This is a genomic window from Ectopseudomonas oleovorans (assembly GCF_003052605.1).
In the GTDB taxonomy this organism is placed as follows: Bacteria; Pseudomonadota; Gammaproteobacteria; order Pseudomonadales; family Pseudomonadaceae; genus Aquipseudomonas; species Aquipseudomonas oleovorans_A.
In genome coordinates this window covers 1-109,274 of sequence record NZ_QASO01000124.1, presented here as the reverse complement: position 1 = coordinate 109,274, position 109,274 = coordinate 1, and the positions used below count along the sequence as shown (strand labels likewise).

The 109,274-nt window shown below is 62.3% G+C and carries 110 protein-coding genes, 3 tRNA genes and 2 pseudogenes; 63 read left to right on the top strand and 52 right to left on the bottom strand.

The window, feature by feature from the left end:
* Nucleotides 1-99: 99 nt before the first annotated feature.
* The 3 genes from DBO86_RS22000 to DBO86_RS21990 all read right to left on the bottom strand — a co-directional run bounded on the left by DBO86_RS22000 (nucleotide 100) and on the right by DBO86_RS21990 (nucleotide 3,815).
* Nucleotides 100-492: a protease inhibitor I42 family protein gene (locus DBO86_RS22000; RefSeq protein ID WP_074860272.1), complete on the bottom strand. Its 393-nt coding sequence runs from the start codon at nucleotides 490-492 to the stop codon at nucleotides 100-102.
* A gap of 160 nt (nucleotides 493-652) precedes the next feature.
* Nucleotides 653-3,049: an endopeptidase La gene (gene lon / locus DBO86_RS21995; protein WP_074860269.1), complete on the bottom strand. Its 2,397-nt coding sequence runs from the start codon at nucleotides 3,047-3,049 to the stop codon at nucleotides 653-655.
* A gap of 61 nt (nucleotides 3,050-3,110) precedes the next feature.
* A complete protein-coding gene (locus DBO86_RS21990) occupies nucleotides 3,111-3,815 on the bottom strand; it encodes a hypothetical protein (RefSeq protein ID WP_074860267.1) in 705 nt (234 codons plus the stop codon).
* A gap of 245 nt (nucleotides 3,816-4,060) precedes the next feature.
* Here DBO86_RS21990 and DBO86_RS21985 point away from each other — a divergent pair, with 245 nt between their 5' ends.
* Nucleotides 4,061-4,810: a helix-turn-helix transcriptional regulator gene (locus DBO86_RS21985; protein WP_004423396.1), complete on the top strand. Its 750-nt coding sequence runs from the start codon at nucleotides 4,061-4,063 to the stop codon at nucleotides 4,808-4,810.
* Nucleotides 4,811-5,085: 275 nt separating this feature from the next.
* Here the strand turns inward: DBO86_RS21985 and lpcA are convergent, their stop codons facing one another.
* The 6 genes from lpcA to minC form a co-directional block, all read right to left on the bottom strand.
* Complete coding sequence (gene lpcA, locus DBO86_RS21980) at nucleotides 5,086-5,673, bottom strand: D-sedoheptulose 7-phosphate isomerase (protein WP_108234836.1); 588 nt, start codon at nucleotides 5,671-5,673, stop codon at nucleotides 5,086-5,088.
* A 152-nt stretch (nucleotides 5,674-5,825) separates the two neighbouring features.
* A complete protein-coding gene (locus DBO86_RS21975) occupies nucleotides 5,826-7,115 on the bottom strand; it encodes a M18 family aminopeptidase (protein WP_084341515.1) in 1,290 nt (429 codons plus the stop codon).
* Nucleotides 7,116-7,291: 176 nt separating this feature from the next.
* Entirely contained in the window at nucleotides 7,292-7,927 is a 636-nt protein-coding gene (locus DBO86_RS21970) for an RluA family pseudouridine synthase (protein ID WP_004423405.1), read from the bottom strand.
* A 149-nt stretch (nucleotides 7,928-8,076) separates the two neighbouring features.
* Nucleotides 8,077-8,331 (bottom strand): cell division topological specificity factor MinE, encoded by a 255-nt coding sequence (minE, locus tag DBO86_RS21965; protein ID WP_004423407.1) that lies wholly within the window; start codon nucleotides 8,329-8,331, stop codon nucleotides 8,077-8,079.
* On the bottom strand, nucleotides 8,328-9,143 hold the full coding sequence (gene minD / locus DBO86_RS21960; RefSeq protein ID WP_004423409.1) for a septum site-determining protein MinD: 816 nt from the start codon (nucleotides 9,141-9,143) through the stop codon (nucleotides 8,328-8,330). The genes minE and minD overlap by 4 nt, the downstream gene beginning before the upstream one ends.
* 100 nt (nucleotides 9,144-9,243) lie before the next feature.
* Nucleotides 9,244-9,975 carry a septum site-determining protein MinC gene (minC, locus tag DBO86_RS21955; RefSeq protein WP_004423412.1) on the bottom strand — a complete coding sequence of 244 codons (732 nt, stop codon included), beginning with the start codon at nucleotides 9,973-9,975 and terminating at the stop codon, nucleotides 9,244-9,246.
* 227 nt (nucleotides 9,976-10,202) lie between these two features.
* On the opposite strand from minC, the gene DBO86_RS21950 reads away from it, so the two are divergent.
* Both DBO86_RS21950 and DBO86_RS21945 read left to right on the top strand, forming a co-directional pair.
* Entirely contained in the window at nucleotides 10,203-11,135 is a 933-nt protein-coding gene (locus DBO86_RS21950; RefSeq protein ID WP_074860260.1) for a lipid A biosynthesis lauroyl acyltransferase, read from the top strand.
* A gap of 225 nt (nucleotides 11,136-11,360) precedes the next feature.
* Entirely contained in the window at nucleotides 11,361-12,557 is a 1,197-nt protein-coding gene (locus DBO86_RS21945) for a patatin-like phospholipase family protein (RefSeq protein WP_108234835.1), read from the top strand.
* Between the two features lie 266 nt (nucleotides 12,558-12,823).
* Here the strand turns inward: DBO86_RS21945 and DBO86_RS21940 are convergent, their stop codons facing one another.
* The 4 genes from DBO86_RS21940 to DBO86_RS21925 all read right to left on the bottom strand — a co-directional run bounded on the left by DBO86_RS21940 (nucleotide 12,824) and on the right by DBO86_RS21925 (nucleotide 16,219).
* Entirely contained in the window at nucleotides 12,824-13,678 is an 855-nt protein-coding gene (locus DBO86_RS21940) for a pirin family protein (RefSeq protein WP_108234834.1), read from the bottom strand.
* 110 nt (nucleotides 13,679-13,788) lie between these two features.
* Nucleotides 13,789-14,559, bottom strand: a complete 771-nt coding sequence (locus DBO86_RS21935; RefSeq protein WP_108234833.1) for an MlaA family lipoprotein — start codon at nucleotides 14,557-14,559, stop codon at nucleotides 13,789-13,791.
* Nucleotides 14,552-15,850, bottom strand: coding sequence for an alpha/beta fold hydrolase family protein (locus DBO86_RS21930; protein WP_108234861.1), 1,299 nt, complete (start codon nucleotides 15,848-15,850; stop codon nucleotides 14,552-14,554). The genes DBO86_RS21935 and DBO86_RS21930 overlap by 8 nt, the downstream gene beginning before the upstream one ends.
* Nucleotides 15,851-15,994: 144 nt before the next feature.
* A complete protein-coding gene (locus DBO86_RS21925; protein WP_004423427.1) occupies nucleotides 15,995-16,219 on the bottom strand; it encodes a DUF2061 domain-containing protein in 225 nt (74 codons plus the stop codon).
* Between the two features lie 161 nt (nucleotides 16,220-16,380).
* Here DBO86_RS21925 and DBO86_RS21920 point away from each other — a divergent pair, with 161 nt between their 5' ends.
* The 4 genes from DBO86_RS21920 to DBO86_RS21905 all read left to right on the top strand — a co-directional run bounded on the left by DBO86_RS21920 (nucleotide 16,381) and on the right by DBO86_RS21905 (nucleotide 19,435).
* Nucleotides 16,381-16,749 carry a DUF2784 domain-containing protein gene (locus DBO86_RS21920; RefSeq protein ID WP_004423428.1) on the top strand — a complete coding sequence of 123 codons (369 nt, stop codon included), beginning with the start codon at nucleotides 16,381-16,383 and terminating at the stop codon, nucleotides 16,747-16,749.
* 105 nt (nucleotides 16,750-16,854) lie between these two features.
* Complete coding sequence (locus DBO86_RS21915) at nucleotides 16,855-17,667, top strand: SDR family oxidoreductase (protein ID WP_108234832.1); 813 nt, start codon at nucleotides 16,855-16,857, stop codon at nucleotides 17,665-17,667.
* 101 nt (nucleotides 17,668-17,768) lie between these two features.
* Nucleotides 17,769-18,932, top strand: coding sequence for an MFS transporter (locus DBO86_RS21910; RefSeq protein ID WP_084340644.1), 1,164 nt, complete (start codon nucleotides 17,769-17,771; stop codon nucleotides 18,930-18,932).
* 74 nt (nucleotides 18,933-19,006) lie between these two features.
* Nucleotides 19,007-19,435, top strand: coding sequence for a hypothetical protein (locus DBO86_RS21905; protein ID WP_108234831.1), 429 nt, complete (start codon nucleotides 19,007-19,009; stop codon nucleotides 19,433-19,435).
* A 105-nt stretch (nucleotides 19,436-19,540) separates the two neighbouring features.
* Here DBO86_RS21905 and DBO86_RS21900 read toward each other — a convergent pair whose 3' ends face one another.
* Both DBO86_RS21900 and DBO86_RS21895 read right to left on the bottom strand, forming a co-directional pair.
* Nucleotides 19,541-20,236, bottom strand: coding sequence for a DUF2057 family protein (locus tag DBO86_RS21900; protein ID WP_104727673.1), 696 nt, complete (start codon nucleotides 20,234-20,236; stop codon nucleotides 19,541-19,543).
* A gap of 157 nt (nucleotides 20,237-20,393) precedes the next feature.
* Nucleotides 20,394-21,443, bottom strand: a complete 1,050-nt coding sequence (locus DBO86_RS21895; protein WP_108234830.1) for a porin — start codon at nucleotides 21,441-21,443, stop codon at nucleotides 20,394-20,396.
* A 377-nt stretch (nucleotides 21,444-21,820) separates the two neighbouring features.
* On the opposite strand from DBO86_RS21895, the gene DBO86_RS21890 reads away from it, so the two are divergent.
* The 4 genes and pseudogenes from DBO86_RS21890 (at nucleotide 21,821) to DBO86_RS21875 (ending at nucleotide 25,507) form a co-directional block, all read left to right on the top strand.
* The gene (locus DBO86_RS21890) at nucleotides 21,821-22,954 is read left to right on the top strand and encodes a GNAT family N-acetyltransferase (protein WP_108234829.1); all 1,134 of its coding nucleotides are present in this window, start codon (nucleotides 21,821-21,823) and stop codon (nucleotides 22,952-22,954) included.
* Nucleotides 22,955-23,423: 469 nt separating this feature from the next.
* Nucleotides 23,424-24,877 (top strand): annotated as a pseudogene (putP, locus tag DBO86_RS21885) (sodium/proline symporter PutP).
* Nucleotides 24,878-24,995: 118 nt separating this feature from the next.
* A pseudogene (locus DBO86_RS21880) lies at nucleotides 24,996-25,262 on the top strand (group II intron maturase-specific domain-containing protein); the annotation flags it as partial.
* 32 nt (nucleotides 25,263-25,294) lie between these two features.
* Entirely contained in the window at nucleotides 25,295-25,507 is a 213-nt protein-coding gene (locus tag DBO86_RS21875) for a VF530 family protein (RefSeq protein WP_039964429.1), read from the top strand.
* 15 nt (nucleotides 25,508-25,522) lie between these two features.
* Here the strand turns inward: DBO86_RS21875 and DBO86_RS21870 are convergent, their stop codons facing one another.
* Both DBO86_RS21870 and DBO86_RS21865 read right to left on the bottom strand, forming a co-directional pair.
* Nucleotides 25,523-26,404 carry an alpha/beta hydrolase gene (locus DBO86_RS21870; RefSeq protein ID WP_108234827.1) on the bottom strand — a complete coding sequence of 294 codons (882 nt, stop codon included), beginning with the start codon at nucleotides 26,402-26,404 and terminating at the stop codon, nucleotides 25,523-25,525.
* Between the two features lie 95 nt (nucleotides 26,405-26,499).
* Nucleotides 26,500-29,565 (bottom strand): transglycosylase domain-containing protein, encoded by a 3,066-nt coding sequence (locus tag DBO86_RS21865; RefSeq protein WP_108234826.1) that lies wholly within the window; start codon nucleotides 29,563-29,565, stop codon nucleotides 26,500-26,502.
* 210 nt (nucleotides 29,566-29,775) lie between these two features.
* Here DBO86_RS21865 and DBO86_RS21860 point away from each other — a divergent pair, with 210 nt between their 5' ends.
* The gene (locus DBO86_RS21860; protein WP_108234860.1) at nucleotides 29,776-30,456 is read left to right on the top strand and encodes a class I SAM-dependent methyltransferase; all 681 of its coding nucleotides are present in this window, start codon (nucleotides 29,776-29,778) and stop codon (nucleotides 30,454-30,456) included.
* Between the two features lie 30 nt (nucleotides 30,457-30,486).
* On the opposite strand, the gene DBO86_RS21855 is transcribed toward DBO86_RS21860, so the two are convergent.
* The gene (locus tag DBO86_RS21855) at nucleotides 30,487-31,446 is read right to left on the bottom strand and encodes a hypothetical protein (protein WP_108234825.1); all 960 of its coding nucleotides are present in this window, start codon (nucleotides 31,444-31,446) and stop codon (nucleotides 30,487-30,489) included.
* A gap of 20 nt (nucleotides 31,447-31,466) precedes the next feature.
* Nucleotides 31,467-33,182, bottom strand: coding sequence for a proline--tRNA ligase (locus DBO86_RS21850; RefSeq protein ID WP_108234824.1), 1,716 nt, complete (start codon nucleotides 33,180-33,182; stop codon nucleotides 31,467-31,469).
* A 142-nt stretch (nucleotides 33,183-33,324) separates the two neighbouring features.
* Between DBO86_RS21850 and DBO86_RS21845 the strand changes: the two genes are divergently transcribed.
* Complete coding sequence (locus DBO86_RS21845) at nucleotides 33,325-33,732, top strand: PaaI family thioesterase (protein WP_108234859.1); 408 nt, start codon at nucleotides 33,325-33,327, stop codon at nucleotides 33,730-33,732.
* A 76-nt stretch (nucleotides 33,733-33,808) separates the two neighbouring features.
* On the opposite strand, the gene DBO86_RS21840 is transcribed toward DBO86_RS21845, so the two are convergent.
* The gene (locus DBO86_RS21840) at nucleotides 33,809-35,074 is read right to left on the bottom strand and encodes an OprD family porin (protein ID WP_108234823.1); all 1,266 of its coding nucleotides are present in this window, start codon (nucleotides 35,072-35,074) and stop codon (nucleotides 33,809-33,811) included.
* A 646-nt stretch (nucleotides 35,075-35,720) separates the two neighbouring features.
* On the opposite strand from DBO86_RS21840, the gene DBO86_RS21835 reads away from it, so the two are divergent.
* Both DBO86_RS21835 and DBO86_RS21830 read left to right on the top strand, forming a co-directional pair.
* Nucleotides 35,721-36,152, top strand: a complete 432-nt coding sequence (locus tag DBO86_RS21835) for an HIT family protein (RefSeq protein ID WP_108234822.1) — start codon at nucleotides 35,721-35,723, stop codon at nucleotides 36,150-36,152.
* On the top strand, nucleotides 36,149-36,355 hold the full coding sequence (locus DBO86_RS21830) for a SlyX family protein (RefSeq protein WP_108234821.1): 207 nt from the start codon (nucleotides 36,149-36,151) through the stop codon (nucleotides 36,353-36,355). Before DBO86_RS21835 ends, DBO86_RS21830 begins: the two co-directional genes overlap by 4 nt.
* A gap of 42 nt (nucleotides 36,356-36,397) precedes the next feature.
* On the opposite strand, the gene DBO86_RS27375 is transcribed toward DBO86_RS21830, so the two are convergent.
* The 4 genes from DBO86_RS27375 to DBO86_RS21810 form a co-directional block, all read right to left on the bottom strand.
* Entirely contained in the window at nucleotides 36,398-37,021 is a 624-nt protein-coding gene (locus DBO86_RS27375; protein WP_108234820.1) for a cold-shock protein, read from the bottom strand.
* A gap of 171 nt (nucleotides 37,022-37,192) precedes the next feature.
* Nucleotides 37,193-38,260, bottom strand: a complete 1,068-nt coding sequence (locus DBO86_RS21820; protein WP_108234819.1) for a GGDEF domain-containing protein — start codon at nucleotides 38,258-38,260, stop codon at nucleotides 37,193-37,195.
* 454 nt (nucleotides 38,261-38,714) lie between these two features.
* A complete protein-coding gene (locus DBO86_RS21815; protein WP_108234818.1) occupies nucleotides 38,715-39,185 on the bottom strand; it encodes a Dps family protein in 471 nt (156 codons plus the stop codon).
* Between the two features lie 80 nt (nucleotides 39,186-39,265).
* On the bottom strand, nucleotides 39,266-39,778 hold the full coding sequence (locus tag DBO86_RS21810) for an Hpt domain-containing protein (protein WP_108234817.1): 513 nt from the start codon (nucleotides 39,776-39,778) through the stop codon (nucleotides 39,266-39,268).
* Nucleotides 39,779-39,949: 171 nt separating this feature from the next.
* On the opposite strand from DBO86_RS21810, the gene aspS reads away from it, so the two are divergent.
* The 16 genes from aspS to nadA all read left to right on the top strand — a co-directional run bounded on the left by aspS (nucleotide 39,950) and on the right by nadA (nucleotide 53,299).
* Nucleotides 39,950-41,725, top strand: coding sequence for an aspartate--tRNA ligase (aspS, locus tag DBO86_RS21805; RefSeq protein ID WP_108234816.1), 1,776 nt, complete (start codon nucleotides 39,950-39,952; stop codon nucleotides 41,723-41,725).
* A 102-nt stretch (nucleotides 41,726-41,827) separates the two neighbouring features.
* Nucleotides 41,828-42,577 (top strand): YebC/PmpR family DNA-binding transcriptional regulator, encoded by a 750-nt coding sequence (locus DBO86_RS21800; RefSeq protein WP_104727700.1) that lies wholly within the window; start codon nucleotides 41,828-41,830, stop codon nucleotides 42,575-42,577.
* A gap of 214 nt (nucleotides 42,578-42,791) precedes the next feature.
* A complete protein-coding gene (gene ruvC / locus DBO86_RS21795; RefSeq protein ID WP_108234815.1) occupies nucleotides 42,792-43,316 on the top strand; it encodes a crossover junction endodeoxyribonuclease RuvC in 525 nt (174 codons plus the stop codon).
* Between the two features lie 21 nt (nucleotides 43,317-43,337).
* Complete coding sequence (ruvA, locus tag DBO86_RS21790) at nucleotides 43,338-43,943, top strand: Holliday junction branch migration protein RuvA (RefSeq protein ID WP_108234814.1); 606 nt, start codon at nucleotides 43,338-43,340, stop codon at nucleotides 43,941-43,943.
* A gap of 101 nt (nucleotides 43,944-44,044) precedes the next feature.
* On the top strand, nucleotides 44,045-45,097 hold the full coding sequence (gene ruvB, locus DBO86_RS21785; RefSeq protein WP_108234813.1) for a Holliday junction branch migration DNA helicase RuvB: 1,053 nt from the start codon (nucleotides 44,045-44,047) through the stop codon (nucleotides 45,095-45,097).
* A gap of 53 nt (nucleotides 45,098-45,150) precedes the next feature.
* Nucleotides 45,151-45,603, top strand: coding sequence for a tol-pal system-associated acyl-CoA thioesterase (gene ybgC, locus DBO86_RS21780; protein ID WP_108234812.1), 453 nt, complete (start codon nucleotides 45,151-45,153; stop codon nucleotides 45,601-45,603).
* Nucleotides 45,604-45,605: 2 nt separating this feature from the next.
* Nucleotides 45,606-46,298, top strand: coding sequence for a protein TolQ (tolQ, locus tag DBO86_RS21775; RefSeq protein WP_004423476.1), 693 nt, complete (start codon nucleotides 45,606-45,608; stop codon nucleotides 46,296-46,298).
* 27 nt (nucleotides 46,299-46,325) lie between these two features.
* A complete protein-coding gene (gene tolR / locus DBO86_RS21770) occupies nucleotides 46,326-46,778 on the top strand; it encodes a protein TolR (protein WP_074860291.1) in 453 nt (150 codons plus the stop codon).
* On the top strand, nucleotides 46,778-47,752 hold the full coding sequence (gene tolA, locus DBO86_RS21765) for a cell envelope integrity protein TolA (RefSeq protein WP_108234811.1): 975 nt from the start codon (nucleotides 46,778-46,780) through the stop codon (nucleotides 47,750-47,752). Before tolR ends, tolA begins: the two co-directional genes overlap by 1 nt.
* Before the next feature lie 5 nt (nucleotides 47,753-47,757).
* Nucleotides 47,758-49,056 (top strand): Tol-Pal system beta propeller repeat protein TolB, encoded by a 1,299-nt coding sequence (gene tolB, locus DBO86_RS21760; protein WP_108234810.1) that lies wholly within the window; start codon nucleotides 47,758-47,760, stop codon nucleotides 49,054-49,056.
* Nucleotides 49,057-49,110: 54 nt separating this feature from the next.
* Nucleotides 49,111-49,608 (top strand): peptidoglycan-associated lipoprotein Pal, encoded by a 498-nt coding sequence (gene pal, locus DBO86_RS21755; RefSeq protein ID WP_039964433.1) that lies wholly within the window; start codon nucleotides 49,111-49,113, stop codon nucleotides 49,606-49,608.
* A 6-nt stretch (nucleotides 49,609-49,614) separates the two neighbouring features.
* On the top strand, nucleotides 49,615-50,427 hold the full coding sequence (gene ybgF, locus DBO86_RS21750) for a tol-pal system protein YbgF (protein WP_108234809.1): 813 nt from the start codon (nucleotides 49,615-49,617) through the stop codon (nucleotides 50,425-50,427).
* 217 nt (nucleotides 50,428-50,644) lie between these two features.
* The gene (gene queE, locus DBO86_RS21745; protein ID WP_108234858.1) at nucleotides 50,645-51,292 is read left to right on the top strand and encodes a 7-carboxy-7-deazaguanine synthase QueE; all 648 of its coding nucleotides are present in this window, start codon (nucleotides 50,645-50,647) and stop codon (nucleotides 51,290-51,292) included.
* A 2-nt stretch (nucleotides 51,293-51,294) separates the two neighbouring features.
* Nucleotides 51,295-51,969 carry a 7-cyano-7-deazaguanine synthase QueC gene (gene queC / locus DBO86_RS21740; protein WP_108234808.1) on the top strand — a complete coding sequence of 225 codons (675 nt, stop codon included), beginning with the start codon at nucleotides 51,295-51,297 and terminating at the stop codon, nucleotides 51,967-51,969.
* Nucleotides 51,970-52,027: 58 nt separating this feature from the next.
* Nucleotides 52,028-52,103, top strand: a tRNA-Lys gene (locus tag DBO86_RS21735).
* Between the two features lie 137 nt (nucleotides 52,104-52,240).
* A complete protein-coding gene (gene nadA / locus DBO86_RS21730) occupies nucleotides 52,241-53,299 on the top strand; it encodes a quinolinate synthase NadA (RefSeq protein ID WP_167399153.1) in 1,059 nt (352 codons plus the stop codon).
* A 127-nt stretch (nucleotides 53,300-53,426) separates the two neighbouring features.
* On the opposite strand, the gene DBO86_RS21725 is transcribed toward nadA, so the two are convergent.
* Both DBO86_RS21725 and DBO86_RS21720 read right to left on the bottom strand, forming a co-directional pair.
* The gene (locus tag DBO86_RS21725) at nucleotides 53,427-54,500 is read right to left on the bottom strand and encodes an LOG family protein (protein WP_004423493.1); all 1,074 of its coding nucleotides are present in this window, start codon (nucleotides 54,498-54,500) and stop codon (nucleotides 53,427-53,429) included.
* A 133-nt stretch (nucleotides 54,501-54,633) separates the two neighbouring features.
* Nucleotides 54,634-56,037: an MBL fold metallo-hydrolase RNA specificity domain-containing protein gene (locus DBO86_RS21720; protein ID WP_108234806.1), complete on the bottom strand. Its 1,404-nt coding sequence runs from the start codon at nucleotides 56,035-56,037 to the stop codon at nucleotides 54,634-54,636.
* 125 nt (nucleotides 56,038-56,162) lie between these two features.
* Here DBO86_RS21720 and DBO86_RS21715 point away from each other — a divergent pair, with 125 nt between their 5' ends.
* Nucleotides 56,163-58,565, top strand: a complete 2,403-nt coding sequence (locus tag DBO86_RS21715; protein ID WP_108234805.1) for a phosphoketolase family protein — start codon at nucleotides 56,163-56,165, stop codon at nucleotides 58,563-58,565.
* 37 nt (nucleotides 58,566-58,602) lie between these two features.
* Complete coding sequence (locus DBO86_RS21710) at nucleotides 58,603-58,797, top strand: hypothetical protein (protein WP_004423499.1); 195 nt, start codon at nucleotides 58,603-58,605, stop codon at nucleotides 58,795-58,797.
* Nucleotides 58,798-58,810: 13 nt separating this feature from the next.
* On the opposite strand, the gene DBO86_RS21705 is transcribed toward DBO86_RS21710, so the two are convergent.
* Nucleotides 58,811-59,212, bottom strand: a complete 402-nt coding sequence (locus DBO86_RS21705) for a quorum-sensing-regulated virulence factor family protein (RefSeq protein WP_084340618.1) — start codon at nucleotides 59,210-59,212, stop codon at nucleotides 58,811-58,813.
* 164 nt (nucleotides 59,213-59,376) lie between these two features.
* Between DBO86_RS21705 and DBO86_RS21700 the strand changes: the two genes are divergently transcribed.
* Nucleotides 59,377-60,099, top strand: coding sequence for a tRNA-uridine aminocarboxypropyltransferase (locus DBO86_RS21700; protein WP_084340617.1), 723 nt, complete (start codon nucleotides 59,377-59,379; stop codon nucleotides 60,097-60,099).
* Here DBO86_RS21700 and DBO86_RS21695 read toward each other — a convergent pair.
* Nucleotides 60,059-60,985 carry a DMT family transporter gene (locus DBO86_RS21695; protein ID WP_108234857.1) on the bottom strand — a complete coding sequence of 309 codons (927 nt, stop codon included), beginning with the start codon at nucleotides 60,983-60,985 and terminating at the stop codon, nucleotides 60,059-60,061. The genes DBO86_RS21700 and DBO86_RS21695 overlap by 41 nt on opposite strands.
* 203 nt (nucleotides 60,986-61,188) lie before the next feature.
* On the opposite strand from DBO86_RS21695, the gene erdR reads away from it, so the two are divergent.
* Nucleotides 61,189-61,836: a response regulator transcription factor ErdR gene (gene erdR / locus DBO86_RS21690; protein WP_108234804.1), complete on the top strand. Its 648-nt coding sequence runs from the start codon at nucleotides 61,189-61,191 to the stop codon at nucleotides 61,834-61,836.
* Nucleotides 61,837-61,968: 132 nt separating this feature from the next.
* Nucleotides 61,969-62,334: a diacylglycerol kinase gene (locus tag DBO86_RS21685; RefSeq protein ID WP_108234803.1), complete on the top strand. Its 366-nt coding sequence runs from the start codon at nucleotides 61,969-61,971 to the stop codon at nucleotides 62,332-62,334.
* Nucleotides 62,335-62,337: 3 nt separating this feature from the next.
* On the opposite strand, the gene DBO86_RS21680 is transcribed toward DBO86_RS21685, so the two are convergent.
* The gene (locus DBO86_RS21680) at nucleotides 62,338-63,264 is read right to left on the bottom strand and encodes a LysR family transcriptional regulator (protein ID WP_104727731.1); all 927 of its coding nucleotides are present in this window, start codon (nucleotides 63,262-63,264) and stop codon (nucleotides 62,338-62,340) included.
* 113 nt (nucleotides 63,265-63,377) lie between these two features.
* On the opposite strand from DBO86_RS21680, the gene fpr reads away from it, so the two are divergent.
* Nucleotides 63,378-64,157: a ferredoxin-NADP reductase gene (fpr, locus tag DBO86_RS21675; RefSeq protein WP_003241717.1), complete on the top strand. Its 780-nt coding sequence runs from the start codon at nucleotides 63,378-63,380 to the stop codon at nucleotides 64,155-64,157.
* 327 nt (nucleotides 64,158-64,484) lie between these two features.
* On the opposite strand, the gene DBO86_RS21670 is transcribed toward fpr, so the two are convergent.
* Genes DBO86_RS21670 through DBO86_RS21660 form a run of 3 tightly spaced genes read right to left on the bottom strand, consistent with a single transcriptional unit; the run spans nucleotide 64,485 to nucleotide 66,779 of the window.
* Complete coding sequence (locus DBO86_RS21670) at nucleotides 64,485-65,039, bottom strand: peptidylprolyl isomerase (RefSeq protein WP_108234802.1); 555 nt, start codon at nucleotides 65,037-65,039, stop codon at nucleotides 64,485-64,487.
* A gap of 5 nt (nucleotides 65,040-65,044) precedes the next feature.
* Nucleotides 65,045-65,842 carry an alpha/beta fold hydrolase gene (locus DBO86_RS21665; RefSeq protein ID WP_108234801.1) on the bottom strand — a complete coding sequence of 266 codons (798 nt, stop codon included), beginning with the start codon at nucleotides 65,840-65,842 and terminating at the stop codon, nucleotides 65,045-65,047.
* A gap of 10 nt (nucleotides 65,843-65,852) precedes the next feature.
* Complete coding sequence (locus DBO86_RS21660; protein WP_017677935.1) at nucleotides 65,853-66,779, bottom strand: LysR family transcriptional regulator; 927 nt, start codon at nucleotides 66,777-66,779, stop codon at nucleotides 65,853-65,855.
* A 77-nt stretch (nucleotides 66,780-66,856) separates the two neighbouring features.
* Here DBO86_RS21660 and DBO86_RS21655 point away from each other — a divergent pair, with 77 nt between their 5' ends.
* From DBO86_RS21655 to rarD, 4 genes are all read left to right on the top strand, one after another.
* On the top strand, nucleotides 66,857-67,171 hold the full coding sequence (locus DBO86_RS21655; RefSeq protein ID WP_108234800.1) for a 3-phosphoglycerate kinase: 315 nt from the start codon (nucleotides 66,857-66,859) through the stop codon (nucleotides 67,169-67,171).
* Nucleotides 67,172-67,306: 135 nt separating this feature from the next.
* On the top strand, nucleotides 67,307-67,906 hold the full coding sequence (locus DBO86_RS21650; protein WP_108234799.1) for an FMN-dependent NADH-azoreductase: 600 nt from the start codon (nucleotides 67,307-67,309) through the stop codon (nucleotides 67,904-67,906).
* A gap of 163 nt (nucleotides 67,907-68,069) precedes the next feature.
* Nucleotides 68,070-68,942 (top strand): carboxylate/amino acid/amine transporter, encoded by an 873-nt coding sequence (locus DBO86_RS21645; RefSeq protein ID WP_108234798.1) that lies wholly within the window; start codon nucleotides 68,070-68,072, stop codon nucleotides 68,940-68,942.
* On the top strand, nucleotides 68,942-69,847 hold the full coding sequence (gene rarD, locus DBO86_RS21640; protein WP_108234797.1) for an EamA family transporter RarD: 906 nt from the start codon (nucleotides 68,942-68,944) through the stop codon (nucleotides 69,845-69,847). Before DBO86_RS21645 ends, rarD begins: the two co-directional genes overlap by 1 nt.
* On the opposite strand, the gene DBO86_RS21635 is transcribed toward rarD, so the two are convergent.
* Nucleotides 69,834-70,412, bottom strand: coding sequence for a dihydrofolate reductase family protein (locus DBO86_RS21635; RefSeq protein ID WP_108234856.1), 579 nt, complete (start codon nucleotides 70,410-70,412; stop codon nucleotides 69,834-69,836). The genes rarD and DBO86_RS21635 overlap by 14 nt on opposite strands.
* 99 nt (nucleotides 70,413-70,511) lie before the next feature.
* On the bottom strand, nucleotides 70,512-70,916 hold the full coding sequence (locus DBO86_RS21630; protein WP_021488368.1) for an anti-virulence regulator CigR family protein: 405 nt from the start codon (nucleotides 70,914-70,916) through the stop codon (nucleotides 70,512-70,514).
* 199 nt (nucleotides 70,917-71,115) lie between these two features.
* Between DBO86_RS21630 and DBO86_RS21625 the strand changes: the two genes are divergently transcribed.
* Complete coding sequence (locus DBO86_RS21625) at nucleotides 71,116-72,441, top strand: DEAD/DEAH box helicase (RefSeq protein ID WP_108234796.1); 1,326 nt, start codon at nucleotides 71,116-71,118, stop codon at nucleotides 72,439-72,441.
* 15 nt (nucleotides 72,442-72,456) lie between these two features.
* On the opposite strand, the gene DBO86_RS21620 is transcribed toward DBO86_RS21625, so the two are convergent.
* Nucleotides 72,457-74,292, bottom strand: a complete 1,836-nt coding sequence (locus tag DBO86_RS21620) for an ABC transporter ATP-binding protein (RefSeq protein WP_108234795.1) — start codon at nucleotides 74,290-74,292, stop codon at nucleotides 72,457-72,459.
* 46 nt (nucleotides 74,293-74,338) lie between these two features.
* The gene (locus DBO86_RS21615; protein ID WP_108234794.1) at nucleotides 74,339-75,403 is read right to left on the bottom strand and encodes a metal-dependent hydrolase; all 1,065 of its coding nucleotides are present in this window, start codon (nucleotides 75,401-75,403) and stop codon (nucleotides 74,339-74,341) included.
* A gap of 130 nt (nucleotides 75,404-75,533) precedes the next feature.
* Here DBO86_RS21615 and arfB point away from each other — a divergent pair, with 130 nt between their 5' ends.
* A complete protein-coding gene (gene arfB / locus DBO86_RS21610; RefSeq protein WP_074859981.1) occupies nucleotides 75,534-75,947 on the top strand; it encodes an alternative ribosome rescue aminoacyl-tRNA hydrolase ArfB in 414 nt (137 codons plus the stop codon).
* Here arfB and DBO86_RS21605 read toward each other — a convergent pair.
* Entirely contained in the window at nucleotides 75,944-76,408 is a 465-nt protein-coding gene (locus tag DBO86_RS21605; protein ID WP_017677924.1) for a methylglyoxal synthase, read from the bottom strand. The genes arfB and DBO86_RS21605 overlap by 4 nt on opposite strands.
* A 13-nt stretch (nucleotides 76,409-76,421) precedes the next feature.
* Entirely contained in the window at nucleotides 76,422-77,423 is a 1,002-nt protein-coding gene (gap, locus tag DBO86_RS21600) for a type I glyceraldehyde-3-phosphate dehydrogenase (RefSeq protein WP_108234793.1), read from the bottom strand.
* Between the two features lie 130 nt (nucleotides 77,424-77,553).
* Between gap and edd the strand changes: the two genes are divergently transcribed.
* Nucleotides 77,554-79,377: a phosphogluconate dehydratase gene (edd, locus tag DBO86_RS21595; RefSeq protein WP_108234792.1), complete on the top strand. Its 1,824-nt coding sequence runs from the start codon at nucleotides 77,554-77,556 to the stop codon at nucleotides 79,375-79,377.
* A gap of 208 nt (nucleotides 79,378-79,585) precedes the next feature.
* Here the strand turns inward: edd and rdgC are convergent, their stop codons facing one another.
* The gene (gene rdgC / locus DBO86_RS21590) at nucleotides 79,586-80,506 is read right to left on the bottom strand and encodes a recombination-associated protein RdgC (RefSeq protein ID WP_024307295.1); all 921 of its coding nucleotides are present in this window, start codon (nucleotides 80,504-80,506) and stop codon (nucleotides 79,586-79,588) included.
* Nucleotides 80,507-80,809: 303 nt separating this feature from the next.
* Here rdgC and DBO86_RS21585 point away from each other — a divergent pair.
* The 7 genes from DBO86_RS21585 to DBO86_RS21555 all read left to right on the top strand — a co-directional run bounded on the left by DBO86_RS21585 (nucleotide 80,810) and on the right by DBO86_RS21555 (nucleotide 83,988).
* Nucleotides 80,810-80,885: transfer RNA gene (locus tag DBO86_RS21585), tRNA-Val, on the top strand.
* A gap of 15 nt (nucleotides 80,886-80,900) precedes the next feature.
* A tRNA-Asp gene (locus DBO86_RS21580) sits at nucleotides 80,901-80,977 on the top strand.
* 187 nt (nucleotides 80,978-81,164) lie between these two features.
* Nucleotides 81,165-81,881 (top strand): BamJ family beta-barrel-assembly machinery protein, encoded by a 717-nt coding sequence (gene bamJ, locus DBO86_RS21575; RefSeq protein ID WP_108234791.1) that lies wholly within the window; start codon nucleotides 81,165-81,167, stop codon nucleotides 81,879-81,881.
* Nucleotides 81,882-82,216: 335 nt separating this feature from the next.
* The gene (locus tag DBO86_RS21570) at nucleotides 82,217-82,636 is read left to right on the top strand and encodes a YkvA family protein (protein WP_104727760.1); all 420 of its coding nucleotides are present in this window, start codon (nucleotides 82,217-82,219) and stop codon (nucleotides 82,634-82,636) included.
* A 197-nt stretch (nucleotides 82,637-82,833) separates the two neighbouring features.
* Entirely contained in the window at nucleotides 82,834-83,160 is a 327-nt protein-coding gene (locus DBO86_RS21565) for a helix-turn-helix transcriptional regulator (protein WP_108234790.1), read from the top strand.
* A complete protein-coding gene (locus DBO86_RS21560) occupies nucleotides 83,157-83,522 on the top strand; it encodes a hypothetical protein (protein ID WP_004423571.1) in 366 nt (121 codons plus the stop codon). The genes DBO86_RS21565 and DBO86_RS21560 overlap by 4 nt, the downstream gene beginning before the upstream one ends.
* On the top strand, nucleotides 83,515-83,988 hold the full coding sequence (locus DBO86_RS21555; protein ID WP_039964442.1) for an SEL1-like repeat protein: 474 nt from the start codon (nucleotides 83,515-83,517) through the stop codon (nucleotides 83,986-83,988). Before DBO86_RS21560 ends, DBO86_RS21555 begins: the two co-directional genes overlap by 8 nt.
* Here the strand turns inward: DBO86_RS21555 and DBO86_RS21550 are convergent.
* Nucleotides 83,977-85,731 (bottom strand): bifunctional diguanylate cyclase/phosphodiesterase, encoded by a 1,755-nt coding sequence (locus tag DBO86_RS21550; RefSeq protein ID WP_108234789.1) that lies wholly within the window; start codon nucleotides 85,729-85,731, stop codon nucleotides 83,977-83,979. The genes DBO86_RS21555 and DBO86_RS21550 overlap by 12 nt on opposite strands.
* Nucleotides 85,732-85,829: 98 nt before the next feature.
* Nucleotides 85,830-87,911, bottom strand: a complete 2,082-nt coding sequence (locus DBO86_RS21545) for a carboxy terminal-processing peptidase (protein WP_108234855.1) — start codon at nucleotides 87,909-87,911, stop codon at nucleotides 85,830-85,832.
* Between the two features lie 128 nt (nucleotides 87,912-88,039).
* On the opposite strand from DBO86_RS21545, the gene DBO86_RS21540 reads away from it, so the two are divergent.
* The 3 genes from DBO86_RS21540 to ahpF all read left to right on the top strand — a co-directional run bounded on the left by DBO86_RS21540 (nucleotide 88,040) and on the right by ahpF (nucleotide 91,431).
* Nucleotides 88,040-89,002 (top strand): zinc-binding dehydrogenase, encoded by a 963-nt coding sequence (locus DBO86_RS21540; protein ID WP_108234788.1) that lies wholly within the window; start codon nucleotides 88,040-88,042, stop codon nucleotides 89,000-89,002.
* A 155-nt stretch (nucleotides 89,003-89,157) separates the two neighbouring features.
* Nucleotides 89,158-89,721 carry an alkyl hydroperoxide reductase subunit C gene (ahpC, locus tag DBO86_RS21535; RefSeq protein ID WP_108234787.1) on the top strand — a complete coding sequence of 188 codons (564 nt, stop codon included), beginning with the start codon at nucleotides 89,158-89,160 and terminating at the stop codon, nucleotides 89,719-89,721.
* 153 nt (nucleotides 89,722-89,874) lie between these two features.
* Nucleotides 89,875-91,431, top strand: coding sequence for an alkyl hydroperoxide reductase subunit F (gene ahpF, locus DBO86_RS21530; RefSeq protein ID WP_108234786.1), 1,557 nt, complete (start codon nucleotides 89,875-89,877; stop codon nucleotides 91,429-91,431).
* Between the two features lie 151 nt (nucleotides 91,432-91,582).
* Here ahpF and DBO86_RS21525 read toward each other — a convergent pair whose 3' ends face one another.
* Entirely contained in the window at nucleotides 91,583-92,425 is an 843-nt protein-coding gene (locus tag DBO86_RS21525) for a bifunctional allantoicase/(S)-ureidoglycine aminohydrolase (protein ID WP_013714491.1), read from the bottom strand.
* A 143-nt stretch (nucleotides 92,426-92,568) separates the two neighbouring features.
* Between DBO86_RS21525 and DBO86_RS21520 the strand changes: the two genes are divergently transcribed.
* Nucleotides 92,569-93,423, top strand: coding sequence for a LysR substrate-binding domain-containing protein (locus DBO86_RS21520; RefSeq protein WP_108234854.1), 855 nt, complete (start codon nucleotides 92,569-92,571; stop codon nucleotides 93,421-93,423).
* Nucleotides 93,424-93,523: 100 nt separating this feature from the next.
* Here the strand turns inward: DBO86_RS21520 and DBO86_RS21515 are convergent, their stop codons facing one another.
* From DBO86_RS21515 to DBO86_RS21490, 6 genes are all read right to left on the bottom strand, one after another.
* Nucleotides 93,524-94,177, bottom strand: a complete 654-nt coding sequence (locus DBO86_RS21515) for an HAD family hydrolase (protein WP_108234785.1) — start codon at nucleotides 94,175-94,177, stop codon at nucleotides 93,524-93,526.
* On the bottom strand, nucleotides 94,177-95,163 hold the full coding sequence (locus DBO86_RS21510; RefSeq protein ID WP_108234784.1) for an ABC transporter ATP-binding protein: 987 nt from the start codon (nucleotides 95,161-95,163) through the stop codon (nucleotides 94,177-94,179). Before DBO86_RS21510 ends, DBO86_RS21515 begins: the two co-directional genes overlap by 1 nt.
* A 49-nt stretch (nucleotides 95,164-95,212) precedes the next feature.
* Nucleotides 95,213-96,001: an ABC transporter permease gene (locus tag DBO86_RS21505; RefSeq protein ID WP_108234783.1), complete on the bottom strand. Its 789-nt coding sequence runs from the start codon at nucleotides 95,999-96,001 to the stop codon at nucleotides 95,213-95,215.
* Nucleotides 95,988-96,830: an ABC transporter permease gene (locus tag DBO86_RS21500; protein ID WP_108234782.1), complete on the bottom strand. Its 843-nt coding sequence runs from the start codon at nucleotides 96,828-96,830 to the stop codon at nucleotides 95,988-95,990. Before DBO86_RS21500 ends, DBO86_RS21505 begins: the two co-directional genes overlap by 14 nt.
* Nucleotides 96,827-97,633 carry an alkaline phosphatase family protein gene (locus tag DBO86_RS21495; RefSeq protein WP_108234781.1) on the bottom strand — a complete coding sequence of 269 codons (807 nt, stop codon included), beginning with the start codon at nucleotides 97,631-97,633 and terminating at the stop codon, nucleotides 96,827-96,829. Before DBO86_RS21495 ends, DBO86_RS21500 begins: the two co-directional genes overlap by 4 nt.
* A gap of 263 nt (nucleotides 97,634-97,896) precedes the next feature.
* Nucleotides 97,897-98,955 (bottom strand): ABC transporter substrate-binding protein, encoded by a 1,059-nt coding sequence (locus DBO86_RS21490; protein ID WP_084340601.1) that lies wholly within the window; start codon nucleotides 98,953-98,955, stop codon nucleotides 97,897-97,899.
* Between the two features lie 315 nt (nucleotides 98,956-99,270).
* Here DBO86_RS21490 and DBO86_RS21485 point away from each other — a divergent pair, with 315 nt between their 5' ends.
* From DBO86_RS21485 to DBO86_RS21465, 4 genes are all read left to right on the top strand, one after another.
* Nucleotides 99,271-99,987, top strand: coding sequence for a UTRA domain-containing protein (locus tag DBO86_RS21485; RefSeq protein ID WP_108234780.1), 717 nt, complete (start codon nucleotides 99,271-99,273; stop codon nucleotides 99,985-99,987).
* A 188-nt stretch (nucleotides 99,988-100,175) separates the two neighbouring features.
* A complete protein-coding gene (locus DBO86_RS21480; RefSeq protein WP_075746084.1) occupies nucleotides 100,176-100,550 on the top strand; it encodes a YciI family protein in 375 nt (124 codons plus the stop codon).
* Between the two features lie 33 nt (nucleotides 100,551-100,583).
* A complete protein-coding gene (locus DBO86_RS21475) occupies nucleotides 100,584-101,366 on the top strand; it encodes a DUF899 domain-containing protein (RefSeq protein ID WP_108234779.1) in 783 nt (260 codons plus the stop codon).
* A 165-nt stretch (nucleotides 101,367-101,531) separates the two neighbouring features.
* Nucleotides 101,532-101,954 carry a YybH family protein gene (locus tag DBO86_RS21465; protein ID WP_017677900.1) on the top strand — a complete coding sequence of 141 codons (423 nt, stop codon included), beginning with the start codon at nucleotides 101,532-101,534 and terminating at the stop codon, nucleotides 101,952-101,954.
* A gap of 217 nt (nucleotides 101,955-102,171) precedes the next feature.
* Here the strand turns inward: DBO86_RS21465 and DBO86_RS21460 are convergent, their stop codons facing one another.
* On the bottom strand, nucleotides 102,172-103,122 hold the full coding sequence (locus DBO86_RS21460; RefSeq protein WP_108234778.1) for a helix-turn-helix transcriptional regulator: 951 nt from the start codon (nucleotides 103,120-103,122) through the stop codon (nucleotides 102,172-102,174).
* A gap of 190 nt (nucleotides 103,123-103,312) precedes the next feature.
* On the opposite strand from DBO86_RS21460, the gene DBO86_RS21455 reads away from it, so the two are divergent.
* Both DBO86_RS21455 and DBO86_RS21450 read left to right on the top strand, forming a co-directional pair.
* On the top strand, nucleotides 103,313-104,023 hold the full coding sequence (locus DBO86_RS21455) for a glutathione S-transferase family protein (protein ID WP_108234777.1): 711 nt from the start codon (nucleotides 103,313-103,315) through the stop codon (nucleotides 104,021-104,023).
* 20 nt (nucleotides 104,024-104,043) lie between these two features.
* Nucleotides 104,044-104,427 (top strand): VOC family protein, encoded by a 384-nt coding sequence (locus tag DBO86_RS21450; protein ID WP_026088661.1) that lies wholly within the window; start codon nucleotides 104,044-104,046, stop codon nucleotides 104,425-104,427.
* A 10-nt stretch (nucleotides 104,428-104,437) separates the two neighbouring features.
* Here DBO86_RS21450 and DBO86_RS21445 read toward each other — a convergent pair whose 3' ends face one another.
* Nucleotides 104,438-104,971, bottom strand: a complete 534-nt coding sequence (locus DBO86_RS21445; RefSeq protein WP_108234776.1) for a tetratricopeptide repeat protein — start codon at nucleotides 104,969-104,971, stop codon at nucleotides 104,438-104,440.
* A 154-nt stretch (nucleotides 104,972-105,125) separates the two neighbouring features.
* On the opposite strand from DBO86_RS21445, the gene DBO86_RS21440 reads away from it, so the two are divergent.
* Complete coding sequence (locus tag DBO86_RS21440) at nucleotides 105,126-106,253, top strand: M14 family metallopeptidase (protein WP_108234775.1); 1,128 nt, start codon at nucleotides 105,126-105,128, stop codon at nucleotides 106,251-106,253.
* 171 nt (nucleotides 106,254-106,424) lie between these two features.
* On the opposite strand, the gene DBO86_RS21435 is transcribed toward DBO86_RS21440, so the two are convergent.
* On the bottom strand, nucleotides 106,425-107,684 hold the full coding sequence (locus tag DBO86_RS21435) for an OprD family porin (RefSeq protein ID WP_108234774.1): 1,260 nt from the start codon (nucleotides 107,682-107,684) through the stop codon (nucleotides 106,425-106,427).
* A 483-nt stretch (nucleotides 107,685-108,167) separates the two neighbouring features.
* Between DBO86_RS21435 and DBO86_RS21430 the strand changes: the two genes are divergently transcribed.
* Nucleotides 108,168-108,521 carry a 5-carboxymethyl-2-hydroxymuconate Delta-isomerase gene (locus DBO86_RS21430; protein WP_059390716.1) on the top strand — a complete coding sequence of 118 codons (354 nt, stop codon included), beginning with the start codon at nucleotides 108,168-108,170 and terminating at the stop codon, nucleotides 108,519-108,521.
* Here DBO86_RS21430 and soxR read toward each other — a convergent pair.
* A complete protein-coding gene (soxR, locus tag DBO86_RS21425; RefSeq protein ID WP_108234773.1) occupies nucleotides 108,518-108,976 on the bottom strand; it encodes a redox-sensitive transcriptional activator SoxR in 459 nt (152 codons plus the stop codon). The two genes, DBO86_RS21430 and soxR, sit on opposite strands and share 4 nt — an antisense overlap.
* Between the last annotated feature and the right edge of the window lie 298 nt (nucleotides 108,977-109,274).

The window sequence follows — 109,274 nt, the reverse complement described above, 5'->3', positions numbered from 1 at the left end:
CCGGCCCCACTGAGCCGTGGGAGGCGCTTTAGCGGCGATTTGCCTCGAGTCGTCGCGGCTAAAGCCCCTCCCACAGAAGCTCTACCGTGTTCGGCTTGCTCACTTCACCCGCACTTCACACTCGAAGGTTTCCGCTGGCGGCACGTTCGGCTCCCAAGGCTGCTGGTAGGTCAGCAGCAGGCGACCTTCGCCTGGCTCGCGCGCCATGAAGCGCCAGGTGGAAATGCCGCCAGCGCCCACCAGCCCGGCGTCTTCGGGATTGCTGTACACCTCGGGGCCGAGGCTTTGCAGTACGTTCGCCGCGCCATCACGGACTTCCCAGCGAAAGCCGGTGGTGGGGTTGCTGGGCAGGCTGAGAATCAGTTGCTGACCCTTGTTCAGCGTCAGCGGGCACTGCCGGTCCTTTTTCAATTCCAGCGTGCCGGATTGATGGGCGCACGCCGTAAGCAGGGCCAGGGCGGGCAGGATAAGCAGGCGCAAGGTGGCATGCATGACGAACTCCAGTCGACGAAACCTGGCCCCAGCATAGCGGCATAGACCTGTCGGTGGCGACCGTGGAGACGCACGGTTTGCTGTAGGGGCGAGCTCTGCTCGCGAATGTATGTGAGCCTGAAAAGCTTCGCGAGCAGAGCTCGCTCCTACATATGCCTCTTTAGTCGAACAGCACCTTGGCCACGTCCCCATAACGCTTGGCGAAGTGCACGGTCAAGCCTTCCTTGAGGTAGTCCGGCAACTCCTCGTAACTGCCGCGGTTGGCCTCCGGCAGGATCAGCTCGAAGATCTTCTGCCGCCGCGCTGCGATCACCTTCTCGCGCACGCCGCCGATGGGCAGCACCTGGCCGGTGAGGGTCAGCTCGCCGGTCATGGCCACGCCCTTTTTCGGCGCCTGGTTGCGCGCCAGCGAGAGCAGGGCGCTGGCCATGGTGATGCCGGCGCTGGGGCCGTCCTTGGGCGTGGCGCCTTCCGGTACGTGCAGGTGGACGAAGGCCTGGTCGAAGAAGGTCGGGTCGCCGCCGAACTGCTTGAGGTGCGAGCTGACGTAGCTGTAGGCGATCTCCGCCGACTCCTTCATCACCTCGCCGAGCTGGCCGGTGAGCTTGAAGCCGCGATTGAGCGTGTGGATACGCGTCGCCTCGATCGGCAGGGTCGCACCGCCCATGCTGGTCCAGGCCAGGCCGGTGATCACCCCGGTGCCGGCCAGCACCCGCTCGTTGCGGAACACCGGCATGCCGAGGGCTTCCTCGAGATCCTTGGCGCCGATACGGATTTTTGCCTCGGGATCGTCCAGCAGCTTGACTACCGCCTTGCGCACCAGCTTGCCCAGTTGTTTCTCCAGTTGGCGCACGCCGGCCTCGCGGGCATAGCCTTCGATCACCGCGCGCAGCGCCGCATCGCTGATGGACAGGCGCGCCTTCGGCACGCCGGCTTTCTCCAACTGCTTGGGCCACAAGTGGCGCTTGGCGATGGCCAGCTTTTCCTCGGTGATGTAGCCGGACAGGCGGATCACCTCCATGCGGTCGAGCAGCGGCCCGGGGATGGAATCGAGGGTATTGGCGGTGCAGACGAACAGCACCTTGGACAGGTCCAGGCGCAGGTCCAGATAGTGGTCGAGGAATTCGACGTTCTGCTCCGGGTCCAGCGTTTCCAGCAGCGCCGAGGCGGGGTCGCCCTGGTAGCTGATGCCCATCTTGTCGATCTCGTCGAGCATGATCACCGGGTTCATCACCTCGGCTTCCTTCAGCGCCTGCACCAGCTTGCCGGGCATGGCACCGATGTAGGTGCGGCGATGGCCCTTGATCTCCGCTTCGTCACGCATGCCGCCCACCGAGAAGCGATAGAACGGCCGGCCGAGGGATTCGGCGATGGACTTGCCGATGCTGGTCTTGCCCACGCCAGGCGGGCCGACCAGCAGCACGATGGAGCCGGCGATCTCACCCTTGAAGGCGCCGACGGCCAAGAACTCGATGATGCGCTGCTTGATGTCGTCCATGCCGGCGTGGTGCTTGTCCAGCACCTTGCGCGCGCGGCCCAGGTCGAGCTTGTCCTGGCCGTGAATGCCCCAGGGCAGGGCGGTGGCCCAGTCCAGGTAATTGCGCGTGACGGCGTATTCCGGCGAACCGGTTTCCAGGATTGACAGCTTGTTCAATTCCTCGTCGATACGCTTGCGTGCAGGCGCGGGCAGGGTCTTGCCTTCGAGGCGGGCGAGAAATTCCTCACGATCGGCACTCTTGTCGTCCTTGCTGATGCCCAGCTCCTGCTGGATCAGCTTGAGCTGCTCCTTGAGGAAGAATTCGCGCTGACGCTCGCCGATCTGTTTGTTCACCTCGGCCGACAGCTCCTTCTGCAGGCGGCCGACTTCGACCTCCTTGCGCAGCAGCGGTAGCACCTTCTCCATGCGCTTGAGCACGGGCACGGTATCCAGCACTTCCTGCAACTCGTGGCCGGAGGCGGTGGTCAGGGCGGCGGCGAAATCGGTGAGTGGCGATGGATCGTTGGGGCTGAAGCGGTTGAGGTAGTTCTTCAACTCCTCGCTGTACAGCGGGTTGAGCGGCAGCAGTTCCTTGATCGCATTGATCAGCGCCATGCCGTAGGCCTTGACCTCGTCACGCGGGTCGTTGGGCGCCTGTGGGTACTCAACTTCGGCCAGATACGGGCCGCGGCGGCTGAGCCAGCCACGGATGCGCACGCGGGTCAGTCCCTGGGCGACGAACTGCAGTTTGCCGCCTTCCTCGCTGACGTGATGTACACGCACCAGCGTGCCGTGCTCTGGCAGGCTATCGAGGTCGAACTCGCCATGTTCGTCCGGCGGGGTGTCGACGAAGAATACCGCCAGGCATTTATGCTCGGTATTGCTGACGCGCGCCAGCGTACGGCCCCAGGGCTGCTGGTTGACTATGACCGGCAGCACCTGCGCCGGAAAGAACGGGCGGTTGTGGATGGGGATGATGTAGAGCTTGTCCGGCAGCTGCTGCGCGGGCAGTACCAGGCCGGTGCTATCGGCCTTGACGTGAACTTCGACAGCTTCGGGGGTGTTGTCCTGATCGTTCATGGAGCACCTTTGTGTGTACTTTGGTTGCTAGATGGGGCGAGTGCAGGATTTTTTCAACGTTTCAGTCGAGGATCAGGCGAATGCCTTGCAGGCGCTGCTCGATCAGTGGGGTGAGCAGGGCGAAGCACTCACCGGGCGCCAGGCGAATCTGTGCCGACTCGATCAGGTCACTCTGCAGGCGCTCGATCAGCGCGAGCAGATGCGAGTCTTGTTCCTGATCGAGCATGCGCTTGCATAGAAAGCGCAGTTGCATCTGCAGCCCAGGCGGGCAGCGCTCGTAATTGGCCGCGCGTACCGCCAGGCCGCGCAGCCTGGCGAGGTCTTCGAGCGAGCGGCAGGCCTCGCCGAGCCCGCGAATTCTGGGGTGATGTTGACGGTAGAGGCGATCTTCGAGTTGTTCGATCACCGTCAGCAGTGTTTCGATCAGTCGGCAGTGGGCATCGAAGTCAGCGGGTTTGCGGCGCAACTGCGGCCAGTGGTGCTGCAGGGGAGGTAGTTGCATGCTGGCGCCGGGCCAGTTCAGCCAGAGCTGATCCAGCTGCTGCGCCTGGGTATTGCGCAGCGTGACGCTCGCGGCATCCTGCTGCGCGCCCAGCCCACGATGTTTCTGCAGGGCCTGAAGCAGGTCGAGGCAGCGCTGCACGATCTCGGTGTCCGCCTGTTTGCTGGCTTTCAACTGGCGATTTTCCGCGCGGTGGGTGAGCCAGTAGCTCAGTGTGAGCAGCACGACCAGCAGGGTCAGAAAAATGAGGGCGGCATCGCTCATCGGGGTTCGCTTGTCAGGGACGGTCGAAAGGAGCGAAGCAACTCTCCTGCCATTTGCCGGAGGCTGTGTAATGCGGTTCAGCGGGATTGATCGGGTGCACGGTAATAGGGCCTGAGGTTGTGCGGGGCTGCGAATTGGTGCGTTGGTTGCTCTAGGTGCAACCGTTTCGCTGGTGGGTGGTTGCGGCGTTTTCCCTGGGAAAGGAGTAAAGTGCAACCCTTGTTTCGTGCCACCAGTCTTTTGCGATGCTACAAGCCCGTGTGATCCGCCTGGATGAACAGGCCCATGAACATGCCCATGATCATCACCAATTGGTGATGTCCCTGGTCGGCCGCGCCGAATTCGAAGTCGGCGGCCGCGGTGGGGAAGTCTGCCGTATGCGCGCCTGCCTGGTGCCGGGCGATGCCGCCCACCAGTTCGCCGGCATGGGCGACAACCGCATGCTGATTCTCGACCTGGACGAACAGGACACCCCCAGCGAAGACCTCGAGTTGCTCCACCGTCTGTTCGAAACTCCGCGTTATCCCGCCCTCGATGTCGATTTCCAGCACCTGCTGAGCTATGCCGGCGCAGAGCTTGAGCGCTACGGTAGCGACTCGATTCTGGCACGCTCTCTTGGCGGCGTATTGCTCCGAGCCCTGCATCTGCGTCTGTTTGGCGAACAGCGCCGGCAGCCGCAAGGGGCGCTGGATCTGCAGCGCTTGGACGATTATATCGGCGAGCACCTGGCGCGGCGTATCAGTGTCGCCGAGTTGGCGCACGAAATGTGTCTGAGCCCCAGCCACTTCCATGCCCAGTTCAAGGACAGCGTCGGCCTCACGCCACACCAATACCTGCTTCAGACTCGCCTCGACCGCGCCGCGCGCATGCTGCGCGAGAGCAACCTGCCGCTGGTGCGGATCGCTGAGGAATGTGGTTTCTCCAGTCAGAGCGCCCTGACCACGGCCATGCGCCGTTACATGGGGCTGACCCCGAAGCGCCTGCGCGCCGCCTGACTCGCGCTTTTGTGGGAGCGAGCTCTGCTCGCGAAGCTTTTGCTGCTGCTGTTCGCGAGCAGAGCTCGCTCCTACAGGGCTGGCAGTTTAGGAGAGCGGCGCCTGTCACCTTGTTGAACACGCCGCCACATCAGCGGCGGCGTAACCCAGCATTGGCGCAATGTCGAAGATCGCCCAGCCGATTAAGGTGGGCTTCAGCCCACTAGTCAGCCCGCATGCCATGTAGGCCGACGATGGGCTGAAGCGGATCGCCGCCCAGCCCACTCTACCCATTCTCAGGCGTAATTCTGCGGGCTCAGCCTGCGCTCGATCAGCTCGATGAGGATGTGCAGCACCTTGATGTGCAGCTCCTGCGTGCGGTCGGCGAAGTCGCCGCCCGGGGCGCAGATGCACACATCGGCCAGGCTTTCCAGCAGCGAGCCGGGTTTGCCGGTCAGGGCGATCACCTTCACACCCAGTGCCCTGGCGGCTTCGGCGGCCTTGACCACGTTGGGGCTCTTGCCGCTGGTGCTGATGGCGATCAGTACGTCACCTTCGCGGCCATGCGACTCGATATAGCGCGAGAAGATGAAGTCGTAACCGAAATCGTTGGCCACGCAGCTGATATGGCTGGGGTCGCTGATCGACACGGCGGCGATGCCTGGACGGTTCTTGCGGTAGCGCCCGGTCAGCTCCTCGGCAAAGTGCATGGCGTCGCACATCGAGCCGCCGTTGCCGCAGGAAAAGGCCTTGCCCTTGTGCTCGAAGCTCTCGACCAGCAACTCGGCGGCCTTCTGGATATTGCCCAGGGTCTGTTCGTTGGCGAGGAAGGCCTCCAGCGCGCGCTGAGCTTCCTGCAGGCTGTTGCGGATATGTTCGATCATCGTAGGTCTTAGAACCTCTCTTAAAGTTTCGCGAGCTAGAGCCATGCAAGGCAAAAACTGGCGAGAAAGCGGAGTTTACGAGTTGTAAATGAGCATTTCGAGCCAGTTTTTAACGCTGCAGGGCCGAAGCGCAGCAGACTTTAAATAGGTTCTCAGGGGAGTTCAGGGCTGGAATAGAAGGCGGTCAGCACTTTCACCAGGTGCTCCAGGTCGTGGCTGCCGGCCAGTTCGCGAATCGAGTGCATGGCGAAGGTGGGCAGGCCGATGTCGACCGTGCGCACGCCCAGCTGGCTGGCGGTGATCGGGCCGATGGTGGAGCCGCAGGCCATGTCGCTGCGCACCACGAAGCTTTGCACCGGTACTTCGTTTTCCAGGCACAGGTGGCGGAAGAAACCCGCAGTCTCGCTGTTGGTGGCGTAGCGCTGGTTGCTGTTGATCTTGATCACCGGGCCGGCGTTGAGCTTGGGTCCGTGGTTGCCATCGTGCTTGTCGGCGTAGTTCGGGTGCACGCCGTGGGCATTGTCGGCCGATACCAGCAGCGAGCGCTGGATGCTGCGCACGAAGGCGTCGCCATCTGGCAGCACGCGGCGCAGCACCTGCTCGAGGAAGGGGCCGTCGGCGCCGCAGGCCGAGCAGGAGCCGACTTCTTCATGGTCGGTGCAGACCAGCACACAGGTTACCTCGTCGTCCGCGTCGATCAGCGCCTGCAGGCCGGCGTAGCACGACAGCAGGTTGTCCAGGCGTGCGCTGGCGATGAAGTCCTGGTTGAGGCCGACGATGGCGGCGCTCTGGGTGTCGTAGAAGCTCAGCTCGTAATCCAGCACCGCGTCGGGGTTGAAGTCGTGCTCCATGGCAAGCTGCTCGGCGAGCAGGGCGCGGAAATCGGCGGTTTCGCTGCTGGCGAGCTGGGCCAGGATCGGCGGCAGCTCGTTCTGCGGGTTGATCGCCCAGCCCTGGTTGGCCTCACGGTTGAGGTGAATGGCCAGGCTTGGGATCACGGCGATGGGCTGGTAGAAATCGATCAACTGGCTCTCGACCTTGCCGTCGCGGCGGTAGGTCACGCGGCCGGCCAGCGACAGGTCGCGGTCGAACCAGGGCGCGAGCAGGGCGCCGCCGTAGACTTCCACGCCGAGCTGGAAGAAGCCCTGGCGCTGCAGCTCCGGGTTTGGCTTGACGCGCAGGCATGGGCTGTCGGTATGCGCGCCGACCAGGCGAATGCCGCCGTCGACGGCCGGGCGTTTACCGAGCTTGAAGGCAATGATCGAGGAGTCGTTGCGGGTCACGTAATAGCGACCACCGGCTTCGGTCTGCCAGGGCGCGCGTTCGTCGAGGTGACGATAACCGGCGGCTTCCAGGCGCATGGCCAGGCTGGTGGTGGCATGAAAGGGGGTCGGCGAGGCGTTGAGAAAATCGAGCAGGCCTTGGATCAGTTCTTCGCGCATAGGGACTCCGGGCAACGATGGTGCGAGTGTAACCAATTTGCATCGCGCTGTGCCGGCCGTGCATTCGTTTGGGGCGATAGTTGCAGGCTATCTGCTGGCGCTTGCGGGGTCTTGGGCGCAGGTTGTGGCAGTCAGAAAGGTGGATGAAAAAGCGTCATCCACCCTACTGCGGGCGATCAAAATGGCGCCGGGCACTCGAAGCGCATGCGCTCACCCGTTTGCGGGTGGGTGAGGGCGAGCATGCTGGCGTGCAGGCACAGGCGCTCATGGGCGGCCAGGGCCTGTTCGTGAGCGTAGAGACGGTCGCCCAGCAGCGGATGACCGATGGACAGCATATGCACGCGCAACTGGTGCGAGCGTCCGGTGATGGGCGTGAGCTCGACCCGGCACCAGTCGCCGCAGCGCTCGATGACGCGCCAGTGGGTCAGCGCCTGTTTGCCCAGTTCGTGATCGACCACGTGGCGTGGTTTGGTCGGCGGGTCGTAGCGCAGCGGCAGGTCGATGCTGCCGCTGTCGGCCTGCGGCTGGCCCCAGCACAGGGCGGTGTAGGCCTTCTCGGTTTCACGGTCGTGGAACTGGCGCGACAGCTCGCGGTGGCTGTCGGCATCGCGGGCCAGGACGATGATGCCGGAGGTTTCCCAGTCCAGCCGATGGACGATGCGCGCCTCGGGGTAGCCGTTTTCCTGCAGGCGGGTGACCAGGCAATCCTTGTTGTCATCGGCGCGGCCCGGCACCGACAGCAGCAGGGTGGGCTTGTTGATCACCAACAAGGCGGCGTCCTGGTGGAGAATTTCGATCTGGCTTAGCGGCATGGGGCGTTCGCAACGGTCTGGTAGGAGCGAGCTCTGCTCGCGAAAAATGCAGGTTACCGATATTCGCGAGCAGAGCTCGCTCCTACAGGCTATCGATGACTACAAACGAACACGGCGGCCGAAGCCGCCGTGCGCATGGCCAGAATCGATCAGCGATCCGGCAGGGTAATGTTCAGCTCCAGGATCGAGCAACTGCCCTGGTTCTCTAGGGCGACCTGTACCTGGTCAGAGTCGATGTTGACGTACTTGCGGATCACTTCCACCAACTCCTGCTGCAGGGCAGGCAGGTAGTCCGGCTGAGTACGCTGGCCACGTTCGTGGGCAACGATGATCTGCAGGCGCTCTTTGGCGATGGATGCGGTGGTTTCCTTCTTGCGCGAACGCAAGAAGTCAAAAATATTCATTCTCGACCTCCAAACAGGCGCTGCAGGAAGCCCTGCTTCTTCACATCCAGGAAGCGGTGCGCGACTTCCTTGCCAAGCAGGCGATCAACAGCGTCGCTGTAGGCCTGGCCGGCATCGCTTTGGTCATCGAGGATGACCGGGATGCCCTGGTTGGACGCCTTGAGCACGGCCTGGGATTCGGGGATCACGCCGAGCAGGCGGATGGCGAGGATTTCCTCGACGTCTTCGACGCCGAGCATTTCGCCCTTGGTGACGCGCTCGGGGTTGTAGCGGGTCAGCAGCAGGTGTTCCTTGATCGGCTCTTCGCCTTTCTCGGCGCGGCGCGATTTGCTCGCCAGTAGGCCGAGCATGCGGTCGGAGTCACGTACCGAGGACACTTCCGGGTTGGTCACGACGATGGCTTCGTCGGCGAAATACATCGCCAGGTGTGCACCCTTCTCGATACCAGCAGGCGAGTCGCAGACCACATATTCGAAATTTTGCGACAGCTCATTGATGACTTTCTCGACGCCTTCGAGGGTCAGTGCGTCCTTGTCACGGGTCTGGCTGGCGGCCAGCACGTAGAGGTTCTCGAGACGCTTGTCCTTGATCAGGGCCTGAGTGAGGGTGGCTTCGCCGTTGACCACGTTGACGAAGTCGTACACCACGCGGCGTTCGCAGCCCATGATCAGGTCGAGGTTACGCAGGCCGACGTCGAAGTCGACGATGACGGTCTTGTGGCCGCGCAGGGCGAGGCCGGTACCGATGGCGGCGCTGGTGGTGGTTTTACCGACGCCACCCTTGCCGGAAGTGACTACGAGGATCTTGGCCAAGGTGATTCACCCTAAAAATGAATAAAACGCGGGAATCCGTCAGCCAATCGAGGCTTCCAGATGCCTTTTTGTATCCGTAAAAAAGTGGCCGCAGTATCCGTTAAAGGCGGGTGATGTTCAACACGTCACCCGACAGGCTGACATGTACCGCATCGCCCCACAGCGGGTCACGGCGCAGGTCTTCGGCGACCTTGTAATGGCCGGCGATCGACAGCATTTCGGCGCCCATTTGCTGACAGAAAATCCGTGCCTGGGTGTTGCCCTTGATGCCAGCCAGGGCGCGGCCACGCATGGGCGCGTAAACATGGATGTTGCCATCGGCGAGAAGTTCCGCCCCGGCGCTGACCGCTGCCAGGACGATCAGGTCGCCACCCTGGGCATAGATCTGCTGGCCGCCGCGCACTGGTGTGGTGACGACCCGGGCGGGCTTGTGCTCGGGCTCGGCGGGTTTTACCTCGACCTTCTTCGGCGGCGCCGGGTCGATAGGCCGCTCGCGCGCGCCGGACGGCGGCAGCACGGGCAGATCCATGGCTTCGGCGGCAGCCACATCACTTTCGCGTACGGCGCGGATGGCCAGGGTGCGCAGGCCATGGCGGCGACACAAAGCCATCAGTTGGGCCAGGTCCAGTTCACCTTCGCCTTCCGGCAGTTTGTCCAGGGCCAGCACCAGCGGCGTGTTGCTGAAGAAGGCCGGGGCCTGGGCGACTTTTTCCGTCAGTTGCGCGTCGAGGCGTTCGAGATCGTTGTGCGCCAGTTCCATCACGGTGATGGCGAGCATGCTGCCCTTGAGCTGGAATACGGGGTCTTGGGCGAGGAGGTCGGCTTGGCTCATGGTGGTGCGATGGGCCTTCTGGCGAGTCGAAAGATGCCGGACTTATAACGAGATAGCCCGCATGCCGCAAGCCGCGCGCGTCAGCGAGGCCAGAGCCGGGGCCGCAGGTTGGTGGTGTATGTCTGTCGCTGCGCTGTGCTGAACGTCTCAGGTGGCATGGATGTCGCCGAGCTGGCCGGGAAAACTGGGTTAGAATGCGCGGCTTTGTAAGTGATCGGAAACGCCTCATGGACCGCCCCCGCTTTCGCGCCTATTTTCTTCATCCGCGCTTCTGGCCGCTGTGGCTGGGCTTCGGATTGCTGTGGCTGGTGGTGCAACTGCCTTACGGCCTGCAACTGAAACTGGGGCGGGCACTGGGCTGGCTGATGTACCGCACGGCAAGCTCGCGCCGGCAGATCGCTGCGCGCAATCTGGAACTTTGCTTCCCCGACAAGAGCGCTGCCGAGCGCGAGCGCCTGCTCAAGGAGAATTTCGCTTCCACCGGTATCGCCTTCTTCGAGATGGCCATGAGCTGGTGGTGGCCCAAGGCGCGCCTGGCAAAGCTGGCGCATGTCGAAGGCCTCGAACATCTGCAGCAGGCGCAGGCCGAAGGGCAGGGGGTGATCCTCATGGCGGTGCACTTCACCACCCTCGAGATCGGCGCCGCGCTGCTCGGTCAGTTGCACACCATCGACGGCATGTACCGCGAACACGACAATCCGTTGTTCGACTACATCCAGCGACGTGGCCGCGAGCGCCACAACCTCGACGCCACCGCCATCGAGCGCGAGGACATTCGAGCCATGCTCAAGGTGCTGCGTGCCGGTCGTGCGATCTGGTACGCGCCGGATCAGGATTACGGCCGCAAGCAGAGCATCTTCGTGCCGCTGTTCGGTATTCAGGCGGCCACGGTTACCGCCACCACCAAGTTCGCCCGCCTAGGCAAGGCGCGCGTGGTGCCTTTCACCCAGCGGCGCCTGGCCGATGGCAGCGGTTATCGCCTGGTGATCCATCCGCCGCTCGAAGGCTTTCCCGGCGAGAGCGAGGAGGCCGATTGCCTGCGTATCAACCAGTGGATCGAACAGGTGGTCAGTGCCTGCCCGGAGCAGTACCTATGGGCGCATCGGCGTTTCAAGACGCGCCCCGAGGGGGAGCCGAAGCTGTACGGTAAGCGCAACTAGCAGGCCGTTGAAAAACTACCTGCGTTGGCAATGCTGCGTTAAAAACGGCCTCGCGTGCGAGCCCAGTCAAAATGCTCATTTACAACGCGTAAACCCGAGTGCGGGCCCAGTGCTTTTTTCGGCCGTTTTTGCGGGGCCGCCATCGGTATTGCCTTGCCTGCCTCGCCTACGTTTTTCAACGGCCTGCTAGCGCATCTATACTGCAACGAAAAACAGGATCGCCCGATGACCGTGATTGCCCGCCCCGATGCGCCCGTGACCGGGCTGATCCTCTCTGGTGGCGGGGCGCGGGCGGCCTATCAGGTCGGGGTGTTGGCAGCCATCGCCGATCTACTGCCGGACGCCTCGCACAATCCCTTTCCGGTGATAGTCGGGACCTCGGCCGGGGCGATCAACGCCGTTGGCCTGGCCTGTGGGGCGCTGCAGTTCGGCGAAGCCGTGCGGCGCCTGACCTCGGTCTGGCAGGGCTTTCACACCCATATGGTGTACCGCAGCGATTGGCCGGGCGTGTTGCGGCAGGCGGCGCGCTTCATTGGTCACAGCCTGCTTGGCCTGGGGCGCGATGTTCCGGTGGCCTTGCTCGACAGTTCGCCATTGCGCGAGTTGCTGGAGCGCGAGCTGGATTTCTCCGGTATCGCGGCTGCCGTGCGTCATCGACAGTTGCGGGCCGTGGCGGTGACGGCCTTCGGCTATGAAAGCGGTCAGGCGATGACCTTCTATCAGGGCCGCGCGACCATCGACCCCTGGTTTCGTCACCGTCGTGTCGGAGTGCCGACGCGGCTGCGCCTCGAACACTTGCTGGCCAGTGCGTCGATTCCGCTGATATTCCCGCCGGTGAAGATCAACCGCGAATACTTCGGCGACGGCGCGGTACGCCAGGCGGCGCCGATCAGCCCGGCCTTGCACCTGGGGGCCAGTCGCGTGCTGGTGATTGGCGTGAGTGGCAATGCACAGAGCAATGCCTCGGCCCCTGTGCCGGTCACCCCGACCAATCGCCCGCCGAGCCTGGCGCAGATCGGCGGGCATATGCTCAACAGCACCTTTATCGACAATCTGGAGACGGACATCGAGCAGCTCGAACGGCTCAACCAGATGAGCGCACTGGTGCCGCCGGAGCGGCGTCCGCGTGGCTTGGGTTTGAACCCGGTGGACGTGCTGGTGATCGCGCCGAGCCAGCCGCTGGATCAGATCGCCGCGCGTCATCAGCGCGAGCTGCCCAGGGCGCTGCGTCTGTTTCTGCGTGGTCCTGGGGCAACCAAAGCCGGTGGAGCGGGGGTGCTCAGCTACCTGCTGTTCGAGCCCGGCTATTGCAGTGAACTGATCGAGTTGGGTTATCAGGATGCGATGGCGCGCAAGGCCGACCTCTGTCGCTTTCTCGGGCTGGTCGATGTGGCGCAGCCCGCCGGAAACATAGCCGGATAAAGTCCGGTTATGTGTCTCAATACCGATCAGATAAGATTTCCCAGGCATTTTCGTAGTGTTGGGGCGAAGCAGATAAGCGTTGCCTGTGACACTACGGAACTGTAGGAGCAGGCTTGCCGGCGATGCTTGAGGATGATCAGCAAAGGGGCGGATCGCCAGCAAGCCGGCTCCTACAAACGCCCCCTTTCCGCTTAACGGACTGGCACTAGGCTACGTGCCTGGGGCTGGAGTGCCGAGTTATCGATGTCGACTTGGCGCCTTCGGCATCAGGCCAGCACACCATCGCGAAAGTCACGCAGAGCCTGCTCGATTTCCTCACGGCTGTTCATCACGAACGGTCCGTACTGGACGATGGGCTCGTTCAGTGGTGTGCCGGCGATCAGCAGCACCCGTGCGCCATGAGCGCTGGCCAGGTGCAGTGCGCCCGCGTCAGACAGGCGTACCAGGCGCCCGGCGCTGACCGGTTGAGCGCTGGCCCCAGGCAGCTCCAGCAAACCCTGGTAGACGTAGAGCATGACCCGCTGACCATCGGCCAGGCGCGGTGCAACCTGGCTGCCGGCCGGCAGATGTAGGTCGAACAGCTGAGGCTGGGTGTGCGGACGTTGCACGGCGCCAGCCTGGCGGATATCGCCGTCATCGAACTCACCGGCGATCACCACCACTTCGGCACCGTACGCTGTGTTGATGCGCGGGATCTCGCTGGCCGGGATGTCGCGATAACCCGCTTCGCCCAGCTTGTCCTTGGCTGGCAGGTTGAGCCACAGCTGGAAGCCGCGCATGGCGCCGGACTCCTGCTCGGGCATTTCGCTGTGGATGATGCCGCGCGCGGCGGTCATCCATTGCACGGCGCCACTGCCGAGCAGGCCGACGTTGCCCAGGTGATCCTCATGGCGCATGCGCCCTTCGAGCATGTAGGTGATGGTCTCGAAACCGCGATGCGGGTGCGGCGGGAAACCGGCGATGTAGTCGTCAGGGTTGTCGGTGGAAAACTCGTCGAGCATCAGGAAGGGATCGAAGCGCTCCAGGCCCGGCCCACCGATCACGCGGTTGAGGCGCACCCCCGCGCCGTCCGAGGCGGGTTGGCCAGGCTGGATGCTGATGACGCGGCGTGGCGAAGTCATGGCGAGCTCCTTGGGAGGTAGGAATGGCGCCATGCTAGTCGTATCGAATCGATATTTGGGTGGAAAATTTGCCGGCCATGCATCGATTAATTCGATGCATGGCCCAGGCTTCAGTCGGCAATCTTCAGCTTGCGCGACTCGTGGTAGAAGTAACGAATCTTCTCGTACTCGAATGGCGAGTTCAGCTGGCCGTAGCGGAAGCCGGTATTGGCGCGGGTGTCGACGATACGCAGCGCCGTGATGCCGGGATTGTCGGCGCTGGCATCGGCCACATCAAGGTAGTTGACCGCGCCTTCCAGGCTGTAATCCGCCACCAGGCCGCCGGTGTCGCGCAGGTTCGACGGGCCGAGCAGCGGCAGCATCAGGTAAGGGCCGGCCGGTACGCCGTAGTAACCCAGGGTCTGGCCGAAGTCCTCGCTCAAGCGTGGCAGGCCCATCTTGGTGGCCGGGTCCCACAGGCCACCGACTCCGATGATGGTATTGAAGAGCAGCCGTGCAGTGCTGTTCATCGCCCGTTGGCCCTTGAGTTGCAACAGGCTGTTGGCCAGCGTGGGAATTTCCCCCAGATTGTTGAAGAAGTTGTGCACGCCGGTCTGCACCAGATTGGGTGTGACGTAGCGGTAGCCGTCGACCACGGGCAGGAAGACCCACTGATCGAAACGGTAGTTGAAGTGGTAGACGCGGCGGTTCCATGACTCCAGGGGGTCATAGACCTGCAGGGCGTCACTGGAGGCGCGCTCGAATTCCTGCTGGTCCAGCCCCGGGTTGAACTGCAGGTGCTGCAGCGGGTTGGTGAAACCGTCAGGGTCGACCTGGTTTGCGGCCAGGGCCTGCCCGCCGGCCAGCAGCAGGGCGATGGTCAGGGTGCTGTGCTTAACCACGGAAGAACTCCAGCATGGCGTCGGCATTGACGCGATAGTTGAGGTTGCCGCAGTGCCCGCCACGCGGGTAAAGGGTCAGGCGGTCGCCGAAGGTGCGGCGCAGGAAACCGATATCGCCCTGGCCGAGGATCAGGTCATCGGCGTTGTGCATCACGGCGATCTTGTCGCTGCCTTTGAGGTAGTCCTCGAGGGCATACAGGCTGGTCTTGTCGATCAACTGATTGAGGCTGCCGCCGTCATAGCGGGCGCGCCACATGGGTATCAGTTGCTCGGCGATATAGCAGTCGAAGTCACAGCGCAGGGCCATCTGGAAGAAGGGCGTGAGGCTGGTGCCCTCGGTGATGCGGTAGTCACGTGGGGTGATCAGGCCGCGGCGATTGAGCAGGTCCGAGGTGAAGACGATATCGGCAGAAGAAAAACGGAACGCGGTGCCGATGAGCATGGCCAGTTGTTCGTTGGAGAGCTTATGTCTCGACTGCTGGAAGTCATAGAGCATGGCCTCGTTGATATCCAGGTAGCCCTTGTCGTTGAAGTAACGGGTCAGCTTGCCCAGCACCAGATCATAGAAGTTGGTGCTGTTGTCGATGCCCTGCACCCTGGTCTGTACCAGCTTGTCCAGATTGGTGATGGAGGTGTAGAGGTTGACCGGCGGATTGAGCAGCAGCACCCGCTTGAAGTCGAAGGCGCGACGGGTTTCATCAAGCTGGCTGACGAACGCGGCGTGCAGCGCGCCGAGGCTGTAGCCGGTGAGCATGAACTTACTGACATCGAGCTTCGGGTGCTGGGCGCGTACAGCCTGCATCACGCGGTACAGGTCGTCGGCATCTTCCGGGCTGTAACCGGGTGTGGCAGAGCGTGAGGCGGCAGCCATGAAGTCATAGCTGGTTGGTGACGACAGCTGCACCACATGGAAACCGGCGCCGTAGAAGAGTTTCTTCAGGTATTCGTTGGTGCCGCTGGCGTAGTGTGCGCCGGTGCCGGCGATGATGAAGATCAGCGGCGCGCGGCCTTTCTGCTCGGCCAGGCGATAACGCAGCCGGGTCACTGGCCAGAAGTTCTCCAGCAACTCGAATTGTCGATCCGGGCGCAGGCGTACCGAGTAGTCGCGCTGCCGGATGTCTGCATCGGCCGGCAGCGCCGGGCGCAGCTCGGGCGGCGTGGTGGCGATGGTCGCCTCGAACGGGTTGGCCAGCGGATAACCGTAGCTTTCGGCGTCCACATCGGCGGCCAGCGCCGAGGCACAGAAAACCAGGCCACTGAACAGGGCGGCAAGTCGGGCAAGGCTGAGCATGTACTGAGTCCCTTCGAATAAGAGATCGTCTGGATTGAACTGCCGGCGTATGACAGCAGCATGCGGGGCAAAGTGCCAGTCCATCCTGCCTTATCGCAGGGAAAGATGAGTCGCTGCAAGGCTGACTCACTGCCGGTGCAGGTTTCAGGCCTGGTGATGCAGCCAGGCATGCCTGGGGCGCTGGGCCGCAGGATTGCGCTTACGTTCGAAGCGCTGCCAGATTTTCTCGTGGAAGTAGAAACCCACGGAATTGCACAGCGGTTCGATGGCGGCCACCAGGCCACTGGCGGCAACGCTGCCGGTCAGCGCGTAGGTGACGCCGAAGGCGATGCAGAAGTGCATGATGGTGAAGGTCAGGGTCTTGAGCATGATGCACCTACTTGAGAATCATTTCCTATGTAGGCAAGGCTAGTCGCACGCCCTCGAGTCGGGAAATGCGGCGTTTGCATGGTTGTAATAGTTCTGCTCAATGAGGTTTTGGCTTTGAGGCGATTTTTATCTATTTATCTTCGCCGCTCAAAGGAGGCGCAATGTTTTGGCGTATGGCTGCCGACGCGCTGGTGGTGATCCACCTGGGCTTCATCCTGTTCGTCATGCTCGGCGGCCTGTTGCTGCTGCGCTGGCCAAGCCTGATCTGGCTGCATGTGCCGGCGGTGGCCTGGGGTGTAATCGTCGAATGCCTGCACCTGGGCTGCCCGCTGACGCCCTGGGAAAACCAGTTGCGCCGTATGGCCGGGCAGGCCGGCTACGAGGGCGGCTTCATCGAGCATTATCTGATACCGCTGATCTATCCGGCCGGGCTCACCCCGGCTATTCAGCTGTGGCTGGGGGCCATCGTCGTACTGGTCAACGCTGCCGTATATGCCTGGCTGATCGGGCGCTGGCGCAGGAAAACGTGATCGTGATTTGCCCTGCCTATTCATAAATCTGATGAAGGCATGGTGGCTTTATCGCCTTCGCTACACTGGCAGCCATCGTAACCAATCAATGAAGGCAGGGCTGCTATGCAAAACCGCATGATGATCACGGGCGCCGGTTCCGGTCTGGGCCGCGAAATGGCCCTGCGCTGGGCGCGTGAGGGCTGGCGCCTGGCGCTGGCTGATGTCAACGAGGCCGGGCTGGCGCAAACCCTTAAGCTGGTGCGTGAGGCCGGTGGCGATGGCTTCACTCGCCGTTGCGACGTACGTGACTACAGCCAGCTGACCGCCCTGGCGCAAGCCTGCGAAGAGCAGTTCGGCGGTATCGATGTGATCGTCAACAACGCCGGTGTCGCCTCTGGTGGGTTCTTCAGCGAGCTGTCGCTGGAGGATTGGGACTGGCAGATCGCGATCAACCTGATGGGCGTGGTCAAGGGCTGCAAGGCATTTCTGCCGCTGCTGGAAAAGAGCAAGGGCAAGATCGTCAATATCGCCTCCATGGCCGCCCTGATGCAGGGGCCGGGCATGAGTAACTACAACGTGGCCAAGGCCGGCGTGGTGGCCCTGTCGGAAAGCCTGCTGGCGGAGCTGCGCCAGCTGGAGATCGGCGTGCATGTGGTCTGTCCGTCCTTCTTCCAGACCAACCTGCTGGATTCCTTCCGTGGCCCGACCCCGGCGATGAAGGCTCAGGTCGGCAAGCTGCTGGAGAGTTCGCCGATCAGTGCAGCGGATATCGCCGATTACATCCACGCTGAAGTGGCCAAGGGCAGTTTCATGATCCTGCCGCATGAAATGGGGCGCATGGCCTGGGCGCTGAAGCAGAAGAACCCGCAGGCGCTCTATGACGAGATGGCCAACATGGCCGAGAAGATGCGTGGCAAGGCCAAGTCCGCCAGCTGACCATGAGGTCAGTTATTTCCTTCTGTAGGCTTGCCTGGCGCGGCCTGCAGGGGTAGGGTTGCCGCCCCCGGCCTGCCTGCCGTCATGACCTCGGATAACTCGTGAAACCAGTCCCTCGGGCCCTGTTGCTGGTCGCCCTGGTGTTGGCGGCGATCAATTTGCGCCCTGGCATCACTTCCCTCGCGCCTTTGATCGAGCGCATCGCCATGGAGCTGTCGCTAAGCCGCAGCTTCATCAGCCTGACCACGGCCTTGCCGGTATTGTGCATGGGCCTGCTCGCGCCCCTGGCGCCGCGCCTGGCCATGCGCTGGGGGCTGGAGCGCACCATCGTGGTCTGTCTCGGAGTAATTGGCCTGGCGCTGTTGTCGCGTCTGGCCGCGCATCAGAGTGCGGTGCTGATCGGCAGTGCCATCGCGCTGGGTGCTGCCATCGCCGTGGCCGGCCCCTTGCTGTCAGGCTTTATCAAGCGCCATTTCGCCAGCCAGATGGGGCGTGTGGTCGGCTGGTATTCGCTGGGCATGGCCATTGGTGGTGCCGGTGGTGCAGTGCTGACTGCGCCGGCCACGGCGCTGTTCGGCGATGCCTGGCACCTGGGCCTGGCGGTGTGGGCTACGCCGGCGTTGCTCGGGGTGATGCTCTGGCTGTGGTTGCCCAACCAGGCCGGCGCAGCCGAAGGCCAGGAGAGCGCTGGATTGCCCTGGCGGCAGCCGCGCGCCTGGCTGATCAGTTGCTTCTTTGCCATTCAGGCCGGACTGTTCTATGCCATCGCCACCTGGGCCGTGGCACGCTACCACGAAGCCGGGCTGAGCATGTTGCGCAGCAACTCGCTGCTCAGCCTGGCCATGCTCATGGGCTTGCCCAGTTCGTTCCTGTTGCCTTGGCTGGCTCAGCGCTACAACGCTCGTTACCCGCTGCTGCTGGCGTGCGGGCTGGTCACCTGTGGCTGCCTGGCGATGGTGACCTTCATGCCGCGTTTCGTTCCCGAATTGTGGGCGGTGGTCATGGGCTTCTCGATGGGCGGCTCCTTCGCCCTGTCACTGGTGCTGCCGCTGTACGAAGCCGGTTCACCCCTGGCCGTCAGCCGCTGGACGGCGATGATGCTGTTCACCGGTTACAGCCTTGGCAGCCTGACGCCCATCCTTACCGGGCTGGCCCGCGACTTGTCCGGCAGTTACCACCTGCCGTTCGCCGTGCTCACCGTGCTGGCCCTGGTGATGACGCTGGTGGCGTGGTTGCTGGGGCGTAATCGCCGGCAGCGGCATTGAGCAATTGGCCGCAGTTCCTTTCCTGCCCAGGCGGGCTGTGTTAGAAGGCGTTCTGCTTTTTCAGGAGTGCCGGTGTGGAGTCCGAATCCATCGTCTATGGCTGCATCCGTGACTGGCCCTCGGATGACCCCGAGCTGCGTCGCCTGCGCCGTGAAACCAATCATGGCGTGCTGGCGGAATTGCCGGCTGGCGAGTTGTGGCCTTTTCTCGGGCGCGAGATGTTTTCCTTCTGCGAGGCGCCGGGGGCGGGCTTGTACCAGACCCAGGTGATCCACTTCGGCGCCAGCTATGGCGCGATCGAGTACGAGTGGAACCTGTGGATCGAAGCCTTCGAGGCACTGCTCAAGCGCCTGTACTGGGCCAGCGCGGTGGTGCACCTGGAAACCGAGCTCAATGGCACGCACACCTTCCGCTGGGAGTCCGACAATGGTTTTCACAGCCCGCAGGAGGGTGGGCTGCGTGTGCGCTGCGCCTGGGAGCGTGAGGGGACGTTGCGCGGCTGAGGCAAAGCGTTCGCCACAGCTACATGCGGCGGACACTGCGGCTGTCGCGGTGTCCGCCTGTCGAGCGAGCTCCCGCTTGGCGGCGGGAGCGCTGTCGACTAGCGATTACTGCTGGGCCCACTTGAGGAAGGCGCTGCGGCTTTCCGGCGTGAGCAGGTTCCACATCTGTTGCAGGGTGGTCAGGGTGGCGTCACTGTGTGGCAGAGCAGCGGCCTGGGCAGGGGAAGGGGTTGGTGTGATCGCCTGCGGTGCAGCTACAGACGCGGCGCCCAGCGGAGCGACGCTGGTGGCTCGCGGAGCGACTTCGCTGGAGCCCATCAGGACGCTGAATGCCGAAACGTTGCGGTTACCGGCCTCTGCGTCTTTGCGTTCGCCGGTGCGTGTGTTCACGGCCCAGGCGGGAAAGTCATTCTCGAACTCTTTGGCTTCGGCCAGGCTCTGTGGGCGGTTGAACTCCAGGCGCCAAAGTTCACCAGCCTTGCCTTCGATATTGAAGATGGCGGTGCGGCCGCGTACTACCTCATGACTCATGCCGCCGGCGATGTCGAAGCCGTTCTTGTAGAAGGCATGAATTTGATAGGCGCCCGGCTGCAGGAGCAGTTCCTTGTCATCCAGGCCGGATGAGGCGTTTGCTGCAGAGTAAGGCTGGCCGTTGATGCTGCGGATTTCCAACTCGCCGGGAACTACTACGGTCAGTACCTGGTTTTGCGGCAGCGGTGCGCCGGCATACATCTGGATTTTGGGTTGCTGGGCACAGGCGGCCAACAGGCCAGCCATGGCGATTACGAACAAGCGGCGCATGAAAACTCCTAATTACGAACGCCCGCCGATGCTCGGTGGGCTGGGGTCGATGACATTCCGGAAACAAGAATAAGGCTGATAGGTGTCAGTTAAATGACAAACCGGGCGGCTCCTCTCGGAGCTGCCCGGTTTGTTTTTATTCCTGTCCGCGAAGGGATCAGAAGTCGTAGCGCATGCCTACGGAAAAACCAGAGGCTTCTTCACCTGCCGCGAAAGCTCTGTTATTTGCCGAACGAGCTTGCTCCCATGGTACCTGAGCGGAGTTGTCATCGTTGTCGATTACTGCATAGTTGGCATAGACACGCACGGCCTTGTCCAGCTTGTGCTCGACGCCCACTACCCACATATCGGCATCGGCATTATCTGCGTCAGAATCACGGGTCATCCACATTGCTTTCAATGCGGTCTTGTCAGAGATGCTGTATTCGCCGCCAAGACCATAAACGTCGGACGACCAACGATCACGCTCAGCCTGAATCGGAGAGTCATGATCAACGGTCTGATAGAAGCCCACCAGCTTGAAGGAGTTGAACAGCTTGTAGGCGGCAGCGGCACGAATGCCGTCACGTTCGCCATACTTGGCATCTTCTTCCACCTTCTCGTAAGCCAGAGAGGCCTCCAGCGGACCGCCAGCATAGTTCAACGACAAGCTGAAGGCATCGCTGTCCACATCCTCGCGTGAAAACTGACCTTCATACATCGAATAGGCCAGCTTAGCGTTGAAACCACCGAAATTTGGCGTGGTGTACTGGATGGTGTTGTCATAGCGCTCGTCGAAACGGCCATTGCCAAAGCGAGTCAGGTTGCGCATGTCACCAACCTGATCACCGAACAGGTTAGCCGGACCGCGAGCGACCTTGAACGGGCTGTCGAAACGACCCACTTGCACCGAGCCGACGTTGCTGCTCAGGCCGACAAAGGTGTCGCGGGTGGCGAAGTCGGTACTGTTGCTATCGCTGCTACCACTGGTGAAGTTGATCTGTTGTTCGATCTGGAAGAAGGCCTTCAGATTCGGGTTGATCTCATGGTTGCCCTTGAAGCCAAGGCGCGAGGAGTTGCTGGAAAGGTTGGTTTCAGAGTAGTCGGCGCCGTCATCGAGGAAATCCACCGAAACATGTGCACGGCCATAGACGGTCACATCTGCCATTGCCACAGCGGGTACCGCCAGAGCGGCACCAACAGCAACCGCAATCAACTTCATCTTCATCGAAAAAACTCCTTCGTTTTATGAAACGCCGTCATTGCCTGTGGCATGACATCGTCTGTTTGGACGGAGGCGATTATGGAAATCCGATATGACAGAAGGCTTGCTGCCGTGTGACATTTTCGAGTCAGGGGAACTTTTTTAAAAACATATGCTTAGGAAGTTTTTTTGAATCTTTTAGGCTGTTTTTAAGGGGGTCAGAGAAGTCCCGCGGCGATTGTATAGAGGCATTGTTAAAGTTTCGAGAAAAGCGCAGCGTGGGCCTCGTCCTGGATGAAATTTCGTCATGTTGCTCTCGCCCCGAGCGGATTTCCTGTTCTATTGACGTGCTGATAACCTGATTCGCTCAGGGAGAACCCATTCCTTTCTGGAGTGCAGTTGTGACCTTGTTCGTTGCCGATTCGCTGTCCAGCGTCAGCGCAGGCCCATGGAATGCGTTGCTGACCGATTCACAACCTTTCCTGCGCCACGCCTTCCTCGCTGCGTTGGAGGAAAGCGGCAGTGTGGGTGGGCGCAGCGGCTGGCAACCGGCGCACCGCCTCTGGCTCGATGATCAGGGCGTGGTCCGGGCTGCCATGCCGGCCTATCTCAAGCAGCACTCCTATGGCGAATATGTATTCGACCACGGCTGGGCAGACGCCTGCCGCCGTGCGGGCATTGCGTACTACCCCAAGCTGCTCGGGGCCGTACCCTTTTCACCCGTTAGCGGGGCACGCCTGCTGGGCGACGCGCAAAGCGCCGGCAGACTGCTCGATTCCCTGGCCGCGGGTCTCGCAGAGGAGGGCCTGTCGAGCCTGCACATCAATTTCACCAGCACCGCCTGCGATGCGTTGATAGCCCAGCGTGAAGGCTGGCTCGAGCGCCTCGGCTGCCAGTTCCACTGGCACAACCGCGGTTATCGTGACTTTCAGGATTTTCTCGACGCGCTCAGCTCACGCAAACGCAAACAGATGCGCAAGGAACGAGAACAGGTCGCGGGGCAGGGCATCGATTTCGACTGGCGACGCGGCCATGAGTTGAGCGAGGCGGACTGGGATTTCGTCTATCAGTGCTACGCCAACACTTATCATGTACGCGGTCAGGCACCCTATCTGATGAGGGATTTCTTCAGCCTACTGGCCGAGCGCATGCCGGAGATGATCCGCGTGGTGTTCGCGCGGCAGCAGGGGCGGCCGCTGGCCATGGCCTTCAGCCTGGTCGATGGCGAAACCTTCTTCGGTCGCTACTGGGGCTGCCTGGCCGAGTTCGACCGCCTGCATTTCGAAACCTGCTTCTATCAAGGAATGGAGCTAGCCATCGCCGAAGGTCTGCAACGCTTCGACGCCGGGGCCCAGGGGGAGCACAAACTGATACGCGGTTTCGAGCCGGTCATCACCCGTTCGTGGCATTATCTCTGTCACCCGGGGTTGTATGCTGCAGTCGCCGAGTTTCTCGAACAGGAGCGCTCTGGCGTGCGGGCTTACGCGGAACAGGCGCGCGGTTATCTGCCTTTTCGCCAGCCCAGTGGGGACTGATCGAGCGATCAGGTTATCGTGCTGGCGCCGAAACAGCTGTTTGCCGGAAGTTCCCCGTGTCGGAGATTTCTGCAAAAACTCCAGAGCTTTCAGCAAGAAGCCCGTTCACCTCTGCCACTAAATTCCGCCCTTCACTTTCGTTACGACCGTTTTGTCTGCGCCGATTGGTCAGACCAGCTTTGCTGGGCTAGACCGATAATAGACGTGCATGCAGCCGAAGTAGGGGTGGTAACGCGATTCGGTGGCCGCAGGCGTAAGCCAGGGAGGTCAGGGAAAGTGCTCATGCACTTGCCGATGCAGTGACGAAGTGGTGGAGATTTTCACTGCGCCGATATCTGTCCCTGATCGTGCTCGCCAGGCATCGGTGTGACGAGGAACAGAGACCGGAGCCCCGTATCCGCTCAGGCGGATGCGCTTTGCCAAACCGGGCACGGTGCCCAAGAACAACAAACGAGAGGGGAGCCCCCCAATGACAGCTAGTACTCCAATGCTCGTCACCTTCGTGGTGTACATCGCAGCCATGGTACTGATCGGCCTGATTGCCTATCTGCGTACCAAGAACCTTTCCGACTACATCCTCGGTGGCCGCAGCCTCGGTAGCTTCGTGACCGCGCTGTCTGCTGGTGCCTCCGATATGAGTGGCTGGCTGCTGATGGGCTTGCCGGGTGCGATCTTCGTCGCCGGTCTGTCGGAAAGCTGGATCGCCATCGGCTTGATTGCCGGCGCCTATCTCAACTGGTTGTTCGTCGCCGGCCGTTTGCGCGTGCAGACCGAGCATAACGGCAATGCCCTGACCCTGCCGGATTACTTCACCAACCGTTTCGAAGACAACAGCCGCATCCTGCGCATCTTTTCGGCGTTGGTGATCCTGGTGTTCTTCACCATCTACTGCGCCTCGGGTGTGGTGGCCGGCGCCCGCCTGTTCGAGAGTACCTTCGGCATGTCTTACGGCACCGCCCTGTGGGCCGGCGCTGCAGCGACCATCGCCTACACCTTCATCGGCGGCTTCCTGGCAGTGAGCTGGACCGATACCGTGCAGGCCACGCTGATGATCTTCGCACTGATCCTCACCCCGATCGTGGTGATGATTGCCACCGGTGGTGTAGAGCCGACCTTCATCGCCATCGAAATGCAGGATGCAACCAACTTCGACATGCTCAAGGGTGCGACCTTCGTTGGTGTGATTTCCCTGCTGGCATGGGGGCTGGGCTACTTTGGCCAGCCGCACATCCTGGCGCGCTTCATGGCGGCCGACTCGGTCAAATCGATCCCGGCAGCCCGTCGCATTTCCATGACCTGGATGATCCTCTGCCTCGGTGGCGCGGTCGCCGTGGGCTTCTTCGGTATTGCCTATTTTTCGGCCAACCCGGATCTGGCCGGCCCGGTCAGCGAAAACCCGGAGCGTGTATTCATCGAGTTGGCCAAGCTGCTGTTCAACCCGTGGATCGCCGGCATCCTGCTGTCCGCCATCCTCGCCGCGGTGATGAGTACCCTGAGCTGCCAGTTGCTGGTGTGCTCCAGTGCGCTGACCGAGGACTTCTACAAGGCCTTCCTGCGCAAGGGCGCCTCGCAAACCGAACTGGTCTGGGTCGGTCGTGCCATGGTGCTGCTGGTGGCGCTGATTGCCATCGCCCTGGCTGCCAACCCGGAAAACCGTGTGCTGGGCCTGGTGTCCTACCGGTGGTTATCCTGTCGCTGGTGTGGAAGGGCATGACCCGTAACGGCGCCCTGGCTGGCATGCTGGTCGGCGCGGCCACCGTGATCGTGTGGAAGAACTGGATCGGTCTGGGGCTGTACGAAATCATCCCGGGCTTCATCCTCGCCACCCTGGCCATCGTCATCTTCAGCCGCATCGGTAAGGCGCCGAGCCAGTCGATGCTGAGCCGCTTCGACCAGGCCGAGAGCGAGTACAAGTCGGTCTGATCCAGCTGGCTTGAATACAAGGCGATGACTGCCCGGCAGTCATCGCCTTTTTCGTTGTGCGCCCAGCATGGGCGCACTCCTGCGGGTGCAAGTCCCGCCGTAAGGTGATCACAGCGAACGAAGCGAAGCGCAACTGCATGAACGCCTGAGTTCCTACCTGGAGGGCTGGAAGGGCTACTACCGGTTGGCGCAAACGTCGCGAGTCTGGCAGATGCTGGACGAGTGGCTGCGTCATCGGTTGCGCGCGATCCAGCTCAAGCAGTGGAAGCAAGGCAAGACCATGTTCCGGGAGCTACGCGCACTGGGGGCAAGTCGTACAGTGGCACAACGGGTGGCGGCCAACAGCCGGCGCTGGTGGTGCAACATATGCCGATTATGGCACTAAGATAGGCGCACTTTAATTCGATGGATGTCAGTATGAGCAGCAATGACCCGCTTCACGGCCTGACCTTGCAGGCGATACTCGCGGCTCTGGTCGAGCGCATCGGTTGGGAAGGGCTGGCACGTGAGGTCGATGTGCGCTGTTTCAAGCATGAGCCGAGCATCAAGTCGAGCCTGACCTTTCTGCGCAAGACACCCTGGGCGCGGGCCAAGGTCGAGCAACTTTACCTGCAGCAGTTCAGGCCCTGAGGGCGTTCAGCTTCATCAGTTGAGTTCGAGCCCCAGCGTCTGCAAGGCCTGCCGGTAGCTGTTAGCGGCCATGCGCAGGCTGTTGTTGTGGTTGGCGCCGTCGATCAGCAGCAATTGCTTGGGCTCACGGGCCGCATCGAACAGCGCCTCGCTGAAACGGGCGGGCACGTAGCGGTCATCACGCCCGTGGGCGATCAGCACGGGGACGCCGACCGCGCCGATCTTGTTCAGTGAGTCGAACTCCTGCGACAGCAGCCAGCGCACCCGTAGCGAGGTATTGCTCACTGCGGTGGCCACATCGCCCAGGTTGGTGAAGCTGGACTCGACGATCAGGCCCGCCGCTTGCGGCGACTGCTTGTCGTCGGCCAGTTCATGGGCCAGGTTGACGGCCACTGCGCCGCCGAGGGAGTGGCCGTAGATGAACCGCTTGCTCGCATCTGGCTGCAGGCGCGCCAGGTGCTCCCAGGCGATCAGTGCATCCTGATAGACGCTGCGCTCGGAGGGTAGCGGGCCACGGCTCTGGCCGAAGCCCCGGTAGTCCACCGCCAGCACTGAGAAGCCCATGGCGTGCAACTGCTCGATGCGAAACAACTGGCCGGTCAGGTTCCAGCGCGAACCATGCAGGTAGAGCAGCGCCGGGGCATCCTTGCGCGGCGCGGGCCACCACCAGGCGTGCAGGCTTTCATCGGCTGCGAGCGTGGGTGATTGCAATTGCACGTCCTCGACGCCAGCGGGCAAGCCGCTGAACCAGCGCGCGGTGCCTGGCTCGATACGAAACACCAGTTCGCGTTCGGTTTGCTCCAGTTTGGCGCAGCCGATGGGCAGGAGGACCAGCAGGCTGGCCAGAACGATCAGGCTCAGGCGACGACGGCGCAGAGGAAACCAGGACGAAGACATGAATGAGGCTCACGAACAGCGACGGATGATGCAGCCATGGACTGCACATCCGATGCCCGGTTTCACCACACGCAGGTGGCTGTGGTTACCAGGTATTACCGCCGGCTTATCTGCGCTGCGCTCATCGGCGTATCACACAGGGTGGAACTGCCCGGTTCGAGGTAGGGCGCAAGGATCGGCGCCATGCCCTTGAGCACCTGCACCGGCAACGCCGAGGTGAAGGTAAAGCGCTCGGCATCACGGCCCGGTACGAAGGCGGTGAGGGTGCCGTAGTGGCGCGGGCCGAGGAAGAACACGAAGGTGGCCGTGCGGTTCATGGCGCGCGAGCTGATCACCCGTCCGCCCGGGCCTACGCTTTCGATGCGGTTGTCACCGGTTCCGGTTTTGCCGCCAAGCGTCAGGCTTTGGCCGTCCTGCAGTTGAAAGGTGCCTTGCAGGCGCCGGGCGGTGCCACCCTCGACGACCTGAGAAAGGGCATTGCGCAGCGCCGCCGCGACCTCGGACTGCATCACCCGCTTGCCGCCATGAATATCGCGCTCGACCCGTGTTTCGTAAGGCGTGCCAGCGGCGAAATGCAGTTCGTCGATGCGCAGCACCGGCTGGCGAATCCCGTCGTTTTGGATGATGCCCATCAGTTCGGCCAGTGCTGCCGGCCGGTCACCGGAGCTGCCCAGGGCGGTAGCCAGTGATGGCACCAGATGCTGGAAGGGGTAGCTGAGGTTCTGCCAGCGCAGGTGAATGTCGGAGAAGGCTTCGACTTCCAGCATGATGCGAATGCGACTGTCACGGGCACTCTTGTGCCGGGTGCGCAGCAGCCAGCCGTAGACCTCCTGGCGCTCGTCGATGCTGGCTGCCACGGCGTCGCTGAAACTCGCCTGCGGGTTGTCGATCAGGTAACCCAGTAGCCATAGCTCCAGCGGATGCACACGGGCGATATAGCCCTGATCCGGCAGGCTGTAGGCGCCGGGGCCGTACTCCTTGTACAGGCGTGCGATGCGTTGGTCGGTGAGCTTTTCCTGCGGCAGTTGCGTCCGCAGAAAGGCGGCGAAGGTGGCTTCATCGGCCTGCGGCAGCAGGTAACGATGTACCGCGCTCAGGCGTACCGAGTTCTGCTGCAGGCCGCTGATGAAGGTTTCCAGGCGCTGCTGCGGCGGCTGGCCCTGGTACTTGCGCCAGAAGCGCAGCAGGAAGGTGCGCCCTTCCTGGTCGGCGAAGCGTTGCAGGTATTGCTGGCGGCGCGGGTCCTTGTCGTCCTTGAGCAATTCGGCGCTGTTCTGGTAGGTGCTGTAGCGCACAAGGTCGCGCATCAGACGCACGAACGGCAGGTTGATCGATTCGCGCAGCGACTCGCGCAGGGTCGGGTTGCGGTCGTTGTCCTCGCGGCGGAAGTTACCAAAGGTGTGTAGCCCGCCGCCGGTGAAGAAGCGTTCATTCGGGCTGGCGGAATAGCGCCGTTCCAGCGCCGCGCCGAGCATGCTGGCCAGCTCTGCACCCGGGTTGGCTTGCAGGTAGCTGACGGCCCAGCGGCTCAGCGCGTCCTGTTCGGCAATGTCCACCTGGCGCAGCTCGGCTGCATGCTTGCCAGCGTAGCGCTGATGCAGCTCGGCGATGATTTCCAGGTAGGTGGCCAGCACCCGCAGTTTGGCCGTCGAGCCCAGCTCCAGCTTGCTGCCTTCGTTGATATCGAAGGGCTGGTCGGTGCTGTCGGTCTGTACCCGAACCCGGCTGCCGTCCGGCGTGCGTTCGAACAGGGTGAAGCTGTAGCGCACCTCGGCGGTTTTCTCCGCTGACAGCAGGCGCTCACCGAACAGGCCGATCTGTCCGGCGAATGCCGGGTCAGCCAGGTTCTGCAGGTAGGCGCTGGCCTGTTGCTGCAGATCGCGCTGCAGTGTGCTGCGTGCAGCCAGATCGAGACGATCGAGGTCGTACAGTGGCATCCCCAGCAGATTGGACAGGCGTGAGCGCGCCACGCTGATGCCCTTGTCGCTTTCCACGGCGCGCAGATTGGGCTCCTGCTGCCAGTCGCGATACTGCAGTTTCTGCGCGAGTGCAGCATCGCGCAGGTCGGCGGCGATCAGCCCGGCGTTGGCGAGCAGGCGGATATGGCTTTCGGTCAGTGCCTCCATGTCGCGGCGCCCTTGCGCGAGGTAATAGGAGGGGCGGCGCTGGGCGATCATCAGCGACAGCACCTGGCGCAGCGCCAGGCCGCGCTCGGCCAGGCTGGCGTCGGGCGAGTGGCGTGGGTCGAGCAGGGCATTGGTGCGCTCGAAGTCGGCGCCGTACCAGATGCGCAGTCCATCAGCCAGGCCGTGTACTTCGCCATGGCCGGGGGCTGCCGACAGCGGTACGCTGTTGAGGTAATCGCGGACGATGCGCTGACGTGCCTCGAGCGTCTGTGGTCCGTGCTGATAGGCGCGCACGCTGGCGGAAAACATCTGCCGCAGCTTCTCGCCGGCAGACAGCGTCAAGCCATCGGGAGAGTGACGGTACTTCTCCAACTGCGTGGCGAGGGTACTGCCACCAGCGGACTGGTCCTGCACGTCGAGCATCTTGCCAAGCTGCGACAGTGCGGCCATGGCGAAGCGTGGCCAGTCTACCGCTGGATTGGCCAGCGGTTGCGACGCGTCGAGCAGGTGTCGGTTCTCGATGAACAGCAGGCTATCGACCACCAGCGGCGCGATACTGGCGAAGTCGGCGTAGCCCTGCTGCGGGTAACGAAACTCGTAGAAGGGCGTACCCCGGCAGTCGCTGATGCTCAGGCCGCTCTGGCTTTTCTCGGTAAAGGGCGGGAACAGCCCTCGACGGCTGTAGGCCAGCAGGGCGTCGGAGAAGCGCGCCTGTTCGGTGATCTGATAATCGCGTTGGTGCAGGCGTTCCAGCATCAGCGGCAGATAGGCATAACCCTGGCGTTTGTCGAAGGGGCCGTCGCTTGGGTACAGGATCCGTTCGCTGGGGCCAGGCTCGACCTGGTAGGTAAGGCCTGCAGCATAACGGCTCAGCTCGCGTGACTGCAGATGGGCGCTGCGTGATTCGAATACCAGCAGGGCAGTAGTGGCCAGTACCAGAACCGCCAGCACAAGGTAGAACGTCAGGCGCCAGTAACGCCCCGTTTTCGCAACCAGGTCATGCTGCCGTGGTTTGCCTTGCCATGCTGCACCCATAGATCACCGGCGTGGCCTGTCAGCATTGTTGCGAGGCGCCTGGCCGGCTGCTGACCTCAGCTCGCCAGGGCTGCGTCCTTTCTTCTGTCCTGATGACAGCTTAGACGCTGGCGGGCTGCCTGGCCGGCGGTTTTATCGATTGCCCGAGTGGTACGCCGCAGCGGGCAGGCCTGCTAGACTCGCCAGAGCGCATCGATGCAGGGCTGCACCATGCAACGCGACCACCGGGAACAACTTCAGCAAAGCTGGCAGGCCAATACCGATGCCTGGGCGGCTGCGGTGCGTGAGCAACGCATCGAGAGCCGGCGGCTGGTTACCGATGCCGCCATTATTCAGGCCGTGCTGGCATTGCAACCCAGGCGTGTGCTGGACATCGGCTGCGGTGAGGGCTGGTTGTGCCGTGGTCTGACTGAGCATGGCATCGAAGCGGTCGGGGTCGATGCCTCTGCACCGTTGATCGACGCGGCGCGCGCGGCGTGCGATGGGCGCAGTCAGTATCGCGTCTGTGGCTATGCCGAGCTGGACGCGCATGCCGATCAGCTCGGGCGTTTCGAGGTGCTGGTGTGCAATTTCGCCCTGCTCGAAGAACCGCTGCAGCCTATTCTGCGCAGCCTGCACGGCCTGCTTGCCCCAGGTGGCAGCCTGCTGATCCAGACCCTGCATCCGTGGCGTGCCAGCCATGGTGAGCCTTATCAGGATGGCTGGAGGGTCGAGGATTTTGCCGGTTTTGGCGAAGGTTTCCAGGCACCCATGCCCTGGTTCTTTCGGACGCTGCAATCCTGGCTGGCGCTGATGGGCGAAACCGGCTGGCGCCTGGAGTGGCTGCAGGAGCCGCTTCACCCCGAGAGTGTTCAGCCAGTCTCCCTGCTGTTATTGCTCAAGCCACTGTGAGCTGAAGGCCGGCAGGCGACCTGTTGATCATCAGTTGGCTGCCGGATCCGCCGCCAGGCGCCCGGCGTCCTGAAGCAAGGCCTTGAGGAACGCTTCCTGCAGTTCGGGGTCATTGCGCGTCAGCTCGATCAGGCTCTGCTCCAGCTCACTGGCCTCTTCTTCCAGACCCAGGTCGGACAGCCGTTTGACTCGATGCACCCACTGTTCGACGTCGTCAGCTTCGAGATCATCGAAGATCAGGTCATGCGCTTCACGCAGTTTGCCGCGCAGCGTATGGCTGACCATGAGCGTCGTTTGCGCCCGTGCGACATCGTCGCCAAGCTGGTCTTCAACGCTCAGTTGCAGCGTGTTCAGACGGCCGATGTCCTGTTCGGTGAAGGGGCTGTCCAGCAGGTTGAGGCGCAGCACGCCGCTGTTGTCGGTGAGTAGCTCGAACTGCTGGTCACCCGCCTTGACCTGCACCGGGCGCTCGCTCCAGGGCAGGTTGCTGTACTCCATACGCCTGTCGCGCTGCACCTCGTTAATACTTGCCAGGTTTTGCTCGGCGCGCCCATTGGACTCGACGTTCATGAACGGGTTGAGTCCGGCCATGCCGTAACTGATCCAGTCGCGGGTCGCGGTTTCCGGCAGGCTGCCGAGCAATACGACATTGAGGATGTTGGCGCCCACACCGGCTACCACGGCTACTGCGCCCATTGGCACTTCGTAGAGTTCGCGCCAGGGTTGGTAGGGGGTGTAACGGTCGTAGCGACGGGTCACCTCGAAGGCCGTGACCTCGTAGCTCTTCTGGTCATGCACACGCACCCGGCGCTGCGGCAGCTCCAGCACCTTGGGTTCGCCGGCATCAATCTGCAACTGGTGATCCAGCAGTTTGCGTTCGACGCGCTCCTCGTGTTCGCTGCGTTGCGGCAACTGATTGGCGCAACCGCTGAGGAAGAGGGCGCCGCACAAGGCGGCGCCGGTCAGGCGAAGTTTGTTGCTCGTGTGCATGATGTCTCGGTAGGGCGTGATCAGCGGCGGATACGGGCTTGCAGGAAAGGCAGGATCTCGGCCAGCGGCACGGCTTGCGGGTCGGTTTCGGCGCGGCTCTTGTACTCGAGGTTGCCCTCGGCCAGGCCACGGTCGCTGACCACGACGCGGTGCGGAATACCGATCAGTTCCATGTCGGCGAACTTGATGCCGGGGCTGGTTTTCTTGTCGCGGTCATCCAGCAGCACTTCATAGCCGGCGGCGGTCAACTCGGCATACAGCTTGTCGGTGGCTTCGCGCACCTGCTCGGTTTCGTAGCGCAGCGGCACCAGGGCGATCTGGAACGGCGCCAGGGCATCGTTCCAGCGAATGCCGCGCTCGTCGAAGTTCTGCTCGATGGCGGCCGCCACCACGCGCGATACGCCGATGCCGTAGCAGCCCATGGTCAGGGTCACCGGCTTGCCGTTCTCGCCGAGCACCTGGCAGTTCATCGCCTCGCTGTACTTGGTGCCGAGCTGGAAGATGTGGCCGACTTCGATGCCGCGCTTGATTTCCAGGGTGCCCTGGCCGTCCGGGCTGGGGTCGCCGGCAACGACGTTGCGCAGGTCGGCAACCTCCGGCAGCGGCAGGTCGCGTTCCCAGTTGACGCCGAAGTAGTGCTTGTCTTCGATGTTGGCACCGGCGGCGAAATCGCTCATCAGCGCGACGCTGCGGTCGATGATGCAGGGGATCGGCAGGTTGACCGGGCCCAGTGAGCCGGGGCCGGCGCCGATGGCTGCGCGAATCTCGGCTTCGCTGGCCATCTGTAGCGGGCTGGCCACCTGCTCCAGGTTGGCGGCCTTGATCTCGTTGAGTTCGTGGTCGCCACGCACGATCAGGGCGATCAGCTTGCCTTCCTCGGCGGCGTGCACCACCAGGGTCTTGATGGTCTTCTCGATGGCCAGGCCAAAACCTTGAACCAGTGCATCGATGGTCTTGGTATCGGGGGTATCGACCAGGCGCATCGCTTCGGTCGCAGCACCGCGCGTTTTCTCGCGCGGGATGGCTTCGGCTTTCTCGATGTTGGCGGCGTAGTCGGAGACATTGCTGAAAGCGATATCGTCTTCACCCGAGTCGGCCAGCACATGGAATTCGTGCGAGCCGGTGCCGCCGATGGAGCCGGTATCGGCCTGTACCGGGCGGAAGTTCAGGCCCAGGCGGCTGAATACATTGCAGTAGGCCTGGTGCATGCGGTCGTAGGTTTCCTGCAGGGAAGCCTGGTCGGCATGGAAGGAGTAGGCGTCCTTCATGATGAACTCACGGCCGCGCATCAGACCGAAGCGCGGACGGATCTCGTCACGGAACTTGGTCTGGATCTGGTACATGTTGATCGGCAACTGCTTGTAGCTGTTCAGCTCGTTGCGGGCCAGATCGGTGATCACTTCTTCATGAGTCGGGCCGACGCAGAATTCGCGATCATGGCGATCCTTGACGCGCAGCAACTCGGGGCCGTACTGCACCCAGCGCCCGGATTCCTGCCACAGCTCGGCCGGCTGGATGGCGGGCATCAGCACCTCCAGGGCGCCGGCGGCGTTCATTTCCTCGCGCACCACGTTCTCGACCTTGCGCAGTACGCGCAGGCCCATCGGCAGCCAGGTGTACAGGCCGGAGGCCAGCTTGCGGATCATGCCGGCACGCAGCATCAGCTGGTGGCTGATCACCACGGCATCGGAGGGGGTTTCTTTCAGGGTCGAGAGCAGGAACTGACTGGTACGCATGTTTGGCCGTTCTGTCGGTTGCTAGGGTTTGGAATAGGCCGGCATTGTACGGTGCCTATACAGTGGCGTACAGAACGGGCGCAAGCTCCGCCCGCGAGTTCTTGAGGCGTCACTGCGTTAACTAGGAGGACGATCTGTGGGATTGACTGCTCTTGAGGTTCAGACACTGATCCGGGCCGGGCTGCCCATGGCTGAAGATATCGACCTGCGGATCGATCGACTGGATGAGAAGGGGGTTCTGGCGAGGGTTCCCTTTCACGCCAAATTGGTGCGTCCAGGCGGAACCTTGTCCGGCCCGACCATCATGGCGCTGGGGGATGCGGCCATGTATGCCGTGGTGCTCGGACGGTTGGGGCGGGTGGAGATGGCGGTTACTTCCAACCTCAACATCAACTTTCTGATCAAACCCAAGCCGGTGGATTTGTTGGCTGAGGCGCGGATCTTACGCTTGAGTCGCCGGCAAGCGGTGTGCGAAGTTTCGTTATATTCCGCTGGTAATGAGAATGAGTTAGTTGCACATGTAACGGGTACCTATGCACTTCCTCTGTAATTATTGAATCTACCCATAAAAGAAAAGGCCCGGTTTCCCGGGCCTTTCTTATTCAAGTCTCAGCTGATTCCCGAAATTACAGGATGCTCAGCGGGTACTCGATGATTACGCGAACTTCGTCGATCGACGGAGAGCCGTAGTAGACACCGTCGCTGCTGCGATAGGTGGCTTGGCGAACACGCATGTTCAGGTCTTTGGCCGGGCCGTCCTGGACGGTGTAACCCACCTGGATATTGCGCTCCCACTCTTTGCCGTTGTCGGTAGTAGCAGTTTTAGCGTCGGAACCGCTGATGTAGCGAGCCATGAAGGCCAGGCCCGGTACGTCGAACTCGGCGAAGTCCAGGTCGTAGCGCAGTTGCCAGGATTTCTCGTCTTCGGCGTTGAAGTCGGAACGCTGTACCGAGTTGGCCAGCCAGACGGTACCACCGCCGTCTACACCGTAGTCGTAACCAGTGCCATCAAAGCCGCCGTGCGACTTCTGGTAAGCAGCGGTCAGAGTATGTGCACCGAAGTTGTATGCAGCCGACAGACTCCAGATGGTGTTGTCTTCGCTCTTACCGGTGTTGGTGTACTCTTTGTCGTAGTCGGTTTTGTAGATGTTGAAATCAAAACCGAGCGACTGATCTTCGCTGATGCCGAAGGTGTAGTTGACGTTGCCGTAGTACTTCTTGAACGCGTCTTCTACGTCGGAGTAGTACAGAGCGGCCGACAGGTCATCGGTGAAGCTATAGGAGCCACCGAAAACGTCGGCGCTCTTCAGGCCCTTGCTGTCACGATAGGTTTGGGCTTGCGCATTGATACCAGTGAAGTGACCCGCGTGCAGCTCCAGGCCCTCGATTTCGTTGCTGGTCAGCAGGAAGCCTTCAGCAGTTTCCGGCAGCAGACGGCTGTCGTCGGTGCTCAGAACCGGCAGGGCGGTGAACTGGGTACCATACTTCAGCACGGTGTTGGACAGGCGCAGTTTTACGGCGCCGCCAGCTTCGGAGTAATCGTCCTGGGAACGACCATCGCTACCAGTGGGGAACAGGCCGGTGCCGGAACGGCCCTTGCCGCTGTCCAGTTTGATGCCCAGCAGGCCAATGGCGTCAACGCCGAAGCCTACGGTGCCTTGAGTGAAGCCGGACTCGTAGGTGGCGATGAAGCCTTGACCCCATTCTTGCGGGTCATCGTTCAGGCTCGGGTCGTTGCGGAAATCGCGGGAGAAGTACAGGTTGCGGCTCAGAACATTCAGGCTGCTGTCTGCAACAAAGCCGTTGGACTCGGATTGCGCGCTGGCGAATGCCAGTTGGCTGGTGCCCGCGGCTACTGCCAGGGCGATTACGCTCCACTTCATCACTTGCATCGTGATTGCTCCTTGGGTTTAGAAGAGTTGCGCTGTCCACTGTTTTGTTATATGGACAGCTCTTTCTTTTTGTGTCGGCGATAACTTATAGCACGCAGCCAATATTGGCGATAGTTGCAGTCTATTCGTTACGACTTCGTTCATGCTGGTGTCGCATCGCGTGAAGAAGAATGTCGCAAATCTATAGTTCTGCACTTGCGTCTCGTCGCACCGACGCTTTTGCGGTTCTGAGGTGCCTGGGACCGCTTGATTGATCGACTGCACGGCTTGCCGGGCATTGCTTTCACAGTTAGCAAAAGTCGTGCTCAAAACCTGCCTGTCTTGCTAAAACCTTGATTTTTAGGCGCAGGGCAGCGCTCGCGGTAGCGCCGGCGCTCCTTTTGGTGCTGATTCGTCAGGGGTTGCCGAGGCCTGCGGTTAGCTGTCTGCAGGTGCCGTTAGCTCATTGCCTGCGCATTAACCGGTAACGCTTGGCATTGTCCATTACGGGAAGAAACAAAATGGTGCACGCCTGCGGTGCGTATGTGTTCAAGCTGCCTTGGGTTGGTGCGTGGTCGCTGGGTGAACTCTCGGCTGAGCCAGCGTATTCTGCGCGCCATTGCTCCCCTCCCGCTGGGGTTACGCTTTATTAATAAGGAGGCTCATCATGTTCGCTCTGGATTCACGCCTTCAGCAGGATTGCCTGGTGATCGGGGACTTTCCCCTGTGTCGTTTGCTGCTGATGAATGACTCCAATTACCCCTGGTTCATCCTTGTTCCTCGGCGTGAAGAGGTCAGCGAGTTGTTTCAGCTCGACGCTGATGATCAGCGACAACTGTGGCAGGAAACCACGCTTCTGGCTGAAACGCTGAAGGACATCTTCGCGGCCGACAAGATGAACGTCGCCACGCTTGGCAATGTCGTCAGCCAGTTACATATGCATGTGATCGTGCGTCGGCGCGATGACATTGCCTGGCCCGCGCCGGTCTGGGGGCGGCATCCGGCGCAGCCTTACGAGGCGAGTCAGGTCGAGCAGATCATCGCCAGGTTGCGGCTGGTGCTGACCAGGGATTTTCAGTTTGCCGGAGAGCCTGCATGAGCCTTGAGTCGCGGATCATGGAGCTGGAAAGCCGCCTGGCCTTTCAGGATGACACCATTCAGGCATTGAGTGATGAGCTGGTCGAGCAGGGCAAGCGTATCGAGCGCATGCAGTTGCAGCTAAAGGTTCTGGCGCGTCGCCAGGAGGAATTGAGTGGGCAGGCGGGGATTGCCGAAGACCAAGCGCCGCCTCCGCACTATTGATGTGAAAAAGCCCGGTTTCCCGGGCTTTGCTTTGGCTGCCGCTCAGCGCCGCGCAGGTGGCGCTGCGATCACGTCTTCGGCCTGCAGGCCCTTGTCACGCTGCATGACCGAGAACTCCACACGTTGGCCTTCGACCAGTACGCGGTGGCCTTCGCCGCGAATGGCGCGAAAGTGCACGAAGATATCCTCGCCCGAGTCGCGGGAAATGAAGCCAAAGCCTTTGGATGTATTGAACCACTTGACCGTGCCAGTCTCGCGATCGTCATCGCCGAAGCTGCTGCTGACGCTGGTAGGCTGCGAGGGTGCGCGTTGTTCTGGGCTGCGAGGGGCGGTCTTCAGGTGTGCGGCAAGGTTCAGCGCCACGGCGACGAGCAGGGTCAGCAGTGGCAGCCAGATGGCTGGTTGACCGCCAATGTTGGGCAGTGGGGCAAGCAGGATCAGACTTTGTATCACCGTGGCCAGTATCAGCAGTGCAGAAGACAGGCCGAGCAGTTGCTGCCGTGCAGCCGGAGCGCTCTGTTGTTGCGAGGCGGCCAGCAGGTTGAGCAGGCCAGTCAGTGCCAGGTAGACGGCATCAGGGGTGGTCAGCAATGAAGTGGAAAAACCGGGTACGGCGCAAAGCAGCAGGGCAGCAAACCCTGTAACGAGATGGGCAATCTTCAACATCTTCGATGAACTCACTAATTGATGATGACTCAAGGTGTTGCGGAGGGAGCGCGCTTCGCTAGTGGCCAACTGAACGGCCATGGCGCGCGCCGGTATACAAGGTTGGCCATGCCACAGGAAGGTGATATGGCAGGCCGGCCTATTTAACAGCAAAGAAGATGGCTTCTCAAATCAAGCGCTTACTATCGCTTCGCTGATCGCGGGGTGTACCTGATTGCGTCCTGCACGCTTGGCTTGATAGAGCGCATCATCGGCACGGGTCAGGAGGGATTCGAACGTGTCACCGTTTTCGGCTAGAGCGCAGCCGAAGGACGCAGTGATGCTGTCCAGAATCTGGTCCGTGCGTCTGACCTTGACCCGCAGGGACTGAATCTTGTTGCGCAATTGTTCGGCGAAGGTCAGTACCTCGTCCAGGCTGGCGCAATTGCGCAGCACGACGCAGAACTCCTCGCCCCCATAGCGCGCTGCGAAAGCCTCGGGTGGCAACAGGTTGCGCAGCAGTTGCCCGACATGCTGGAGTACGCGGTCGCCCAGGGGGTGGCCGTACTGATCGTTGAACTGCTTGAAATGATCGATATCCAGCATTAGCAGCGCCAGCCCGTCTGTTGACTCGCTCAGGGCGCGTTCCAGCAGGCGGGTAAAGGCGTGGCGATTGAATACGCGGGTCAGGCTGTCGAGCGTTGCAGCCAGGTGGGCGCGCTCCAGTTGGCTGCGCAGATGGGTTATCTCCTGCTGTGCGGCGCGCAGGCGATAGAGGAATTTTTCCTGCTGATCCTGCATCAGTTGCGTGCTTTCCTGTAACTCGCTGAGCACGCCGGGCAGATCGTCGATGATCGGCTCCTGCAGGGCGCTGAGACCCTGGCTCAGGCTCTGCTGGTAGTGCTGGCTACCGATCACGCTGCTGGAGACGTCGCCTTCGATATCGTCGACCAGCTCGATGACTTGTTGCTGGCCGGCGCGTGCTTCTTCCAGTTCGCCGCGGATGATGTAGTCGCGAAACAGGCGGCTGGCGGTTTCCGGGGGGAATACGTCGAAGTCCTCGACCACCTTGTCCAGGCGTCGGTTGAGTTCGGGTTCGCTGCCTCTGCTGTAGGTGTACCAGAGTGCATAGTGCACCGGGTTGGGCGGTATGGCGTGGCGCATCATCAGCGGCACCGCTTGTTTCAGTAGTTCCGCCGCCTCGCGGGTTTCTTCCGGGTAGAGGTTGATGATGCTGAGCGGTTTGTTTGCTTGACTCATTGCGGCAGGAACTCGCTGGCTAATGGCCAGAGCATAGATCAGGGGATAACTATGTGCCTAATGAAAAGGCCCGGATGAGCGTAATGCTGTTCACATAAGAAATGGTCGGACGCGATGAGTCCCCTCGCCCCTTTGGGGAGAGGGTTAGCAGGCTGTTGAAAAACTATCTGCGTTGCCACTGCTGCGTTAAAAACAGGCTCAAAATGCTCATTTACAGCTCGTAAACTCCGCTTTTTCGCCTATTTTTGCCTTGCATTGGCTGCCTCGCCTACGTTTTTCAACGGCCTGTTAGGGCGGGCCGCGTTCGGAGAGGGGAAAACTGGCAGGTTTGCGGTGTTTTCAGCCCTCTCCCCCAGCCCCTCTCCACTAGGCGTGCCCCCAATAAATGGGAGAGGGGAGTCAAACGTGTGCAGCCTTAAGTGAACAGCATTCCCGGATAACCGGGCCTTGGGGGTCAGGCTGCGAGCAGACTGCGCAGCATCCAGGCGGTTTTCTCGTGTACCTGCATGCGTTGGGTCAGCAGATCAGCCGTCGGTTCGTCACTGACCTTGTCGAGCAGCGGGAAGATATCGCGAGCAGTGCGCACCACGGCTTCCTGGCCCTCAACCAGCTGTTTGATCATGTCTTCTGCCGTGGGCACGCCTTCTTCTTCCTTGATCGACGACAGGCGAGCGTACGCGGCGTAGGTGCCCGGTGCCGGGAAGCCCAGAGCGCGAATACGTTCGGCAATGGCGTCGACGGCCAGGGCCAGTTCGGTGTACTGCCCTTCGAACATCAGGTGCAAGGTGTTGAACATCGGGCCGGTGACGTTCCAGTGGAAGTTGTGGGTCTTCAGATACAGCGTGTAGGTGTCGGCAAGCAGGCGCGAAAGGCCTTCGGCAATGGCGGCGCGATCCTGTTCGGCGATTCCGATATTGATTTCCATGATTTCTCCTTTCAGTTGGTCTGGGCGTGGCCCGCATGATGAGTGAAGGCTAACACGCGGGCTGCCAGGATGAACCTGGCTTATATCAATGAATACGATGTTTGGATGTTGTCGATAACGAACGGTTCATTTTCAATGGGTCGCATCCGCTCGTCCTGTTGCTCGGCTGGGGCTGTGGCCAATGCGTGCAGGGCGCTGCACAGTTGCCGGATCTGTCCGCTGTCAGGCTTATGATCGCTGCCCTCCGGGGCCTGATCCAGCAAGGTGCGTAACCGGTCGAGGCTAAGCAGCAGGATATCGCCCAGCAGGCTGTCGAAGGTCATGGCGCCGCAACGCAGGGCGTCGAGTACCTCCTCGATGGCTTGTGGTAGCGGCATCAGTGTGTTGAGCTCGACGTAACCCAGGTTGCCCTTGAGCGTATGGATCAGGCGAAACAGCTCGCGCAGTCTTTCCGCGCTTTTGGGCGCTCGTTCAAGCTCGATCAGCAGTAGTTCGCAGCGTGGTAGCTGCTCGGCGGCTTCGAGGCGAAAGTCTTCCAGCAGGTCGCTGGGCAGGTCGCTGCGTATGGTCGTTCTCCTGGCGGGAGGCTTCATCGATTATAGAAGCCATCTGCCGGGCGGCTGCGTCATGGCGATTTACGCTATATAATCCCGCTCTTTATCGGCGTGCGACGTACAGTTGGACGTTTGCTGCGGTGTGGCTCCTGCCCAGGGCGCTGGGGGCTGCCTGACCTATCCAAGACCTTAGAGAAGCGAAACACGATCATGATGCGCAGCCACTATTGCGGCCAGTTGAACGAGAGCCTGGATGGCCAGGAAATCACCCTTTGCGGCTGGGTACACCGTCGCCGTGACCATGGCGGGGTGATCTTCCTCGATATCCGTGATCGTGAAGGCCTGGCTCAGGTGGTGTTCGATCCTGATCGTGCCGAGAGCTTTGCCAAGGCCGACCGCGTGCGCAGCGAGTATGTGGTCAAGATCACCGGCAAGGTGCGTCTGCGTCCAGCCGGTGCGGTCAACCCGAACATGGCTAGCGGCACCATCGAGGTGCTGGGCTACGAGCTGGAAGTTTTGAACGAGGCGGAAACCCCACCGTTCCCGCTCAACGAATACAGTGACGTCGGCGAGGAAACCCGTCTGCGCTATCGTTTCATCGATCTGCGCCGTCCGGAAATGGCCGAGAAGCTCAAGCTGCGTTCGCGCATCACCTCGAGCATCCGCCGTTACCTGGATGACAACGGTTTCCTCGATGTCGAGACGCCGATCCTGACCCGCGCCACGCCGGAAGGCGCGCGCGACTACCTGGTGCCGAGCCGCACCCACGCTGGCAGCTTCTTCGCTCTGCCGCAGTCGCCGCAGTTGTTCAAGCAACTGCTGATGGTCGCCGGCTTCGACCGCTACTATCAGATCGCCAAGTGCTTCCGCGACGAAGACCTGCGCGCCGACCGTCAGCCGGAATTTACCCAGATCGACATCGAGACCAGCTTCCTCGATGAAAAAGACATCATGGGCATCACCGAGACCATGGTGCGCAACCTGTTCAAGGAGGTGCTGGACGTCGAGTTCGGTGAGCTGCCGCACATGACCCTGGCCGAAGCCATGCGCCGCTTCGGCTCGGACAAGCCGGACCTGCGTATCCCGCTGGAGCTGGTGGACGTCGAGGATCAGCTCAAGGACGTCGAATTCAAGGTCTTCGCCGGCCCGGCCAACGACCCGAAATGCCGCGTTACCGCGCTGCGCGTACCGGGCGGTGCGAGCATGCCGCGCAAGCAGATCGACGACTACACCAAGTTCGTCGGCATTTACGGTGCCAAGGGCCTGGCCTATATCAAGGTCAACGAGCGTGCGGCCGGCGTTGACGGTCTGCAGTCGCCGATCGTCAAGAACATCCCGCTGGATAACATCAACGTCATCCTCGACCGCGTTGGCGCTGTCGACGGCGATATCGTGTTCTTCGGTGCCGACAAGGCCAAGATCGTCAGCGAAGCCCTGGGCGCGCTGCGCATCAAGCTGGGTCATGACCTCAATCTGTTCACCTGCGAGTGGGCGCCGCTGTGGGTTGTCGATTTCCCGATGTTCGAGGAAAACGACGACGGCAGCCTGACCGCCATGCACCACCCGTTCACCGCGCCGAGCTGCAGCCCTGAAGAGCTGGAGGCCAATCCGGCTGCCGCGCTGTCGCGTGCCTACGACATGGTGCTCAACGGTACCGAGCTGGGTGGCGGTTCGATCCGTATCCACGACAAGGCCATGCAGCAGACCGTGTTCCGTGTGCTCGGCATCAGCGAAGAGGAGCAGCAGGAGAAGTTCGGCTTCCTCCTCGATGCCCTCAAGTACGGTGCGCCGCCCCATGGTGGTTTGGCCTTCGGTCTGGATCGTCTGGTGATGCTGATGACCGGCGCACAGTCGATCCGCGAAGTGATTGCCTTCCCGAAAACCCAGAGTGCGGCCTGCGTCATGACTCAGGCGCCGGGTATTGTCGACAACAAGTCGCTGCGCGAGCTGCACATTCGCCTGCGCGAGCAACCCAAGGCCGAATAAGCCTGTCAAAGAAGCCTGGAGATTCCAGGCTTCTTCGTTATGGGGTGGAGACTCAAACTCTTACGCCCCGGTAATCGTGAAACCTTATAGATGGAGTGAGTTATGGCTGGTCATTCCAAATGGGCCAATATCAAGCACCGCAAGGGGCGTCAGGACGCCAAGCGCGGCAAGATCTTCACCAAGCTGATTCGTGAGCTGACGGTCGCTGCCAAGCACGGCGGGCCGATTCCGGCGGATAACCCGCGTCTGCGCCTGGCCGTGGACAAGGCGCTGACCAATAACATGTCGCGCGAGGTGATCGATCGCGCCATCGCCCGTGGTGCCGGCAACAACGAAGCCGATAACGTCGTCGAGTTCAGCTATGAAGGCTACGCGCCCAGCGGTGTGGCGATCATCGTCGAGGTGATGACCGATAACCGCAACCGCACCGCAGCCGAAGTGCGGCATGCCTTCACCAAATGCGGCGGCAACCTCGGCACCGATGGTTCGGTTGCCTATATGTTCGAGCGCAAGGGGCAGATCAGCTTCGCGCCGGGTGTCGATGAAGATGCCCTGATGGAGGCAGCGCTGGAAGCCGGTGCCGACGATGTGGAAATGGGAGAGGACGGTTCGGCCCTGGTGTCGACCAGCTTCACCGAGTTCCATGCCGTCAACGAAGCACTGAGCGCTGCTGGTTTCAAGGCCGAGGAAGCGGAAATCGCCATGATCCCCTCGATCAGCGCGCCGATCACTGATCTGGAAACGGCGCAGAAGGTCTTCAAGCTGATCGACATGCTCGAAGATCTGGATGACGTGCAGAACGTCTATCACAACGCCGAAGTCGCTGAAGAGATCATGGAGCAGCTCGGCTGAGGCTGTAGCCCGGATGTGTAGGGTGAGTAGGGTGGCGTCCGTGTGTGTCCGCTATGGGTAAGCGGCCCTGGTGGGCTGAAGCCCACCCTACGCTGCCCCTGCGTCTGCCCAGCGCCCCTTCTGCGGTTTTCTCTGGTTCCTCAGGTGTGTCACGAGTGACGGCGCATGAGGACGCCCGTATACTCGCCAACTGGATAAATAGACAGTTGCCGACATGACCCTCATCCTAGGAATCGATCCCGGTTCGCGCATCACCGGTTATGGCGTGGTACGCGATACTGGGCGCGGCTGCGAGTACGTGGCCTCGGGCTGCATTCGCACTGGCAACGGACCGCTGGCCGAGCGCCTGCAGATCGTCTTTCGCGGCGTCAGCGAGGTGATTCGCACCCATGGCCCGGTGACCATGGGTATCGAGCAGGTGTTCATGGCGCGCAATGCCGATTCGGCGCTCAAGCTGGGGCAGGCGCGTGGCGCGGCCATCGTCGCAGCGGTGGAGGCGGGGCTGGAAGTCAGCGAATACACCGCCACCCAGGTCAAGCAGACGGTAGTCGGCACCGGCGCGGCGGACAAGCAACAGGTGCAGATGATGGTCATGCACCTGCTCAAGCTGGTGCAAAAGCCGCAGATCGACGCCTCCGATGCCCTGGGCATCGCCCTGTGCCATGCCCACCATCGACAGAGTCTCATTGCCCATGGGCTGGCCGGCGCCAAGCGGCGTGGCGGCCGTCTTCGTTTGTAATCGGATCAAAGGAACACAGTGGTGATCGGACGTTTGCGCGGCACCCTGGCGGAGAAGCAGCCGCCGCATTTGCTTCTGGATGTGAATGGCGTCGGTTATGAGCTGGAAGTACCGATGACGACCCTTTATCGTCTGCCTACGGTGGGTGAGCCGGTAACCCTGCACACTCATCTGGTGGTGCGTGAGGATGCGCATCTGCTCTACGGTTTTTTCGAAAAGCGCGAGCGCGAGCTGTTCCGCGAGCTGATTCGTCTCAATGGCGTTGGCCCCAAGCTGGCGCTGGCGCTGATGTCCGGGCTCGAGGTCGATGAGCTGGTGCGCTGCGTGCAGGCGCAGGACACCGCAGCGCTGGTCAAGGTGCCAGGAGTCGGCAAGAAAACCGCCGAGCGACTGCTGGTAGAACTCAAGGATCGCTTCAAGGCCTGGGAGTCGATACCGTCCATCGCGCCTCTGGTGGCTGAACCTCAACTGGCTCAGGCAGTCTCAAGTGCGGAGAACGACGCGGTCAGCGCGCTTATCTCTCTTGGCTACAAACCGCAGGAAGCCAGTCGGGCTGTGGCTGCTGTCAAGGAGGATGGCATGAGCAGTGAGGATTTGATCCGGCGCGCGCTGCGCGGCATGGCGTAGGGTGGATGACGCCTGTTTCATCCACCGGCCTTCTGCTGGGAAACGCTGCATGGTTTGCCGCATGGCAGTGCAATTCAATGGACTTTTAGTGGAATGCCTCGATGATCGAAGCCGATCGCCTGATTACCGCCGGCCCCCGCGAGCGCGACGAGCAGCAGGATAGGGCCATTCGTCCGCTGCGCCTGGCCGACTACATCGGCCAGCCCGTCGTGCGCGAACAGATGGCGCTGTTCATCCAGGCGGCGCGGGGCAGGGCGGAAGCGCTCGACCATACGCTGATCTTCGGCCCGCCAGGCCTGGGCAAGACCACCCTGGCCAATATCATTGCCGAGGAAATGGGCAGCTCGATGAAGAGCACGTCCGGCCCGGTGCTCGAACGTCCGGGGGATCTGGCTGCGCTGCTGACCAACCTGGAAAGTGGCGATGTATTGTTCATCGACGAAATTCATCGCCTGTCGCCGGTGGTCGAGGAAGTGCTGTATCCGGCCATGGAAGACTTCCAGCTCGATATCATGATCGGCGAAGGCCCGGCGGCGCGGTCGATCAAGCTCGACCTGCCGCCCTTCACCCTGGTCGGTGCCACCACCCGTGCCGGCATGCTGACCAATCCGCTGCGTGACCGTTTCGGTATCGTTCAGCGCCTGGAGTTCTATGGCGTTGATGACCTGGCCACCATCGTTGCGCGCTCGGCCGGGATTCTCGGCTTGCCCATCGAGGCCAAGGGCGCCTTCGAGATTGCCCGTCGCGCGCGCGGCACGCCGCGTATCGCCAATCGTCTGCTGCGCCGGGTGCGCGATTTTGCCGAGGTACGTGGCACTGGCCACATCACCCCATCGATTGCCGACCAGGCACTGAATCTGCTGGATGTCGACGAACGCGGTTTCGATCATTCCGACCGCCGCTTGCTGCTGGTCATGATCGAGAAGTTCGACGGCGGGCCGGTAGGGCTGGACAGCCTGGCGGCGGCGATAGGTGAGGAGCGCCATACCATCGAGGATGTGCTCGAGCCGTATCTGATTCAGCAGGGTTACATGATGCGCACGCCGCGCGGGCGTGTGGTCACGCGTCATGCCTATCTGCACTTCGGCCTCAACATTCCCAGGCGCGTCGGCGAGCAGGTCGCCGACGATCTGTTCAGTGCAGGTGACGAATGACGAAAAAATTGTTACCAGGCCGGATTGGCAAGCCGCAGGCCGAGGACTAGAGTATGCGCGCGCAAAACGGAGTCCAGCCGTTCAGCCACCATTGCCGGGTCTATTACGAAGACACCGACGCGGGCGGCATCGTCTACTACGTCAACTACCTCAAATTCATGGAGCGGGCTCGTACCGAGCGCCTGCGTGAGCTGGGTTATGCCCAGTCGACGCTTTCCGGTGAGGGCCTGTTGTTCGTCGTGCATTCGGCCGAGGCGCGTTATCACGCGCCGGCACGTCTGGATGACCAGCTGGTGATCAGCGCCGATGTAATCGAATTGAACCGTGCCAGCCTGCGCTTTCGTCAACAGGTCAGGCGGGCTGCGGATGATGTGCTGCTCTGCGAAGGGCAGTTTCTGGTGGCTTGTGTGCGCGCCGACAACTTGAAACCCCGGGCCATTCCCGAGCCTCTGCGACATGCGTTCGCCGGGACGCAGGCGCCGGGTCCAATTGCAGCAGGAGAGTAAGCGTGGAAGCCAACGTAGACAATATGTCGGTCTGGAGCCTGATCAGTCATGCCAGCCTGGTGGTGCAGCTGGTCATGCTCACCCTGGTGGCGGCGTCCGTCATATCCTGGGTGATGATCTTCCAGCGCAGCACCGCCATTCGTGCCGCCAAGCGTGCGCTGGACAACTTCGAGGACCGTTTCTGGTCCGGCATCGACTTGTCCAAACTGTATCGCCAGGCCGGCAGCAACCCGGATCCGGACTCTGGCCTGGAGCAGATTTTCCGCGCCGGCTTCAAGGAGTTTTCGCGCCTGCGTCAGCAGCCGGGCGTTGACCCGGATGCTGTGATGGATGGTGTGTCGCGTGCCATGCGCGTGGCCATCTCCCGTGAAGAGGAAAAATTGGAGACCGCTCTGCCGTTCCTGGCAACCGTCGGTTCCACCAGCCCGTATATCGGTCTGTTCGGCACCGTATGGGGCATCATGAATTCCTTCCTGGGCCTGTCCCAGGTGCAGCAAGCCACGCTGGCTACCGTTGCCCCGGGCATTGCCGAGGCACTGATCGCGACCGCCATCGGCCTGTTCGCGGCGATTCCGGCAGTCATCGCCTACAACCGCTTCTCTGCCCGTGGCGAGATGCTGATCGGTCGTTATTACACCTTCGCTGACGAGTTCCAGGCCATCCTGCACCGCAAAGTGCATACCTCGGAAGAATAAGGCGAGCGAAGAGGACAGGTTTTTACCATGGCGAGAATTCGCAACAGACGCAAGCCGGTCGCCGAGATGAACGTGGTGCCCTACATCGACGTGATGTTGGTGCTGCTGGTCATCTTCATGGTCACCGCGCCGATGCTCAATCAGGGGGTCAAGGTCGACTTGCCCAAAGTCAGCAGCGAGGTGTTGCCGCAGGATAACGACGCCTTGGTGCTGACCATCTCCATCAAGGCCGACAAGACCTACTACTGGAACATGGGCAGCGAGGTCGATGTCGATACCGAGCAGGAACGTGCCGTCAATCTCGAGCAGATGACCCAGGCCGTGTCGGCCATCATCAGTGAGAATCGCCGTCAGGGTAAGCAGGTGCAGGTGTTCGTGCGCGGTGATAAGTCGGTTGATTACGGCACGGTCATGGCGGCCATGGGCGGCTTGCAGCAGGCCGATGTCGGCAATGTCGGACTGATAACCGAGGCGCCTTGATGCAGCACGAGCGCACGCAGTCGGAAAGCTACTTCTGGCCTGTAGTCTGGGCAGTGGGCCTGCACGTACTCATCTTTGCCATGCTGTTCGTCAGTGTCGCCTTCACCCCGGAGCTGCCACCGGCGCGCCCGGTGGTTCAGGCTACGCTGTACCAGTTGCAGTCGCAGAGTCAGGCCACTACGCAGACCACGCAAAAGGTCGCCGGCGAGGCACAGAAAACCTCCGCGCCGCAATTCGAGGCCGAAAGGCTGGAGCAGAAGAAGGCCGAGGAGCAGAAGGTCGCAGCCGCCAAACGTGCCGAGGAACAAAAACAGGCTGAGCAGGCCAAAGCCGAAGCTGCCAAGGCTGAAGCAGCGAAGAAGGCCGAGGCCGAGAAGGCCGCCGAACAGAAGCGCCAGGCCGATATCGCCAAGAAGCGCGCTGAGGAAGAGGCGAAGAAAAAAGCCGCTGAAGAGGCCAAGAAAAAGGCCGCTGCAGAAGAGGCGAAGAAAAAGGCCGCTGCAGAAGAGGCGAAGAAAAAGGCAGCCGCCGAAGCCGCGAAAAAGAAAGCGGCCGAGGATGCCAAACGCAAGGCTGAAGATGCACGGCGCAAGGCCGCCGAGGATCAGAAGGCCGCAGCGCTGGCCGAACTGCTGTCGGACAATGTGCAGAACCAGCAGGCGCTGGCCGAAACCCATGGTGATCAGGTGGCCGGCAACCTCGATGATCTGATCATCAAGCTGATCACCGAGAATTGGCAGCGGCCGATGTCGGCCCGTCGTGGCATGAGTGTCGAGCTGGTGATCCAGATGTTGCCCGATGGCACCATCACCAACGCCAGCGTATCGCGCTCCAGTGGCGATGCGCCGTTCGATAGTTCGGCCGTGGCAGCTGTACGTAACGTCGGGCGTATTCCCGAGATGCAACAATTGGATCGCGCTACCTTCGACAGTCGGTACAGGCAGCGTCGCGTTATTTTCAAACCGGAGGATTGAGCTCTGTGAACAACCTGATTCGTATCGCCCTGCTGGGGCTGGTCATGCTGGTCGGTAGCGTCCAGGCGGCCGATCCGCTGGTGATCTCCCAGGGTGCCGACCGCGCCACGCCCATCGCCGTCGTGCCCTTTGGCTGGCAGGGTGGTTCGGTATTGCCCGAGGACATGTCCGAGATCATCGGTAATGACCTGCGCAACTCCGGCTACTTCGAGCCGATCCCTCGGCAGAACATGATCAGTCTGCCGACCCAGGCCAGCGAGGTCATCTACCGCGACTGGAAAGCCCTCGGCGCCCAGTACCTGCTGGTCGGCAACATCGTGCCCAATGGAGGCCGGCTGCAGGTGCAGTACGCGCTGTTCAACGTCAACACCGAGCAGCAGGTCATGACCGGCAATGTCGGTGGTGGCACCGATCAGTTGCGCGATATGGCACACCATATCGCCGACCAGTCGTTCGAGAAGCTCACCGGCGTCAAGGGCGCGTTCTCCACGCGTCTGCTGTACGTCACTGCCGAGCGCATGGGCGCCAACAACACCCGTTACACCCTGCAGCGCTCCGACTATGACGGTGCCCGCGCGGTGACGTTGCTGCAGTCGCGCGAGCCGATCCTGTCGCCGTCCTTCGCGCCGGATGGCCGTCGTATTGCCTATGTTTCGTTCGAGCAGCGTCGTCCGCGCATCTTCGTCCAGCACATCGATACCGGTCGTCGCGAGCAGATCACCAACTTCGAAGGCCTCAACGGCGCGCCTGCCTGGTCGCCGGATGGCAATCGCCTGGCCTTCGTGCTGTCGCGTGACGGCAACCCGGAAATCTACGTGATGGACATGGGCAGCCGGCAGATGCGTCGCGTCACCAACCATTACGCCATCGATACCGAACCCTTCTGGGGCAAGGATGGTCAGACCCTGTACTTCACCTCGGATCGTGCGGGGCGTCCGCAGATCTACAAGACCAACATCAATACTGGGGCCGTGGAGCGAGTGACCTTTGTCGGGAACTACAACGCCAACCCGAAATTGTCGGCTGATGAAAAGACCCTGGTGATGATCCATCGCCAGGAAGGTTTCACCGTGTTCAAAGTGGCTGCCCAGGACCTGGAAACCAACCGTCTGCGCATACTTTCCGACACAAGTTTGGATGAGTCGCCCACTGTTGCGCCCAATGGCACCATGCTAATCTACGCCACCCGCCAGCAGGGCCGGGGAGTCTTGATGTTGGCGTCCACCAATGGACGCGTGAGGCTCCCTCTTCCTACCGCTCAAGGCGAAGTTCGAGAGCCTTCTTGGTCCCCTTACCTGAACTGATGCGGTGCTACACCTTTTTGCTCAACACAACTGGGGTTCATTAGGAGTTACATGATGGAAATGCTGAAATTCGGTAAGTTCGCTGCACTGTCCCTGGCTCTCGCCGTTGCCGTAGGTTGCTCCTCCAAAGGCGGCGACGCTGCTGGCGAAGGCGCAGTTGACCCGAACGCTGGCTACGGTGCCAACACTGGCGCTGTCGATGGCAGCCTGAGCGAAGAAGCGGCTCTGCGCGCTATCACCACTTTCTACTTCGAGTACGACAGCTCCGACCTGAAAGCCGAAGCCATGCGCGCTCTGGACGTACACGCCAAGGACCTGAAAGGCAACGGCGCTCGCGTCGTTCTGGAAGGCCACGCTGACGAGCGCGGTACCCGTGAGTACAACATGGCTCTGGGCGAGCGTCGTGCCAAGGCCGTGCAGCGTTACCTGGTTCTGCAGGGCGTCTCCCCGGCTCAGCTGGAAGTCGTTTCCTACGGCGAAGAGCGTCCGGTTGCCACTGGCAGCGACGAGCAGTCCTGGGCTCAGAACCGTCGCGTAGAGCTGCGTAAGTAAGCTGCCATGCGTGATTGCCGCCGTATCCTGACCCTTCTGACGCTCGCCTTGCCGTTCGCGGCGATGGCGGAAGTTCCCGTACTGGAAAGCAGCTCCATGCAACAGGGCAGCAGCTTTCCACCGGCGGGTTATGGTACGGCCGGCGCCTCTGTCGGAGCGGGTTCGCAAGCGCCCGCTTCTGCACAGGGTATGCTGTTCATCCAGCTCGAGCAGATGCAGCAGGAAATTGCCCAGCTGCGTGGCATGGTAGAAGAGCAGCAGAATGAAATTCAGCGCCTCAAGCAGGAAGGCCTGGAGCGTTATCAGGATCTGGATCAACGCATTTCTTCCGGCGCCGCTGCCGGTGGAACTCCCGCACAGAATTCAGCCACTGGCGCGGTAAACGCCAGTGGCACCCCGACGCCACCTGCCGCACAACAGCAGGCCAGCGCCGAGCCGGGTGATCCGGCCAAGGAAAAACTCTATTACGACGCTGCCTTCGACCTGATCAAGGCCAAGGACTTCGACAAGGCGTCGCAGGCGTTCAGCGCCTTTCTCAATCGTTATCCCAATAGCCAGTATGCGGGTAATGCACAGTACTGGCTGGGCGAAGTGAACCTGGCCAAGGGCGACCTGCAGGCTGCCGGTCAGGCCTTTGCCAAGGTCACTCAGGCCTACCCGAGTCATGCCAAGGTGCCGGATTCGCTGTTCAAGCTGGCCGATGTCGAGCGCCGTCTGGGTAACAATGACAAGGCACGCAGCATTCTGCAGCAGGTGATTGCGCAGTACCCGGGCAGTTCAGCAGCGCAGCTGGCGCAGCGTGATCTGCAGCGACTGTAGGCTCGAGATTCGATGAACAAACCCGCGCCAGTCGCGGGTTTTTCTTATCCGTAGTTTGCCGGCTTCCATTAGAATGCCCCCTCGCCTGATGACAGGGTTTCAGCTCGGCTGATGTCCTTGTCACCAGGCATCGTCGAATGGCGGCTGCTGTCGGCATTCCTGTCTTTTCACGCAACGGAGGCGGATGGCCTGTTTCGTCATCACGCCCGTGGCTACCATGCAAGAAACTCTGCGCATTACCGAGATTTTCCATTCGTTGCAGGGGGAGACGCGTACTGCCGGCTTGCCGACGGTATTCGTGCGCCTTACCGGCTGCCCCCTGCGCTGTCAGTACTGTGATACCGCCTATGCCTTCAGCGGCGGCGAGATCGTCACGCTGGACAGTATCCTCGACCAGGTGGCCGCCTATCGGCCGCGCTACGTCTGCGTCACTGGCGGCGAGCCGCTGGCTCAACCCAACTGCATTACCTTGCTTGCGCGTCTGTGTGATGCCGGCTACGAGGTGTCGCTGGAGACCAGTGGGGCACTCGACGTCTCAGCGGTCGATGCCCGGGTCAGCAAGGTGCTCGATCTGAAGACGCCTGGATCTGCTGAAGTGCAGCGCAATCGCTACGAGAACGTCCAGTGGCTGACACGCAACGATCAGGTCAAGTTCGTCATCTGCTCGCGTGAAGACTACGACTGGGCAGTATCCAAATTGATCGAATATGACCTGGCTGCCAGGGCCGGCGAAGTACTGTTTTCGCCCAGCCATAAACAGGTCGATGTGCGGGCGCTGGCTGACTGGATCGTGGCGGACAACCTGCCGGTACGCCTGCAACTGCAGCTACACAAGATTCTCTGGAACGACGAGCCGGGACACTGAACATGAACGACAAGAAAGCGGTCATCCTCCTTTCCGGTGGCCTGGACTCGGCCACCGTGGTCGCCATGGCCAAGGCCGAGGGCTACAGCTGCTACAGCATGAGCTTCGACTATGGGCAGCGCCATCGCGCCGAGTTGCAGGCAGCCGAGCGTGTGGCGCGGCAACTGGGTGTAGTCGAGCACAAGATGATTGGCCTGAACCTCAACGGCATCGGTGGTTCGGCGTTGACCGACAGCAGCATCGCCGTGCCTGAATCGCCCACTGAAGGGATTCCCGCCACCTACGTGCCGGCGCGTAATACGGTATTTCTGGCGCTTGCCTTGGGCTGGGCCGAGGTGCTCGAGGCGCGCGATATCTTCATTGGCGTCAACGCGGTGGATTACTCGGGCTATCCCGATTGCCGTCCGGAATTCGTCGAGGCGTTCGAGCGCATGGCCAACCTGGCGACCAGGGCGGGTGTCGAGGGGCAGGGTTTCAGCATTCGCGCACCGTTGCAGCAGATGAGCAAGGGCGAGATCATCCAGGCGGGCATGCGCCTGGGCGTGGACTATGCGCTGACGGTCTCCTGCTACCAGGCCGATGACGAGGGCCGCGCCTGTGGCAAATGCGACAGCTGCCGCCTGCGCGCAGCCGGTTTCGCCGCGGCAGGTGTGCCTGATGTGACGCGCTACTGCTGAAAAAGTTTTCGCGAAGTGTTGATTTCCTGAATTAAATCAGTATCATGCGCCTCGCGTTGGGTCGTTAGCTCAGTTGGTAGAGCAGTTGGCTTTTAACCAATTGGTCGTAGGTTCGAATCCTACACGACCCACCAGATCGCAAAAGCCAGTCGTCAGACTGGCTTTTTTTTGCTCTCGGAAAAGTCCTCTGGCTGATGCTGCATCGCCTGTGGTGATGTGGAGTCAGGGGCTATACTCGCAGCTCGCTCAAGAGCACCGCAGGTTCGATGACATGACGCAGATTTCCGAACGCCTTCTGGTTCAGGCCCACCTCGATGCCAAACAGCCCAAACCGCTGACAGCCGAGGAGGAGGCCTTCTATCGCCGCGAAATCGCCGCTGAGCTGAAGAAGCAGAACGCGGTGCTGGTGGCGCACTACTACTGCGATCCGGTGATCCAGGCGCTGGCCGAGGAAACCGGCGGCTGCGTTTCCGACTCCCTGGAAATGGCCCGCTTTGGTAATCAGCACCCGGCGCAGACCGTGGTGGTGGCCGGGGTCAAGTTCATGGGCGAGACGGCGAAGATCCTCAACCCGGAAAAACGCGTGTTGATGCCGACGCTGGAGGCCACCTGTTCGCTCGATCTGGGTTGCCCGGTGGACGAGTTTTCGGCCTTCTGCGATCAGCACCCGGAGCGCACCGTGGTGGTGTATGCCAACACCTCGGCGGCGGTGAAGGCGCGTGCCGACTGGGTGGTGACCTCCAGTTGCGCGCTGGAGATCGTCGAGAGCCTGATGGACAACGGCGAGACCATCATCTGGGCGCCGGACAAGCACCTGGGCAACTACATCCAGCACGAGACCGGTGCCGATATGCTGCTGTGGGACGGTGCCTGTATCGTCCATGAGGAGTTCAAATCCAAGCAGTTGCTGGACATGAAGGCGCTGTACCCTGATGCTGCCATTCTGGTGCACCCGGAGTCGCCGCAGAACGTGGTGGAGCTGGCCGATGCCGTGGGTTCCACCAGTCAGCTGATCAAGGCCGCGCAGACCCTGCCCAACTCGACATTCATCGTCGCCACTGATCGCGGCATCTTCTACAAGATGCAGCAGCTGTGCCCGGACAAGACCTTCATCGAGGCGCCGACGGCGGGTAACGGTGCCGCCTGCCGCAGCTGCGCGCACTGCCCGTGGATGGCGATGAATACGCTGGAGCGCGTGCTGACCGGCTTGCGTCAGGGCTCCGGCGAGATTCATGTCGAGCCGGCGCTGATTCCCAGGGCGATCAAGCCGCTCAAGCGCATGCTCGATTTCACCCAGGCGGCGCGGCTGAAGGCCGCCGGTAACGCCTGATAGGCATGCAGTAAAAGGAAGCCCAGCCAATGCTGGGCTTCTTGCTTTACATAGCCCGGATGTAATCCGGGAATGGTGAGAGGCCAATACCCCCGGATTGCATCCAGGCTACGGCAACTTCGTCAGCTCAGCTTGCCCAATTCGCCGGCTCGTTAACCACATTGAGCAGCGCGCGCAGGCGGCCATATTCACGACCGTTGAAGGCAAAGGCCAGACGGGTCAGGTGGCACAGTTCCGGTTCGTCGCGCTCCTGCTCGCAGTAGGGTTGCTGGGTAAAGCCACCTTCCTTGCACAGGCTGGCGAAGTCGCTGTCCAGCATGACTAGAGCCGCCTCGTTGAGCGGATGATTGAGGCGAATCACGAAGCGATCCTTGAGCCAGCGGCTGGAGTGGAAGTTGCGATAGAAGTGGACGATTTCATCCACCGCTTCTTCGGCGCTGTACACCAGGTGCATCAGGTTCAGATCGCTGGGCAGGATGTAGCCATTGTCTTCAAGCTGGCGGCGCATGAAACCCAGGGCGTCCTTCCAGTAGCTGCCACCCGGTTGATCGAGCAGTACCACGGGCACCAGTGGGCTCTTGCCGGTCTGGATCAGGGTCAGCACTTCCAGCGCTTCGTCGAGGGTGCCGAAACCGCCGGGGCACAGCACCAGGCCATCGGCCTCCTTGACGAAGAACAGCTTGCGCAGGAAGAAGAAATGGAATGACAGCAGGTGGTTGCTGCCGCGCATCGTCGCGTTGGCCGTTTGTTCGAAGGGCAGGATGATGTTGAACCCCAGGCTGTTGTCCACGCCGGCGCCTTCATGGGCGGCGGCCATGATGCCGCCGCCTGCGCCGGTGATGACCATTAGGTCACGTTGCGCCAACCGTGCGCCCAGTTCACGAGCCTGCAGGTACAGCGGATGATCGGCTGGCGTGCGGGCCGAGCCAAATACGGTGACCTTGCGCCGGCGCTTGAGCTGTTCCAGTACACCGAAGGCATTTTCCATCTCGCGCAGGGTCTGCAGCATGATCTTGGCGTCCCAGCGGTTGCGGTCCGCCTGGGCCATATGGATCACGGTACTGAGCATTTCCCGGTACAGCTGCAGGTTCGGGCTGTTGCCGGGGGCTGCCAGTGCCACCAGTTCGTCGACCTTGCGGGTCAGGTCGACTTCGCTGGTTTGCACGTGGCGCGACAGATAGTCGTCCGCTTCGTAAGGCATGAAGGCTCTCCTGTTCTGAGCCGGGCGAGAGGTTGATGCGGCTCGCGCCCGTACCGGTTCCGTGATTATGGCGTTTCATGACGCTTGCCACAGCCTGGTTGCCGTTTCGCTGCCTGCTTTTCGTAAGCGCCGGTTACAGGGCGATCTGCTCACCGGGTTCGGGAATGTTGGCGATCCAGTTCAGGCGTTCGCGCAGGGCGGCTTGCAGGGCCTGCATCTTCTCCAGCTCGCCGTGCACCAGGTACAGCTCGGGGTGGTGCTCGAACTGGCTCGCCCAGTCGATCAGCTGCGACTGACCGGCGTGCGCAGAAAAACCGCCCAGCGTGTGCACCCTGGCTTTCACCGCAATGCGCTGGTGCAGCACCTTGACCGTTTCCGCACCATCGACGATCAAACGACCCAGCGTGCCCTTGGCCTGGAAGCCGGGGAAGACCAGATGGCAGTTCTCGCGCCAGAGGTTGTGCTTGAAGTGATGAACGATACGCCCGCCATTGCACATGCCGGCACCGGCGATGATGATCGCGCCGCTCTTGATCCGGTTGATCGCCATGGACTCTTCCGCCGTTGGCGTGCAGCGCAGGATCGGTAGCCAGTCCTCTACCCGGGTGACACCCTTGGCAGCCAGTGCAGCGCGGTCTTCGGCGGCGAACTGATCATGGAAGCGGCTGTAGATGGCGTTGGCGCGGATGGCCATGGGACTGTCGAGGAACACGGCCTGCTGTGGCAGGCGGCCTTCCTGATAGAAGCGGCCTAGGTAATAGATAAGGTCCTGGGTGCGGCCGACGGCGAAGGAGGGGATCAGCACGTTGCCGCCTTCCTTGTGCGCCTGCTGCAGAATGTCGGCCAGCTCCTCCAGGGTTTCGTCACTGGGGCGATGATCACGGTCGCCGTAGGTCGACTCCATCAGCAGTACGTCGGCCTTGTTCAGTTGGGTCGGCGCCTGCATCAGTGGCGAGCAGGTATTGCCCAGGTCGCCGGAGAACACCAGATGACGCTGCAGGTGGTGATCCTGCACCTGCATTTCAACGATGGCCGAGCCGAGAATGTGGCCGGCATTGTGGAAGGTGGCCTGCACGCCCTTGGCAACCTCGACCGCTGTGCCGTAGGCATGCGCGCGGCGCTGGCTGAGCGCCTGCTCGGCATGGGCGATGGTGTAGAGCGGCGTGATCGCCGGCTTGCCCTGGCGTGCACGCCAGCGGTTTTCCCATTCGGCGTCCTTCTCCTGCAGGAAGGCCGAATCCAGCAGCATCAGCTCGAGCAGTTCGCAGCTGGCCTCGGTGGCGTGGATCGGGCCGCGATAACCCTCGGCGACCAGGCGCGGCAGCAGCCCGCTGTGATCGAGGTGGGCGTGGGAGATCACCACCGCATCCAGCTCCCGCGGGTCGAAGGGGAAGGCGCTGCGGTTCTGATCCTCCTCCTGGCGGCGCCCCTGGTGCATGCCGCACTCGAGCAGGACCTTGGCGCCGTCGCGACTCTCCACCAGGTAGCAGGAGCCGGTAACTTGTTGGATTGCACCGAGAAAAGTAAGCAGGGCCATGGTTCTGTCCTTGTTGTGATGATGTGGCGAGTCTGCCGGTTTGAAGCATCGCGTGGTTTGATGCAGGTCACTCGATGTAGGGCTCCGGGTGCCTAAACTGCAAGTGAATTTTCAGGAGATGACCCATGCCTCAGCTTTTGCCCGATGCCGCGACTCTGGCTCAACACGCCCAGCAATACCCCGACTTCGCCCACTGGCAGGCGGGCCACGGACCTGTTCAGCATAGCCCGCAGACCAGCGCTGCGGTCTTTCGTCTGGCCCATCAGCTGGTGCAAAGCGGCTTGCAGCCCGACTTGCCGAGCGTCTACCGCCTGTTTCGCGCCCTGGATTCGCTGACCGCAGCCGGCCTCTGGCTGGTGGTGCACATGACCTATGCCCAGCGCGTTCGACTCGATGGCCAGCCGCTGCAGGCCGAGGACTTCAAACCGGTGCCGGAAGGTCATACTGGTGGCGCGCTGAACATGGTGCCTGCCTACGCCGGTTACCTGGCACTCAATGCCCTGACCGCCGAGACACGTGGCTGGTTGATGGGGCAGGGCCATTGCGTGGCGGCAATCGAGGCGCTGAACCTGCTGACAGGCAACCAGCATCCCGAGCAGGCTGAGCGCTATACCTGTGATGAAGCGGGCATGAGCTGTCTGGCGGCAGACTTCTACAGCTACGCCCAGGCCGCGGATGGCAGCCCTGGCGTGCCGCTGGGCAGTCACGTCAACCCGCACACCGCCGGCGGTATCGCCGAAGGTGGGTACCTGGGTTTTGCCGAGCTGCAGTACGCCCATCTGCCATTGCCGGGCGAAAAACTGGTGGCGTTCCTCTCCGATGGCGCCGCCGAGGAGCAGCGCGGCAGCGACTGGATGCCGCGCTGGTGGCGTGCCGAGGATTGTGGTGTGGCGCTGCCGGTGATGATCGCCAACGGTCGGCGTATCGAGCAGCGTACCGAACTCGGCACGCTGGAGGGGCTGGAGGGTTTTCGCCGGCACCTGCGCGGCTGTGGTTTCGATCCGCTGAGCTTCGATGGGCGTGACCCGGCAGCCTTTGTCTGTGCGCTGTGGGAAATGGAGCAGCGCCTGGCGCATCGGGTAGATGAGCGCAATCGCGAACTGATCGACTATCCCCTGCCCATGCCCTACGGCATTGCCGAAACCACCAAGGGCTATGGCTTCTATGGCGCTGGCAGCAATGCCGCGCACAACCTGCCGCTACCGGCCAGCCCGGCGCTCGATGCGCACGCACGCGAACTGTTCAACCAGCATGCGGCGGCGTTGTGGGTACAGCCCCAGGCATTGGCCGAGGCCTGCAGCCTGTTTGCTGCCGGCAAGGGGCGTGAGCCTGAGCGAGACAATCCACTGGCCCGTCGTCAACCCGCGCAGCCGATACAGCCAGCGCTGCATTTTCACGACGCCGCCTGTTCGCCCATGAGTGCGCTGGATCGCTACTTTGTCGATCTGGTACGGGCCAATCCGCAGTTACGCCCCCGCGTCGGCAACCCGGACGAACTGGCCAGCAACCGCCTGGGTGGCGTGCTGAAGGCGCTCAAGCACCGTGTCAGCCAGCCGGAAAGCGAGCTGGAATCAGTGCATGGCGCGGTGATCACGGTGCTCAACGAGGAGGCCGTGGTTTCCGCCTGCCTGGCCAACCAGGGCGGTCTGAATCTGGTGGCCAGTTACGAGGCGTTCTGCGTGAAGATGCTCGGCGCGGTGCGTCAGAGCCTGATCTTCGCCCGCCAGCAGAAAGAGGTCGGGCGCCCGGCAGGCTGGCTGGGTTGGCCGCTGGTGGCGACTTCGCACACCTGGGAGAACGGCAAGAACCAGCAATCGCACCAGGACACCACCTTCTGTGAGGCGCTGCTGGGCGAGATGCACGATGTCGTGCGCGTGCTGCTGCCGGCCGACCACAATTCGCTGCTGGCGCTGCTGCCTGGCATCTATCAGGAGCGCGGCAGGTTGGCTTGCGTGGTGGTGGCCAAGCGCGAGCAGCCCTGCAGCTTCACGGCGGCGCAGGCGCAACAGCTGGCCCGTGATGGTGCCTTACTGGTGGCTGCCGAGGGCGAGGGTGAGCCGGTGCTGCTGATCGCCAGCGGCAGTTACCAGTTGCACGCGATGCGCCGTGCTGCCGTTCGTCTGAGTCAGCATGCGGTGGCCTGGCGTCTGATTTACTTGCAGGAGCCGGGACGTTTTCGGGGGCCGCGTGATGCCTGGGAAGCACCGGCGCTGGCTACGCCTGCAGAGCATGAAGCGTTGTTCCCCGCTGCGTACCGGCGGCGTGTATTGCTCAGCCATATGCGCCCGGAGGTGGCACGGGGGCATTTGTCCACGGTGCTGGGCGAGGGTGCGTTCTGTCGGGTACTGGGTTATCGCAACCGTGGCGGCACCTTCGACGAGGCCGGCATGCTGTTCGCCAATGGCTGTACCTGGGCGCATGTGCTGCAGAGTGTCGCCGAGGTGCTGGGCACAGCGGTCGATGCCTGGCTGACGGCCGAGGAACGGGCTGCACTGGCCGGCACGGGAGATCCCAACATCCTGCGCTGAATGATCGGGTTGGGGCAATTGCAAGGGAGGGGCAGGTATGCCCAGGCTGATTGTGGAACTCGAAACCGACCTCTATCGCATGCTGCAGGAGGCGGCACGGATCAACCAGTTGAGTCTGCAGGAGGAGTGCGTGCGTCGCCTCGAAGGGGGTGGGCGACGCTCACGCTACATGGAGGCCCTGCTCGCCGAGTTGCGCGCCGATGACGCCCAGCGCCGGGCACAGCGAGGCTGAGCCTGGCCAGTACTTACAGGCCGCAATCACCCTTGTCGAAGGTTTCGACGGTAACCGGACGGTTGCTGCGGTACTCGCTGAACTGATAACGCAGTTGCGCGCCCTGCGCCAGCAGGCTGCGATAACCCGGATTGCGGCAGACGCTGGCCGCCAGTTGGCTGCGCACCGTATCGGGGTTGCCGCGCATCTGCGCGGCATGCGCTTCGCGCACGCTGAGATGGTTAATTAGCGTGTGACCTTCCACGGTATAGCCCCGATCAAGAATGTCCTCGTTGATCGCCCGCGGCGTGCCTTCGCTGCTTTGCCGGGCGACCTGCTCCAGAGTGCGAGTCAGCTCCATCTCCTTTAGCGAGGCTGCCTGTGCAGTGGCAAGCATCAGGCTGAGCGCGAGGGCAGAAAGGATGTAACGCAGCATGTGATGTAACTCCTGAAAGCGTGGACAGCCTTGGACAGACCACTGTCGTGAATGTTCGCGGCGGTGGCCATTGACCTGTTGACGGCTGCAGTCTACTGGTTCTGGCCCGCCAGCGGTGCGGGCGAGGTGTTAGAATCCCACGCCCAATCGCCGTTGTGCCTTCCATGACTCATCCAGCCCCACATGCCGTCGCCCGCCTGCGCGCAGAGCGCCTGGCGCGCAGCCTCAAACCCTTCGTCGCCCGTGGTTCGCGCGCCGAGCGCTGCCCGCACTGCCGGGTGCAGCCGACCCATTGCCTGTGCGCCTGGCGCCCGCAGGTCGAGTCCAATGCCGCCATGTGCCTGGTGATGCATGACATTGAGGCGTTGAAGCCGAGCAATACCGGCTGGCTGATCGCTGATGTGGTGCCTGAAACCCACGCCTTCGGATGGACGCGCACTGCCGTCGACCCCGCGCTGCTGGAGTTGTTGGCCGATCCGCAGTGGCAGCCTTACCTGGTGTTTCCCGGTGAGTACGTGGCACCGCAGCGCGTGGTGGAGGAGGTGCGGCTTGCGCCCGGCAAGCGGCCGCTGTTCGTGTTGCTCGATGCCACCTGGACCGAGGCGCGCAAGATGTTTCGCAAGAGCCCGTATCTGGATGCGCTGCCAGTGCTGAGCCTGACGCCGGCGCAACTATCGCGCTATCGCCTGCGCCGCTCTACCCGTGGCGAGCACCTGTGCACCGCCGAGGTAGCTGCCATGTGCCTGGAGCTGGCTGGCGACCTGCGTGCCGGCGAGGCGCTGGACGATTATCTCGATGTGTTCAGCCAGCACTACCTGGCTGCCAAACGGCGTCTGCCGCTGGATCTCAACGACGCTCTGCACCAGCGTTTGCAGACGTACCCCTGAGTTCGCTGGGCAGTGGCTTGGGCCACAGCTGCGCCAGCAGCATGCCGCCAAACATCAGCGCACAACCCAGATAGCCGCGCGGCGCCAGCACTTCGCTCAACAACAGGGCGCCGGCGATGGCGGCGAACACGGCTTCCAGCGAGAGGATGATCGCCGCATGCGAGGCGATGGCATGCTGCTGCGCCACCACCTGCAGGGTGAAACCGATCGCCACGCCGAACACGCCGCCGTAGAGAATGGCCGGCCCGGCGGCAATGATGCCGTCCAGTGTCGCGCTCTCGAACACCAGCGCCAGGGCCAGACTGATCACCGCGCAGGTGGCGAACTGGATGAAGGCCAGGCGCAGCGGGTCGTGACGGCTGGCGAAGAATCCCACCAGCAACACATGCACGCCCCAGACGAAGGCACCAGCCAACTGCAGCCAGTCGCCGGAGGCTACGGTGAATCCTTCGCCGACGCTGAGCAGGAACATGCCGACCACTGCCAGGCTGGCGCCCAACCAGATGCCGGCGCTGCTGCGCTGGCCGATCAGCAAGCCGAGAATCGGTACCACGATCACGTACAACCCGGTGATGAAGCCTGAGTTGGTCACCGTGGTGAACAGCAGGCCGACCTGCTGCAGATTGATCCCCAACGACAGCGCCAGGCCCATGATCACGCCACCCGCCAGCAGGTTGCGATTCAGCGGTGCAGCGGGGCGCTGCTGGCGGCGTTGCAGCAAAGCCAGCACCGGCAACAGAACCAGGCAGGCGAGGGCGAAGCGCAGGCCGGTATAAAGGAAGGGGCCGATGTTATCCATGCCCAGACGCTGGGCGACGAAGGCGCTGCCCCAGATCATCGCGGTAATCAGCATCAACAGGTCAGCGCGCAGGGCTTGGCTTCGCATCAGGGCGTCTCGGCAGGAAAGCTGCGCATCGTGCCGCAAAGCATTGAGCTTGACCACCCCGCCACAGCTCGGCATGCTGAGCGCCGCCGTCGGTCCGAGTGGGGAGTCTGCGATGCTCAATGAGCAGGCTTGAGCGGGTCTACAGGCGAAAAGCACTGCCATACTCACCTCAGTGCCACTTATAACAAGAACAGGATCTGCCCATGGCCGCCTACGAAATCCTGATTGCCGACGATCACCCGCTGTTTCGCAGCGCGCTGCAACAAGCTCTGACCCTGGGCTTGGGACCTGAAGTGCGTCTGGTAGAAGCTGCCAGCATCGCCGAGCTTGAAGGCCACTTGGCTGAAAAAAGTGATTGGGACCTGGTCCTGCTCGACCTCAATATGCCCGGTGCCTACGGCTTTTCCGGTCTGGTACTGCTGCGTGGGCAGTACCCGCAGATCCCTGTGGTGATGATCTCCGCTCAGGAAGAGGCGTCCGTGGTCAACCGCTCCCGCGAGTTCGGCGCCAGTGGCTTCATCCCCAAATCCAGCCCGCTGGAAACCTTGCAGCAAGCGGTGCGACACGTACTCGATGGTGACACCTGGTGGCCGCCGCTGGCGGAAGAGGGGGCGCCGGTTTCCGATGAGGCCAAGGCCGCGAGTGCCGGCCTGGCGAGCCTCACGCCACAGCAGTTCCGGGTGCTGACCATGGTCTGCGAAGGGTTGCTGAACAAGCAGATCGCCTACGAGCTGGGCGTATCCGAAGCCACCGTCAAGGCGCATGTGACGGCGATCTTCCGTAAGCTGGGCGTGCGCACCCGCACTCAGGCGGCATTGCTGTTGCAGCAGATGGAATCGATCCCCGCTTAGCCAGACGTAACCTGCTGCGCCAGGGTCTACGCAAGCGCAGCTGCATGATCGGACTCAGCTTGTCCTCTCCTGTATAGGCTCTCCGACGGCGGATGCAGTAAGCTGCGCGCCTCTTTCGCAGGGGTAGGGCGCATGTCCGAATTCAAGGGCCAGACGGGCCTGAAACGCATCCTCAATGCAGCGGGCTATTCGCTCGATGGCTTGCGCGCCGCATTTCTCGGCGAGGCGGCGTTTCGTCAACTGGTGCTGCTCAATCTGCTGCTGATCCCCTCGGCTTTTGTGTTCGAGGTCAGTCGCGCCGAGCGGGCCTTGATGGTCGCGGTTTGTCTGCTGGCGCTGATCGTCGAACTGCTCAACTCGGCCATCGAGGCCGCCATCGACCGCATTTCCCTCGAGCGCCATCCGCTGTCGAAAAATGCCAAGGACATGGGCAGCGCTGCGCAATTGCTGGCGCTGGGCATGATCGCTTCGGTCTGGGCGGTCATCCTGCTTGGCTGAAGCTCAGACGATCGGCGGCAGGACGATCTGATCGCTGCGACTGACTCCGGCGGTCAGTGCGCGACACTGTTCGAGAAACTCGCGCATCGCTGCTGTCTGGTACTTCTGCTTGTGCCAGATGAAGTAGAACTGCCGGCGCAGGTCCAGCTCCGGAGTTTCCACTGGCATCAGGCTGCCGCGACGAAAAGCGTCGCGCAGCGCCAGGCGTGAGATGCAGCCGATGCCCAGGCCGGATTCCACGGCGCGCTTGATCGCCTCGGTATGTTCCAGCTCCAGGCGGATATTCAGGTTGCGCGGGTGATGCCGCATGGCCTGGTCGAAGGTCAGCCGCGTGCCCGAGCCCTGTTCACGCAGAATCCAGGCTTCGTGCGTCAGTTCTTCCAGGCTGGCGCTGCCACGCCCAGCCAGTGGGTGCTGTGGCGCACAGAACACCACCAGTTCGTCCTCGACCCAGGGCTGCACCTCGATATCCGGGTGCTGGCAGTCGCCTTCGATCAAGCCCAGGTCCAGCTCGTAGTGAGCGATCTGTTGCACCACATGAGCGGTGTTATGCACCTGCAGCTTCACCCGGCATTCAGGGTGGCGCTGCATGAAGCTGCCAATCAGCAGGGTGGCCAGATAGTTGCCCACGGTCAGGGTGGCGCCGACGTTCAGCGAGCCATAACCGCTCTTGCCCCCCAGCAGGCGTTCGATTTCGCGCGCCTGATCGATCAGCGCCACGGCCTCGGGCAAGAGCTGTCGGCCCAGGGCGTTGAGTGCCAGGCGTTTGCCGGCGCGATCAAACAACTGGCAGTCGGATTGGCGTTCCAGTTCGGTCAGCGAAGTGCTAGTCGCAGACTGCGACAATGCGAGCGATTGCGCGGCGCGCGAGACGCTTTCATGCTGCGCCACGGCGACGAACACCTGAAGTTGTCTGAGAGTAAATCGCATATCGATATAACCGATAACCTATATCTTGATAATCCACTTAACAGATATTGTTGCCGCGAATAGAATGCCGCGCAATCGCGCCTTTGGCGCTGAAGTTCTTCGAGGAAATCATCATGAGCAATATGAACGTCGAGCGCGTGCTCAGCGTCCACCACTGGAACGATACGCTGTTCAGCTTCAAGTGCACCCGCGACCCGGGTCTGCGCTTCGAGAATGGTCAGTTCGTGATGATCGGCCTGCAGCAGGACAATGGCCGCCCGCTGATGCGCGCCTACTCCATCGCCAGCCCGAACTGGGAAGAGCATCTGGAATTCTTCAGCATCAAGGTGCCGGACGGCCCGCTGACCTCGCAGCTGCAGCACCTGAAGGAAGGCGACGAGATCATCATCAGCAAGAAGCCCACCGGCACCCTGGTGCTCGATGACCTCAATCCGGGCAAGCACCTCTATCTGCTGTCCACTGGTACCGGCCTGGCGCCGTTCATGAGCGTGATTCAGGACCCGGAAACCTACGAGCGTTTCGAGAAGGTGATTCTGGTTCACGGCGTGCGTTATGTGAACGAAGTGGCCTATCGCGAGTTCATCACCGAGCACCTGCCGCGCAACGAGTTCTTTGGCGATGCGCTGAAAGAGAAGCTGATCTACTACCCCACCGTGACCCGTGAGCCGTTCGAGAACCAGGGCCGCCTGACCGACCTGATGCGCAGCGGCAAGCTGTTCGCCGACATCGGCCTGCCGCCGATCAATCCGCAGGACGACCGCGCCATGATCTGCGGTAGCCCGAGCATGCTCGACGAGACCAGCGCAGTGCTCGACAGCTTCGGTCTGAAGATATCTCCGCGTATGCGTGAGCCGGGGGACTACCTGATCGAGCGCGCCTTCGTGGAAAAATAAGCGCCACCGTTCAACGACAAAGCCGCCCGATGGGTAATGCCAGTCAGTTAAGCCGTTGCACTCGATCTTTGTAGGAGCCGGCTTGCCGGCGATCCGCCATAAAAAGCATCGCCAGCAAGCTGGCTCCTACGAAAAACGCCCCTCTACTGCAAGTAGGAGGGGGTGGTGACGAACTTATCTGATCAGCATTAGCCCGATGGGCGGCTTTGTCGTTCATGGCGCTCTCGTAGCCCGTAGCCCGCTCTCGTAGCCCATATACGGATGCAATCCGGGGAGGGTGTGTTGCAATCCCCCGGATTGCATCGGGGCTACGGCTACATCGGGGGCTTACAGACGCTTGGCGTCGATGATCAGCACTGGCTCGCGCGGTACGTTCTGGTGCATGCCGCGGTTGCCGGTGGGTACCTGGGCGATCTTGTCCACCACGTCCATGCCACGGGTGACCTTGCCGAACACGGCGTAACCGAAGTCACGCGAGCTGTGGTCGAGGAAAGCGTTGTCCTTGTGGTTGATGAAGAACTGGCTGGTGGCCGAGTCGCGTACCTGGGTGCGAGCCATGGCCAGGGTGCCACGGACGTTGTGCAGGCCATTGTCGGCCTCGTTCTTGATCGGCGCGTTGGTGTCCTTCTGGCGCATGTCGGCATCGAAACCACCGCCTTGGACCATGAAGCCAGGAATCACCCGGTGGAACTGGGTGCCGTTGTAGAAGCCACTGTCGACGTACTTGAGGAAGTTCTGTGTGCTGATCGGCGCCTTGTCGGCGGCCAGCTCCACTTCCACTTCGCCGAGGCTGGTGGTCAGCAACACCTTGGGGTTTTCCGCGGCGAGCAGACTGGTCGACAGCAGCAGGGCGCCGGTGGCGAGAACGAGTTGCTTGAGCATGATGGTCAGTTTTCCTTGTTGGCAGTTTCGCCGAGAAAGGCGAGCAGGGCGTTATTAAAGCGTTCCGGTTGATCCAGTGGTGTGGCGTGGCGCGAATTTTCGATCACCAGCAGGCGCGCGTTGGGCATTTCTGCCACGTACTCGCGCTTGCGTTCAACGGGCGTGTAGTCGCGGTCGGCGCTGATCACCAGGGTAGGACAGGTGATGCGATCAAGGCGTTCCCGCACGCCCCAGCCGATGATCGCGTCGAGGCTGGCGAGGTAGGCGCGCTTGTCGTTTTGCGGCCAGCGTTCTTCGATCTTGCGCCGCAATTCGGCCTGCTCGGGCTTGGGGAACAGCAACTTGCCCAGCGCCTTGGCGATGGTGTCCAGGCTGAGCAGGCGCGACAGCGTCCAACGCTTGCCAATTTCCAGCCAGTCCCGCGCACTCTTGGCCTTCACCTCCGGGCCGCTGTTGACGATGGTCAGGCTGCGCAACAGCTCAGGACGGTCGACGCCAAGCTGGAAGCCGATCATGCCACCCATGGAGATGCCCACCAGGTGCACCGGTGGCAATTGCAGGTGTTCGATCAGGGCGGCGACATCCTCGGCGAAGTCGGCGATGCGATAAGCTTCGCGCGGCTTGTCCGAGCGGCCGTGGCCGCGCACGTCCAGTGCCAGAACCCGGTAATGCTGGGCAAGCACGGGAATCTGGTATTCCCAGTCGCGCGTGCTCGAACCCAGGCCATGCACCAGCAGCAGCGGCGCGCCGTGGCCGTAGTCCTCGTAATGCAGCTGGCAGCCGTCGTTGTCGAAATAGGGCATGGCGGGACTCTCAGTTGGTCGACTGCGGTGCGGCGAAGGGCGCGTCCAGAGGGGCGGCATCGAAGTTCTTGATCAGCTCGATGAGAATCTGCGTGGCCGGGCCGAGCACGCGCTCCTTGTTGCTGTAGAGAAAGAAGCGCGGTTTGCGGATAGCACCCTGAGTCAGGGGCAGAGGTTTCAGCAGACCATCCTGCAGTTCACGCACGATCAGGTGGCGCGGCAGCCAGGCGAAGCCCAGGCCGCTGCTGACGAAGGTGCGTGCGGTCGGCAGGCTACCTACCGTCCAGCGCTGCTCCGCGCCCAGCCAGCCGGCGTCGCGCGGCTGCAGTCGGCCACTGTCGCGGGTGACCACCTGCATCTGGCCTTCCAGATCCTGGAAGCTCAGCTCGCGTTGCAGGCGGTGCAGTGGGTGTTCCGGGTTGGCGACGGCGACGAATTCCACTTCACCCAGTTCAATGCCGAGGTGGCCAGTGATGTTCAGCGCGCTGATGGCCAGGTCGGCGGTGCCTTCGAGCAGCACTTCCTCGACCCCGGACAGCACCTCCTCGCGCAGGCGCACACGGCAGCCGCGGCTCTGCGGCATGAAGGCGGTCAGGGCGCGGACGAGGTTGGCGGTGGGATAGGCAGCGTCCACCACCAGGCGCACCTCGGCTTCCCAGCCCTGTTCCATGTGGTGAGCCAGATCTTCCAGCTGGCTGGCCTGCTTGACCAGTTGCCGCGAGCGGCGCAGCAGCACGTCGCCGGCCTCGGTGAGCACGGCCTTGCGCCCGTCGATGCGCAGCAGCGGTACGCCGAGCTGTTCCTGCATGCGCGCCACGGTATAGCTGACCGAGGATTGCGAGCGGTGCAGTACGTCGGCAGCCTGGGCGAAGCCGCCCTGATCCACCACGGCCTGCAGCGTGCGCCATTGATCCAGGGTTACACGAGGAGCTTTCATCACATCATCCTGCTTGAGTCGGCTGTTATCGCCGACGATCTCCACCTACACTGGCGATCCCATGTTGGAGAGCACCAATGAAAAAAATAATCTGCTTGCTGTTCGCCTTTCTACCGCTGGCCGCCCATGCCTATCCCATCGAGGTGGAAAAACAGTTCAACGGCGCCGAGGTCTCCGCGACCACTCAGGAAATCGACCACAACATGGCGGCGCTGATGCTCTACAACTATGGCCAGAGCGAGGCTGAGTGCAGCGCGGTGTTCCGCAATGGCCCCGAAGCGCCACGTACCCGGCGTACCGTGTTGGCGCCTGGCGCCAGCAACAACATGGCGGTCAAGTTCACCCGTAGCGTGATTCGCCTGCGGATCAACCTGACCTGCAACCTGAAGTGATGAAAGCCTAGATGCGATGGCTCGATAAATCAATTTAGTCGATATATGTAAGCGGATATTTGCGCTTTTTAATCGAAAGTCGTATCTCTACTCTGTGTTCCATCGACTCGTAACCCCCTCGATGGAGCCTCTGACATGTCCCGTATTCTCGTAATCGAAAGCAGCGCCCGCCAGCAAGGTTCGGTCTCCCGCGAACTGACCCAGCAATTCATCGCCAACTGGCAGGCTGCGCACCCGGCTGATCAGGTCCAGGTGCGTGATCTGGCGGCCGAGCCGGTACCGCATCTCGACGCCATGCTGCTGGGTGGCTGGATGACTCCGAGCGAGCAGCAGAACGATGCCGAGAAGGCTGCCCTGGCCCGCTCCAATCAACTCACCGATGAGTTGCTGGCTGCCGATGTGCTGGTGCTGGCTGCGCCGATGTACAACTTCGCCATCCCCAGTACCCTCAAGGCCTGGCTGGATCACGTGCTGCGCGCCGGCGTCACCTTCAAGTACACCGAAACCGGCCCGCAGGGGCTGCTGACCGGCAAGCGCGCTTTCGTGCTGACCGCGCGAGGCGGCATCTACGCCGGTAGCGCGCTGGATCATCAGGAGCCCTACCTGCGCCAGGCACTGGCCTTCATCGGTATCCATGACGTGCAGTTCATCCATGCCGAAGGCCTGAACCTGGGCGCCGAGTTCAGCGAAAAAGGCCTGGCCCAGGCCAAGGCCAAGCTGGCTGAAGTGGCCTGATGCCGAACCGACTCTCCTGAGCGCCCGCTAGTGGGCGTGCTATGCCGGTCGCTTTGTGATGAAGTGGCCGGCTTTTTTATCTGGCTGGACAGCAGAGCCCGGCGCATGGATTGTCCGGCGCAGGGGAACGCGCTAAGGTCGCCGCCTTCCTTGGGAGGTGGCTGTGCGATATCTGCTGATAGTGACCCTGTTGTGGGCGTTTTCCTTCAGCCTGATCGGTGAGTATCTGGCCGGTCGGGTCGACAGCTATTTTGCGGTGCTGACGCGCATCGTCATTGCCGGCTTGCTGTTCGTGCCGCTGACCCGTTGGCGCGGTCATGCTCCGGCGTTCGTGCGCGGCATGCTGCTGATCGGCGCCCTGCAGTTCGGCATCACCTACGTCTGCCTGTATCTGAGCTTCTCGGTGCTCACGGTGCCGGAGGTGCTGCTATTCACCATCCTCACGCCGCTGCATGTGACGCTGATCGAGGATGTCCTCAATCGTCGATTCAACCCCTGGGCGCTGGTCGCTGCTCTGGTCGCGGTGCTGGGCGCCGGGATCATCCGCTACGACGGTATCAGCAGCGGCTTTTTGCTCGGTTTCCTGTTGCTGCAGGTGGCCAACTTCACTTTCGCCGCCGGGCAGGTGCTGTACAAGCATCTGCTGCTCAAACACCCCTCCACCGAGCCACAATACAAGCGCTTTGGTTTCTTCTACCTGGGCGCGCTGTTGATCGCGCTGCCGGCCTTCCTGCTGCTGGGCAACGGCGAGCGACTGCCGAGCACCGCACTGCAGTGGAGTGTGCTGGTCTGGCTTGGTGTGGCGGCGTCCGGATTGGGACTGTACTGGTGGAACAAAGGCGCCAGCCTGGTCGATGGCGGCACCCTGGCAGTGATGAACAATGCACTGGTGCCTGCCGGCTTGCTGGTCAATCTGCTGATCTGGAATCACGACGCTGACCTGCTGCGCCTGGCCCTGGGCGGTGTGGTGATCGCCGCTTCGCTACCGCTGGTCAATCTGGGGCGCACGCGTCGTACGCCTGCCGAGGTGCACTGATGCAACTGTCCGGGCGGGGTGTGGCGCTATCGGTTGGCGCTTCGATGCTGTTTGCCCTGCTGCCGGGCTATGTGCAGTGGCTGACGCCGCTCGATGGCGTGCAGATATTCGCTCAGCGCGTGCTCTGGTCGATTCCCCTGGTCTTGCTGTTGGTACTGCTGGCGCGGCAGACCAGCTTGCTGCGCGAGAGCTTCGTGCGTCTGCGTCGCGAGCCGCTGTTGTTGGCAGCCTGCCCGCTGGCAGCGGCGCTGATCGGCGTGCAGTGGGGGCTGTTTCTCTGGGCACCATTGGCCGGGCACATGCTGGAAGTGTCCATGGGCTACTTCCTGCTGCCGTTGGCGATGGTGCTGACCGGCCGACTGTTCTACGGCGAGCGCCTGCGCCCGCTGCAGCAGTTGGCGGTGACCTGCGCCATGCTCGGCGTGCTGCACGAGTTGTGGCGTACCCAGGCGTTTTCCTGGCTGACGCTGATCACCGCGCTGGGTTACCCGCCTTATTTCATGCTGCGCCGCTGGATGCGCCTGGATGCGTTGTCCGGTTTCGTGCTGGAGATGCTGGTGCTGGCACCGTTGGCGATCTGGCTGATCGTCGCGTACGGGCCGGTGGGGGCGTTCAGCGATCGTCCCTTGCTGTGGCTGCTGGTACCTGTGATGGCGTTGATCGGCACCCTGGCGTTCGCCGCTTACATGGCATCGAGCCGGTTGTTGCCGCTGGGGCTGTTCGGCATTCTCAGTTATGTCGAGCCGGTGCTGTTGTTCGCCGTGGCGCTGCTGGTGCTGGGCGAGCGCTTCGACAGCGGGCAATGGCTGACCTATCTGCCGATCTGGGGAGCTGTGCTGCTGGTTGGCTGGGACAGCGCTCGGCTGCTGCGCAAGCAGCAGCGCGAGAGCATCAGGCCACGTTGATACGCGGCGCGGGGATCTGCGTGCGCACATTGGCCTGCTTCTGCACTCGATAGTGCACCTGCAGGGTGCCGCTGTTGAAGCGGCGTTGGTCGCTCAGGGTCAGGCTGCGTTCCATGCCCGTGGCCAGAAGAGGGATGCCAGCGCCGAGCAGGTGCGGCACTAGGTTGATCACCACCTCGTCGATCAGCCCGGCGGTGTAGCAGTTACCCGCCAGCAGGCTGCCACCGACCAGCCAGATACGCTGGAAGCCGGCTTCGTTCAATGCCGCCACGGCTTGAGCAGGCGTGCAGTGGGTCAGCTGGATTTCGTCAGCCGCGCGCGGCAGGGCGAGGCGAGTCAGCACCACGCAGGGTTTGCAGGGGTAGGGCCATGGGCCGCCGCGCTTGAGGAGGGCCTCGTAAGTGCCTCGGCCCATCAGCAGTGCGTTGATGCCGGAGTAAAAGTACTGAAAGGCATATTCTTCATCGGCCTGGCGTAGTGAGTCGAACCAGTCGATGCGCCCATCGGGGCGAGCGATGTAGCCATCGAGGCTCGAAGTGACGTGATAGATCAGTGACGGGTTCATCATTGCACCTCGGGCGGGCCATCTGAAAATTGGAGTGGCGCCGCCGAGACAAGTTCGTCGTGCGCCGTACCGCTTGTCGGATGGCTGCGCGATAGTCTCTCAGTCGAGAACGTTACGCAGTATTTCGTAGACGATCCCGGTTGCGATGGCGACCAGCACCACGTCACGGCCGATTTGCTTCCATTCGTAGCCCTCGTAATAGGGCAGGCGCGAGATCAGGCGGCTGTCGAAGTTCTTGGCGATACCCGGTGGCAGCGGCTTGCCGCGGGCCAGGTTCTTGGCGATGCCTGGTGGCAGGGAGGAGGTCGGGCCGATCAACTGGCGATTGTCGCCGAGGATGATGCGCACCCTTCCAACATCCACGGTCGGGCCGCGCAGATCGATCTGGACGCCATCATGCTGGCCCGGTTTGCCTTTGCCGGGAGGCGGGTTGGCAAGCACTGGCGATGCAGCCAACAGGATGCACAGGCCGATACTGAGAGTGGTCTGGGGTTTGATGGGCATGGGGCAGCGCTCTCGGGTAGTGATGCAGATTGGATATCCAGCGCGCGCTCTCGGTTCCGGCCCGCTCCTGCCGGATAGCGACTCCAGACAGCCGTCCGTCGTCGCCTGAATGCGAGTTTCCTGCAAAGAAATTCGGCCCCGACGGCGGAAACCGTTAGGCTATGCATCGTTTTGTCGATTTCTTTGAGGTAGTGCCCCCGTGTTTGCCCAATTCGCCCTGCATGAACGCCTGCTCAAAGCCGTGGCCGAGCTTAATTTCGTCGAGCCGACTCCGGTGCAGGCGGCAGCGATTCCGCCTGCGCTGGAGGGCAAGGACTTGCGGGTGATCGCCCAGACCGGCAGTGGCAAGACCGCCGCTTTCGTCCTGCCGCTGCTCAATCGGCTGCTCGGCGATGGCAACTCCAAGCAGCGCCTCAGCATTCGTGCGCTGATTCTGCTGCCGACCCGTGAGCTGGCGCAGCAGACGCTCAAGGAAGTCGAGCGCTTCGCCCAGTTCACCTTCCTCAAGGCCGGTCTGGTTACCGGTGGTGAGGACTTCAAGGTGCAGGCCGCGATGATGCGCAAGATCGACATTCTGATCGGTACGCCGGGCCGGCTGATCGAGCATGCCAACGCCGGTAATCTGCCGCTGGATGAGGTCGAGGTGCTGGTGTTCGATGAAGCCGACCGCATGCTCGACATGGGCTTTGCCGAGGACGCCCAGCGCCTGGCCGAGGCCTGTGGCCCACACCAGACCCTGCTGTTTTCCGCCACCACCGGCGGCAATGGCCTGCGCGAGATGGTCGCCAAGGTGCTCAAGGAGCCGCAGCACCTGATGCTCAACAGCGTCAGCCAGCTCAATGAAGGTACCCGTCAGCAGATCATCACGGCTGACCACAACTACCACAAGGAACAGCTGGTTGACTGGCTGCTGGCCAATGAAACCTATGACAAGGCCATCGTCTTCACCAACACCCGGGTACAGGCCGACCGTCTCTACGGCAAATTGGTCGCCGCCGGGGTCAAGACCTTCGTGCTGCATGGCGAGAAGGACCAGAAGGACCGCAAGCTGGCCATCGACCGCCTGCGCCAGGGCGCGGTCAAGGTGCTGGTGGCCACCGATGTGGCCGCGCGTGGCCTGGATGTGGAAGGGCTGGATCTGGTGATCAACTTCGACATGCCGCGTTCCGGCGACGAATACGTGCACCGTATCGGTCGTACCGGTCGTGCCGGTGGCGAAGGCCTGGCGGTATCGCTGATCTGTCACACCGACTGGAACCTGATGTCGAGCATCGAGCGCTACCTCAAGCAGCGTTTCGAGCGGCGTACCATCAAGGAACTCAAGGGCGTGTACCAGGGGCCGAAGAACCTCAAGGCGTCCGGCAAGGCCGCTGGCAGCAAGAAGAAAAAGACCGAGAAGAAAGATCCGAAGAAAGCCACCGCCTCCAAGCGCAAGACCGGTCCGCGTCCTGCTGGCAAGCCTTCTGTGCTGGTCAGTGCCGATGGCAGCGCGCCGCTCAAGCGCAAGAAGCCGGCGGCGGAGTAAGGCTGCGACCTCACTCTACTCCACCCCGACGAAACCACCGGTCTGATGCTGCCACAGGCGCGCATACAGACCGCCGTGGGCGATCAGCTCGGCGTGGGTGCCGGTTTCGATGACCTGCCCCTGGTCGATCACCACCAGGCGATCCATCCGTGCGATGGTCGACAGGCGGTGGGCGATGGCGATCACCGTCTTGCCTTCCATCAGGCTGTCCAGGCTTTCCTGAATGGCCGCCTCCACTTCCGAGTCCAGTGCTGAGGTGGCTTCGTCCAGCACCAGGATCGGCGCGTCCTTGAGCAGCACGCGGGCGATGGCAATGCGCTGACGCTGACCACCGGACAGCTTCACGCCGCGTTCACCGACCTGAGCATCCATGCCGCGTCCGCCCTGGCTGTCATCGAGGGTGGGGATGAAGGCATCGGCGCGGGCCTTGCGTACTGCTTGCCAGAGCTCGTCGTCGCTGGCACCGGGTTTGCCGTAGCGCAGGTTGTCACGGATCGAACGGTGCAGCAGGGCGGTGTCCTGGGTCACCACGCCGATGTTGGCGCGCAGGCTTTCCTGAGTCACCGTGGCGATGTCCTGATCGTCGATCAGGATGCGTCCGCTTTCCAGGTCGTACAGGCGCAGCAGCAGGTTGACCAGGGTCGACTTGCCGGCGCCGGAAGGGCCGACCAGGCCGATTTTCTCGCCGGGTGCAATGGCGATGTCCAGGCCGCTGATCACGCCGCCCTTCTTGCCGTAGTGGAAGTGGATGTCCTCGAAACGCACGCCGCCCTGCGTTACCTGCAGCGGTTTGGCATTTGCGCGGTCGAGCACCTGGCGGGGCTGAACGATGCTCTGCATGCCGTCCTGCACGGTGCCGACGTTCTCGAAGATGCCGTTGACCACCCACATGATCCATTCGGCCATGTTGTTGATGCGGATCACCAGGCCCAGCGCCAGGGCGATGGCGCCGGTGGTGATCAGCGACTGGCTCCACAGCCACAGGGCCAGCGCACCGGTACCGACGATCAGTACGCCGTTGAGGCAGGTGATGAGAAAATCCAGGGCAGTGATGGTGCGTGACTGCAGGCGGAACTTGTCGAGCAGGTCCTGCATGGCTTCGCGGGCGTAGCTTTCCTCTTCCTGCGAGTGGGCGAACAGCTTGAGCGTGGCGATGTTGCTGTAGCCATCGACGACCCGGCCCATAACTTTCGAGCGCGCCGAGGAAGCGGCAGCCGAGCGCGCCTTGATGCGCGGCACGAAGTACCAGAGCGCCGCGCTGTAGCCGACTATCCACAACGACAGCGGCACCACCAGGCGCAGATCGGCGGCGGCGAACAGGTACAGCGCGCTGCCGGCATAGACCACCACATGCCACAGCGCGTCGATCACCTGCATGGCCGAGTCGCGTAGCGAAGGGCCGGTCTGCATCACGCGCTGGGCGATGCGGCCGGCGAAGTCGTTCTGGAAGAAGCTCAGGCTCTGCTTGAGCACGTAGCGGTGGTTCTGCCAGCGAATCAGGTTGGTCAGGCCCGGATTGACCGCCTGGTGCGTGAGCAGGTTGTGCAGGCCGAACACCAGGGGGCGGATGATCAGCGCCACCAGCAGCATCCACAGCAGCTCGTTCTGGTGCTCGCTGAAGAAGCTGCTGGCATCCGTGCTGGCCTGGGCCATGTCGATCAACTGGCCGAGGAAGCTGAACAGCGCGACCTCGATCAGGGCGGCGAAGAAGCCGATGATCAGCACTGCCAGCATCAGCGGCCACACCTGTTTCAGGTAGTGGCCATAGAAGCGCAGCATGCCGGTTGGCGGGGCGACGTCGGGGCTTGGTTTGAAGACGTCGATCAGGGATTCGAAGCGGCGAAACAGCATTGCAGGCGTCCTGCCTCAATAGGAGTGGACGCCGATAGTAACGCTGTCAGTGCGAGCGAGTCTCAGTTAAAAGCGGTTTCTGCAACTCGCTGGCCCAGGCCAGCAGTGGAACCTCCAGCTGCGGTTGCCAGATGCGCTTGAACAGCAGGGCCAGATGTTCGGCTTCGCCGCGTTCGAAGGGCAGGCGGTCGATGCGCTCGTGCACCTGCCATTGGCCGTCCTGCAGGTGGGCGAAGTCGAAGCGGAAGGGGTGAAAACCGGTCATGCCCAGGCGCAGATCGGTGACGATCAAACGCTCACCCACCTGGTCGTAGCGCAGCACGCCGCCGCTGAACCACTCCAGCCGCTGATGCATGGGCGAGTCCGTCAGTTGCTCGCGCAGGTGTGTGCCGCGCGGCAGGCGTTGCAGTTGCGGCGGCTTATTATCGAACCAGCCGACCAGGGCTTCGTGGTAGTCCTCGCCATCGAGCACGATGACGCGCCATAGCAGGGTGTTGAATGGCGTCGGCGTAGTGAACAGCTGTTCGGCCTGGATGCCCTGGCGCGCCAGCTCGCGCTCCACGCGCTGCTCGGCCATGAATTTGCCGGCGAGGCTGAAGCCGATGTACAGCGTCGATACGGCCAGCGCCACGGCCGGTACGCGCCAACTCTGCTCGCGCAGGCCGGTGAACAGGCAGGTCACCACCGCTGCGATCAGTGGCACGGTATACATCGGGTCGATGATGAACAGGCTGGACCAGGCCGTGGGTGTCGGCATCAGCGGCCAAAACAGCTGGGTACCGTAGCTGGTGAAGGCATCCAGCAAGGGATGGGTGATCAGCACCAGCCACAGCGTTAGCAGCAGGCGATTGGCCGAGTAACCGGGGTGAGGGCGAAAGCGCCTGGCCAGCCAGGTCAGCAGCAGGGCAAAGCCGCTGAGAACGAACAGCGAGTGGCTGAAACCGCGATGGTAGGTCATGTTGGCCACGGCATCGCCGTATTCCATGACCACGTCCAGATCGGGAGCGGTGGCGAGCATCGCGCCGTAGAGCAGCGCCTTGCGCCCCTGCCAGCGACCGAGCAGCGCGCCCTGGATGCTGGCGCCGAGTACCGCCTGGGTTATGGAGTCCATCGAGTGCTTCCGAAAAAAGACAGGCCGCTACGTTAGCCGAGGTGACCGGCGAATGCCGTGGGGAAATTTCAAGCAAAGATTACAGCTGCGGCGGGTATTCTGATGCCATGCCTTTCAAGAAATCATGGCCATGCTGATCGTCTCCAACAGTGTTCACCTTCCCGATGATGAAATCGAACTGACCGCCATCCGCGCCCAGGGCGCCGGTGGGCAGAACGTCAACAAGGTGTCCAGCGCCGTGCACCTGCGTTTCGACAGCCAGGCCTCATCGTTGCCGCCCTTTTACAAGGAGCGCCTGCTGACGCTTGCCGACAGTCGTATCACCGCCGACGGGGTGGTGATCATCAAGGCGCAGCAGTACCGCACTCAGGAGCAGAATCGCGCCGATGCCCTGGAGCGCCTTGCCGAGTTGATCCGCAGCGCCGGCAAGGTGGAAAAGCAACGCCGCCCGACCAAACCGACCCTGGGCTCGAAGAAGCGTCGCCTGGACGGCAAGAGCAAGCGCGGCGCGATCAAGGCGGGGCGGGGCAAGGTGGATTTTTAGCCGCGCGCTGCCAGATAAGCCTGGTAGTCGGGAATACGGTACTCGTGCTGCTGTTCCAGCAGGCTGCTGCTGAGCATGTAGTCGGCGCTGCTCTCGTTGCAGGCTACCGGGATGTTCCATACCGCCGCCACGCGCAGTAGGGCCTTGATATCTGGGTCGTGTGGCTGTGGCTCGAAGGGGTCCCAGAAGAACACCAGCATGTCCACGCGCTGTTCGGCGATGCGCGCGCCGATCTGCTGGTCGCCGCCCAGCGGGCCGCTGATCATGCTTTCCACCGGTAAATCCAGACGCTTGCTCAAAAGCAGGCCGGTGGTGCCAGTGGCCACCAGTTCATGGCGAGCCAGCTTGTCGCGCTGACGTTCGCACCAGTCCAGCAGGAAGCCTTTGCAGTGGTCGTGCGCCACCAGGGCGATGCGCTTGCGCGCCGGCAATTGGGCATGAGTGAAGCTGATACGGCTCATCGAGCCTCCTTGTTCAGTGCAGGCGGGCCAGGACCAGGCAGTTGTCCAGCATGCGGTTGGAGAAGCCCCACTCGTTGTCATACCAGGCCATGACCTTGAGCAGCTTGCCGCTGACCTTGGTGTGGTTGGCGTCGAAGATCGATGACAACGGGTTGTGGTTGAAGTCGCAGGACACCAGCGGCAGAGCGTTGTAACCGAGAACCGGGGATCGCTCGCTGGCGGCCTTGAGCAGGGCATTGACTTCCTCGGCAGTGGTTTCGCGCTTGACCTGCAGAGTCAGATCGACCAGCGACACGTTGATCACCGGCACCCGCACGGCCATACCGGTAAGCTTGCCGGCCAGCTCCGGCAGTACCAGGCCGACCGCTTCGGCGGCGCCGGTTTTGGTCGGGATCATCGATTGGGTCGCCGAGCGCGCGCGGTACGGGTCGCTGTGGTACACATCGGACAGGTTCTGGTCGTTGGTGTAGGCGTGGATGGTGGTCATCAGGCCTTGCTCGATGCCCAATTCGCGTTGCAGCACCTGGGCCACCGGCGCCAGGCAGTTGGTGGTGCAGGAGGCGTTGGAGATGATCTGCATGTCCGGCGTCAGCACCTGTTCGTTGACGCCATACACCACGGTGGCGTCGGCACCCTTGGCGGGCGCGGAGATCAAGACCTTGCGCGCGCCGGCTGCAAGATGTGCGGCGGCCTTGTCGCGTTCGGTGAACAGCCCGGTGCATTCGAGCACCACATCGACCTGATGGGTTTTCCACGGCAGCTCGGCCGGGTTGCGAATGGCGCTGACGGCGATGCGGTCACCCTTGATCCACAGGCTTTCGCCGTCCACTTTAACTTCTTCAGGGAAATGGCCGTGGACGCTGTCATATTGCAACAGGTGGGCATTGATCGCGCTGTCGCCCAGATCGTTGATCGCCACGACCTGCAGGTGCTGGCGATAATTCTGGGTATAGAGTGCGCGTAGCACGTTGCGACCGATACGGCCGAAGCCATTGATGGCGATGCGTAGTGTCATGGTGAGGGTCTCGTCAACTTGTTGTTGTAATTACAAGATTATTCCAGTTTCTCTAGAAATCAAGCCCGTTTAGTGGCAGTATTTTGTTGTAAATACAAATAAGCGCTAGTCGCTAGCCTGGAGATTCCCCATGCATCCCCGCGTTGTTGAAGTGACCGAACGTCTTGTCCAGCGCAGCCGCGCCACGCGCCAGCGCTACCTGGAGATGATCCGTGCCGCCGCCAGCGAAGGCCCGCAGCGGGGCAAGCTGCAGTGCGCCAACTTCGCTCACGGCGTCGCCGGTTGCAGCGGTCATGACAAGCAGACCCTGCGCCTGATGGAGGCGGCCAACGTGGCCATCGTGTCTGCCTATAACGACATGTTGTCGGCCCATCAGCCTTACGAGACCTTTCCCGAGCAGATTAAGCAGGCGCTGCGTGAGCGGGGTTCGGTGGGGCAGTTCGCCGGTGGTGTGCCGGCCATGTGCGATGGTGTGACCCAGGGTGAGCCGGGCATGGAGATTGGGATCGCCAGTCGCGAGGTGATCGCCATGTCCACCGCCGTGGCGCTGTCGCACAACATGTTCGATGCGGCGCTGTATCTGGGCGTGTGCGACAAGATCGTGCCAGGGCTGATGATGGGCGCGCTGCGTTTCGGTCACCTGCCATCCCTGTTCGTGCCGGCAGGGCCGATGACCTCGGGGCTGTCCAACAAGGAGAAGGCCGACGTGCGTCAGCGTTACGCCGAGGGCAAGGCGACCCGCGACGAGCTGCTGGCGGCGGAAATGGCCGCTTACCACGGGCCAGGTACCTGCACCTTCTATGGCACCGCCAATACCAACCAGCTACTGATGGAGGTGATGGGCCTGCACCTGCCAGGCGCTTCCTTCATCAATCCGGGCACGCCGCTGCGTGATGCGCTGACCCGTGAAGCTGCGCAGCAGGTCACGCGCCTGACCAAGCAGAGCGGGAGTTTCATGCCCATCGGCGAGATTGTCGACGAGCGCTGCCTGGTCAACTCCATCGTTGCCCTGCACGCCACCGGCGGCTCCACCAACCATACCCTGCATATGCCGGCCATCGCCCGCGCCGCCGGCATCCTGCTGACCTGGCAGGACATGGCCGACCTGTCCGAAGTGGTGCCGACCCTCGCGCACGTCTATCCCAATGGCAAGGCCGACATCAATCACTTCCAGGCCGCAGGCGGCATGGCTTTCTTGATTCGCGAATTGCTCGAAGCCGGGTTGCTACATGAAGAGGTCAACACCGTGGCCGGCCGCGGCCTGTCGCGCTACACCTGTGAACCCTTCCTCGAGGACGGCAAGCTGGTCTGGCGTGACGGGCCGACCGAGAGCCTGGAGGAGAGCGTGCTGCGTCCCGTGGCGCGGCCGTTCTCGGCAGAAGGCGGCCTGCGCCTGATGCAGGGCAACCTTGGTCGTGGGGTGATGAAGGTGTCCGCGGTGGCGCCCGAGCATCAGGTGGTGGAGGCGCCAGCTCTGGTATTCGAGGATCAGCTGGAGTTGGTCGAAGCCTTCAAGGCCGGCAAGCTGGAGCGCGATTTTGTCGCCGTGGTGCGTTTTCAGGGGCCGCGCAGCAACGGTATGCCGGAGCTACACAAGATGACGCCATACCTGGGCGTGCTGCAGGATCGTGGTTTCAAGGTGGCGCTGGTCACCGATGGGCGCATGTCAGGCGCCTCAGGCAAGATCCCGGCAGCCATTCATGTATGCCCGGAGGCTTTCGATGGCGGGCCGCTGGCGCGGGTGCGTGACGGCGATCTGATACGCCTCGATGGTACGACAGGAGAATTGCTGCTGCAGATCGACGAGGCCGAGTTCGCCTCGCGCCAGCCGGCGGCGCGGCCTGCTCCGGCCAGTGGCTGCGGGCGCGAGTTGTTCGCCTTCATGCGCCACAACTTCAGCACGGCGGAGCAGGGCGCCAGTGCCTTTACCGAGAGCCTCGAGTCGCTGGTCTGAAGCAGGCGCCAGTAGCCCGGATGAAGTCCGGGAATCGCTGGTGCAATGGCCCCGGATTGCATCCGGGCTACTCGCCAGGCTGCGCAAGGCCTGCAAAGCCGCTCTTCGTAGGAGCCCCGCCTCGGGGCGAAGCTTCAACTAAGCGTGCCCCGCCCTGATTCGCGGCGGGGCGCCGCTCCTACTGACCTGCGTCCTGCTTTGGACCGTTTCAGATACCTTGCGGAATCTCTTCGCCGCCCAGTGCGGTGAACAGCTCCGGCAGGAATTCCACCAGGGTCATCATCATCAGGATGAAGCTGGCGTCCTGCTGAGCCAGGGCGTCATCGCCGCCGTCCTGCTCGGCCTGCTCCTGCAGCACGTCCTCGAAGCGCAGACGCTTGATGGTCAGCTTGTCGTCGAGCACGAAGGACAGCTTGTCCTGCCAGGCCAGCGACAGTTGGGTGACCTGCTTGCCGGTGGACAGGTGCAACTGGATTTCCTCGCTGGTCAGGTCCTGGCGCTTGCAGCGCACCACGCCGCCGTCCTCATGGGTGTCACGCAGCTCGCACTCGTCGAGCACGTAGAAGCCTTCGGCGGCCTTCTGCGTTTTCAGCCAGTCGGTGAGGGTGGCGGTCGGCGCGATCTTCACCGACAGCGGGCGTACCGGCAGCGAGCCGATGGCTTCACGCAGGGTTGAGAGTAGATCTTCGGCCTTCTTGGCGCTGGCGCTGTCGACCAGGATCAGGCCCTGTTTCGGCGCGATGGCGGCGAAGGTGCCGGATTTGCGGATGAAGGCGCGCGGCAGGAAGGCCTGGACGATCTCATCTTTGATCTGGTCGCGCTCTTTCTTGTAGACCTTGCGCATCTGCGTGTTTTCGATTTCGTCGACCTTCTCTTTCAGCGCGTCGCGCACCACCGAACCCGGCAGGATGCGCTCTTCCTTGCGTGCGCCGATCAGCAGGAAGTCGCCGCTGACATGCACCAGCGGAGCATCGGCGCCTTTGCCGAAGGGGGCGGTGAAACCGTAGGTGGTCAGCTCCTGGCTGGCGCAGGGACGTGCTGGCTTGCTGGCCAGTGCGGTCTCCAGTGCTTCGGCGTCGAAAGGAATGTCCTGGGTGAGGCGGTAGACCAGCAGGTTACGAAACCACATGAGCGGGTGACTCTCCATTGATGATGAAGTCGCAGGGTGGCGCCATCCTTGGGCTCTCCCGTTGGGGAAAGCCGGCGCGCAGCGACGGATGAAGGTGGCGGGCCATCAACAGGATCATGATCGCTCCGCCGGCACAGAGCGCGCATTATTCTCCGCTGGCGTGCTCAGGCCAACCCTGACAACAAGCCGCTGAGGAAATTCGCAGGTCTCGCCTAAGTTCTTGCTGCGCCGGTAAATTTTTTTGCGAAGAGGGCTTGCCAAGGCCTGGATCGCTCTCTAGAATGCGCCCACTTCGAGAGTGAAGGGTGATTAGCTCAGCCGGGAGAGCATCTGCCTTACAAGCAGAGGGTCGGCGGTTCGATCCCGTCATCACCCACCAATCTCGCAGTTACGCGCAGCGGTAGTTCAGTCGGTTAGAATACCGGCCTGTCACGCCGGGGGTCGCGGGTTCGAGTCCCGTCCGCTGCGCCATTCTTCTCCTCGCTTCATCCCCTCCTGTGACAACTCTTCGGCATCCGCTGAAATCTTCGAAAAAATCCTTTGTTCGCTTGAACTTATGCACATTGCTCGGCTCCTATGCCGTAGCCAGTGATTGCGGCGTACTGCTAAGCTCGCGCTTTCACTCGACGGCCTTCGGGCGCATCTACAAGGAACAAGCATGAAACAGCATCGTTTGGCGGCAGCGGTTGCCCTGGTGGGCCTGGTGCTTGCCGGTTGCGATTCGCAAACCAGCGAAGTCGAACTCAAGAGCCCGGCGCAGAAAGCCTCCTACGGCATTGGCCTGAACATGGGCCGTAGTCTGTCCGAGGAAGGCATGGATGACCTGGATTCCAAGGCCGTCGCTCAGGGTATCGAGGACGCGCTGGCGAAGAAGGAGCCGCGCATCAAGGACGAAGACATGATCGAGGCTTTCTCCTTCCTGCAGAACCGTGCTGAAGAGCGCATGACTGAGCTGAACAAGGAAGCCGCTGAAGCCGGCAAGAAATTCCTTGAAGAGAACGGTAAGCGCGAAGGCGTGGTCACCACCGCTTCTGGCCTGCAGTACGAAGTGATCAAGAAAACCGACGGTGCCCAGCCGAAGGAAAGCGACGTAGTGACCGTTCACTACGAAGGCAAACTGACCGACGGCAGCGTGTTCGACAGCTCCGTCGCTCGCGGCAGCCCCATCGATCTGCCGGTTAGCGGCGTGATCCCGGGTTGGGTCGAAGGCCTGCAACTGATGCACGTCGGTGAGAAGTACAAGCTGTACATCCCCAGCGAGCTGGCTTACGGCGAGCAGAGCCCATCCCCAGCCATTCCGGCCAACTCGGTACTGGTGTTCGATCTGGAACTGATCGGCATCAAGGATCAGGCAGCCGAGCCGACCGAGCAGTAACACTCGGTACTGGTGTACAACGCCCCGTCTTGACGGGGCGTTGTCGTTTCTGGGGGCGCTCAGCCGCTACGAGGCGCCCTGAGTGTTACGCTTATGCACATCATGCAAAGGGTCCTAACAAGCTCGTGAAAAACTTGCAAGCCTCTTGTTCGAAATATGCAACTTGTTGATTTTATTGAATTTTATATGCTGTATAAAAAATATCCGATCTAACCCAAGGCCCCATGCCACGGGGCTTTGGTAGGCTTGTCGAAAGTCTTTGCACAGAGTTATCCACAGGTTCTGTGGGTAAGCGAGGCAAGCCCAGAAAACGCCTGGCTTGCCGAGGAGAGCGAATGAAAACACCCTGGAAATTGCTCCGCTACCTGCCGCAGGCTGCTCGTTTTCTGCGTGAAGGTCGGCTGCCGGAGCTGTTGCATGCGCTGCGTGACAAGCGTACCCCTCAAGGGCAGCGCTTCGCTGTATTCAGGGATGACCTGCAACTGCTTCGCGCCCTTAGCCTGGCCTGGTTCAAGGGCGAGTACCGGCAGATCAGCCGGCAGGCGTTGTTGACCATCGTGGCGGCGTTGCTCTATGTCATCGCGCCGCTCGATGCCATTCCCGACTGGCTGGTTGGCCTTGGCTTCATCGACGATCTGGCTGTGCTGGCCTGGGTCATGCGCACCTGGCATGGCGAGCTGGAGGCCTTCAGGGCTTGGCGCGAGGCACAGAGCCCCGAGCGCCTGGCCCTGATCGAGCAGTTGCCTGTGGAGTAAGGGGTGGAAGCGCAACGCAACTGATGCCAGCGCTTCTGCGAATCGTCTATCAAGCAGGCAGGATGGCGCACGCAGCACCAGCCTGGCGCTGATATCTTGGTCGCAGGTTTGCGCCTCAGTCGTCGGGCGCCTGTTAAGATGGCCGTTTGCAAGGAAGGGGTCGAGGTCGTCGGCCCTGCTTTCCAACGGAGAGATTCATGACTGTGCAAATCATTGCCCGTGATGGCGAGCCAGAGTACGCGGTGTTGCCCTGGGCCGATTATCAGGCTCTGTTGCGCGCTGCCGGGCGCGAACCGGTGGTCGCGCAAGCCAGCGCTGCTGAGCCAGTGGCAGAGCAGCAGCGGCCCGGACTCGATCAGTTGCGCAGGCTGCGTGAGGCCAAGGGCCTGACGGCAGAGAGCCTGGCGCGCAGCGTCGGCATCAGCCCACATTATCTGGCGATGATCGAGAGCGGCGAACGCCAGCCCGATGCCGCGATCATGCGTTCGCTGGCGTGGCAACTGGGGTTGGAGGGCTGGTCTTGAGCGTGCGTATCAGCCGCCAACATTGGCAGGCCTTGTTGACCGAGCTGGACGACGCGCGCCGTCAGCGCCACCTGCTCACCTACCGGGCGTTGATCGAGCGGCTCGACCTGCCAACACCAGCCATGCAAACCCTCACCGCTGCTCTGGAGCATTTGGCCGCACTAGATGCGCGTGCCGAGCGTCCGCTGCGCAGCGCACTGGTCATCAGCCAGGGCGCCAGTCGCCTGCCGCGTACGGGATTCTTCGACTGCGTGACCCATCTCGGGCGCTTTAGCGGGGCTTGCGATGGCGTGGCAGCGGCATCCTGGCATGCCTCGGAGGTCGCTCGCGTGTTCGAGTTCGACTATCCCGCCGATGTCTAGGTGGCTCTGGATGTTGCGCGCACGTCTTGGCTACTGGCTGGCACGGCGTCTTTTCCACTGGCCTGCGGCATTGCGTCAGCCGCGTCTGTGGCAGTGGATGCAGGGGCAGTACGGACGTATGGCCAACCTGGGGGATGTGCCGGCGCAGAGTTTCTATGGCCATATTCTGCTGTTTCGCGGCCAGGGGCTTGGCGCGCGTGAGGAGGGGCTGAGGCTGTTGCGCCTGGCGGCCAATGGCGGCGACGGCAAGGCTGCTTATCAGTTGGGTGTGCAGGCGCTGCAGGCTGATACTCGTCAGGCGGCGGATGCCATGCAGGCCGTGCGTTGGTGGGAGATGGCGCTGGCGGCTGGCCATCCGCTGGCCGCTCGTCGCCTCAGCCAGCTATATCGTGAGGGCGCGCCCGGCCTGGAGGCTGATGCGCAGGCTGCCGAACGCTATGCCGGCATGGCCGATTCAGGCCGCTGAGCCTGCGAGGATATGTAGGCTGTAACCGGGCACGGCCTTGGCCTGACGCTTGGCTTCGGAAGCCATTTCGGCCAGGCGTGAGGCATCGAGCTGCGCGCAATCTTCAGCTTTCACATGCACCACGCCGATCGACAGTGACAACAGCGCATATTCCTGGCGCTGGCCGTGGCGGTTGTGGGCAATGAAGCAGCCGGCCTGAAGATGCTCATCGCGGTAAAAGCGTCGGCACTGATTCTGGAAATCCTCGATCAGTTTGCCGAGCTTTTCGCGCCAGTCTGGTGAGCCGAGCACCAGCATGAAGTCGTCACCGCCGATATGCCCGACGAAGTCGCGGGCCGGATCGACCCGGTCGTTCAGGCATTGCGCCAGGCACAGCAGCACCTCGTCGCCCTTGGCATAGCCGTAGAGGTCGTTGAAGGGTTTGAAGCTGTCGAGATCCACGTAGCACACCGCAGCTTCGCGTTGCTGCTGCAGCAGGCGGCCAAGGCACTGCTGGATAGGTACGTTACCCGGCAGTAGCGTAAGCGGATTGGCGTGTCGGGCCTGCTGCAGCTTCTGTTCGGTGATCAGCTTGAGCACGTCGATGACCCGGCCCAGGCCCAGGTAGCGGCCGTTCTGGATGATGATGAAGTCTTCCTCGATGCGCTGGCGCGCGCGGCTGGTGAGCAGGCGACTGACCTTCTGCAGGGACTGCGTCAGTTCCACGGCGAGAAAGTCCTGGCTCATCAGGCGACTGATGGGTTTGCGCGCGAACAGATCGGTGGCGAAGGGCTTGAGCAGCGCTTCGGACAGCGAGTGACGGTGGACGATACCGACCGGTTGGCGCTGCGTGTTCAGTACGGCCAGGGAGTTGAGGTTGGCCTGGGCGCGAAATACATCCAGCACTTCAGCGATGGCCGTGTGCTGATCGACCGCGAGTTGGTCGTTGAGCAAGGCACTGAGGTCATGGCTGTCTTCGCTGAGACTGGCCTGGTTGCTCTGCATCTGGGGCAGCAACTGGCGTGCCTCGCGCGGGGGCTTCTCCTGCGGTCTGCTGAGGAGGTAGCCCTGCACCAGGTCGACGCCCATTTCGGTCAGCACGGCCAGCTCCTCGGGCAGTTCGATACCTTCGGCTATTACTTGCGCGCGTGACGCTTCGGCCATTTTCAGGATGGAGCCGACGAACTCCCGCTTCACCGCGTCCAGGTGGATACCGTCGATGAAATGACGGTCGATCTTCACGTAATCCGGGCGCAGCTCCGACCATAGGCGCAGGCTGGAGTAGCCGGCACCCAGATCATCCAGGGCGATGGAAAAGCCCATGGCGCGATAGTGGTGCAGCGCGTTGTCGAGCAGGGCGAAGTCTTCGGTGGGCGATTGTTCGGTGAGCTCGATCACCACCTGGCTGGGCGGGATGCCGAAGGTTTGCAGCAGCTTCAGGGTGCGTCCGGGCTGGTGGCTGGGGTCGAGCAGCGACTCCGGCGAGACGTTGAGAAACAGCTTGCCTTCCAGGCCCAGATCACTGAAGCCTTTGCAGGCGCTTTTGCGGCAGGCCATTTCCAGCTCGCTCAGTCGACCTGCATGGCGGGCCACGGCGAACAGCGTCAATGGCGAATGCAGCGGACTGTTGGAGGGACCGCGGGTCAGGGCCTCGTAGCCGAGAATGCGCTGTTCGGACAGCGAGACGATAGGCTGAAACATGCTGCTGAGGTCGCCGTGAGCGAGGATATTGCCCAGTGCGCTCAACTGCTCGGTGACGGTCATGCTGTTCTCGATCTGGCGGAAACGAAAGGGCCGGTGTTTAACCGGCCCTTTATTTCACGACAGTTCGATGACGATTTGATGACGCTGCTTGAAGCGCCTCAATGCAGCGCCAGCGAGGGGTTCAGGCCCAGGTAGTCGAGCAGGATGCGTCCGCTCTCTGCCAGGTAGGCATCGTCTTCCGGTGTGCTCTTTTCATCGGCGACTGGCAGTGCCTCTTCGTCTTCCTTGGTCAGTTCCTTGAGTGGCTCTTCGCCCTTGGCCCGGCGGCGGTTGTTTTCCAGTGCCAGTTGCTTGGCTTCGACTTCGGCCTGACGTGCACGACGGGTCTGCTCGTTGAGGCTGACGGTGGTTTCGGCCATCAGCTTCTTGGCCAGGGTCAGGCGCTCACGGGTGAAGACGAAGTCCGGATCCTGGGCGGTGCGCTGCTCATGACGGGCCTTGAGCTCGCTCAGGAACGGTTTGATCGGGTCAAGCTCGGGGGTGATCGCCGGGCGGATGCTGTCCCAGGGCAGGGCAGCGGGCAGTGCGCTTTCGCCGATGTCCTTGGTGTCCATGACATCCGGGTAGGTGATGTCCGGGGTCACGCCCTGGTGCTGGGTGCTCTGCCCGGACACGCGATAGAACTTGGCCAGGGTCAGTTTCAGCTCGCCGTGATTGAGCGGCTGGATAGTTTGCACCGTGCCCTTGCCGAAGGTCTGGCCGCCGAGAATCAGTGCGCGGTGATAATCCTGCATGGCGCCGGCGAAAATTTCCGAGGCCGAGGCGGACAGGCGGTTGACCAGCACGGCCAGTGGGCCGCTGTAGTAAACGCCCTTGTTCTCGTCGGCGAGTACGTCGACACGGCCGTCGGCGTTGCGCACCAGTACAGTGGGGCCCTGTTCGATGAACAGGCTGATCAGTTCGGTGGCTTCCTGCAGCGAGCCACCGCCGTTGTTGCGCAGGTCGATGACCACGCCGTCGACCTTCTCGGCCTGCAGCTCGTCGAGCAGGCGTTTGACGTCACGGGTGGTGCTCTTGTAGTTCGGGTCGCCAGCGCGGAAGGCCTTGAAGTCGAGGTAGAAGGCCGGCAGTTCGATGACGCCGAGCTTGTAATCACGCCCCTCGTGCTTGAGCTCCAGAACCTTCTTCTTGGCAGCTTGCTCTTCCAGCTTGACTGCTTCGCGGGTGATGGTGACCACCTTGCTGGTCTGGTCGCTGGGCGGATTGCTGGCCGGAATCACTTCCAGGCGCACGGTGGAACCTTTCGGGCCGCGAATCAGCTTGACCACTTCGTCCAGGCGCCAGCCGATCACGTCGACCATTTCATCATTGCCCTGGGCGACGCCGACGATCTTGTCGGCCGGTGCGATCTGCTTGCTCTTTTCAGCTGGGCCGGCAGGCACCAGGCGCACCACCTTGACATGCTCGTTGTCGCTTTGCAGGACGGCGCCGATGCCTTCGAGCGACAGGCTCATGTTGATGTCGAAGTTTTCCGCATTATCCGGTGACAGATAAGTGGTGTGCGGGTCGTAGGTGGTGGCGAAGGCGTTGATGTAGGTCTGGAACACGTCCTCGCCACGGGTCTGCTTGAGGCGCGCCAACTGGTTCTTGTAGCGCTTGGTCAGCAGTTCCTGGATGTCCTTGGTTTCCTTGCCGGCGATCTTCAGCCGCAGCACTTCGTCTTTGACACGCTTGCGCCACAGTTCATCGAGTTCAGCGCGGTCTTTGGCCCAGGGCGCTTTCTCGCGATCGACCTGCAGCTCTTCATCGATGCTGAAATCGATCTTGTCGACGCCCTTGCCCAGTTCCGCCAACGCATAGTTCAGGCGCTCTTCCGTGCGGGTCAGGTGGCGGCGAAAGATGGTGAAGCCGGGTTCGAGGTCGCCGCTTTTCAGCAGATCATCGAAGCGGGTGCGCCACTGGTTGAATTCGGCGATGTCAGCGGCAGTGAAATAGCTGCGCGATGGATCGAGCAACTTCAGGTAGTTGTCATAGATCTGAATCGAGCGTTCGTCGTTCAGCGGCGGCTTGTTGTAGTGATGGCGGCGCAGCAGCTCCACTACGTTGAGGCTGGCGATCACCTGCTCGCGATCCGGCTGCAGATAGTCCCAACTGGTCGCTGCGGTGGTCTTGGCCGCCAGCGGCAGGGCACTGAAGCCGAGTACGAGGGCGAGGGCGGTGCTTGCAAGAGATCGCTTCATGCTGATTCGACGTAGTGGCAGTTGATAACGCATATTAGGCCGTATTTGAGGGCGCCAGGTTCCGTTGGCGCTAGGCGAAAGCCCGGCGGTCGGCGCTGGGCTCGGTTCACTTGCACTATGGAGGCAGCATGAAGGCATTGCAAGGCGTTGAAGGGCGTGCAGAGTGGCTGGAACAACCGGCGCAGACCTGTGACGCGGGGCAGATTCGGGTCAAGGTGGCTGCCGCTGGGCTCAACCGGGCTGACCTGTTGCAGCGCGCCGGGCTTTATCCGCCGCCGCCTGGTGCGAGCCAGGCGCTGGGCCTGGAGTGCGCCGGGGTAGTTGTTGAAGTCGGCGCCGGCAGCACCTGGCAGGTGGGGGATCGCGTCTGCTGTCTGCTTGCCGGTGGTGGCATGGCCGAAGAGGTGGTGCTCGATGCTCGCCACGCCATGCCGGTGCCAGAAGGCTTGAGTCTGGTCGAGGCGGCTGTGGTGCCCGAGGTCTATGCCACCGCCTGGCTCAATCTGTTCCAGCTCGGAGCCCTGCGCCCCGGTGAGAAGGTCCTGCTGCATGCCGGCGCCAGCGGTGTCGGCTCGGCTGCTATCCAGCTGTGCAAGGCATTCGGCAGCCCTTGCTGGGTCAGCGTCGGCTCTGCCGAGCGGTTGGCCTACTGCGAAGCGCTCGGTGCCCAGGGCGGTGCCCTGCGCGGCGAAGACCTGCAAGCGCTGCGTGATTTCGGACCGTTCGATGTGATTCTCGATCCGGTTGGCGGGCAGTACGCGGCGCTCAACCTGGAATTGCTGGCCCGTGATGGTCGTTGGATCAATATTGGTTTGATGGGCGGACGCGAGGCCACCCTGGACCTGGCCCTGGTGCTGGGCAAGCGCGTTCAACTGATCGGCTCGACCCTGCGCAATCGCGACGACTCGTTCAAGGCCGACCTGTTGCATGATCTGCAGCAACAGGTCTGGCCGCTGTTTGCCGAGGGGCGGTTAAAGCCGCAACTCGAGCGCAGTTTTGCCCTCAAAGACAGTGAAGCGGCATTCGAGACACTCGCCGGTAATCAGGTTGCGGGTAAAATCGCGCTGCTTATCGATCCCGATCTTGTCTGAGCAGTAGCTCTAGCCCGCGCCTGGCGCGGGCTTGGTCAACGATTGGCTCATTCAATCAATATCATGGCCGTAATCAATAAGCTTTTTTTCGTTAGGTCGCTAAGATACGCCCTGTAAATTTCAAACCCTCACAGAAACCTCAGAAGGAGTCAGAGATGTCCCTCATCAACACTCAGGTACAACCGTTCAAAGTCAACGCTTTCCACGCTGGCGAGTTCATCGAAGTCACCGAGCAGTCCTTGAAGGGCAAGTGGTCCGTGCTGATCTTCATGCCGGCTGCCTTCACCTTCAACTGCCCGACCGAAATCGAAGACGCTGCCAACAACTACGCCGAGTTCCAGAAGGCCGGTGCCGAGGTCTACATCGTGACCACCGACACTCACTTCTCGCACAAGGTCTGGCACGAAACTTCGCCGGCTGTTGGCAAGGCTCAGTTCCCGCTGATCGGCGATCCGACCCATCAGCTGACCCGTGCCTTCGACGTGCACATCGACGAAGAAGGTCTGGCCCTGCGCGGCACCTTCGTGATCAACCCGGAAGGCGTGATCAAGACCGTGGAAATCCACTCCAACGAGATCGCCCGCGACGTCGGCGAGACCCTGCGCAAGCTGAAGGCCGCCCAGTACACCGCCGCTCACCCGGGTGAAGTCTGCCCGGCCAAGTGGAAGGAAGGCGAGAAGACCCTGGCTCCGTCCCTGGACCTGGTCGGCAAGATCTAAAAAACGAACATGGATTTGCAGCGTTAAGCGCTGCACTCCATCCCGTTTTCCGCCTCAAGAAGTCCTACAGGGCTTCCTCAGGTGCCCGAACGCCCGGGCGCAATCCGCCCGGGCGTTTTTATATCTGAAATTCGCTAGAGGATGACTCCCGTCATGTTGGATGCCAATCTTAAAGACCAATTGAAGGCCTACCTGGAAAGGGTGAGCCTGCCGTTCGAGATCGTTGCCTCCCTCGATGACGGCGAAAAATCGCAAGAGCTGCTCGGACTGCTCAACGACATCGTCAGCCTGACTGACAAGATCACCCTGAAGACCGACGGCAACGATGCCCGCCGTCCGTCCTTCGCCCTGAATCGTCCGGGTGAAGACACCGGCGTTGTCTTCGCCGGTATCCCCATGGGCCACGAGTTCACCTCGCTGGTGCTGGCCCTGCTGCAGGTCGGCGGCCACCCGTCCAAGCTGGACGCGGAAACCATCGAGCAGATCAAGAGCATCGAAGGCCGTTTCGAGTTCGAAACCTACTTCTCGCTGTCCTGCCAGAACTGCCCGGACGTGGTCCAGGCGCTGAACCTGATGGCCGTGCTCAACCCCAATATCCGCAACGTGTCGATCGACGGCGCGCTGTTCCAGGAAGAAGTCGAGCGCCGCCAGATAATGGCCGTACCGAGCGTCTACCTGAACGGCGAGGTGTTCGCTTCCGGCCGTATGGAAGTGAAGGAAATCCTTGCCAAGATCGACACCGGCGCTGCCAACCGCGACGCTGAGAAGATGAGCGCCAAGGATGCCTTCGATGTACTGGTAGTCGGCGGTGGACCGGCGGGTGCTTCTGCTGCGATCTACGCCGCGCGTAAAGGTATCCGTACTGCCATTGCCGCCGAGCGCTTCGGCGGTCAGGTGCTGGACACCATGGCCATCGAGAACTTTATCTCGGTCAAGGAAACCGAAGGCCCGAAACTGGTGCGTGCTCTGGAGGAACACGTCAAGGAATACGAAGTCGACGTGATGAACCTGCAGCGCGCTTCGGCTCTGGTGCCGGCCAGCAGCGAAGGCGGCCTGCACGAAGTGAAGTTCGAGAACGGCGCGACCCTCAAGGCCAAGACCGTGATCCTCTCCACTGGCGCCCGCTGGCGCGAGATGGGTGTACCTGGCGAGCAGGAATACAAGGCCAAGGGCGTGTGCTTCTGCCCGCACTGCGACGGCCCGCTGTTCAAGGGCAAGCGTGTGGCGGTGATCGGCGGCGGTAACTCCGGCGTCGAGGCAGCCATCGACCTGGCCGGCATCGTCGCCCACGTGACCCTGCTGGAGTTCGCCGACACCCTGCGTGCCGACGCCGTGCTGCAGAAGAAGCTCTATAGCTTGCCCAACGTGACCGTGATCAAGAGCGCGCAGACCACCGAGGTCAAGGGCGACGGTCAGAAGGTCAACGGCCTGGTGTACAAGGATCGCACTACCGAGGAGCTGCACACCGTCGAGCTGGAAGGCATCTTCGTGCAGATCGGTCTGCTGCCCAACAGCGACTGGCTGAAAGGCACGGTGGAACTCAACCGCTTCGGCGAGATCATCGTCGACGCCAAGGGCGCCACCAACATCCCCGGCGTGTTCGCCGCCGGTGACGTGACCACTGTGCCCTACAAGCAGATCGTGATTGCCGTAGGCGAAGGTGCCAAGGCATCGCTCTCTGCCTTCGATCACCTGATCCGTCATAGCTGATCGGTTGCGGTAGAAATGAAAAGGCCACCCTTAGGGGTGGTCTTTTCATTCGTGCGCCGTGGGAGGTGCTTTCGGCTCGGGCATCCTGCTTCCATGCAGTCGCAGCGGCGACAGCTTCGCGGCTGAAGCCGCTCCTACTGTGCGATAGGACTCAGCGCTTCAGACCACCCAAAGTCAGCGGCATCTGGCGGTTGACGTCCTTGTACAGCAGGTAGCGGAAGCGGCTCGGGCCGCCGGCGTAGCAGGCCTGCGGGCAGAAGGCGCGCAGCCACATGAAGTCGCCGGCTTCCACTTCGACCCAGTCCTGGTTCAGGCGGTACACCGCCTTGCCTTCGAGCACGTACAGGCCGTGTTCCATGACGTGGGTTTCAGCGAAGGGGATCACGCCACCCGGCTCGAAATTGACGATGTTGACGTGCATGTCATGGCGCATGTCGCTGATCTCGACGAAGCGCGTGGTGCTCCAGCGGCCTTCGGTGCCGGGCATGACGATCGGCTCGATGTCCTGCTCGTGGGTGACGAAGGCTTCCGGATACGGCACGCCTTCGACTGGTTGATAGGCCTTGCGCAGCCAGTGAAAACGCACGGCTTCGCTGCCGTTGTTGCGCAGCGACCAATCGCTTTCTGGCGGGATGAAGGCGTAGCTGCCCGGGCGCAGGGCATGCTGAGTGCCGTTCAGGCTCAGGTCACAGGTGCCTTCGACGACGAAGATCACGCCTTCGGCGGTCGGGTCCAGCTCGGGCTTGTCGCTGCCGCCGTTGGGGCCGACTTCGACGATGTACTGCGAGAAGGTTTCGGCGAAGCCGGTCAGCGGACGGGCGATGACCCACATGCGCATGTTGTCCCAGAACGGCAGGTGGCTGGTGACGATGTCACGCATCACGCCTTTGGGGATCACGGCGTAGGCTTCGGTGAACATGGCGCGGTCGGTCAGCAGCTGCTCCTGACCTGGATGACCGCCATGCGGGGCGTAGTAGTAGGGCGATTTGCTCATCGAGAGATTGCCTCGGCGGGTGAATGGCGCAGGGATGGCTCCCGGCGCGGAAAATTGACTCCCCTGCACTATAGGAATTCGCGGCTGGATTCGGAAATTAAATAGTAGAATGCCTGCCAGTGGACTTCATGATGGGTAGCGACATGCTCGATCCGGTGCTGTTACGCAGTTTTCTCGCCGTGGTGCAGACCGGTGGCTTCACCCGCGCGGCTGCCAGCCTGCATCTGACGCAGTCCACGGTCAGCCAGCAGGTACGGCGCTTGGAAGAGCAGCTCGGCGCCGAGCTGCTCGACCGCAGCGGCCGCTACGTGGTGACCACCACCGAGGGCGAGCGCCTGCTGGGGTATGCCAACCGCATCGTCGCACTGATGGACGAGGCGATGCTCGCTCTGGGGCAGAGCGCGGTGGAGGGCGAGATACGCCTCGGCGTGCCGGACGATTTCGCCGCCAGCAGCCTGACGCCTTATCTGGCCGATTTTGCCGACGCGCATCCGGGCATTCGCCTGGAGATCACCAGTGGTCTGAGTCATGACGTGTGGCGCGCGTTCAATGCCGGTGAGCTGGACCTGGCGCTGATCAAGCAGCGCGCCGGTAGCGCCAAGGGCCTGGCCAGTTGGGCCGAACCGCTGGCCTGGCTCGACAGCCGAGCGCGCCCGGTGCTGGCGCGCAACCCGGTGCCGCTGGCGGTGTTCCCGCCCAACGGCCTGTACCGCCTGGAGATGACCCACGCGCTGGATGCCATGGGCAAACCCTGGCGTATCGCCTATGTCAGCAGCAGTCTGCTCGGGGTCAGCGCCGCTGCCGAAGGCGGGCTGGGTCTGACCCTGTTGCCGCGCCGGTTGATCACTGCCGCACACCGCGAACTGGGTGAGGCCGAAGGTTTCGCCCCGGTGGCGCCGGTGGAAGTGGCCCTGCATGCGCGCAACCAGTTGCCCGGTTACGCGCGGGAGCTGGCGGCGGCGTTGATCGAGGCCTGCGAAGGGATCATGAGCCCGTAACGGGGTAGGGCGCGCTGTGCGCACCCTGAAACAGCGGGCCCTGATGGTTGACTGCACGTATCAGAGGACGCCGGTGCGCACGGCGCACTCTACGGCAGGATCAGCGCCAATTGAGAATCGGCCAGCCGGCCTGTTCGGCATGGGCGCGCAGGGTCGGGTCGGGGTTGACCGCGTAGGGCTTGTCGACCAACCGCAACAGCGGCAGGTCATTGCGCGAGTCGGAATAGAAGCTGGCGCCGGCCAGGCTTTCGCTCTGCTCGGCGAGCCAGGCATGCAGACGTGTTACCTTGCCTTCGCGGTAGGTCAGTACGCCCTGGGTACGCCCGCTGTAGAAGCCGTGCTGCAGCTCCAGGTCGATGGCTAGCACCTCATCGATGCCGAAGCGCTCGGCGATGGCGCTGACCAGGAAGTGCGCCGAGGCGGAGATCACCAGCAGGCGGTCGCCGGCGGCGCGGTGGGCGGCCAGGGTGCGGCTGGCGTCGCTGTAGAAGATCGGTTCGATCACGTCCTCGACGAAGGGCTCGACCACATGGGCGACCTCCTCGGGCGTGCGGCCGACCAGCGGCGACAGGGTAAAGGCCATGTAGTCCTCCATGGCTAGGGTGCCGGCGGCGTACTGGCGCATCAGCTCCTGCTCGTGGGCGATGAAGGATTCACCATCGGCCCATCCGAGCTTGACCATTTCCTGCGTCCAGAGGCTGGCGCAATCACCGTGGATCAGGGTTTCGTCGAGGTCGAAGATCGCCAGAGCCATCACGCCACCTCCCGGATCGCATCGGCGCCAATGGCCAGGCTGACGCTTTGGCCATCGTGGTGCAGGTCGGCAGCGGAGCGGTTGAGCACATCCACGAGCAGCTCCACGCCACGGGCCTCGACGCGGTAGCGGATGACGTTGCCGAGCAGGCTGTGACTGACAATGGTGCCCTCGATCCCCTGAGCCGCGATCTGGATGGCCTCCGGGCGAATCGCCACGCGGCTGTTCACCGGGCGCAGCAGCAAGCGGCTGGCGGCATCGGCGTCGAGCAGGTTGTAGTTGCCGATAAAACCGGCGGCGAAGGCATCGGCCGGCGCGGTGTAGAGGGTTTCGGCATCGCCGCTCTGGACGATGTTACCGCCGTTCATCAGCACGATGCGGTCGCTCAAGACCAGCGCCTCTTCCTGATCGTGGGTGACGAAAATGGTGGTCAGGCCCAGCTCGCGCTGGATGGCACGAATCTGCTCGCGCAGGTGTTTGCGGATGCGCGCATCCAGGGCCGACAGCGGCTCATCGAGCAGCAGCAGGCGCGGGCGAGTGACCAGCGAACGGGCCAGGGCCACGCGCTGGCACTGGCCGCCGGAGAGCTGCTGCGGGTAACGATTGGCGTAGTCGTTGAGCTCCACCAGCTCCAGCACCTCGGCGACACGCTTGCTGGCCTCGGCGGCTGGGACTTTCTGCATGCGCAGGCCGAAGGCGACGTTCTGCGCCACGGTCATGTTGGGGAACAGCGCGTAGCTCTGGAACACCATGCCGATGCCGCGCTTTTGCGGCGCAACGGGTACCAGGTCCTCGCCGCCCAGCAGGATCTGCCCGCCGTCGACCGCCGTCAGGCCAGCGATGCAGCGCAGCAGGGTGGACTTGCCGCAGCCGGACGGGCCGAGCAGGGTGATGAACTGGCCCTGGCCGATCTCGATATTGATGTCGGTAAAGATCCGCGTCGGGCCGTAGCTTTTGTGCAGGTTTCGGATATTCAGGTAACTCATTGCAGATCCTTGTGGGCAAGCGGGTAAGGGATCGCCAGCAAGCTGGCTCCTACCCCTTGTTCAGACGGTTGGCTGCCCAGGTCATCAGCAGCACGAACATGAAATAGGAGATCACCAGGGCGCTGGTGAAATGGCCGCTGTCGTTGCGCATGTTGTACAGGTACACCTGCAGCGTCTCGTAGCGGCTGCCCACCAGCAGGTTGGCGAAGACGAATTCGCCGAACAGGAAGCTGAAGGACAGGAACACCGAAACCATCAACCCCTTGCGCAGGTTCGGCAGCACCACCATGAATGCGGCGCGCCAGGTGCTGGCGCCGAGCAGGTGGGCGGCGTCCATCAGGTCGCGCAGGTTGATCGCCTGCAGGTTGTTGCTGATGGCGCGGTACATGAAGGGCAGGGCGATGGTGAAGTAGCAGCCGATCAGTATCCATGGCGTACCGAGGATCGGCAGCGGGCCGGACGCGAACAGCTGCATCAGGCCGACCGAGGACACCACCGGCGGAATGGCGAACGGCAGCAGGATCAGCACGTTCATCACCGCGTCCAGTTTGGGGAAGTGGTAGTTGACCACGAACAGCAGCGGCAGGATCAGCAGCAATGACAACGCCAGCGCGCCAAAGCACACCAGCAGCGAGCGGCCGAAGGCGGCCAGAAAGCGCGCATCGCTCCACAGCGCCACGTACCACTTGAAGGTAAAGCCGCTGGGCAGGACGGTCGCCGACCAACTGGTGGATAGCGAATACACCAGTGTGCCGAGCAGTGGCAGCAGCAGGATCAGAAACAGCAGGTAGACCACCAGTTGGTGGAACAGCGGCGAGCGTTTTTCAGCGGGCGACATGGTAGCTCCGGCGCAGCAGCCATTGGTGGACGATGGTGATCAGGGTCATCAGGCCGACCAGCACCATCGCCAGTGCGCTGGCCATGTTCGGATCGAGGAAGATGTCGCCGGAGACCATCGCCGCGATACGGATCGGCAGGATGTTGAAGTTGCCGGTGGTCAGCGCATACACCGTGGCGTAGGCGCCCAGGGCGTTGGCCAGCAGGATGACGAAGGTGCCAAGTAGTGCAGGGGTCAGCACCGGCAGGCCGATATGGCGCCAGAACTGCCAATTGCTGGCGCCGAGCAGCTCGGCCGACTCGCGCCAGTCTTCGCGCAGGGCGTCGAAGGCCGGATAGAGCAGCAGCACGCCGAGGGGAATCTGGAAATAGGTGTAAAGGACGATCAGACCCGTCTTGGAGTAGAGGTTGAAGTCCTCGATCACGCCCATCTGCTTGAGCAGGATGGTCAGCGCGCCGTTGAAACCGAGCAGGATGATGAAGGCGAAGGCCAGCGGCACCCCGGAGAAGTTGCTGGTCATGTTGGAAAACGCCATGACGAAGTCGCGCAGGCGGCTACTGACCTGGCGCAGCGAATAGCTGCCGATGATGGCGATGATGATGCCGAACAGGCTCGACCAGAAGGCCACCTCCAGGCTGTGGCGCATGGCCTGACGATAGAACGCCGAAGAAAACGCCTGCTGGAAATTACCCAGACCCCAGCCATCGGCAGTGTTCAGGCTGTTGCTCGCCACCCAGGCCAGCGGCGCGATCTGGAAGGCGAGGAAGAACAGGGCGAAGGGCACCAAGCACAACAGCGCCCAACCCTTGCTGGAAATGGACGACTTCATGCAAGCAGCTCCCTGCACCAGGGTTTGTCGTGGGCCACGCCGAGCAGCTGGCAGATGGTGCCGCATAACTCGGTTTGTTGCGGGCGGGCTGCAGGATCGAGGCTGAACGCGCTGCCGAGAACGATCAGCGGCACTTCGCGCTCTTCCGCCAGCAGGCCATTGTGGCTGCGGTCGTTGTTCATGCCGTGATCGGCGGTCACCAGGATCTGGTAACCGGCGTCGAGCCAGGGCTGGATGTATTCGGCCAGCAGCACATCGGCCATGCGCGCGGCGTTGCGGTACTGCGAACTGTCGAGACCGTGCTTGTGGCCGGCGTCGTCGATGTTCATCGGGTGCACCAGCAGCAGGTTGGGGCTATGGCGCTGGCGCAGGCTGTCGGCATCGGCGAACAGGTGCGAATCCGGGTAGTGGTCGGCGTAGTAGAAGTGGCCGTGCTGGATCGGTAGCGACTCATCGCTGGTATGACGGTCGCGGGCAGCCTGGAAGGGCGCGCGGTTATACAACTCACTGACCCAGTGATAGGCCGCAGCGGCGGTGCTCAGGCCGGCGTCACGGGCGTAGTGAAAGATGCTGCGCTGATGCGACAGGCGCACCACATCGTTATTGACGATGCCGCTGTCGATGGGCGCCACGCCGGTGAGGATGCATTCGTAGAGCGGGCGGGACAGCGCCGGCAGGGCGCAGTCGAGCTTGTACAGCGCGGCGCGTCCGGCCTGACAGTATGCCTGCAGATGCCCCAGCGCATGCTGGGCCACCTGATAGCTCAGGCCATCCAGTACCACCAGAATGACGTTGTGTTTCATCGATATCTCTCGTTCGGTCGTAGCCCGGAGATGATCCGGGAGAAGTGCCGTCATATTGTTCACATAAGCAACGGTCGAACGCGGTCAGTCCCCTCGCCCCTTTGGGGAGAGGGTTAGGGAGAGGGGAAAACCGGCAGATTCGCGGTGTTTTCAGCCCTCTCCCCCAGCCCCTCTCCCATGAATGGGAGAGGGGAGCCAATCGCGTGCATGCAGCATTCAAGGTAATGCCCAAGAACACCCAGGATTACCTCCGGGCTACGGCATCAGTTCATATTGATGATCACGTGCTCCTGCCACAGGCGCGGCAGGGCCTTGGAGGTGGCCTCCCAGGCAGCGGCATCCTTGATCGGCTGGACCTTGGCGTACTGCTCTTGCGGCAGCAGCTTGGCCTGCACCTCGGCCGGCAGCTCGATGTGCTCGGCACGGATCGGGCGGGCGTTGCCCTTGGCCAGGTTGATCTGCCCGGCGTCGCTCAAGATGTATTCGCGGGTCAGCTTGGCGGCGTTGGGGTTCTTCGCCCACTTGTTAATGATGGTGGTGTAACCGGAGATCACCGAACCGTCAGACGGGATCAGCACCTCGAAGCGCTCGGGGTCGATCTGGTCGCGGTAGCTCAGGCCGTTGAAGTCCCAGACGATGCCGACTTCCACTTCGCCCTTCTCCAGGGTCTGGATGGTCGGGTTGGCCAGCGACAGGCGACGCTGCTTGGCCAGTTCGCCGTAGAAATCCAGGGCCGGTTGCACGTTGCTCTCGTTGCCGCCCATGGCGATGGCAGCCGCCAGTACACCGTTGACCGCTTGCGCAGCGGTGCTGACGTCCCCGGCTGAGACCTTGTAGGTGCCGGTCTTGAGGTCGGCCCAGGAACGCGGGATGTCCTTGACCAGTTGCTTGTTGACGATAAAGGCGATGGAGCCGGTGTAGGCCAGCATCCAGTGGCCATCTTCATCCTTGGCCCAATCCGGAATCTGCGCCCAGGTGCTCGGCTTGTACGGCTGGGTGACACCCTGCTGCACTGCGATGGGGCCGAAGGCGGCGCCGACGTCACCGATATCGGCGGTAGCGTTTTCCTTCTCGGCGGCGAACTTGGCGATTTCCTGCGCCGAGCTCATGTCGGTGTCCTGATGCTTGAGACCGTAGAGGCGCGCCAGGTCCGCCCAGGTGTCTTTCCAGTTGGCCCAGCTGTCGGGCATACCCACGCTATTCACCGCGCCCTCGGCGCGTGCAGCCTGTTCCAGTGCCTGCAAGTCGGTGCCTTCGGCCATGGCGGAGGTCGCCAGGGCGATGGCCGAGCCCATCAGTGAAGCCAGCAGCAGTTGTTTCATCGGAAACTCCTTTGCATGAGAGTGTTGGTCTAGATCAGCAAGACCTGAGCCAATCTAGGCGCCTTCAATGACAGTTTTATGTCGGGTCGCCGGGGGCAGATGTCTAGGCTTGACCGGCTGGCGCGCTCAACAAGCGTAGACCATGGCTAAGTAACTGATTTCGCGGCCTGCGGACCTTGGCGGCGGTGGCATGCGGCGTGCTTGTAGCAGGGTTGTCATCTGCAGGTCATCTAGACTGCCTAGGCTGGTAAGCCGTCCGAGCACACGACTTTTGCCCCGTGATGGGGCTGGACTAGTCCATAAGGGAGACAATTGATGCGCGAAGAAGCGCCGCGGGCCGTCACCGTCATCTGCCGCGCGTTGCAGGAGCAGATCGACCGCGGCCTGCTGCCCTCCGGTAGCAAGCTGCCGGCCGAACGCAAGCTCAGCGAACTGTTCGACACCACCCGCATCACCCTGCGCGAGGCGCTCGGCCAGCTGGAGGCACAGGGGCTGGTCTATCGCGAGGAGCGTCGTGGCTGGTTCGTTTCGCCGCAACGGGTGGCCTACAACCCTCTGGTACGTACCCACTTCCACGCCATGGTCGCCGAGCAGGGGCGGGTACCGGCTACCGAGGTCCTGAGTGCGCGCTTGATGCCGGCCTCCGCGCAGATCTGTCAGGTGCTGGCGCTGCCGGCACTGTCGAGCGTCTATCAGGTGTGCCGCGCGCGGCGCATCGACGGGCGCCTGGTGCTGTATGTCGAGCACTACCTGAATCCGGCCTACTTCCCCGGCATTCTCGAGTTCGACCTGACTCGCTCGCTGACCGACCTGTATGCCAGCGAGTACGGCATCCACTACGGTCGCGTGCGCTTCGACATGGTACCCACCGCGCTGCACGCCGAAGCCGCGGCCAGCCTCAAGGTGGCAGCGGGCAGCCCGGCGCTGCGCATTACCCGGGTCAACCGCGATCAGCACGGACGCATCATCGACTGCGACCTGGAGTTCTGGCGCCACGACGCCATTCACGTCAGCGTCGAAGTCCCCGAGTAGAGTGCGCTGCGCGCACCGAGGTCGCCGGCAGACTGTGAATCGCCAGTGCGCGAGGACTACGGAGAGGCTGATGCGCACGGCGCACCCTACCGTTCGTCGGCTTCTGTGATGTTTTTGCGGCCAATGTCGAAATGCGCTCGCTGCGTTCGACTATCCAGTACCCACCCGCCAAGGAACTGGAGTGCGTCATGAAATACCTCTGCCTCGTCTACGCCAACGAACAGGAGCTGCACAGCTCCCCCGACAGCCCGCATGACAGCGAATGCTTCGCCTACGCCAACTCGGTTCAGGAGAGCGGGCGCATGCTCGCCGCCGAGGCGCTGCAATCGGTGCAGACCGCCACCACCGTGCGCATGCGCGGCGGCAAGCTGGCGATCACCGACGGCCCCTTCGCCGAAACCAAGGAGCAACTGGCCGGCTTCTATCTGGTGGAGGCGCGCGACCTCAACGAGGCCATCCAGCTCGCCGGACACATTCCCGCCGCCCGTGTCGGCTGCGTGGAAGTGCGCCCGGTGCGCGAGCTGGATATCCAGCCGGCGCAGCTGCAGGCCGCTCAGCACTGAGCCGGCAAGGCTCGATCAACAGGGAGAACCGCTATGGATCGCCACTATGTCCCCGAGGTCGCCACGCGTGAGCAATGGCTGGCCGCTCGCAAGGCGCTGCTCGAACAGGAAAAGGCGCTGACCCGTCAGCGCGACGCAATCAACCGCGCCCGCCGTGCCCTGCCCATGGTGCTGGTGGAAGAGGATTACCGCTTCGACGGCCCGCAGGGCGAAGTCGGCCTGGAGGCGCTGTTCCACGGGCGCAGCCAGCTGATCGTCTACCACTTCATGTACCACATGGATCGCGGCGAGGGCTCTGACGGCTGTTCCTGCCTGGTGGACAACATCGGCCACCAGTCCCACCTGCATGCTCGCGATACCAACCTGGTCCTGGTTTCGCGGGCGCCCTTGGCCGATCTCGAGGCGTTCAAACGGCGCATGGGCTGGACCCTGCCCTGGTACAGCTCCTACGGCAGCCGCTTCAACTACGACTACCATGCCACCACCGACGAGCAGGTCGCGCCGGTCGAATACAACTACCGCGACAAGGACGAGCTCGAGCGCCTGGGGCTGACCTATCACATCCAGGGCGAGCAGCCCGGTGTCAGCGTGTTCCTGCGCGACGGTGGGCGCATCTACCACACCTATTCCACCTATGGCCGAGGCGTGGAGATGCTGATGAGCAGCTTCCATTTCCTCGACTTCACGCCTTTTGGCCGCGGCGAGGGTTGGGACGGCATGCCCGATCTGGACGGCAAGGGGCTCAACTGGACGCGCCTGCACGACGAGTACGAACAGACCGCGCCCACCCACGACTGCTGCGGCCACAAGGCCTGAACCTAAGGCTCTGTACGAAAAGTCGTCGAGCGATGGTCAGGCAAGGCAAAAACAGGCGAAGAAGCGGAGTTTACGTGTTGTAAATGAGCATTCTGAGTCTGTTTTTAACGCAGCATCACCGAGCGCAGGCACTTTTTGTACAGAGCCTAGCGAAGGAGAAACGACATGAGTCAGCACGAACTGCAAGATGCCCTGAACGACTGGACCGAAGCCTGCCGCAGCAAGGACGTGGCGCGCATCATGAGTCACTACGTCGAGGACGTGGTGTCCTACGACGCCATCGGCCCGTTGCGTTTCCAGGGGCGCCCGGCGTACCAGGCACATTGGCAGGCCTGCATGGAGATGTGCAGCGGCCCGGGGATGTTCGAACCGCACGAGCCGGCCTTCACCGCCAGCGGCGATCTGGGCGTGACCCATTACCTGCTGCATTGTGGCGGCGCCAATGAAAAGGGCGAGCTGGAGACCTGCTGGATGCGCGTGACCCAGTGCCTGCGCCGCCAGGGCGGCCGCTGGCTGATCTTCCACGAGCATTTCTCTGCCCCGAGCGACATGGAAAGCGGCAAGGCGCTGTTCGATCTGCAGCCCTAGCAGGCTGTTGAAAAACTACCTGCGTTGCCATTGCTGCGTTGAAAACAGGCTCAAAATGCTCATTTACAACACGTAAAGTCGAGCGCGACCCCGGCCGTTTTTCGCCTGTTTTTGTGGGGCCGCCATCGGTATTGCACTGGCTTGCCTCGCCTACGTTTTTCAACGGCCTGCTAGCGAGCGGGGACTACGCGATGGTCTGGTGCGTACCAGACCATCCTTAGCGCGCGACCAGTTCCAGCATGCGTTGCGCCTGCTGGCGTAGGGCCTCACGCAACTCGACCGGCTGTTCGATGGTGAAGTCGAAGGACAGGCGTAGCAGCAGGCGAGCGAACCAGGTCGGGCTGTCGGTGCTGGTGGTCAGGCGCACGCTGTTGCCTTCGGGCATCAGCAGACCGGCGTTGCTCCCCAGTTCGGCGATGGCACCGGCGAGGTCGGTGTGCAGCTGGATACTCACCGGGTAGGCCCGTGGCAGGGTGGCGATGCTGGTATTGAGGTGGGCGGCGGCGTCGAAGGCTTCCGGCCGCTCGAAGTGGCTCTCCAGGGCGCGCACTTCGCGCAGGCGATCCAGGCGGAAAGAACGCACCGCCTGGCGTAGGTGGCAGTAGCCGCTCAGGTACCAGAAGCCCTGGCGGAACACCAAACCGTAGGGATCGACCTCGCGCTCACTGCATTGGCCCTGATCGCTGCAATAGCTCACCCGCACCTGACGGCGCGCCTCGGCGGCGGCGGCGAGCTCGGCCAGCAGTTGCTGGTCGCCATTGGCGCGGCTGCGCGGCAGATCCAGGATCGCGCTCTGGCTCAGGGCGCGCACCCGCTGCTGCAGCCCCTTGGGCATGACCCGCTCCAGCTTGGCGCGGGCACTGGCCACCGCCACGGCTGTTTCTGCCAGGCCCAGATTGGCCGTCGCCAGCAGGCCCAGCGCCACCGCCTGAGCCTCCTCAGCCGTGAACATCAAGGGCGGCAGCTTGAAACCGGCCACCAGGCGGTAACCACCGTGCCGGCCGCGCTCGCTGGTCACCGGAATTCCCAGGTCTTCCAGGTGGCGGATGTAACGGCGCAGGGTGCGGCCGTCCACCTCGAGGCGCTCGGCCAGTTCGCGGCCGCTGAGCTGGCCATGGCTTTGTAGCAGTTCCAGCAGGGCGAGCACGCGGGTGGTGGGGCTGTTCATGGGGATCGCAGGCTCCGTAGGGGGCGCTGTGCGCACCGGTCAAACCGCTAACTGTCTTGCTGCGCGCGCACTCAAAAAAAACAGCGGTAGGCGATTTTATTAGGGCGGAATATAGCCTAGTTGGCTCTTAGTCTGGAGGTAGGTCGACGCTAAAGACGTGTCGGCCACCAGCAGACAAGGAGCAACCCTTATGCAACCGATACTGTTCTACGGCGTTCCGCAAGGCTGTTCGTTCGGCTCGATCGTAGCCCTCGAGTGGCTCGGCCAACCTTATCGCCTGTGCCGGGTCGAGATGCTCGAGCAACCCTGGGACCCGCTTTTCGAGCGGATCAACCCGCTCTATCAGACGCCCGCACTGCTGCTGGAGAACGGCGAGTTCCTGAGTGAGAGCCTGGCCATTCTCCTGAACCTGGCGGCGCGGTCGGTGGATACGCCGCTGGGCCCACGCCAGGGCAGCGACGAATTCGATGCACTCAACCAGATGCTGTCCTACCTGGTGACCGACTTTTTCTCCGCCTTCAACCCGCTGTGGCTGGCTTATGAAAAGGCTGAGCTGGACGAGCCGCAGCGCGAGCTGTTGCGCAGCCTCGGCGCAGAACAGGTGAAGGCGGGCTGTCGTTATCTCGATCGGTTGCTCAGCGAGCGTGACTGGCTGCTGGGTCAGCGACGCAGTCTGGCGGATGCCTACCTGAGCGGTGTCGGCCGCTGGGTCGACTACCACCAGTTGTTCGATCCGCGACACGACTACCCGCATCTGGCCCGCCACCTGGCTCGACTCGCCAACGATCCGGCGGCGCGTTTCGCTCATGCGATCGAGCAGGGCATGACGGTTGAGGGCGCTGGCGGCTTCCTCGGCCATGTGGGCTTCCAACAACTGCGCGAAGGGCTGTGCGCAGCCTGAAAACCTATGGTGAGGTTTCGATGATCGACCATCTTTGTATCACCGTGGCCAACTTTCGCCGCAGTCGCGCCTGGTATCAGGCGGCCCTGGCGCCTTTGGGCTACGAACTGAAATACGACGGCGAGCATGGTGCTGGGTTGGCCGCCGGCTTCGGTCCGCAGGCCGAGGAGCAGGCCGTGCTTTACCTGCTCAGTGCCGCCCCCGGACGTGGTCAGTGTGAGCCGCTGACGCATTTTTGCCTGCGTGCCGACAGCCAGGCGACAGTGCAAGCCTTCCATGCCGCGGCGTTGCAGGCCGGTGGCGAAGACAATGGCCGGCCCGGCCTGCGCGAAGAATATGGTTACTACGCCGCCTTCGTGCTTGACCCCGATGGCTACAACGTCGAGGTGGCCTGTTACGTCTGAACCTTCGTCACTACTGGCCCAGCGCCGCGCAGGAAGGCTCGTAGCGCTGCTGGCAGGCGCTCTGGTACAGGCGCTGCGCCTGGTCAGGGTCGCGTGGTACGCCGCCTTCGCCGCGTCGGTAAAGGTTGCCCAGCACATGCTGCGCCATCGGGTTGCCCGCAGCGGCTGACTGGTTGAGGTACTTGAGCATGTCACGCTGGTTGGCGAACTCAGGGGCGTCGCGGCCGGTGTAGAGGTAGGCCAAGCTGACCGCGGCCATGGCGTGCCCCTTGTCGGCGGCCTGCTTCCACCAGTATTCGGCCTGCTTGAGGTTCTTTTCCGGCTGGCCGACGAAGTAGCTGCTGCCGAGCTGGAACTGGCTTTCCAGATCACCACGCTGGGCCTGCTGGCGCAGTTGATCCTGTTCGGTCTGGGTGACGGGCTGTTCCACCTGCGGCTGTTTTTCCGGCGCGCTGGAGTCTGGTTCACGCCCGGCGCAGCCCGCCAGCAACGCAAGGGCGAGCAGGGCAGTGGTAGCGTGACGCAGGTTGATCGGGCTGGGCATGGCAGAAACTCCGTAGGCGGGAAACAGGGCAAGTCGCTATTAGGCTGACTCTGGACACCATAGTTCGCCGTCGTTGATCAGACTGTCGCGGTGCGACTTCACACTCGCGTCATGAACTGCAATCCTGAGCGCTGATTTCGCTTACGAGGCAGTCATGAAGATCAGTGCGGATTTCGACAGTGGCAACATTCAGGTCGTCGACGCCAGCGACCCGCAGCGCGTACTGCTGGCCATGCGCCCGGACCTCAACAGCCACCATTTCCAGTGGTTTCACTTTCAGGTCGATGGTCTGCAACCTGGCCAGGGTTATGGCTTCTGCCTGACCAATGCCGGGCAGTCGGCTTACAACCGCGCCTGGGACGGTTACCAGGCCGTGGCCAGCTACGATCAGCAGGACTGGTTTCGCGTGCCCACCCGTTATGAGGACGGGCAACTGCACTTCGAGTTGCAAGCCGAGCACGAGCGCGTCTGGTTCGCTTATTTCGAGCCTTACCCGCGAGCGCGGCATGAACGCCTGATCGCCAACGCTCTGGAGCGCGGCGCTGAACTGGTTGCCAGCGGTAGAAGCCTGGAAGGCCGTGATATCCAGCTACTGCGCATTGGTGGCCAGGCTGGCGCTGCGCGCAAACTGTGGATCATCGCCCAGCAGCATCCGGGTGAGCATATGGCCGAGTGGTTCATGGAGGGGCTGATCGAGCGCCTGCAGGATCCGCAGGATGCCGAGGTCCAGGCGTTGCTCAGCCAGGCAGAATTCTATCTGGTACCGAACATGAATCCGGACGGTGCCTATCGCGGTCATCTGCGCACCAACCATGCCGGGCAGGACCTCAATCGCGCCTGGCAGTCAGCCAGCTCCGAGCGCAGCCCCGAGGTGTTGTTCGTGCTGCAGCACATGCAGCGTATTGGCGTTGACCTGTTCCTCGATATCCACGGCGACGAAGAGATACCTCACGTGTTCACCGCCGGTTGTGAGGGCAATCCGGGCTACACCCCACGGTTGGCTGCGCTGGAAGAAGACTTCCGCAATCGTCTGGTAGGTATCGGCGCCGAGTTTCAGACCCGTTTCGGTTATCCGCGTGACGAGCCGGGTCAAGCCAACCTTACCCTGGCCTGTAACGCCGTCGGCCAGGCCTTCGATTGCCTGTCGTTCACCATCGAGATGCCGTTCAAGGACCACGACGACAACCCGCAGCCGCGCACTGGCTGGAATGGCGCACGCTCGCAGAAGCTGGGGCAGGATGTGTTGACGGTGCTGGCGCAGATGGTCGGGCGCTTGCGCTGAAACTGGGTGTCCCGGCTGAGGGCGTCTAGGCCGGTGCGCACGGCGCACCCTACGGGTTAACGTCGTGCAGGGAGCGTCAAAGTTGGCGGGCAAAAAAAAGCCCGTCACGAGGACGGGCATAAAGTGCCGTTAACACACAGGAGTCAATAGGACGCAGTGATGCGTCCGGTATTACAGAATCGACAGCGGGTAGTTGATGATCAGACGGTTCTCGTGCAGATCCTGGCCAACGTCACGGCGGACGTCGGAGTTACGCCAGCGAATGTTCAGGTTCTTCAGGGTGCCTTCCTGAATGGTGTAGGCCAGTTCGGTTTCACGACTCCACTCTTCGGCATCGGTACGGCCGCCGGCATGGATATTGGAGCCGCTGGTGTAGCGGTTCATCAGGGTCAGGCCCGGGATGCCGAGGCCGGCGAAGTTGTAGTCATGACGCAGCTGCCAGGAACGTTCCTCGGGGCTGTCGAAAGCAGACAGGAAACCGTCGTTGACCAGGGTGCCGCCACTGGCGCCGTCGATACGCAGGAATTTGGTATCACCGCTCAGTCGCTGGTAGGTGACCTGGAAGGTGTTGTTGCCCCTCTTGGCCGACAGCGCACCCTGATAGACCTTGTTGTCCAGGTCGCCGGCCTTGGCCGCGCCTTCGTCCTTGCCGTTGAAGTAGCCAAGGTTGGCACCCAGAACCCAGTCACCCACCGGCTGGCTGTGGGTCAGTTGCACGTAGCTCTGCTGATAGACGTCTTCCAGGCGTGCGTGCCAGACGCCGACCATGGTGTTGTTGCCGTTGAAACGGTACTCACCACCGCCGAAGTTGAAGTCATCGCCTTCTACACCGTTGAACGTCATGTCTTCACGGCTGGCATCGTGACGCTGGCTGTTCTTCCAGAACTGGCCGCCGTACAGGGTCAGGCCATCGATCTCGCTGGAAGTCAGCTGGGCACCCTGGAAGGTTTGCGGCAGCGAACGACCGTCGTCAGCGCGCAGGATCGGCAGCACGGCGAACCACTCGCCGACCTTCAGTTCGGTCTTGGAAATCTTGGCCTTGGCAGCTACGGCAGTACGGCCGAACTGGTCGGCGGCCTGGCCATCATCGTGGATCGGCATCAGTTGGGTGTTGGCGGCGCCACGGTTGCCATCCAGCTTGATGCTGTACAGACCGAGCACATCAAGGCCAAAGCCGACAGTGCCCTGAGTGAAACCGGAGCGGGCATCGAGGATGAAGTTCTGCGTCCAGCCTTCGGCCTGGCCCTGGCGCTCGCCACGGATCACCGGATCGGTGCCGTTGAGGTAGTTGCGGTTGAAGTAATAGTTGCGCAGGCCGAGGGTGACCTTGGCGTCTTCGACGAAGCCGGCAGCGTGCGTGGTGGTCGGCATAACCAGGGCCAGAGCCGTGCTGCCGAGCAGGGCCAATGGAATGATGTTGCGTGCGGTCATTGTTGTTGTGCTCCCAGTTTTTGAACGAACCATCCCCTGCTGGTCTGCATCAGGACCTGCATGATGGGAATGTTGTGTTTGCCCCGTAGAGGGCGATAGCCCGGCCGAACGCGGCCGGTCATTGCTGGTGGCTGACGTCAGCCTCCGGCGAATCCGGTTCTATGGCGTGTGGCGGCGATGGATGCCGAGCAGGCGAGGGGCTGCTGCGCTGAGGGAGAGGCGAGGGTAGTCATGTCATGGCCCTGTTTCTTGTTTTTATCGTTGTCATATGTCGTCATACAACTTGCTGGATTATCGACAGCCTTTTTATCGCTTGTCAACGCATTGCTAGACGAAAGTCTGAGTAGGTTTTCCCGATGTAACGGCGCTATTGGCGATGTTGCAGGCTTGCAACGCGGTTCTGCGCAGAGCTGGTAAACCAACTGGTATCGAATTTGTTGTGTGATAACGTATGACAAATTCACTTACATCAAGGGTTTATCCATGCCGCATTGCCTGATCGAAGCCGCCCGCGAGGTGAGTGAGCTGATCGCGCCGCAGGAGCTGGTGCAACTGGTGCATGACCAGGCGGCTGACACGGGACTGTTCCAGCCCGGTGAGATCAAGGTGCGCCTGAGCCTGTACGAGCACCACTGCGTGGGTGGCGAGCCGGGGCTGTTCGTGCACCTGATCTTCTACGTGCTGGCCGGTCGCAGCGATGACGACAAGCGGGCGCTGTCGCGGCGCGTAGTGCGTGCACTGGTCGAGCGTCTGCCGCAGGTGCCGGCGATCTCTCTGGACGTGCGTGACATCTGCCGCGAGGTGTTCAGCAACAGACGCAACTGCCTGGACGATTAATCCGTCTCCAGTAAACGCGCCCCGGGGCCCTGTTCGCCGAGTTCGTCCCTGGGGTTGCGCAGTGGGCAGTCCTGCATCGACAGGCAACCGCAACCGATACAGCCGGTGAGCTGGTCACGAAGACGCGTCAGCTGCTCGATGCGCGCATCCAGATCGCGCTGCCATTGCGCCGACAGTTGCTGCCAGTCCGCTGCCGTCGGCATGTGATCGCGGGGCAGTGTGCTCAGTGCCACACCGATATCGGCCAGGGGAATGCCCAGGCGCTGTGCCACCTTGATGATCGCGACGCGGCGCAGCACGTCGCGCCGGTAACGCCGCTGATTGCCGGCGTTGCGCTGGCTGTGGATCAGCCCTTTGGTCTCGTAGAAATGCAGTGTGGAAACCGCCACGCCGCTGCGTTCGGCGATCTGGCCGACGCTCAGCGGGCGTTCGTGGATGGAGCACGACGTCGTCATGAAAAATCCTGTTGACCTCAAGTTAAGTTGAGGTTTTACCCTCGCTGGCCTTGATAGACAACACCGAGGGCAATTCCATGCCCGGATGCAAGCCGGTAGCTTTTCAGGGCATCGGCGGATTGCATCCGGGCTATGGAGTAGTCATCTGTAGGGCGGGTGCAACCCGCCAGGGCTATGTGGCGGGTTTCACCCGCCCTACGAACTGAACTGGTCGGTGCAGACGCTGCGCGCCGGGCGCGAGCGGGTGCCCTATGAGCGGATCAGGGGGTAGAAACGACGTAGCCCAATGAGATGGACT

Excerpts from the sequence above, each read along its gene's own strand:
- DBO86_RS22000 (WP_074860272.1), bottom strand. The coding sequence starts at position 492 with ATGCATGCCACCTTGCGCCTGCTTATCCTGCCCGCCCTGGCCCTGCTT.
- lon (WP_074860269.1), bottom strand. The coding sequence starts at position 3,049 with ATGAACGATCAGGACAACACCCCCGAAGCTGTCGAAGTTCACGTCAAG.
- DBO86_RS21990 (WP_074860267.1), bottom strand. The coding sequence starts at position 3,815 with ATGAGCGATGCCGCCCTCATTTTTCTGACCCTGCTGGTCGTGCTGCTC.
- DBO86_RS21985 (WP_004423396.1), top strand. The coding sequence starts at position 4,061 with ATGCTACAAGCCCGTGTGATCCGCCTGGATGAACAGGCCCATGAACAT.
- lpcA (WP_108234836.1), bottom strand. The coding sequence starts at position 5,673 with ATGATCGAACATATCCGCAACAGCCTGCAGGAAGCTCAGCGCGCGCTG.
- DBO86_RS21975 (WP_084341515.1), bottom strand. The coding sequence starts at position 7,115 with ATGCGCGAAGAACTGATCCAAGGCCTGCTCGATTTTCTCAACGCCTCG.
- DBO86_RS21970 (WP_004423405.1), bottom strand. The coding sequence starts at position 7,927 with ATGCCGCTAAGCCAGATCGAAATTCTCCACCAGGACGCCGCCTTGTTG.
- minE (WP_004423407.1), bottom strand. The coding sequence starts at position 8,331 with ATGAATATTTTTGACTTCTTGCGTTCGCGCAAGAAGGAAACCACCGCA.
- minC (WP_004423412.1), bottom strand. The coding sequence starts at position 9,975 with ATGAGCCAAGCCGACCTCCTCGCCCAAGACCCCGTATTCCAGCTCAAG.
- DBO86_RS21950 (WP_074860260.1), top strand. The coding sequence starts at position 10,203 with ATGGACCGCCCCCGCTTTCGCGCCTATTTTCTTCATCCGCGCTTCTGG.
- DBO86_RS21945 (WP_108234835.1), top strand. The coding sequence starts at position 11,361 with ATGACCGTGATTGCCCGCCCCGATGCGCCCGTGACCGGGCTGATCCTC.
- DBO86_RS21940 (WP_108234834.1), bottom strand. The coding sequence starts at position 13,678 with ATGACTTCGCCACGCCGCGTCATCAGCATCCAGCCTGGCCAACCCGCC.
- DBO86_RS21930 (WP_108234861.1), bottom strand. The coding sequence starts at position 15,850 with ATGCTCAGCCTTGCCCGACTTGCCGCCCTGTTCAGTGGCCTGGTTTTC.
- DBO86_RS21925 (WP_004423427.1), bottom strand. The coding sequence starts at position 16,219 with ATGCTCAAGACCCTGACCTTCACCATCATGCACTTCTGCATCGCCTTC.
- DBO86_RS21920 (WP_004423428.1), top strand. The coding sequence starts at position 16,381 with ATGTTTTGGCGTATGGCTGCCGACGCGCTGGTGGTGATCCACCTGGGC.
- DBO86_RS21915 (WP_108234832.1), top strand. The coding sequence starts at position 16,855 with ATGCAAAACCGCATGATGATCACGGGCGCCGGTTCCGGTCTGGGCCGC.
- DBO86_RS21900 (WP_104727673.1), bottom strand. The coding sequence starts at position 20,236 with ATGCGCCGCTTGTTCGTAATCGCCATGGCTGGCCTGTTGGCCGCCTGT.
- DBO86_RS21895 (WP_108234830.1), bottom strand. The coding sequence starts at position 21,443 with ATGAAGATGAAGTTGATTGCGGTTGCTGTTGGTGCCGCTCTGGCGGTA.
- DBO86_RS21875 (WP_039964429.1), top strand. The coding sequence starts at position 25,295 with ATGAGCAGCAATGACCCGCTTCACGGCCTGACCTTGCAGGCGATACTC.
- DBO86_RS21870 (WP_108234827.1), bottom strand. The coding sequence starts at position 26,404 with ATGTCTTCGTCCTGGTTTCCTCTGCGCCGTCGTCGCCTGAGCCTGATC.
- DBO86_RS21865 (WP_108234826.1), bottom strand. The coding sequence starts at position 29,565 with ATGGGTGCAGCATGGCAAGGCAAACCACGGCAGCATGACCTGGTTGCG.
- DBO86_RS21860 (WP_108234860.1), top strand. The coding sequence starts at position 29,776 with ATGCAACGCGACCACCGGGAACAACTTCAGCAAAGCTGGCAGGCCAAT.
- DBO86_RS21855 (WP_108234825.1), bottom strand. The coding sequence starts at position 31,446 with ATGCACACGAGCAACAAACTTCGCCTGACCGGCGCCGCCTTGTGCGGC.
- DBO86_RS21850 (WP_108234824.1), bottom strand. The coding sequence starts at position 33,182 with ATGCGTACCAGTCAGTTCCTGCTCTCGACCCTGAAAGAAACCCCCTCC.
- DBO86_RS21840 (WP_108234823.1), bottom strand. The coding sequence starts at position 35,074 with ATGCAAGTGATGAAGTGGAGCGTAATCGCCCTGGCAGTAGCCGCGGGC.
- DBO86_RS21835 (WP_108234822.1), top strand. The coding sequence starts at position 35,721 with ATGTTCGCTCTGGATTCACGCCTTCAGCAGGATTGCCTGGTGATCGGG.
- DBO86_RS21830 (WP_108234821.1), top strand. The coding sequence starts at position 36,149 with ATGAGCCTTGAGTCGCGGATCATGGAGCTGGAAAGCCGCCTGGCCTTT.
- DBO86_RS27375 (WP_108234820.1), bottom strand. The coding sequence starts at position 37,021 with ATGTTGAAGATTGCCCATCTCGTTACAGGGTTTGCTGCCCTGCTGCTT.
- DBO86_RS21820 (WP_108234819.1), bottom strand. The coding sequence starts at position 38,260 with ATGAGTCAAGCAAACAAACCGCTCAGCATCATCAACCTCTACCCGGAA.
- DBO86_RS21815 (WP_108234818.1), bottom strand. The coding sequence starts at position 39,185 with ATGGAAATCAATATCGGAATCGCCGAACAGGATCGCGCCGCCATTGCC.
- DBO86_RS21810 (WP_108234817.1), bottom strand. The coding sequence starts at position 39,778 with ATGAAGCCTCCCGCCAGGAGAACGACCATACGCAGCGACCTGCCCAGC.
- aspS (WP_108234816.1), top strand. The coding sequence starts at position 39,950 with ATGATGCGCAGCCACTATTGCGGCCAGTTGAACGAGAGCCTGGATGGC.
- DBO86_RS21800 (WP_104727700.1), top strand. The coding sequence starts at position 41,828 with ATGGCTGGTCATTCCAAATGGGCCAATATCAAGCACCGCAAGGGGCGT.
- ruvC (WP_108234815.1), top strand. The coding sequence starts at position 42,792 with ATGACCCTCATCCTAGGAATCGATCCCGGTTCGCGCATCACCGGTTAT.
- ruvB (WP_108234813.1), top strand. The coding sequence starts at position 44,045 with ATGATCGAAGCCGATCGCCTGATTACCGCCGGCCCCCGCGAGCGCGAC.
- ybgC (WP_108234812.1), top strand. The coding sequence starts at position 45,151 with ATGCGCGCGCAAAACGGAGTCCAGCCGTTCAGCCACCATTGCCGGGTC.
- tolR (WP_074860291.1), top strand. The coding sequence starts at position 46,326 with ATGGCGAGAATTCGCAACAGACGCAAGCCGGTCGCCGAGATGAACGTG.
- tolA (WP_108234811.1), top strand. The coding sequence starts at position 46,778 with ATGCAGCACGAGCGCACGCAGTCGGAAAGCTACTTCTGGCCTGTAGTC.
- pal (WP_039964433.1), top strand. The coding sequence starts at position 49,111 with ATGGAAATGCTGAAATTCGGTAAGTTCGCTGCACTGTCCCTGGCTCTC.
- ybgF (WP_108234809.1), top strand. The coding sequence starts at position 49,615 with ATGCGTGATTGCCGCCGTATCCTGACCCTTCTGACGCTCGCCTTGCCG.
- queE (WP_108234858.1), top strand. The coding sequence starts at position 50,645 with ATGCAAGAAACTCTGCGCATTACCGAGATTTTCCATTCGTTGCAGGGG.
- queC (WP_108234808.1), top strand. The coding sequence starts at position 51,295 with ATGAACGACAAGAAAGCGGTCATCCTCCTTTCCGGTGGCCTGGACTCG.
- nadA (WP_167399153.1), top strand. The coding sequence starts at position 52,241 with ATGACGCAGATTTCCGAACGCCTTCTGGTTCAGGCCCACCTCGATGCC.
- DBO86_RS21725 (WP_004423493.1), bottom strand. The coding sequence starts at position 54,500 with ATGCCTTACGAAGCGGACGACTATCTGTCGCGCCACGTGCAAACCAGC.
- DBO86_RS21720 (WP_108234806.1), bottom strand. The coding sequence starts at position 56,037 with ATGGCCCTGCTTACTTTTCTCGGTGCAATCCAACAAGTTACCGGCTCC.
- DBO86_RS21715 (WP_108234805.1), top strand. The coding sequence starts at position 56,163 with ATGCCTCAGCTTTTGCCCGATGCCGCGACTCTGGCTCAACACGCCCAG.
- DBO86_RS21710 (WP_004423499.1), top strand. The coding sequence starts at position 58,603 with ATGCCCAGGCTGATTGTGGAACTCGAAACCGACCTCTATCGCATGCTG.
- DBO86_RS21705 (WP_084340618.1), bottom strand. The coding sequence starts at position 59,212 with ATGCTGCGTTACATCCTTTCTGCCCTCGCGCTCAGCCTGATGCTTGCC.
- DBO86_RS21700 (WP_084340617.1), top strand. The coding sequence starts at position 59,377 with ATGACTCATCCAGCCCCACATGCCGTCGCCCGCCTGCGCGCAGAGCGC.
- DBO86_RS21695 (WP_108234857.1), bottom strand. The coding sequence starts at position 60,985 with ATGCGAAGCCAAGCCCTGCGCGCTGACCTGTTGATGCTGATTACCGCG.
- erdR (WP_108234804.1), top strand. The coding sequence starts at position 61,189 with ATGGCCGCCTACGAAATCCTGATTGCCGACGATCACCCGCTGTTTCGC.
- DBO86_RS21685 (WP_108234803.1), top strand. The coding sequence starts at position 61,969 with ATGTCCGAATTCAAGGGCCAGACGGGCCTGAAACGCATCCTCAATGCA.
- DBO86_RS21680 (WP_104727731.1), bottom strand. The coding sequence starts at position 63,264 with ATGCGATTTACTCTCAGACAACTTCAGGTGTTCGTCGCCGTGGCGCAG.
- fpr (WP_003241717.1), top strand. The coding sequence starts at position 63,378 with ATGAGCAATATGAACGTCGAGCGCGTGCTCAGCGTCCACCACTGGAAC.
- DBO86_RS21670 (WP_108234802.1), bottom strand. The coding sequence starts at position 65,039 with ATGCTCAAGCAACTCGTTCTCGCCACCGGCGCCCTGCTGCTGTCGACC.
- DBO86_RS21665 (WP_108234801.1), bottom strand. The coding sequence starts at position 65,842 with ATGCCCTATTTCGACAACGACGGCTGCCAGCTGCATTACGAGGACTAC.
- DBO86_RS21660 (WP_017677935.1), bottom strand. The coding sequence starts at position 66,779 with ATGAAAGCTCCTCGTGTAACCCTGGATCAATGGCGCACGCTGCAGGCC.
- DBO86_RS21655 (WP_108234800.1), top strand. The coding sequence starts at position 66,857 with ATGAAAAAAATAATCTGCTTGCTGTTCGCCTTTCTACCGCTGGCCGCC.
- DBO86_RS21650 (WP_108234799.1), top strand. The coding sequence starts at position 67,307 with ATGTCCCGTATTCTCGTAATCGAAAGCAGCGCCCGCCAGCAAGGTTCG.
- rarD (WP_108234797.1), top strand. The coding sequence starts at position 68,942 with ATGCAACTGTCCGGGCGGGGTGTGGCGCTATCGGTTGGCGCTTCGATG.
- DBO86_RS21635 (WP_108234856.1), bottom strand. The coding sequence starts at position 70,412 with ATGAACCCGTCACTGATCTATCACGTCACTTCGAGCCTCGATGGCTAC.
- DBO86_RS21630 (WP_021488368.1), bottom strand. The coding sequence starts at position 70,916 with ATGCCCATCAAACCCCAGACCACTCTCAGTATCGGCCTGTGCATCCTG.
- DBO86_RS21620 (WP_108234795.1), bottom strand. The coding sequence starts at position 74,292 with ATGCTGTTTCGCCGCTTCGAATCCCTGATCGACGTCTTCAAACCAAGC.
- DBO86_RS21615 (WP_108234794.1), bottom strand. The coding sequence starts at position 75,403 with ATGGACTCCATAACCCAGGCGGTACTCGGCGCCAGCATCCAGGGCGCG.
- arfB (WP_074859981.1), top strand. The coding sequence starts at position 75,534 with ATGCTGATCGTCTCCAACAGTGTTCACCTTCCCGATGATGAAATCGAA.
- DBO86_RS21605 (WP_017677924.1), bottom strand. The coding sequence starts at position 76,408 with ATGAGCCGTATCAGCTTCACTCATGCCCAATTGCCGGCGCGCAAGCGC.
- gap (WP_108234793.1), bottom strand. The coding sequence starts at position 77,423 with ATGACACTACGCATCGCCATCAATGGCTTCGGCCGTATCGGTCGCAAC.
- edd (WP_108234792.1), top strand. The coding sequence starts at position 77,554 with ATGCATCCCCGCGTTGTTGAAGTGACCGAACGTCTTGTCCAGCGCAGC.
- rdgC (WP_024307295.1), bottom strand. The coding sequence starts at position 80,506 with ATGTGGTTTCGTAACCTGCTGGTCTACCGCCTCACCCAGGACATTCCT.
- bamJ (WP_108234791.1), top strand. The coding sequence starts at position 81,165 with ATGAAACAGCATCGTTTGGCGGCAGCGGTTGCCCTGGTGGGCCTGGTG.
- DBO86_RS21570 (WP_104727760.1), top strand. The coding sequence starts at position 82,217 with ATGAAAACACCCTGGAAATTGCTCCGCTACCTGCCGCAGGCTGCTCGT.
- DBO86_RS21565 (WP_108234790.1), top strand. The coding sequence starts at position 82,834 with ATGACTGTGCAAATCATTGCCCGTGATGGCGAGCCAGAGTACGCGGTG.
- DBO86_RS21555 (WP_039964442.1), top strand. The coding sequence starts at position 83,515 with ATGTCTAGGTGGCTCTGGATGTTGCGCGCACGTCTTGGCTACTGGCTG.
- DBO86_RS21550 (WP_108234789.1), bottom strand. The coding sequence starts at position 85,731 with ATGACCGTCACCGAGCAGTTGAGCGCACTGGGCAATATCCTCGCTCAC.
- DBO86_RS21545 (WP_108234855.1), bottom strand. The coding sequence starts at position 87,911 with ATGAAGCGATCTCTTGCAAGCACCGCCCTCGCCCTCGTACTCGGCTTC.
- DBO86_RS21540 (WP_108234788.1), top strand. The coding sequence starts at position 88,040 with ATGAAGGCATTGCAAGGCGTTGAAGGGCGTGCAGAGTGGCTGGAACAA.
- ahpC (WP_108234787.1), top strand. The coding sequence starts at position 89,158 with ATGTCCCTCATCAACACTCAGGTACAACCGTTCAAAGTCAACGCTTTC.
- ahpF (WP_108234786.1), top strand. The coding sequence starts at position 89,875 with ATGTTGGATGCCAATCTTAAAGACCAATTGAAGGCCTACCTGGAAAGG.
- DBO86_RS21525 (WP_013714491.1), bottom strand. The coding sequence starts at position 92,425 with ATGAGCAAATCGCCCTACTACTACGCCCCGCATGGCGGTCATCCAGGT.
- DBO86_RS21520 (WP_108234854.1), top strand. The coding sequence starts at position 92,569 with ATGCTCGATCCGGTGCTGTTACGCAGTTTTCTCGCCGTGGTGCAGACC.
- DBO86_RS21515 (WP_108234785.1), bottom strand. The coding sequence starts at position 94,177 with ATGGCTCTGGCGATCTTCGACCTCGACGAAACCCTGATCCACGGTGAT.
- DBO86_RS21510 (WP_108234784.1), bottom strand. The coding sequence starts at position 95,163 with ATGAGTTACCTGAATATCCGAAACCTGCACAAAAGCTACGGCCCGACG.
- DBO86_RS21505 (WP_108234783.1), bottom strand. The coding sequence starts at position 96,001 with ATGTCGCCCGCTGAAAAACGCTCGCCGCTGTTCCACCAACTGGTGGTC.
- DBO86_RS21500 (WP_108234782.1), bottom strand. The coding sequence starts at position 96,830 with ATGAAGTCGTCCATTTCCAGCAAGGGTTGGGCGCTGTTGTGCTTGGTG.
- DBO86_RS21495 (WP_108234781.1), bottom strand. The coding sequence starts at position 97,633 with ATGAAACACAACGTCATTCTGGTGGTACTGGATGGCCTGAGCTATCAG.
- DBO86_RS21490 (WP_084340601.1), bottom strand. The coding sequence starts at position 98,955 with ATGAAACAACTGCTGCTGGCTTCACTGATGGGCTCGGCCATCGCCCTG.
- DBO86_RS21485 (WP_108234780.1), top strand. The coding sequence starts at position 99,271 with ATGCGCGAAGAAGCGCCGCGGGCCGTCACCGTCATCTGCCGCGCGTTG.
- DBO86_RS21480 (WP_075746084.1), top strand. The coding sequence starts at position 100,176 with ATGAAATACCTCTGCCTCGTCTACGCCAACGAACAGGAGCTGCACAGC.
- DBO86_RS21475 (WP_108234779.1), top strand. The coding sequence starts at position 100,584 with ATGGATCGCCACTATGTCCCCGAGGTCGCCACGCGTGAGCAATGGCTG.
- DBO86_RS21465 (WP_017677900.1), top strand. The coding sequence starts at position 101,532 with ATGAGTCAGCACGAACTGCAAGATGCCCTGAACGACTGGACCGAAGCC.
- DBO86_RS21460 (WP_108234778.1), bottom strand. The coding sequence starts at position 103,122 with ATGAACAGCCCCACCACCCGCGTGCTCGCCCTGCTGGAACTGCTACAA.
- DBO86_RS21455 (WP_108234777.1), top strand. The coding sequence starts at position 103,313 with ATGCAACCGATACTGTTCTACGGCGTTCCGCAAGGCTGTTCGTTCGGC.
- DBO86_RS21450 (WP_026088661.1), top strand. The coding sequence starts at position 104,044 with ATGATCGACCATCTTTGTATCACCGTGGCCAACTTTCGCCGCAGTCGC.
- DBO86_RS21445 (WP_108234776.1), bottom strand. The coding sequence starts at position 104,971 with ATGCCCAGCCCGATCAACCTGCGTCACGCTACCACTGCCCTGCTCGCC.
- DBO86_RS21440 (WP_108234775.1), top strand. The coding sequence starts at position 105,126 with ATGAAGATCAGTGCGGATTTCGACAGTGGCAACATTCAGGTCGTCGAC.
- DBO86_RS21435 (WP_108234774.1), bottom strand. The coding sequence starts at position 107,684 with ATGACCGCACGCAACATCATTCCATTGGCCCTGCTCGGCAGCACGGCT.
- DBO86_RS21430 (WP_059390716.1), top strand. The coding sequence starts at position 108,168 with ATGCCGCATTGCCTGATCGAAGCCGCCCGCGAGGTGAGTGAGCTGATC.
- soxR (WP_108234773.1), bottom strand. The coding sequence starts at position 108,976 with ATGACGACGTCGTGCTCCATCCACGAACGCCCGCTGAGCGTCGGCCAG.